The 85,371-nt window shown below is 59.0% G+C and carries 44 protein-coding genes; 15 read left to right on the top strand and 29 right to left on the bottom strand.

Features of this window, described 5'->3' with window-relative positions; all coding sequences use genetic code 11:
• Nucleotides 1-398 precede the first annotated feature (398 nt).
• A complete protein-coding gene (locus LHW45_03580; GenBank protein ID MCB5284658.1) occupies nucleotides 399-1,616 on the top strand; it encodes a hypothetical protein in 1,218 nt (405 codons plus the stop codon).
• Nucleotides 1,617-1,628: 12 nt separating this feature from the next.
• Here the strand turns inward: LHW45_03580 and LHW45_03575 are convergent, their stop codons facing one another.
• The 6 genes from LHW45_03575 to rpsU all read right to left on the bottom strand — a co-directional run bounded on the left by LHW45_03575 (nucleotide 1,629) and on the right by rpsU (nucleotide 9,590).
• Nucleotides 1,629-2,741 carry a site-specific integrase gene (locus LHW45_03575; GenBank protein MCB5284657.1) on the bottom strand — a complete coding sequence of 371 codons (1,113 nt, stop codon included), beginning with the start codon at nucleotides 2,739-2,741 and terminating at the stop codon, nucleotides 1,629-1,631.
• 173 nt (nucleotides 2,742-2,914) lie between these two features.
• On the bottom strand, nucleotides 2,915-4,651 hold the full coding sequence (gene rpoD, locus LHW45_03570; protein MCB5284656.1) for an RNA polymerase sigma factor RpoD: 1,737 nt from the start codon (nucleotides 4,649-4,651) through the stop codon (nucleotides 2,915-2,917).
• A gap of 25 nt (nucleotides 4,652-4,676) precedes the next feature.
• Nucleotides 4,677-6,398 carry a DNA primase gene (dnaG, locus tag LHW45_03565; GenBank protein ID MCB5284655.1) on the bottom strand — a complete coding sequence of 574 codons (1,722 nt, stop codon included), beginning with the start codon at nucleotides 6,396-6,398 and terminating at the stop codon, nucleotides 4,677-4,679.
• A complete protein-coding gene (locus tag LHW45_03560; protein MCB5284654.1) occupies nucleotides 6,399-8,747 on the bottom strand; it encodes a Smr/MutS family protein in 2,349 nt (782 codons plus the stop codon).
• Nucleotides 8,744-9,289, bottom strand: coding sequence for a CvpA family protein (locus tag LHW45_03555; protein ID MCB5284653.1), 546 nt, complete (start codon nucleotides 9,287-9,289; stop codon nucleotides 8,744-8,746). Before LHW45_03555 ends, LHW45_03560 begins: the two co-directional genes overlap by 4 nt.
• Before the next feature lie 94 nt (nucleotides 9,290-9,383).
• Entirely contained in the window at nucleotides 9,384-9,590 is a 207-nt protein-coding gene (gene rpsU, locus LHW45_03550) for a 30S ribosomal protein S21 (protein ID MCB5284652.1), read from the bottom strand.
• Between the two features lie 954 nt (nucleotides 9,591-10,544).
• Here rpsU and LHW45_03545 point away from each other — a divergent pair.
• The gene (locus LHW45_03545; protein ID MCB5284651.1) at nucleotides 10,545-11,072 is read left to right on the top strand and encodes a hypothetical protein; all 528 of its coding nucleotides are present in this window, start codon (nucleotides 10,545-10,547) and stop codon (nucleotides 11,070-11,072) included.
• Between the two features lie 859 nt (nucleotides 11,073-11,931).
• Nucleotides 11,932-13,545, top strand: a complete 1,614-nt coding sequence (locus tag LHW45_03540; protein MCB5284650.1) for a choice-of-anchor L domain-containing protein — start codon at nucleotides 11,932-11,934, stop codon at nucleotides 13,543-13,545.
• A 198-nt stretch (nucleotides 13,546-13,743) separates the two neighbouring features.
• Here the strand turns inward: LHW45_03540 and LHW45_03535 are convergent, their stop codons facing one another.
• The 5 genes from LHW45_03535 to LHW45_03515 form a co-directional block, all read right to left on the bottom strand.
• On the bottom strand, nucleotides 13,744-17,727 hold the full coding sequence (locus tag LHW45_03535; GenBank protein MCB5284649.1) for a hypothetical protein: 3,984 nt from the start codon (nucleotides 17,725-17,727) through the stop codon (nucleotides 13,744-13,746).
• A gap of 431 nt (nucleotides 17,728-18,158) precedes the next feature.
• Nucleotides 18,159-19,787: an ATP-binding cassette domain-containing protein gene (locus tag LHW45_03530; GenBank protein ID MCB5284648.1), complete on the bottom strand. Its 1,629-nt coding sequence runs from the start codon at nucleotides 19,785-19,787 to the stop codon at nucleotides 18,159-18,161.
• Nucleotides 19,788-20,055: 268 nt separating this feature from the next.
• Nucleotides 20,056-21,864 (bottom strand): translational GTPase TypA, encoded by a 1,809-nt coding sequence (gene typA, locus LHW45_03525; GenBank protein ID MCB5284647.1) that lies wholly within the window; start codon nucleotides 21,862-21,864, stop codon nucleotides 20,056-20,058.
• Nucleotides 21,865-21,947: 83 nt separating this feature from the next.
• Complete coding sequence (locus LHW45_03520) at nucleotides 21,948-23,840, bottom strand: DEAD/DEAH box helicase (GenBank protein ID MCB5284646.1); 1,893 nt, start codon at nucleotides 23,838-23,840, stop codon at nucleotides 21,948-21,950.
• A 227-nt stretch (nucleotides 23,841-24,067) separates the two neighbouring features.
• Nucleotides 24,068-24,481, bottom strand: coding sequence for an acyl-CoA thioesterase (locus tag LHW45_03515; protein ID MCB5284645.1), 414 nt, complete (start codon nucleotides 24,479-24,481; stop codon nucleotides 24,068-24,070).
• Nucleotides 24,482-24,756: 275 nt separating this feature from the next.
• Here LHW45_03515 and LHW45_03510 point away from each other — a divergent pair, with 275 nt between their 5' ends.
• From LHW45_03510 to smpB, 4 genes are read left to right on the top strand one after another with little or no spacing between them, the layout of a single operon-like run.
• On the top strand, nucleotides 24,757-27,252 hold the full coding sequence (locus LHW45_03510; GenBank protein MCB5284644.1) for a YfhO family protein: 2,496 nt from the start codon (nucleotides 24,757-24,759) through the stop codon (nucleotides 27,250-27,252).
• Nucleotides 27,242-28,276: an S-methyl-5-thioribose-1-phosphate isomerase gene (gene mtnA / locus LHW45_03505; protein ID MCB5284643.1), complete on the top strand. Its 1,035-nt coding sequence runs from the start codon at nucleotides 27,242-27,244 to the stop codon at nucleotides 28,274-28,276. Before LHW45_03510 ends, mtnA begins: the two co-directional genes overlap by 11 nt.
• Nucleotides 28,277-28,280: 4 nt before the next feature.
• Nucleotides 28,281-29,606 (top strand): amidohydrolase family protein, encoded by a 1,326-nt coding sequence (locus LHW45_03500; protein ID MCB5284642.1) that lies wholly within the window; start codon nucleotides 28,281-28,283, stop codon nucleotides 29,604-29,606.
• Entirely contained in the window at nucleotides 29,594-30,028 is a 435-nt protein-coding gene (gene smpB, locus LHW45_03495; GenBank protein ID MCB5284641.1) for an SsrA-binding protein SmpB, read from the top strand. The genes LHW45_03500 and smpB overlap by 13 nt, the downstream gene beginning before the upstream one ends.
• Before the next feature lie 908 nt (nucleotides 30,029-30,936).
• Here smpB and LHW45_03490 read toward each other — a convergent pair.
• The 4 genes from LHW45_03490 to LHW45_03475 form a co-directional block, all read right to left on the bottom strand.
• Nucleotides 30,937-32,667, bottom strand: a complete 1,731-nt coding sequence (locus tag LHW45_03490) for a thiol protease/hemagglutinin PrtT (protein MCB5284640.1) — start codon at nucleotides 32,665-32,667, stop codon at nucleotides 30,937-30,939.
• Nucleotides 32,668-32,753: 86 nt separating this feature from the next.
• Nucleotides 32,754-33,644 carry an AEC family transporter gene (locus LHW45_03485; protein ID MCB5284639.1) on the bottom strand — a complete coding sequence of 297 codons (891 nt, stop codon included), beginning with the start codon at nucleotides 33,642-33,644 and terminating at the stop codon, nucleotides 32,754-32,756.
• Between the two features lie 354 nt (nucleotides 33,645-33,998).
• Nucleotides 33,999-35,483, bottom strand: a complete 1,485-nt coding sequence (locus tag LHW45_03480) for an inorganic phosphate transporter family protein (protein ID MCB5284638.1) — start codon at nucleotides 35,481-35,483, stop codon at nucleotides 33,999-34,001.
• Between the two features lie 7 nt (nucleotides 35,484-35,490).
• Nucleotides 35,491-36,135 carry a DUF47 family protein gene (locus LHW45_03475; GenBank protein ID MCB5284637.1) on the bottom strand — a complete coding sequence of 215 codons (645 nt, stop codon included), beginning with the start codon at nucleotides 36,133-36,135 and terminating at the stop codon, nucleotides 35,491-35,493.
• Nucleotides 36,136-36,306: 171 nt separating this feature from the next.
• Here LHW45_03475 and polA point away from each other — a divergent pair, with 171 nt between their 5' ends.
• The 3 genes from polA to LHW45_03460 all read left to right on the top strand — a co-directional run bounded on the left by polA (nucleotide 36,307) and on the right by LHW45_03460 (nucleotide 44,551).
• The gene (polA, locus tag LHW45_03470; protein ID MCB5284636.1) at nucleotides 36,307-39,078 is read left to right on the top strand and encodes a DNA polymerase I; all 2,772 of its coding nucleotides are present in this window, start codon (nucleotides 36,307-36,309) and stop codon (nucleotides 39,076-39,078) included.
• A gap of 116 nt (nucleotides 39,079-39,194) precedes the next feature.
• A complete protein-coding gene (locus LHW45_03465) occupies nucleotides 39,195-43,262 on the top strand; it encodes a pyruvate phosphate dikinase (GenBank protein ID MCB5284635.1) in 4,068 nt (1,355 codons plus the stop codon).
• Nucleotides 43,263-43,297: 35 nt separating this feature from the next.
• Nucleotides 43,298-44,551 carry a glyceraldehyde-3-phosphate dehydrogenase gene (locus LHW45_03460; GenBank protein MCB5284634.1) on the top strand — a complete coding sequence of 418 codons (1,254 nt, stop codon included), beginning with the start codon at nucleotides 43,298-43,300 and terminating at the stop codon, nucleotides 44,549-44,551.
• A 644-nt stretch (nucleotides 44,552-45,195) separates the two neighbouring features.
• On the opposite strand, the gene LHW45_03455 is transcribed toward LHW45_03460, so the two are convergent.
• Nucleotides 45,196-47,451 carry a heavy metal translocating P-type ATPase gene (locus LHW45_03455; protein ID MCB5284633.1) on the bottom strand — a complete coding sequence of 752 codons (2,256 nt, stop codon included), beginning with the start codon at nucleotides 47,449-47,451 and terminating at the stop codon, nucleotides 45,196-45,198.
• Nucleotides 47,452-48,455: 1,004 nt separating this feature from the next.
• Between LHW45_03455 and LHW45_03450 the strand changes: the two genes are divergently transcribed.
• The 5 genes from LHW45_03450 (at nucleotide 48,456) to LHW45_03430 (ending at nucleotide 70,967) form a co-directional block, all read left to right on the top strand.
• Nucleotides 48,456-53,501 (top strand): S8 family serine peptidase, encoded by a 5,046-nt coding sequence (locus tag LHW45_03450; GenBank protein ID MCB5284632.1) that lies wholly within the window; start codon nucleotides 48,456-48,458, stop codon nucleotides 53,499-53,501.
• Between the two features lie 315 nt (nucleotides 53,502-53,816).
• The gene (locus LHW45_03445; GenBank protein ID MCB5284631.1) at nucleotides 53,817-59,576 is read left to right on the top strand and encodes a S8 family serine peptidase; all 5,760 of its coding nucleotides are present in this window, start codon (nucleotides 53,817-53,819) and stop codon (nucleotides 59,574-59,576) included.
• 154 nt (nucleotides 59,577-59,730) lie between these two features.
• Nucleotides 59,731-65,892 carry a C25 family cysteine peptidase gene (locus tag LHW45_03440; GenBank protein MCB5284630.1) on the top strand — a complete coding sequence of 2,054 codons (6,162 nt, stop codon included), beginning with the start codon at nucleotides 59,731-59,733 and terminating at the stop codon, nucleotides 65,890-65,892.
• Nucleotides 65,893-66,281: 389 nt separating this feature from the next.
• Complete coding sequence (locus LHW45_03435; GenBank protein ID MCB5284629.1) at nucleotides 66,282-67,802, top strand: hypothetical protein; 1,521 nt, start codon at nucleotides 66,282-66,284, stop codon at nucleotides 67,800-67,802.
• A gap of 219 nt (nucleotides 67,803-68,021) precedes the next feature.
• On the top strand, nucleotides 68,022-70,967 hold the full coding sequence (locus LHW45_03430; GenBank protein ID MCB5284628.1) for a T9SS type A sorting domain-containing protein: 2,946 nt from the start codon (nucleotides 68,022-68,024) through the stop codon (nucleotides 70,965-70,967).
• 634 nt (nucleotides 70,968-71,601) lie between these two features.
• Here the strand turns inward: LHW45_03430 and LHW45_03425 are convergent.
• The 13 genes from LHW45_03425 to LHW45_03365 form a co-directional block, all read right to left on the bottom strand.
• Nucleotides 71,602-72,156 (bottom strand): nitroreductase family protein, encoded by a 555-nt coding sequence (locus LHW45_03425; GenBank protein ID MCB5284627.1) that lies wholly within the window; start codon nucleotides 72,154-72,156, stop codon nucleotides 71,602-71,604.
• Nucleotides 72,156-72,671, bottom strand: coding sequence for an NTP transferase domain-containing protein (locus LHW45_03420; protein MCB5284626.1), 516 nt, complete (start codon nucleotides 72,669-72,671; stop codon nucleotides 72,156-72,158). Before LHW45_03420 ends, LHW45_03425 begins: the two co-directional genes overlap by 1 nt.
• Nucleotides 72,658-74,109, bottom strand: coding sequence for a pyridoxal-phosphate dependent enzyme (locus LHW45_03415; protein MCB5284625.1), 1,452 nt, complete (start codon nucleotides 74,107-74,109; stop codon nucleotides 72,658-72,660). Before LHW45_03415 ends, LHW45_03420 begins: the two co-directional genes overlap by 14 nt.
• A gap of 294 nt (nucleotides 74,110-74,403) precedes the next feature.
• A complete protein-coding gene (locus tag LHW45_03410; GenBank protein MCB5284624.1) occupies nucleotides 74,404-74,853 on the bottom strand; it encodes a GxxExxY protein in 450 nt (149 codons plus the stop codon).
• Between the two features lie 38 nt (nucleotides 74,854-74,891).
• The gene (gene ygeW / locus LHW45_03405; protein MCB5284623.1) at nucleotides 74,892-76,064 is read right to left on the bottom strand and encodes a knotted carbamoyltransferase YgeW; all 1,173 of its coding nucleotides are present in this window, start codon (nucleotides 76,062-76,064) and stop codon (nucleotides 74,892-74,894) included.
• 20 nt (nucleotides 76,065-76,084) lie between these two features.
• Complete coding sequence (locus LHW45_03400) at nucleotides 76,085-76,546, bottom strand: (2Fe-2S)-binding protein (protein ID MCB5284622.1); 462 nt, start codon at nucleotides 76,544-76,546, stop codon at nucleotides 76,085-76,087.
• Complete coding sequence (locus LHW45_03395) at nucleotides 76,543-78,780, bottom strand: xanthine dehydrogenase family protein molybdopterin-binding subunit (protein MCB5284621.1); 2,238 nt, start codon at nucleotides 78,778-78,780, stop codon at nucleotides 76,543-76,545. Before LHW45_03395 ends, LHW45_03400 begins: the two co-directional genes overlap by 4 nt.
• Nucleotides 78,773-79,801 carry a dihydroorotase family protein gene (locus tag LHW45_03390; GenBank protein ID MCB5284620.1) on the bottom strand — a complete coding sequence of 343 codons (1,029 nt, stop codon included), beginning with the start codon at nucleotides 79,799-79,801 and terminating at the stop codon, nucleotides 78,773-78,775. Before LHW45_03390 ends, LHW45_03395 begins: the two co-directional genes overlap by 8 nt.
• Complete coding sequence (gene thrC, locus LHW45_03385; protein ID MCB5284619.1) at nucleotides 79,788-80,942, bottom strand: threonine synthase; 1,155 nt, start codon at nucleotides 80,940-80,942, stop codon at nucleotides 79,788-79,790. Before thrC ends, LHW45_03390 begins: the two co-directional genes overlap by 14 nt.
• Complete coding sequence (locus tag LHW45_03380; protein MCB5284618.1) at nucleotides 80,939-82,132, bottom strand: YgeY family selenium metabolism-linked hydrolase; 1,194 nt, start codon at nucleotides 82,130-82,132, stop codon at nucleotides 80,939-80,941. The genes thrC and LHW45_03380 overlap by 4 nt, the downstream gene beginning before the upstream one ends.
• Nucleotides 82,133-82,374: 242 nt before the next feature.
• Nucleotides 82,375-82,815 (bottom strand): transposase, encoded by a 441-nt coding sequence (locus LHW45_03375; protein MCB5284617.1) that lies wholly within the window; start codon nucleotides 82,813-82,815, stop codon nucleotides 82,375-82,377.
• Between the two features lie 565 nt (nucleotides 82,816-83,380).
• Nucleotides 83,381-84,709, bottom strand: a complete 1,329-nt coding sequence (gene ssnA, locus LHW45_03370; GenBank protein MCB5284616.1) for a putative aminohydrolase SsnA — start codon at nucleotides 84,707-84,709, stop codon at nucleotides 83,381-83,383.
• Nucleotides 84,710-85,185: 476 nt separating this feature from the next.
• Nucleotides 85,186-85,371 (bottom strand): hypothetical protein (locus LHW45_03365; protein ID MCB5284615.1); only part of this gene is annotated, 186 nt, incomplete at its 5' end.

Here is an 85,371-nt window from a genome sequence, read left to right as displayed (position 1 = left end):
AAAAAGCGCAAAATGTGTGGATAACTGAGCTTTTTCAGGGTTCATGTTGAGAATATTTGAAAAAATTGTGGATAACTACAAAGTAGATCCTGGAAAGCTGGACTATTTGGTATTACGCAAAGGTCTTGAGATATATAATGAACGCTGAGTTTTGGGCTTTTCTAAGCGCCCCAACGAAGGAGCTTATCTTGAAGATGAAGGGAAAGCGAACTCGTATGAATGAATTGATGCGGCTTTACCTTGAGCATATCCCATATTTACAAACTGATCTGATTGCTGGCCCCCATGGTTCCTATCCGTGCCGCGAATGGTTGTTGTCTTTATCCAACGATGTGAGTTTACATTGTGCGCATTGCCGCCACAAAGAGAAGTGCGAGTTTGAGTGCTTGGAGATTTACATGAAGGCTCTTGGAGAGTTTTGTGAACTATGTTCAGCAGAATGTAAAAAAACATGCATGCAGGTTCAGAACAAACGTCTTGAAAAGTGGATTAAAAGCCCTCCACAACATCCAGATCAGGTCCACAACATGGCTACTTACAAATGTTCTATAAAATTCCATGGTGACATCCGACAACTCCGTGGTGGCGTGTTCCTAATGGTTGAGATACCGCCACTAAACCGCCTTGACGACACAGAGGGGTTTACCAGGAACACTCTCGAAAACATGATTACCAAGTGGGCAAATATTTCTCTAAGAGAAATGTCAAATCGTGATATTATTGAGTTGGCGCTGACCTTTGTATCGCTTTCCTTCCTGTTTATATGGGATCTGTATCATGATACCAGATTTATGAACAAAGGAGTTCCAGCCGGAAAACATGATGATCATTATAGTCGGGATAGCGCAAACGTTCTATATGCTTTTGTGGCCTCCCAGCAAGGCATACCAGCGGATCAGATAGAGGAAACTATAAACAGCAACATCAATCCCGAAGAAGTTGTGATTGGGCCTCAGTCAAAGTATCCACAGGAATTTAAACTGACATGGGAGAATACCAAACAGCTATTTAAAGCTATTAATAATCTTTATGATTCAGATTTTTTGCCATCATTAACCATAGACGAATTCCATAAAACGTACAGGGAGCTGATAATAGACCAGGTTGATAGATCAATACTCCGGTCTACCAGTGCGGGACTTGATGGATCATTAAGAAAGGGGCGTACCTACACACGTTATATCAACTACCGGGCTTACCTCCGCCTGGCGGCGCTCACTGTGGCTATATCAGGAGTACGTTTCCGCCATAAATTACCCACTTTATTCAGGGATAACAATCTGCAAAGGCTCAAAATAGTTTTAGCACTCAAGGAACCGAACCCAACCCGGAGAAATTCCCATTCTAAAAGAGCATTGATTCGAAAAGAATCATCAGAATCAGAGATGAGCCTCAAATCTGCCTGTAAGCACTTAAAGTTGAACTACAGTACGATTCAAGCAGATATTGACGACTACCAAAAATATAATCCTTGTTGGAAGGAAATAGTCTCATTACACTTAAATGATGCTGGTAGCAACTACGGGTTATCCAGATCTCTGGTTAGTTACTCTTCAGAGGATGATCTGAAGATCTGGCAAGAGAGAGTTACGTCACTGTTTGGAAAAGACATTTAGCGTTTTAAGTCATTATAGTTTAGGGAGCTTATCAATCTCTTGGTCCCTCTTTTGATCCGTTAGTTTGGCGTATCTTTGGGTATTTGCCACGTCATGATGCCCTATAAGCTTTGAAACTGTGTAGATGTCGATACCATGAGTCAGGCACATTGTGGCAAAAGTGTGCCTGGCACAGTGGAAAGTGATCTTTTTGTTAATCCCACACATGTTTATCCAAAGCCTCAGCATCTCATTGGTATAATGATTCACAGGAAGCTCAAATATTTTGTCGTGGGGGTATTCCTCGGCGAGAATTTTCTGCTCTTCCAAAATCTCCAGCGCTGTCTCTGCCAGTTTAACGCGTACAAATGTCTTGGTTTTCTCCTGCCGCTTGATCAGAGCTCCATCCTCAATGTCTTTCCACTCCAGGGTAACAATATCCGAATATCTCAAGCCCGTAAAACACGAAAAAATAAAAGCGGTTTTAATGACGGGATGGTTACAAAGAGATTCCCTTAGGATCTTCAGCTCTCTCAATGTGAGATAATTTGTTTCCAGTTGCTGTCGCTTTATTTTTATGGCGTTCCCGGGATTGCTCTGGATAATGCCCTCGAGCACGGCTTGATTCAAAGCTGCTTTGAAGGTTCCATAATAAACATGGGCCGTATTGGGGGAAACTTTAGTCAGCATAAAGTCCACAAAGCTCCTGCAGAAGCTATAATCTATCTGACCGAAGGTTAAGGAACCACCGGTATAGGCCATTAACATGTTATGGGTATTGGTCCAGTTACATGGATGGGCTTTAGTTTTGGTTATTGCATCAAAGTACTCGATAAAGCTCTGTTTGGCCTTCCAGGCATAGAGATGAACTTCACCATCCTGTAACAGCTCCAACTCTCGCTTATCTCTGATGGCAGCGGCCAACAAAATGGTATTCTTATCCTGCTCCAAATGCTCTGTATTGGCGATGAGCCTCATATGCTTCAAAAACTCGTACTTCCATTTCCGATTGATTGATATCGCAAGGAATACTGAGTATCCCCCGGAAGCCAGTGGTCTGATGCGGATTTTTATCCTCTTACAGTAGTTCAGTTTGTCGAGCATTTTGTCGTAAATATTTCTTGATTTGCCCTTCTTTCGTCCCATTGTTCACTCCTAATCAGTGTTTTTGGTTTTTGGCGTTACTGAAAGGCCTCGAGTAACACACCCGTGAATAAAGTAACACAAATTTTCTATAGTGTGGTACTTGTCAAGACAAAAAAAGAGCAGCCTAAGTGACTGCTCTATATAACTAATTATAATTCGCTATGACGTCGCAACTATTTTACATTAAAATTGTCCATGAATTGCTGGAGGACGGCGGCGCGGGAGGGATGGCGGAGTTTTTTGAGGGCTTTGTCCTCGATCTGGCGGATGCGTTCGCGGGTGACTTGGAAGATGTTTCCCACCTCTTCGAGGGTGCGGTGGTAGCCGTCGTCGATGCCGAAGCGGAGGCGGATGACGCGTTCCTCGCGGGTGGTGAGGGTTTTGAGGACCTCATCGACCTGTTTTTTGAGGAGGGAGCGTTCGGCGAGGCGTTCGGGGCTGATGATGGTGCGGTCTTCGATGAAGTCGCCGAGGATGGAGTCTTCGGAGTCGTGGCCGATGGGTTTGTCCAGGGAGACGGGTTCCTTGGAGATGGAGAGGATGGATTTGACCTTGTCGAGGGGCATGTCGAGGACTTCGGAGATCTCTTCGGGGAAGGCGTCGCGGCCGAGTTTTTGCTGGAGGCGGCGGGCGGTGCGGTTGATCTTGTTGATGGATTCGATCATGTGGACGGGGATGCGGATGGTTCGGGCCTGGTCGGCGATGGCGCGGGTGATGGCCTGGCGGATCCACCAGGTGGCGTAGGTGGAGAATTTGTAGCCCTTGCGGTAGTCGTATTTTTCCACGGCGCGCATGAGGCCGGTGTTTCCTTCCTGGATGAGGTCGAGGAATTCGAGGCCGCGGTTGTTGTAGCGTTTGGCGATGGAGATGACGAGGCGGACGTTGGCCTCGATCATTTCGTTTTGGGCCTTTTCCTTGTTGCGTTCGGCGCGGTCGATCTCGCGGAGGAGGAAGACGAGGTCGTTTCCGGTCATCTTGGTTTCGAGCTCGACGCGGCGGATCTTGCGGCGGGCGTTTTTGATCTTGCGCAGGGTTTCGATGAAGACCTCGGGATCGATCTTGGTTTCGGCGCGGACTTCCTCGTAATCCTCGTCGGATTTTTTGGCGCGGCGGCCGTAGGTGCAGATCTCGTCGATGGTATAGCGTTTGATGCGGGTGAGGTCGGTGATGCTGTTGTAGCTTTCCTCGATGCGTTCGACGAGGGAGCGGACGCGGTAAACCATGCGTTTGATGAGCTTTTCGTTGTAGGTGAGGAGGTTGAAGTTGGCGATGATCTGGTTTCTGAGGGCGTCGATCTCTTCCTGGCGGGAGGCGTTTCCGGAGTCGTCGTAGTCGCAGTTGTCGAGGATGATGCCGATCTTTTCGAAGACGGCGTCGTTGGCCTTGAGGAGGTCGCGGAACTGGTCAACGATGAGGACGTCCTGTTTTTTATCGATCCAGGTGCCGATGTCCACGCGGAAGATCTGGTCGAGGCGGACGCGGCGTTCGCGGTAGCGGTGGAGGAAGTTGTACATTTCGCGGAGGGTGGAGCCGGATTTGAAGACGTTTTGGTTGATCATCTTCTGGTAGGTTTCGATCTTCTGGGCCACGCGGACCTCGCCTTCGCGGTCCAGGAGCGGGACGCGGCCCATTTCGCGGAGATACATGCGGACGGGGTCGTCGTAAAAGCGTTTGGTCTTGAATTTTTTGGGCGGGGCGGGTTTGCGGACGGAGGCACCTTTGGTGAGGCGTTTTTCGGTTTCGTCGATGATCTCGATGCCGTCCTGGCGGAGGTCGAAGATGATGTCGTCCACCTTGTCCAGGAAGAAGGGGCTGCTGGGCAGAATGTCGTTGATCTGCTTAAAGGTGATGTAGCCGGTGTCTTTTCCCAGCTCCACGAGTTTCTTCAGGCATTCGTTGTAAGTGATCATTAATGCTCCTTGCGAGGCGGGACCCTCAGGTGAGAAGGCCGCGCACCACTTTTTTAGTGAGGCGGTTGAAGGCTTGGGAGAGCTTTTTCTTCTCCGCGAGGAGAGAGAGGTCGGCCGGGTCGGCCAGGATCTTGCGGTCGAGTTCCAGCATGTCGCGCTGGAGCTTGCGCATCCGCACCTGGCTCAGGACGTCGCTGAAGCGCATGTCCTGCAGGTCGGCGAAGAGAAAGTCTGCCAAGAGGTCCCTTAAATCCTTATTTTCAATGTTATCCAAAAGTTTGGCGGGCTCGGCAACGGCATCCGCGGCCACGTGGGCGGCCAGATATTTGAAGAGCTCGCGGTAAGATCTATTCACAAAATAATCCGGTGTAAGGGTTTCGGCAAGTAAATTGAACGATTCGGGGTCCTGGAGGGCGAGGATGAGCAGATGGCGCTCCTCGGCGTGTTCCTCGAGGGTGGGCACGGTGTAGAGCCGGGCGGGTTCCTCGGGGGCGGCGGTGGTGCGGCGGAGCTTGGAGAAGACGGCGCGGCTGGAGATGCCGAAGGCTTCCGCGATGTCGCGGGCCAGCAGTTCGCGGCGGACGGGGTCCTTGAGGGCGCGGACGGCGTCCAGGATGGTGTCGACGCGTTCGCCGGCGGGGGTTTTGGAGGGGGTTTCGGCCAGGAAGCGGATCACGCTGCGGGCGGCGGCGATCCTTTCCCGAAGGGCGTCCGGGCCTTCGGCGAGGATGAAGCTGTCCGGATCGTGCTGTTTGGGCAGTTCCACGATGTGGGCCTCGAGCCCTTTGGAGAGGCAGAGCAGGGCGGCGCGGACGGCGCTCTTGATGCCGGCGGCGTCGCCGTCGTAAAGCAAATTGGCACGGGTGGCATAGCGGGTTAGCAGCCAGACCTGGTCGTCGGTGAGGGCGGTGCCGAGGGAGGCCACGGAATTGAGGAAGCCGGCCTCGTAGAGCCGCAGGAAGTCGAAATAGCCCTCGCTGATGAGCACGTTTTCGGCCTTGGAGATCTCGTATTTGGTCTTGAAGAGGCCGTAGAGTTCGCGGCCCTTGGTGTAGAGCTCGGTGCCGGCGGTGTTCACGTATTTGCCGCCGGGGGCGCCCTCCTCCAGCACGCGTCCCCCGAAGGCGATCACCTCGCCGATGTTGTTGTGGATGGGAAACATCAGGCGTCCGCGGAAGAAATCCACCAGGTTTCCGGAATAGTTGCCGAAGAGGCCGGATTCCTTGAGCAGCGAGACGGAATGGCCTTCCTTGAGGAGGTGGTTGAGCAGGGCTTTTTCGCTGGCGAGGGCGAAGCCGAGCTCGAGGGACTTGGCCGTGGCGGGGCTGAAAGAGCGTTTCTGGAGGTAATCCAGCACCTTCTGGCCGTGTTTGAAGAGGTTTTCCGCGTAGAAATCCCGGGCGGTGGTGTAAACCTGGAGCAGCTGGTCGCGCTTGGTGGAGACGGTTTTGGTGCGGTCGGATTCCGGAATGGTGATCCCGGCGCGGGCGGCGAGTTTTTTAAGCGCTTCGAAGAAAGTGAGCTTTTCGTATTCCTGCACGAAGGTGAAGACGTTTCCGGCTTTGCCGCAGGCGAAACATTTGAAGATCTGGCGGGAGGGGCTCACGTTCAGGGAGGGGTTGGTATCCTGATGGAAAGGGCAGATCCCGCGCCAGTTGGCGCCCGCGTGTTTGAGGGGCAGATAGCCCTGGATCACGTCAACGATGTCGTTGGCGCGGCGGACCTGTTCGATGAGGCTGTTATCCATCTAGATCTTCACCAGGGTGACCCCGCTGCCGCCCTCGGCGGGGACGGGCGTGTCGAGCGAGAGCACCGTTTTTTTCCTTTGCAGATAGTCGCGCACCTTGCCCCTGAGGGCGCCGGTGCCTTTGCCATGGACGATCCGGAGGCTGTGGAGGCCGGCGAGGGTGGCGTTGTCCAAAAACTCGTCGATCAGGGGCCGGGCCTCATCGAAAGTGAGGCCGAGGAGCTTGAGCTCGGTGGCGGCCCTGTAGGTGGCGTGAGTGGTGGGCAGAGGCTGGGGATCCCGGTCGCGGGGGCGGTCGGGCGCCTGGTAAAGGCTTTCCGCCGGCACCCGGAAACTGATGCCGTTCATGTCCACGCTGGCGCTGCCGTCGCGGATCTCCAGGAGGATGGCCTCGGTTTCGAAACTGGCCAGCCAGACGCGGTCTCCGGGCCGGGGGTCGCGGGCTTTGGGCTGGTTGCCGGTTCCGGCCGCGGCCAGTTCCTCGCGGATGTCCTGCAATCTGCCGGAGATCTCATGCAATTTCCTTTCCGAAAGGGCTTTGCGTTCATCCCGGTCGAGTTTGCGGAGGCTGTCCTGTTCCTGCTGGTAAAGCTTTTGCTGGGCGATGAGCTCGCCCTGGAGCTCTTTGATGAACTTCTGTTTGCGCTGTTTGAGCTCGGCTTCGAGGGCGCCTTCGCGGCCTTCCAGTTCCTTCAGTTTGGCCTCGAGGTTGCGGGTTTTGAGCTGATATTCGTAGGAGGCGCGGCCGAGGGCCTTCTTTTCGGCCTGCATCTTCTTCAGGAGTTCGGTGAATTCGAGGTTTTGGCTGCCGCTGAGGGTTTTGGCGCGGTCGATGAGCTCCGGGAGCAGGCCCAGGGAGGAGGCCACCTCGATGGCGAAGCTGTCGCCGGGGATCCCGGGGGCGAAGCGGAAAGTGGGGGTGAGGCTGTTCAGGTCGAACTGCATGGAGGCGTTGAGGCAGGCGGGATGGGTTTCGGCGAAGATCTTGAGGGCGGTGTAGTGGGTGGTGACGATGGCCTTGCAGCCGAGGTCCGTGAAGCGTTCCAGGATGGCCTGGGCGAGGGCGGACCCCTGCTGGGGGTCGGTGGCGGCGCCGATCTCGTCGATGAGCACCAGGCTGTTGGCATCCGCCTGGGCGAGCATCCGGCCGATCTTGCTCACGTGGGAACTGAAGGTGGAGAGGGCGTTTTCGATGCTCTGGTCGTCGCCGATGTCGGCAAAAACCTGGCTGAAGAGGCCGATCTCGCTGTCGGCATCCGCGGGGATGGGCAGGCCGGAGAGGGCCATCAGGGTGAGCAGACCGGCGGCTTTCATCAGCACGGTCTTGCCGCCGGTGTTGGGGCCGCTGAGCAGCACGATGGCGGCTTCCTGGCCGAGCTCAAGATCGAAGGGCACCACTTCCGCGGGCCGGCCGAGACGCAGGATGAGCAGGGGATGGCGGGCCGAGCGCAGCTTCAGGACAGGCTGTTCCACTATCCGGGGCACTTCGGCCTTCAGAAAGCGGCACAATCTGGCGCAGGCAGAGCGGAAATCCAGGGCGGCCATCGCCTCCTGATTGGCCAGCAGGGTCTTCTCCTGGTCCTTTATCTGGGCGGTGAATTCGCTGAAGATGCGGAAGATCTCGCGCTTTTCCTCCTGCTTCAGCAGCTGGAGTTCGTTGTTCAGCGGCACCACGGACTGGGGCTCGATGAAGAGGGTGGAGCCGCTGCCGCTTTGGCTTTGCACGATCCCGGGCACGTAAGGGGCGGCGCTTTCGCGCACGGGGAGGACATAGCGGTCGTCGCGGCGGGTGATGAATTTGTCCTGGAGATAGCCCTCGAGGCGGGGATCGCCCAGCATCCCCTGCATGGTCTTCATAATCCCGCGCTGAAGGGAGGCCTGGCGTTTGCGGATGCGGGCCAGTTCCGGCGACGCGGAATCCAGCACCTCGCCCTCGGGATCGAACACGCGGTCGAAGCGCTCGCAGATCCAGTCCAGGGCGGTGACCTTCAGCCAGAGGCGGCGCAGGGTGGGGAAGGATTCCAGGGCTGAGGCGGAGGCGGCGATCCCGCTGGCCAGGCGGGCGTTGAGCCAGACGAGGCGGAATTCCTCGTAGGCAAAGAGGGAATATTGGGGTTCGCGGAAGAGGGGGCCGAGGTCGGCCAGATCGCTGAGGTCCTTTTCCAGGCCGTGTTCCAGACATTCCTGAAGCTCACCCACCAGGCGCAGCGAGGCCTCGATGACCCTCCTTTCGGACAGGGGGGCAAGGCCGGCGGCGAGGTCCTTTCCCAGCTGGCTGTGGCAGAGCGCGGCCACCTGTTCCGCCAGCCGGGCGTATTCCAGGTCCGCGTATAGCTCCGGGGCGTTCATTGCGTCTTCTGGGGCTGGTTGTCTTCCTTTTTGAGCTTCGCCTTGATCTGCTGGAAGCGGTCGCGTTCCCCAAACTTGAGGGTGGTGAAGAGATCTTCCTTGAAGGTGTCCACGGCGGCGTAAACAGGGTGTTTGGCGCCGTCCTTGAGGGGAGTGGAGAGCTTCGGGGCGTAGTCCAGCAGCACCATCAGCACGATCACCGCCACCAGCCCGTTCAGGAAGCCGAAGATCAGGCCCAGAAACTTGTTCAGGCCAGAAAGCCGGGTGGCCTTGAGGACTTTCTTGAAGATGTGGTTGATGATGCCCACCAGCACCGCCACCGCCACGATGATCAGCAGCGCGGCCAGCAGGGTGGCCGGAACCAGGCCCAGCTTGAGGTTTTCGATCAGGCCGTTTTTCAGCAACGGAAAAACCTGCCCGATGAGCAGAAAGATCGCGATGGCCGCGCCGATGCGGACCAGCGTGGCCGCCAGGCCCCTGCGAAAGCCCTGAAAGGCCGCCAGGGCCAGCCCGATCAGGATGAGCCAGTCGATGATACCCATGATTTACCTCTTTTAATGGCAAATAAAAAAGCAAACAGGGACGAATCCCTGTTGCAAACGGTTCAGGTGGTGGGATGGCGGGAAATGCCCGGGGCTACCTCATGTAGCGCTGCATTCTGCGCTGGATCTTGAGCATTTTGCGTTTGGAAGCGTTGTCTTCGCGTTTTCTGCGCACACTGGGCTTCTCGTAGGCCTGTCTCTTCTTGATCTCGGAGAGGATCGCGGCTTTCTCGCATTTCTTCTTGAACCTTTTCAACAGGTAATCGAAGGACTCATTCTCTTTGGAAACTACTGTCGGCAAACAAATCACCACCTTTTTTTCTAGATTTAGACGCAAAACTTTGGGAGGGGGGTATTGTGTCAAGGGGAAATGTTTTTTAACACAGAGACACAGAGAGGGGGAGACACAGAGGGGGGGGAGACACAGAGGGGGATTTTAACACAGAGGGCGCGGAGTAAAAGCAAAGTAAAAGCGGAGGGGTTTTTGAAAACAGAGGCACAGAGGAACAGAGAAAATGTTTCAACACAGAGACACAGAGATGGGGAGACACAGAGGGGAATTTTAACACAGAGGGCGCGGAGTAAAAGCAGAGCAAAAGCAGAGACGGGCAGAGAAAAACAGAGGATCGACCAGGAAGGTCGACGTCCTCGTCGACCAAAAGGCCTCGGGGCTTTGTTGTAACATACGCTTTAGCTTGTTAGGTGGTCCTGGGTTCAGGGGTCCTCGCGAACGAGCGCGGCGAGTTCGTGGGGTGGTTCATTCCGAGTCTTAGGGGGAAAAGAAAATCCAAACAGAGGGGGATTTTTACACAGAACGCACGGAGTAAAAGCAAAGTAATAGCGGAGGGGTTTTTGAAAACAGAGGCACAGAGGAACAGAGAGATTTTCATGAAGATTGACGGATCGAACGGATTGACAAGTTTGGGGACATAGGGCTAAAGTGTCCGTCATTCCGGGCGGTGAGGCTGGAGTCGATCGACGCAGGAGCATCGGCTACAGCAGAACCCTCATCCTCCCAGCCCCAGCCTGTCATTCCGGGGAGGTCGCGCCAGCGACAGGGGCCCCGGAATCCCGGCCAGAAAAACAACAAATGATCAGGTTCATGCCTTACAAAGGGTCGCCGAAAAATACTATTGACAAAAATCCCAAAACTGTCAGCGATGAAAAACATGATCCCGGGGTGGCAGGTCGAGCGCCGCGACAAGGATCCGTCCCGCCCCTTCGGAATCACCAAAATACTATATGGGAGAAACAAATGGCAGACGTTAACAGTTTGTTTTTCGAAGCGGACGAACAGGCCTACGCCATCCTGGGGCAGAACTATCTGAACAGCTTTCTGAGCACGGGGGTCTGGGGCCAGTGGGCAATGATTCTCAGCAACAAGAGGCTGTATGTGAAGGGCAAGGTTTTTGTCCCCCGGCAGGGCATGGCCAGGCTGGATGAGGATTTCAACGTCTACGACCTCACTGGGTCCAGCTATAGCGTGCGCAGCATGCTGCTGCTGAGGATCCTGGTGGGTGTGCTCTTCGGGTTTTTCGGGCTGGCAATGATTGCAATAGGGTTGGACGAGGGTCAATCCGAAATGTATTTACTTGCATTTTTCGGCTTTGCTATGGGAACCCTGCTGATCCTGATGATCAGGGATATCAGGCATTTGGGCGTGATCTGCAAAGGCGTGATCCACTACTATCCGGTGCGCAAACACAAACAGGAAGAGGTGGATGCGTTTCGCAAACAGCTGGGCCTGATGATAGATTACAACCGCCGGCAGATGATGAAATAGCGCCTCTGAACAGGTTAAGAGAGACGGAAGGCGGTGGCTTCAGCCACCGTGCAGATATCCCGGGCGGTTCAGCCCCAGACGATCTCCGGCGGTTTTAACCGCCGGCCTGATCCCGGAACATTGCTCTGGAATTGTAGAGAATCTGGTTGTCTTCCGGAGCTTGAAAGCGCCGGACTTCGTCTTTCCTCGGCGGAGACTGGCGAAAACGGTGGCTGAAGCCACCGCCTTCCGTCTTTGGTTGAAACCCCCGCCTTCCGGAATGACACACGCCGGGCGTGTTGGGTAATCCCCCTTGGCCGCCTCCCCTTCACTTCCCGCACGCCTCCCCCTAAGTTCCCCTTGTCTGAACGGGAACTGAAGGGGAGGCGGGCAAGGGGCGGGCAGGAGAAGCTCTGGGGCGGAGCGTTCCGGGATACCTGCTCTTTCAAGGCAGGCGGGTCGATCCAGTTCGGGCGGAATCCCTGCCAGGTGAACAAAGCGGAAACACTTGCCCAAGGCACAAGTATTGAAAGCCCTATCTTACGCAATTGGTATATGGTTGGATCACTGGCGGAAGGGTCGCTGTTGAAATCAATCCACAAACTCCGCGAAATCGGGGAAAACATGAGGATATTCCCCATTATTTTTGCTTGACACAGAATAAACGCCCCATAAAGATGAACCTAAGGTTTGGAAAGTTATACTTTCACGCAGATGTTATTTATGGGTTCAGATGCCATGAAAGCGGCGTCTGAAAAGAGTTTCGGGATCCCCTGCCGCGTTCAGAGGTGAGATGCATTCACTTCCGCTCCGGTTTTCGGGGGGACCCGGTCAACCCTGGCGGTCTGATCCAGATCGCCAGAAAAAGAGGAGAAACAAGATGAAGAAAGCACATTTGGTTTTACTTATCGCTGTGCTGCTGCTGGGGCCTGGCCTCATGTTCGCTGAAGGCAGATCGGTACCCAACACACCTCTGCCGGCGTCCGGACAGAGAGCGACCATCAGCGTGACGGACATGACCGGAGGTGTGACCGCCTCTGACTTGGTGCAGAACCTGGTGGGTGGCGGCGTTACCACCTCCAACATCGTTTACACCGGCGCCAGCATCGCCGCAGGTGTTTATACCAGCGGAACCCAGGCGGGGATCGGGATCAATCAAGGCATCATCCTGTCCAGCGGAGCCGCAACGCTTGCCCAAGGTCCAAACAACTCGGATAATGCCTCGCAAGGCAATGGCCTCGCGGGGGACGCGGACCTGAGCGTTCTGGTTGGTGGCGGCGTAACTAACGATGCCTGCATATTGGAGTTCGATTTCATCCCCCAGACCGAGAACCTGCAGTTCACTTTCGTGATGGGATCCGAGGAGTATGAAGAGTACATCGATTATTACGATGTGTTTGGCTTTTTCCTCAATGGCGTGAACATCGCCCTCATCCCCGGCACCACCACTCCCATTTCCATCGGCACGATCAATCAAACCATCAACCAGCCTTACTATGTGAGCAACTATCCCTACCCGGGAACATACGACATCCAGTGCGACGGTTTCACCATACCCATCGCGATCAACGCCACCGTGACCCCCGGAGTTACCAACCACATCAAACTGGCGGTCGCTGACTATTCAGACTCCGTTTACGATACCTGGATCTTCATCTCCGCCGGAACCTTTATCAGCGGCTACAACGTGTATGTGGACTCCAATCCCCAGGGCGCCCTCATTTACAAGGACGGGTTCAGCACAAGTTTGACCACTCCCAACCACATTTCCCAGGCCACCGGCACCACCAGCACTTATTGGGTTGAATTGGATGGCTATACTTGGATGCCTCCCACCCAGACGGTACCGAATATAACCACCAACCAGTCGATCTTCTTCAACGGCTATCCCGGCACCACGCCGGTGGAACTGAGTTCCTTCACCGCCACCACAGGCGCGGAGGGATTTGTGGACCTGCGCTGGACCACCGAATCCGAGACCGACATGCTTGGCTACAGGGTTTACCGGGCTGAAACCAGCCAACTCGGCAACGCCTTGAACATCACGCCCATCCTGATCGGCGCCACCAACACCTCCACCCAGACCGTGTATGAACACGAGGACCACGAAGTGGAAACCAACACCACCTATTACTACTGGCTGGAAGGGGTGAACGTGAACGCCTCGCAGTTCTTCGGGCCCGTGAGCGCCACGGTGAGCGGACAGGACATTCCGGAACTGCCCACCCAGAACCTGCTGGGCAACGCCTATCCCAATCCCTTCAAGGCCGGCACCAGCTTCACGGTGGACATCAAAGCCGGCGATCACGGCACCGTGAGCATCTACAACAGCCAGGGCCGCCTCGTGAGAACCTTTGAGGTGGGCGAAGGCAGCCGCGAGATCCACTGGAACGGCCTGGACAACAACGGCAACCGCTGCGTGAGCGGAGTGTATCTGTATAAACTCAGCACCCAGTCCCTGAATGAGACGAAGAAGATGCTGATAGTGAAATAACCATTCTTACCTCGGATAAAACAAAGGCCCCGGAAAAGTTCCGGGGCTTTTTTTTCGGGAAGGCCACAAGTCTCCAGCAAGCGTGAAATGGTCATTCGTGGAAACGTCAGCTTTGACGGCCGGCATGGTATCGGAGGAGTACAGGACCAGTGGCCGGCGCTTATATCCGCCGGACATCGTCTGTTGGCAACAGAAACCTCAATCCCGCTCGGCGGTCACCCGGTAGAAATACCTGTTTCCCGCGGGGGTCTCAAACCAGACGTCGCCGGTGCTGTAGCCCATGTCCTCGAAAACGCCGTCCGGAGTGGCGCAGCGCCAGACGCGGAAGCGGTCCACCGTTTGGGGATAGGTCCACTGGAGGTGGATCAGGTTTTCGGCCGGCAGATAGACGATGGACAGGTCCTGGACCGGAGGCAGGGTCTCGCCGTCCCATTCGATCCGGTTGTAGGGGTCGTTTTCATAGAGAGAGCCGCTGAAGCCGCCGCTGTAATCATAGAATACGATGAAGCCCTGGTCCGCGCTTTTGTGAACGTTGCGGGGCCAACCGCTGGCAATGGAGGGGAAGGAGGCGCCAACAATATTGAGGGACTGGTTGTTGCCCAGCGTGAGCAGGGTCCCGTCGCTGGCACCAAAACGGAACACGCAGTGATCGAACTTGTACCAGTCGTCCACCAGAGCGCCGGGTTTGACGTTGACCCCCTGCTCGTCCATGTATTCAAAGATGGCGCCGTAAGGGGCGATGACAGCCCCGTTCTCTATGTTCAGGGCATAGAAACCGATCTGGTTGTGGGTGATCGTCGCGGGATTGCCGATCTCTCCCACCACTTCCAAAGCTCCGCCGTAATACACGTTCAGCGCCTTGCCGTGAGCAATGTGTAAAGTGGCTCCGCTGTCAACCTTGAGGGTGCCGCTCACGTGTATGTCGCCGGAAGTGTACATGGACTGATGCCCCAGTTCCAGCACTCCCGCGTATATCGCCACGTCGCCTCCGTTCACACAGTTGAGGGCGCCCCAGAGGGTGACCACGTTGGCGTCATCGATCAGAAAACCGCCCCGCACGGTGCAGGAGTTGATCGAAACATTGCCGGAGCGCTGGCCCGGATTTGCTGCTGCATCAGGGTCCTCGCTGGAACGGGTGAATGGTTTATCGATCCGCAGTTGGTGAAACCAGCTGTCGATGTGGGTGATAATGGCGCAATCCTGGGGGCCGGTCAACATCACCACCCCAGCGCTGGGGTCGAAGGTCCCCCGTTCGTCATACCAGGTGCCGGCGCAGCCGATGGTGCCGCCACTGATGTTGAAATTGCAGGAGTAGGCGGAAGCGGATATCCTCAATCCCTGGTCGCGGATGATGAAATAACCGGTGTCCATGGTGAAATTGACGTTGCCGTTCAAGGCCAGGTAAACGTGGGTGTCAGCGCCAAAGATGTCCATGATACCGCTGTTCAGGATGGTGATGTCGCCGTTTACCTCGCAGTGGGAGGCGCTGTCCTGGTGGATCTCCAGATGTCCTCCGTCGGCGATGAAGGAGCCGTAAAGGCCGTTCTGGGCTAGGTCGGAGATGGTGACGCTGGTTCCCGGGCCAAGGCACTTGAGCGTGCCCCAGCCTTCGTAGGAGGAGATCACCGAGCTGTGGTTGTTGGCAAAACAGAGGCTTGCGGCCGGGTTGGCAACCACCGCTTGGTTAATGGTGCAGGCCCCCATGGCGGTAACATTGTTGCTGACGATCAGGAATCCGGAGATGGCGTTGGTGCTGTCGAGAAAAAGACTGTGGGTGTTCGCGTCGATCACATGCAGAAAGGTGTTGTTCCCGCCCACGGTCTGTATCCCGGTGCCGTTGAAGTAAACCGATCCAGTGCCGGGGTTGAAGACCGTCCCGTCCAGTTTGTACCAGTTTCCGCCCACGGTCATGCTTGGCGGGGCGTTGAAAGTGCCTCCGTGCAGATAAAAATTCCCCCGGGTGGCCGGATGCCCGTTAACGCCCACGGTAGCGGAGCTGGAGCTTTTATTGACCTTAAGTTCGTAAAAGCTGCTGCCCTCCTCCATGTACAGGTAGGAAGAGGCGTCTCCGTAAAGCTCCACCAGCCCGCCGGCGGGGGCGAAATCAGCCTCGGTGACCTCGAATCTGCCGGTGGTGCGGATGGTGCCGCCGGTTATCTGGGAGCCAATGGGGGAGGCAGAGTTCACCACGATTCCCTGGCTCGCGAAATTGAGCGTGCCGGCACTCATGTCCAGCACGGCGTCGGGACTGCCGGGAAGCCAGGCGTCCGGATAGCCCCCATACAGGTTGAAAGTGCCGCCCCGGATGGTTAGATTGCCGCAGAGGTCCATATAGGAGCTGGGATCGTTATCTTGAAAATAGTTGATGGTGCCGGAATTGAGGGTAATGCTGCCGTAGATGCCGGGATCGGCGAGGTCGTTGGCGGTGAAGGTGCCGCCGTTAAGGATGTAGCCGCCGCCGGCCCAGTCGTAGCTGGCGCAGGTGAGGGCCACGCTGGAGGCCAGGCTGAAGGTTCCGGACTCCAGCTTCAGTGTGCCGTTGATCTGGATGGGGCCAATGGCGGAGACCACCGCGGCAGAGGCCTTGTTGAGGGTGAGGTTGCGCAGATGGCTGCCGCTGGCAGTGCGGAACTCGCAGCTAGCGCTGCCATACATCTCCACGGTCCCGCCGGAGGGGGTGAAATCGTAGCGGTCGCAGATGAACCTTTCCGCCGTGCGGATGGTTCCGCCCACGATGTTCTCCGTGAAGCTGTAGCCGTTGGCAATGATGATCCCCACGCTCTGGAAATCCAACACCCCGGAGGAGGCCAGATACAGCATGGCCGCGGTTCCCCGGCCGAAATAGCTGGGCCCGTTACCGCCGCTGACGGTGAAGCTGCCGTTGTAGATGCTCAGGCTGCCGCGCAGGTCCACATAGGAGCCGGCGGCGGAATCCTGGGAATAGTTGATCGTTCCGCCGTTGAGGAGGATGGTGCCGCAGATGCCGGGATCAACCAGGTCCAAGGTGGTGAAACTTCCGCCCTGAACTTCGTAGGAACCGGCCACCCAATCGTAACTGGCGCACTGGACCGCTGTTCCTGCCAGGATGCTCATCCAGCCGGCGCTTTTGTTCAGGATCAGGGTTGCGAAGTTCTCTGTGCTCAGATACTGAACCCCCGTTCCGTTCAGGGTTACGGAACCGTATCCCTCCGTGAAGGCGGCGGGGCCGGTGGTGTTGCTCCAGTTTCCGCCCAGCTTGATGTTGTGGGAAACGGAGGTATAGACAGCGCTGAAAGTTCCGGACTGGATGCTGAGGTTGCCCTTCACCCAGATGTCGGAAAGCAGGGTGGCGCTGTAGCCGCTGGCTTTGTTTATGGTTAGGTGGTTGAAATAGTGGCCGGTGTTCGGGGTGTTGATGAGGGCGTTGTAACTCCCCTCCAGGGAGATGGTCCCGGCGTTGAGGCCGAAGGAGGCCCCGCTGCCCACGTTCAGGTCCCCCTTCAGGATGGTGGTGCCGGCATAATCGTGGGCAAAGGCGCTGTTGACCGTCAGGGCTCCGTTTATGGTCAGCGGATAGGTGGAGGAAGGTGAGATGATTGCCGCGTAGGGAGACACTTTGTTCACGCTGAGATTATGCACGGTGGCCCCGGACTGGTTCACGCTGACGTAGGAATAGGTGATCCCTCCGGCCAGGTTGATCGTGCCGTTGTTCATGCCCACAGCAGAGCCGCTCTGGAAGTTCAGGTCAGCCCAGACGTTCACCGTGGCGTTGGCGGTGAAGGTGGTGGTGGCGCCGCTGCCAAACGTCAGGTTCCCTTTCACGGTGATCGACCCGGAACTGCTGGTCATGGTGAGGTTTCCGTAGCAGTTGAAGTAGTTCTGGACGGTGAGGGTGCCGGTGGTCACGGCCAGCGTGGTCCTGGTCCCGGAATTGATGGTGAGGGAATTGATGGTCGCGAGTCCGGCGAGCACCGGAAAGTTGTTATTGGTCACCTGGGGGATCACCACGTCCTCAGTTGTGGCGGGCACGTGTCCCAGGCTCCAGTTGGCCCCGGTGTACCAGTCGGTCCCGGAACTCCCGTCCCAGGTGTTGGTGGTCCGCTGGTCCGCGCCGCCCTCTGCCAAATACTCATTTTTCTCCAGCGGATCCGCCCCCGCCGCCACCAATCCGAGCAAAAAAACAAACAACAAAAACGTTCTCATGACTCACTCCTCGCGGCTAAAAGTACAGCCTTGCCGGCGCTGTTTTTCAGCTGGACAAACAACACTAGCTCAACTCTCAAATGAAGGTAATTCATTATTTTGTCAAGAAGAATTTCCTGTGATCCGCCCTTATCACACCCCGTATTCACTTCCTGAACACCTCCGCCTCAGCTCCTGCCTGGCCGGGGGGAGGTGAGGCGGAGGCGGGCAGGGGGTGAACAGGCGAAGCTTTTGGGCGAACTGCTTGATGTCCGCCAGCTGGGCAACTTTCGGCTCTCTTTCAAGCCAAGGGGGTGATGATGTACGGCGGACCCCCGCCTATAGTCCCGCACCCCGCGCGAGGCGGGGTTGTTTACCTCTGTTGAGCTTCTGAGGCTTCGCGGAACAAAGGCCAGGTTTATTGGGAAAGCAGAGGGACAGGCGCCATGGAGTCAAGATCTCAGGCCGGGGGCTTCGGATAGTTCCACCTTGCGTGTGGCCAGCCTGCTGATGAAGGCGCGGTCGTGGGAAACGAAGACCATGGCCCCAGTGAAGTTATCCAGGGATTCCTCCAGCATTTCGCGGCTGCGGATGTCCAGGTGGTTGGTGGGCTCATCCAGCAGCAGAACATTGTATTCGGCCAGAAGCAACCTAAGAAGCTGCAACTTCGCCCTTTCGCCCCAGGACAGGCTGCCTGTCCGGGCAAAGGCCAGGTCTGTCTTCAGGCCTATGCAGCCCATGAGGGTGCGTATCTGGCTTTCCTCCTTGCCAGAAGCTTTCAGGAAATCCAGCACCAAAGCATGGGGATCAAACCGGCTGAGGTCCTGTTCAAAACACCCGATCCGCAGGCGATTGGCGCGGGAGATCGATCCTTCGCAGGGGTCCAGCGATCCCTGCAGAAGGCGCAGCAGGGTGGTCTTGCCACTGCCGTTGGGACCGGCCAGCCAGAGTTTTTCCGCGCCATTCAGGTGGAGGTAGAAATCGCGGAAGATCCAGCTTTCCTGATAGCGAAAGCCCATCCCAGCAACGTTGATCAGCTCCCGGTCGGCCACCTGGACCTGTTCGAAGGCGAGGTGGCGAAGCTTGTCCTGATGGGGTTTTTCCACCGGATACCGCTCGGTGAGCATTTTGATGCGGTTTTCGATGTTGCGGGCCTGCTGCATCTGGGTGCGGGCAGGGTTGGTGATCAGCTCGAAAACGTGGCCGCCGCCCTCGCCGCGGGTTTCCTTCTGAAAGGAGGAGGCCCAGGCCCGTCTTTTCCGGCTGGCTTCACACAGTTGGCGCAGCAGGCGCTGGCGTTCGCGGTATTGCACCATTTGGTGGTCCTTCAGCTGCTGCCTGTCGCGGACGAAGCTCTGGTAATTCCCGGCACGCAGCTCCAGCTGGCCGGCCTCCAGTTCGGCTATTTTGGTGGCGGTGTGGTCGATGAAAACCCGGTCGTGGGATACAAAGAGGACGGCGCCGCCATAGTCCAGCATCCAGTCCTCGAACCAGAGCAGCTGTTCGGAGTCCAGATGGTTGGTGGGTTCGTCCAGGATGAGAATATCAGGTTTTTCCAGGAGCAGGGCCGCCAGTTGGAGGCGGGTGGATTCGCCGCCGGAGAGGGTGGCGCATCGCTGTTCCGCCAGCGGCAGCAAATCCAGCTCGAGGAGGATGGAATGGACCTCGTTTTCCCAGTCCGCCGTGTTCTGATCGTTGTATTCCTGCCAGAGAGAGGCCAGCTCGATTCCGGCGGAAGGGGAGAGATTCTCCGCGGATGACAGAGTATCGATCCGGGTGAGCATTTCAAATTGCCGGGGCCGAACCTGCAGCAGAAAATCGCGAACGCTGAGGGGCGCGGAGACGCGGATGTCCTGGGGAAGATAAGATATTGTGGGGCGAGAGGTTGGATAGCTGATGCGGCCTCGTGTGGGGGATAGTTCACCCAATATGATCCGCAGCAGGGTGGTCTTGCCGCAGCCGTTCTTGCCGATCAGGGCGATCTTTTCCCCCTCGGCGACCACCAAGCTTACGCCCGCGAGGACGGGCTGATACTGGTCCGGGTAGGTGTAGTGGATGGTGTTGAGCTGAATGAACTGCATGGGTTTCTCCTGTGATTTGATCTTGGGATGGGCAGCAACAGCTCGATGGGATCTGTGAAAAAGGGGTGTGATCACAACGCGAGAGCTGTTACAGGATCAACTCTTCCGGCGCATCGCGATTACCTCCTTTGATTTTTTGGACGTCATTTTCTGTGATGGCGAATCGCCGTCAAGGAAATTATGGTGTCGCCCGGATGATAAGCCTCCGCCCTGCCGAACTAAGAGGCAAATGTAAGGAATCATGCCCGCCCGGACGCGGAAAGCTTTCTCAGGACGCGTTTTCGGCGCGTTTGCGGTCGGTGTGGTGGAGTATCTTTTTGCGCAGGCGGATGCTGTCCGGAGTGATTTCCAGCAGTTCGTCGTCGCCCACGTATTCCATGGCCTGTTCGAGGCTGAAGACACGCGGGGGGATGAGGTTGATGGCGTCATCTTTGCCTGCGGCGCGGTTGTTGGTGAGTTTTTTGCCGCGGCAGACGTTGATCACGAGGTCTTTTTCCTTGCTGTGCTGGCCCACCACCATACCGGCGTAAACCTCGGTGTTGGGATGGATGAAGAAGGTTCCGCGGGGTTGGAAGGCGTTCAGGGAATAACCGAGGGCGGTGCCGGTCTCCAGCGCCACCAGCGAGCCGTGGGCGGAGCCGCTGATCTCGCCTTTGAAGGGTTCATAGCCGCAGAAGCACTGGGTCATGATGCCGGTGCCGCGGGTTTCGGTGAGAAATTCGTTGCGGCAGCCGATGAGGCCGCGGGCCGGGATCTTGAAATCGAGGCGGGCATAACCGTCCACGGCGGGGGTCATGCTCACCAGTTCGCCTTTGCGGACACCCATCATGTCGATCACGGCGCCCACGAATTCCTGGCTTACCTCCACCACCGCCAGTTCCATGGGTTCCAGCAGTTTGCCATCCACTTCCTTGAAGAGCACGCGGGGTTTGGAAATTTGAAACTCATAGCCCTCGCGGCGCATGTTTTCCATCAGAATGGTCAGCTGCAATTCGCCCCGGCCCTTCACCACGAAGGTGTCCGCGGAGCCAGTCCTCTCCACCACGAGGGAGACGTTGGTCTGCAGCTCTTTCTGCAGGCGTTCCCAGATCTTGCTGGAGGTGAGCCATTTGCCACAGCGGCCCATGAAAGGTGAATTGTTGATCAGAAATTCCACGGCGATGGTGGGCTCGTCGATGCTGATGCTGGGCAGGGGGACGGGATTGTCTTTGGTGGAGACGGTTTCGCCGATGTCGATGCGCTCCAGTCCGGCGATGGTGACGATGTCGCCGGCGTGGGCAAGTTTGATCTCTTTTTTGTGGAGGCCGTGGTAGTTGAAGAGGTTGGTGACCTTGTAGATCAGCTGGCCGCCGTCGCGTTTGATCAGCAGCACTTCGTCGCCGGGGCGGAGGGTGCCGCTGTGGACCTTGCCGGTGCCGAGCTTGCCCAGATACTGGTCATACTCGATGGCGGAAACCAGCATCTGAAAGCCGCGCTGGCGGTCGCCTCTGGCGTTGGGGACCTTGTCTATCACCAGGTCCAGCAGGGGAAAGATGTTCAGGGCGGGGTCGCCGATCTCGGCGATGGCGTAGCCGTCCTTGCCGGAGGCGTAGATCACGGGGAAATCCAGCTGTTCGGGCTGGGCGTTGAGTTCCAGGAAGAGTTCGAAGATCATGTCCAGCACATCGTGGGGACGGGCGTTGGCGCGGTCGATCTTGTTGATCACCACGATGGGTTTGAGGCCCAGGTCCAGAGCGTTTTTGAGCACATACTTGGTCTGGGGCATGGGGCCTTCAAAGGCGTCCACCAGCAGCAGCACGGAATCCACCATCTTCATGATGCGCTGCACCTCGCCGCCGAAGTCGGAGTGGCCGGGGGTATCCACCAGATTGATCCGGTAGCCGTTGTAGGTGAGGGAGGCGCATTTGGAAAAGATGGTGATGCCGCGCTCTTTTTCGATGGCGTTGGAATCCATCACGCGCTCGACCACGGCTTCGTTGCTGCGGAACACGCCGGTCTGGCGGAGCATGGCGTCCACCAGGGTGGTTTTGCCGTGGTCCACGTGGGCGATGATGGCCATGTTTTTTATCTTGTGCATTGTTTATCCTTGCAAAAACCCGCGCACGGGTCCTGTTGACGGCTCGGGGCCGTACCGAAGAGGGGAGGCTGCCCGCGGAGGGGTCAGGCGTCCCGGGAGCTGGTTTTTTTGCGTTTGGCCGGGGTTTTGCCGGGGCCGGCGTAGGCCTTTTTGGCGGTGGTGATGCCCTTGGGCGCTTTGGTGTAGGCGCGTTTGGGTTTTTCGCCCTGAGGTTTGCCGTATTTGCGTTCGGGTTTGTCGTCCCGGGTTTTGCCGTATTTGCGTTCGGGTTTGTCGTCCCGGGAGCGGGAATGGGCCTCGTTGCGGTCGCCGTAAGGTTTGGCCGGGGTTTTGCGGGCATATTTCTGCTCGCGTTCCGGGGCCGGGCTGTCATCCCGGGAGGAGGTTTGCACCGAGGCGTTGATGGCTTCGCCGTTGTAGTTGTTGCGGGCGAAGGCTTTCATGATCTGGCTTTCGTAGGCGCCGTCGAGTTCGATGAGGGTGTGGCCCTCGGCGATGTTGATGCGTCCGATCTCGATGCTGCGGGCGATCTTGAGGCGGTTGATGAAGGTCATCAGATCGCGTTTGGTAACCCCGTAGCGGCGGCCAACGGCCAGCCTGAAGGTCTTGAAGACCACCTGCGCGTTATCGCGGGGGGACTGGCGCTGGGTGGCCTGGGTGAGGTCGGCGCTGTCTTTGTAATAGCTGAGGAAGCGGTTGAATTCCACCGAGACGAAGCGCTGGATCAGCTCTTCGCGGCTCATCCAGCCGAGTTTCTTATAGACGTTGGGCAAGAAGGACTCGATCTCCGCGGTGGCCACTTCCACGCGTTCCACAACGTCGATGAAGTTGAAGAGCTGTTTTTCGCAGATCTCGCGTCCGGTGGGCACGGGGGAATAGACGATCTCGCGGTTGAGGCGCTTTTCCACGGCCTTGAGGGCGGCACTTTCGCGGGGGTGGATGATGCTGATGGAGACCCCGCTCTTGCCGGCGCGGCCGGTGCGCCCGGAGCGGTGGATGTAGATTTCCGGCTCCATGGGCAGATGGTAGTTGATGATGTGGGTGAGGTCGTCCACATCGAGGCCGCGGGCGGCGACGTCGGTGGCGATGAGGAGCTGCACGTATTTGGAGCGGAAGCGGTTCATCACCAGTTCGCGCTGGCCCTGGCTGAGGTCGCCGTGGAGGGCGTCGGCGTTGTAGCCGTCGTGCTGGAGTTTGGTGGCGATCTCCTGGGTTTCGGTGCGGGTGCGGCAAAAGACGATGCCGTAGATCTTGGGGTTCATGTCGGCGATGCGTTTGAGGGCCAGATATTTATCCCGGGCGTGCACCCGGTAAAAGAAATGCTGGATGTTCTCGGCGCCTTGCTGTTCGTTGCCTTCGCTGATGCGGTGGGGCTCGCGCAGGAAAGTGCTGGCCAGCTTGGCCACCTCCCGGGTGGTGGTGGCGGAAAAGAGCAGGATCTGCTTGTCGGCCGGGGCGTGGCTCATGATCTCGAAGAGGTCGTCCTTGAAGCCCATATTGAGCATCTCGTCCGCTTCATCCAGCACCAGGCGCGAGATCTGTTCGATCTTGAGGGCGCCCTGCTTGATCATATCCAGCACGCGTCCGGGAGTTCCCACCACGGTCTGGGGTTTGGCTTTGAGGGCGTCTTTCTGCTTCTGGATGGAAGCGCCGCCATAGACAGCAGTGGTTTTCAGGCGGGGCATGAAGCTGGCGTAGGCGTTGAAATCGCTGTTTATCTGCAGGCAGAGTTCGCGGGTGGGGCAGAGGATGAGGGTTTGCACCCAGGGTTTTTCTATGTCGGTCTGGCTGAGGATGGGAAAACCGAACGCGGCGGTCTTGCCTGTGCCCGTTTGGGCCAGGGCGATGAGGTCGCCATCGTTTTCCAGCAGCCAGGGGATCGTGGAAGCCTGGATCGGGGTCGGGCTTATGTAATTCAGGTTGGCGGCTGCTCTGAGCAGTGGCTCGGGAAGGGAGATATCGGTGAAGTTTAACAAGTGGGGATTCCTTAAATTGATTTAACTGAAGTCAGGATTTTTTCCGGGCTGATTTTGTAAAGTATTATAATTCAATGCTCATATTCAGTGGTGGGGGTTGGGTTTCAACGCAGAGGGCACAGAGGTGGGGAGACACAGAGAAATGAGTTTCCCTACTGATTCAACGGATATGTCTGATTATGCGGATTTTCTTGATCAGCGTCATCCGCGTTCCATTTATCCCCGCTTCATTCCGCGGCGGGAGGTTCCAGGTATGACAAAAAGAGTTCGCACACTTCCGGAGGCAGACGCCGTGCCTTGCCGCCGCTGGCAAAGACGCCGATCATCTGCGCCTCGAAGCAGAGTTCGCCGCGGGAATTGTAGATCCGCTGCGTCCAGTGGCCTTTCACGCGGTTCATGTCGTCGAACCAGCTTTTGATGATGACGATGTCTTCATGTTCGATGGCCAGGCGGTAATCCAGGGTGAAGTTGCGGATGAAGATCTGGAGGTTGAGCTCCCGCATCCGGGCCACGGACATGCCCATTCCGATCATGGCCTCGGAGCGCGCGCTTTCCAGCAGCTGGAGGTAGTTGGCGTTGTTCAGGTGCCCGTAGATGTCGCACTCGAAACCGTAGATCCTCTTGCGAAACTCGAAAACCATTGTCTGTCTCCCTTTTGGCGCCAGCCGCCGCATTTTGTGCTTGACCGATAGGGGCGGCGCAATTCTGGTGAAAAAATCATCTTTGAATTGAGGATAAAATGGCCAAGAAAAATGTCAACCCCAAAATTCAGCATAAAGGCGGAAGCAAGCCTGCCCCCCACGCCAAAGACATCCGGGCGGGACTGGCGAAGCACCACAAGCAGGTGGCCGCGGCCGCGGAGACTTCCAACTGGATGGATATCCTGACGCACAAGCCCTGGCTGCCCTGGGCGCTGATGGGCTTTCTGCTGGTGTGCGTCAGCCTGCTCTATTTCCCGGTGGCCTTCGGCGGCAAAACCCCGCAGGCTTCGGACATCTCGCAGTGGCAGGGCGCGGCCAACAAGATCATCGAATACAACGAAAACCATACGGACAATGCCCTCTGGACCCAGAGCATGTTTTCCGGCATGCCCGCCTACATGATCTCCTTCCCGAACCGCTGGCCCTTTTTGGAAAACATTTCCCGGCTCACAGACAAGCTGATCAACTGGCGCATCTTCCTGCTCTTCATCGGCGCGCTGGGGATGTTTTTACTGCTCCGGTTCCTCAAACTGGACGTCTGGACCAGCTTTTTCGGCGCCGTGGCCTTCATGTTTTCCTGCCATTGGCTGGGACTGGTGGAGATAGGCCACAACACCAAATTCCGGGCCATCATGTACATCCCCTGGGTGATCTGGGCCTTCATGCGCCTGCGCCAGAAACCCGGACTGCTCAGCCTGGGGTTTTTGGCCACCGCGCTGATCGTGCAGCTGCGGGAAAACCATCCCCAGATTAGCTATTACCTCTATTTGTTCCTAGGTCTGTACTGGCTCTGGCAGTTGGCGGAAAGCATCCGCGCCAAAGACCATAAACGCTTCTGGCTCTTCACCGCCCTGGCCGTGGTGGCGGTGGGGCTGACCCTGTTGGCGGTGCTGAACCCCTACCTGAGCACGATGGAATACAGCAAATTCACCCAACGCGGCGGCAGCGCAGGCCTGGAAACAAGCTATGCCCAAGGCTGGAGTTTCCATCCGCTAGAGATACTTACCTTGATCATTCCTGACTTTTACGGTGGAGTGGCTCACTTGGAAAATGGACAAGGAGTTAACAACTACTGGGGTTATATGCCGAGCACACAGATATATAATTACTTCGGCTTGGCAGTTTTGGTTTTGGGGTTGTTTCCTCTCTTCTATAAGAAGCATCGTAGGTTGGCAATTTTTCTATGCGCGTCTTCGTTTGTGTTTATGATAATGTCATTCGGCAGTGCAACGCCTTGGTTGTCAAATATATTCATGAAGTATCTGCCCTATTTCAATAAATTCAGAGTGCCATCGATGATTCTGACTATGGTTCAGGTTAATGCTGTAATATTAGCAGCTCTCGGTTTGGATGGGATTGTTCAAAACGCCGCACAATTAAACTCTAAATGGTCCAAGAATATACTAAAAGTATTCTGGGCCTGCGGTGCGTTGTTTATTGTTTGGTTAATATCTGCCAAAGGCATTTTTAAGGGACTAAGCTTTGCAACTGCTGAACAAATAGCGACTTATGCGCAGAACAACGCCAGTTACCAGCTACAGGAGCTGAAAGAGATCCGACTGGATATGCTTTATAAAAGCGGAATTCTAAGCTTGCTGTTTTTAACTATTAGCATGGGTCTTGCCTACTTAGCTAGTATCCGAAAGTTAAACAAAACAGCGTTTATACTGCTCACAACTTTTGTTGTTTTCGTTGACCTCTATATTTATACTGGCAAAAACCTTAAGAGCGAGAACATGCAGGATCAGCAGCAGTATCAAGCTAAGTTTGATATAGAGGACTACGATGAGTATCTGCTGACAGATAAGGATAATTTCAGGATTTATCCAATAGATTTAGGACGCGGACATGAGAGATTTCCAGGCGAGTGGGCATATTACCACCAAACGATAAATGGTTATTCAGCTGCCAAGCTGAAACGATATGACAACTTGCTTAAACATATTCAAGGAGACCAACAGAAGAGCATAACTGGCGAAGTAAACGTTATGTTAACAGGCATGTATCCTGATAAAGAAGGGGTGTTCCCTGTGGATAAACCAACTCCGCTGATTGATATGCTTTCAACTAAGTACTTAGTGTTTCCTCAGCCACTTCCTAACGATTCCCTGTTCACTATTAATACACCGCCTCTGGACCAATTCTACAATAAGCTAACCCCTGTTTTCAAGGGCTTCGACGGCACCTCGGTTTACCGCAACGAGACCGCCCTGCCCCGGGCCTGGTTCGTGGACTCCGTGCGGAAAGTGGCTCCGGCGGATTCCATCCTGCCGCTGCTGCGATCTGAAAGTTTCGACCCCCGCCGCCTTGCCTATGTGGAAACAGACCTCCCCGGCATCCAGGCGCCTGATTCAGCCAGAGTCACGCAGACCGCCGCGGAGATGCACAAACTGGCTTACGACCTTTACTCCGACAAGCCCGCCTTCCTGGTGCTGAGCGAGATCTACTACCCCGCCGGCTGGAAGGCCACGCTGGACGGCAAAGAGATCCCCATCCACGCCGCGAACTACATCCTGCGCGGATTGCAGATCCCCGCCGGAGCGCACAAACTGGAGCTGGTTTTCGCTCCCGCCTCGTATAAAACCGGCGTCAGCCTCAGCCTGATCGGGCTGCTGGCGAGCCTGCTGGCCCTTGGCGGAGGCCTGGCCTACCCGCGCATCAAACGACGTCCCGCCCCTGCTGCCTTGGAAAAAGCGGCCGATGATCGTTGACGGACGCGAATACCGCAGCGTCTGGTGGGAACACGGACGCCTGCGGATGATAGACCAAAACAGGATACCGCAGGATTTTACCCTGATGGAGTTCACCGACCACCTCCAGGTGGCGGAGGCCATCCGCAACATGAATGTGCGCGGAGCCCCGGCCATCGGAGCGGCGGGCGCTTTCGGCCTCGCCCTGGCGGCGAAGAACGCTCCGGACCAGCGTTTCCGCAACCACATCCGCCAGGCCCACGATCTGCTGATCGCCACCCGCCCCACCGCGGTTGACCTCCAAAGCGGCGTCAACTACGTTTACGAACAGACCATCAAATTCATTCCGGACCTGGCCCACGCCCGCAGAGTGGCTCTGCTGGCCGCGAAGGAATTCGCCAACCGCAGCGCCGAAGATTGCCGCCTGATCGGAGAGCAGGGCCTGCCGCTGATCCCCCAGGGCGCCAGGATCCTCACCCATTGCAACGCCGGCGCCCTCGCCACCGTGGATTGGGGCACCGCGCTGGCCGTGGTGCGGCTGGCCCACCGCAAGGGCCGCGACATCTTTGTGTATGTAAGCGAAACCCGGCCCCGCCACCAGGGTTCCAAGATCACGGCCTGGGAACTGGAGCAGGAAGGCATTCCGCACGCCATCATTCCTGACAGCGCCAGTGGCTACTATTTCTGGAAGAAAGAGATCGACCTGGTGATCACCGGTGCTGACCGCGTCTGCCTCAACGGCGACATCGCCAACAAGATCGGCACCTACGACAAGGCCGTGCTGGCCACCTTCCACGGCATTCCCTTCTACGTGGCCGCGCCACTTTCCACCTTCGATTTCGCCTGCCGGCAGGGAACCGAGATACCCATCGAATTCAGAAGCGAGGAAGAGCTCAAGCTCTACGGCGGACAGATCACCGCCAATCCCGGCTCACCCGCCCTGAATCCTGGTTTCGACATCACTCCGGCTGAACTGATCCGGGGCATCATCACCCCCAGAGGCGTTTTCACCCCCGGCGAGGCCGCCCAGAAGGTGCAGGGCTGATAGCGTGGCCGAAAACATCGATCTGGTGATGCAGGGCGGCACCATCCTCACCCTGGACGGTGAGCTGCGGGTGCTGGAAGACCAGGCCATCGCCATCGACAAAGGCCGCATCCTGGACTTCTTCGACCCCCGGGAAAAGACCTGGCCGGCCCGCCGCACGCTGGACACCTCCGGCTGCATTGTGATGCCGGGGCTGATCAACGCTCACACCCATCTGCCCATGAGCTATTTCCGCGGGTTGGCGGACGACCTGCCGCTGCAAACCTGGCTGCACGACTTCATCTGGCCGCTCGAGGCCAAAATGCTGAGCCACGCATTCATCAGCCAGGCCGCCCTCCACGGCGCCGCTGAGATGATCAAAAACGGCATCACCCAGATCCAGGACATGTATTTCAACATGCCGGCGGTGGCGGAAGCCTGTTCCCGGGCAGGACTGAGGGCCATCATCGGTGAAGCGGTGCTGGATGGCAAATCCGAACCTGAGCACGCCACCCTGGGCAACAAGGTGCTGGAACTGCGTCAGCGCTACGCGGACGACCCCTTGCTGGATTTCAACCTGGCCCCGCACTCCATCTACGCCTGCTCGGAACGAACCTTGCGCCGATGCGCCGAAGTGGCCGCCCAACACGGGATCCGGCTGCACACCCACCTCTCTGAGACCCGCGGCGAGGTGGAGGACTGCCTCAGGGAACACGGCCTCAAACCCGTGTTTTATCTGCAAAAACTGGGCATCCTGGAACTCCCGGCGGTGTACGCCCACGCCATCTGGACCGATCCCGACGAGATCGCGCTCATGGCCGCCAGTCCCGCTTCCGTGGCGGTCTGCTCGGATTCCAACCTCAAGCTTGCCTCCGGCATTCTACCTCTGGCTCAATATCTGGAACTCGGCGTGAACCTCTGTTTCGCCACCGACGGCGTGGCCAGCAACAACAACCTCGACCTCCTGGCCGAAATGGACCTCACCGCCAAACTGCACAAGGCCGTGAACAACGATCCCGCCTTCCTTCCAGCCGTTAAAACCGTTCAGATGGCCACTCTTGACGCCGCCCGGGCCCTGGGAGTGGAGGACAAACGCGGCTCGCTGGAGATCGGCAAGGACGCCGACCTCTGCATTTTGGAACTTAGCGGCCTGGAAAGCCAGCCGGTTTACAATCCCTGGTCCCACGTGGTTTACACCCTCGGCGCCAAACAGGTGCGCGACGTGGTGATCGCCGGCGAGATCGTGCTGCGTGACGGACAGCTCACCAAAGTGGACGAGGCGGAACTGGTGGAGACCGCCAAAAGCTGGAAACAACTGATGCTGAAGGAACTGGGCCAATGGTGCAGCTAAAGAACCGGCGCGCCCTGCACGAATACTTCGTGATCCAGAAATTCGAGGCCGGCATCGCCCTGATGGGCAGCGAGATCAAGAGCATCCGCGCCGGAAAGGTGAATTTCAAGGACAGCTACGCCCGCGTCATCGACGGCGAATGCTGGCTGCTCAACCTCCACATCTCCCCCTTCGAAAAATCCACCCACTTCAGCCCCGATCCCACCCGCAAACGCAGACTGCTGCTCCACAAACACGAGATCCGCCGCCTGCGGGCCAAAACCGAGGAGCTGGGCATGACCATAGTCCCCCTGGAGATCTTCATCAACGAAAAAGGCTTCTGCAAGGTGACCATCGCCCTCGTGAAGGGCAAAAAGTTCTACGACAAGCGGGAATCCCTGCACCAAAAAGACCTCGAACGCGACCGTGCCCGGGAGGATTAAGGGATTTTGAACCCAGAGGCGCTCCGCTCCTGAATGACGTGCGTTTGGGGCTGGGCGGATAATTTGGCTGGAGTGGATGCTCCTGCGTTGCTCAACTCCGGCGGGCTCGGCTCAAAAGGGAAGGAGTGGCTTGAATGTCCGGAATGACGATTTGAGAATTGTTGGTTTAAAGTTCGGCTCTCTTTCAAACTGAGTGGGAAATGGGCTGAACACAAAGCTTTCTTTCAAACAAAGTGGGAAATGACCGGAGGAACCCCTCGTCAGAGGAGTGCAGCACTATAGGCGGGGTGTTTCAACCCCCGCAACAGGCCACGTGGCCGATAGATTCGTAACCCCTCGCAGAGGGGTGCGGGACTTTGCGGAGCGATTCATCGCTTCGCCATATGATCAGGTCAGCATCCAGCACATCCGATCCGCGATAAATCACGCATCAAAGTCCTGCACCCGCAAGCGGGTTTGAATTTCTCTTTACGCGACCGGATACGGGGGTTGAAACGCCCCGCCTATAGTGCTGCACCCCGCGCGAGGCGGGGTTCCTTGCCTCTGTTGAGCCTCTGCGGCTGTCAGAGTCAACGCAGGGATTTGGCATCTCAAGGTTCTGGATCGACTTTCATTACGGGTTTCTTTAGTTACCCACTCAGTTTAAAAGAGAGCCCTTATCAACTTTTTTAGGACGAGACATCGCTCCCAATATCAATACGGTATCAATACGGAATCATTACGGATGAAATCCGTATTGATTCCGTATTGATACCGTATTGATATTGGGGGCCGATTAGGAACCAACAGCCATAACGTTCATTGACAGTGTCTTACGCAGATATGCTGAATAGATGTCATCAGCCATGGGGTTATTGATTGCTTATCAAGCCATTGAGTCTTTGTTTCAGCGAAGGGTTCCTGATGCTCTATCTGATCTTCACCACGCGCAGGGGACGGCTGTTTTTGGCAGACTCATCTTGGATGAAATAGATTCCGGCGGGAGTTCCGGGATCGGGTGACCAGCTCAGTTCACCCTCGCCTTCGAGGGTGGCGAGTTTTTGGCCTTTGAGGTTGTAAACGCTCACGCGGAGCGGCCCGCGGGTGGCTGAGGCCAGTTCGAGTTGGTCGACAAAGGGATTGGGCCAGGCACTGAGATTCGCGTGGGGCGCGACCTCATCTTCAGCCGGGAGCGCGGGCAGGCTGTTGTCGATGAGGATGGGCACCAGGTAACAGCCGCAGCCGTGGGCGATGGAGACGCTTCCGGTGATGATTTCCCTGGGCCCGCCTTCCACAACTACGAAGTGGACATAGACGATCATGCTTTGGCCGGGTTCCAGGACACGGGGCAGGCCGGGATACCATTCGCAGACCAGAAAGGCGTCAACCACGTTATAGGGTGTCGAGCTGATGTCACTAATGGTGAGGCTGGTGTCGCTGATATTCACCAGTTCCAACTCGTGGAATTCCTGAATGGAGGCGTTGTCAAGAAAGAACAGGGTATCCGGAATGGCCATCAGATACTGGCGGGGTTCGATGTCCACGATAGCGCCCTCGACCACGGTGAGGTTGTAGGGCAGCTGGTCCGGCAGCAGGTACCAGCCGCTTTGGGAGCCGCCCCAGCCGAAATTGACGTGGAAGAATCCGTCGGTGTTGTAGCCGTCCACCACCACATTGTGTCCGGCGTCCCAGGCCGGCGTGACCACAGCCAGGTGCACTGGCTGGGCGTCCTTGATGTTTTGCGCCATGCGGGAATTGAGATCGATAGCGGAGGCGGTGAGCAGTTCGCAAAAGTCAAAACCGAAGCGCTGGAAAGCGCTAAAAGCCTGGCTTACGGCGAAGGTGCCGCTGCCTTCGGAGGTGTAAACCTGTTCGGCGGCCACCCCGCAAGCCCAGATCAGCGCCGCGGCGTCGTCACTTGTGGTGGCCTGCTGCAGGGCGTAATGGGTGGTGAGGGTGTCCAGCGCGGTGTTCAGGTCCGGCCAGGAGGGGAAATCGCGCGCGCTGTGGTCGTTGTCGATCCAGAAATTGCGTCCGGCGTAGTTGTGATGGTAGTCATCGGCGTCGGTAAACCTGGTTCCATTCAAGCTTTGGTGGTAGTTGACGATCTGGGCCATGGCCACGGCGGGACAGCCGGCCACGCTGCGCTGGCCTGAGACCGGATCGATGGGGCAATCCGCGTTGTAGGGGGCGCTCTGGTGCCATTCGGTTTTCAGCCAACCGCCCGAGGGCGAATAGCCCGGCGGCGGCCACTGCTCAAAATCGTCGCGGTAAGAGACGGGGTTCTGCCACATCTGAAAGCTTTCAAGGCGCTCTGCGGGACCGGACCCGGCGGCGCGAAAAGCCAGATCGGCCGCGATGAGTTCCGCCAGCCAGGTATTGCCGCCGTGATCAAAATCTGAAGTGAAAGAATAGGCCGGCACGGGAGGCAGTTCGTCGTCGGCGGAAACCACGATGTAGCCCTGGGGCTGCAGGCCGAAGATCCAGGCCAGGGGGGAGGTTGCTTCGCCCAGGGGACGCGGCGGCAGCAGGGTTTCGCTGCGATCCAGCCTTTGCAACTGTGTACGGGCGGCACTTTCCGCCCTGGCAGGGCTTACCGGTTTCGCTAAAACGCATGCGCAGAGCAGGATCAGCGTCAGTCCAACAATAAATCTTTTCATGGTTACGCTCCTGACGGCTGATATAAGCAGATATTGCGCCAATTTGTCAAGGAAGTTTCGCCGGTGGGGGCGCAACTTTGGCTGGATCAGGAAAAGAGGCGGATCAGCAGCGGCGTGGTGAAGAGGGCGATGAGGGTGGAAACCGAGACCATGGTGGCGGCGAAGGGGCGGTCCATGTTCTCGCGGTCGGCCAGGATCAAGGTGTTGAAGCCCACGGGCAGGGCGGAACAGGTGAGCACCACCAGGCGCGGGACGCCCTGCAATCCGAAGAGCAGGGAGAGTGTGAATCCGGCCGCGAAACCCAGGCCCATCCTGATGAAGACGGCGATCAGGGCCTTGCCCAGATGCGAGGCCTGGGGCGCGAAAGCCAGGCCCAGCGCCACCATCATCAGCAATCCGGTGGGCTGGCCCAAGACCTCCAGAAAGGAAACCGCGGCGGGCGGGATGTTCACACCCAAGCCCTTGATGGCAAAAGCGATCAGCATGCCCCAAAGCGGGGGCAGGGTGAGAAATTTCTTCAGCTGGATGCGGTCGGTGTGGGCGTTGGCGCCGTATTTGATGGCGTTGTAATAGCTGAAAGTGAAGATCAGGACGGTGTTGCCGATATCGAACAGCGAGGCGCGGGCCAGTTCCTCGCTGCCGATCGCCTTGAAATAGGGCAGGGCAAAGGCGGTGTTCATGATCATCGTGCCCACCAGGAAAGAGCCGAAAGTGGGGCGGGGCAGGGCCAGTTTTTTGCCGATGAAAGAGCTGATGAAGTAGAGGATGAAAATCACCAGCATGGCGCTAAGCGTCACCAGCAGCATATCCGCGGAAGGGGTGGCACGGTAAATGGCCAAAATCATCAGCGGGGGCAGGCAGACGTTGAGCACGAAGCGCAGGAGCACCGCGGCGTCCTCTTTGGACAGGAGTTTCAGGCTTTTCAGGGCAAAGCCGAGGGCGAAGGAGAGGATGAGGGTGAGGTTTTGTTCAGTCATGTTTTTCTAACCCAGAGACGCAGAGAGGGGGAAATCGGGAAGCGTTTTTTCACCACAGAGCCAAGCGGAGCAAAAGCGGAGTAAAAGCGGAGGTTTTTTAAAAACAGAGAGACAGAGAGACAGAGTTTTGCGTAACATAGACTTTAGTCTGTTGGGTGCCCGGAATTCATTTCGAGGCACAAAATAACTTACCGCAGAGGCGCTGAGGCGGCGAGACGCGGAGTTAACAGAGGATTTTTTACCACAGAGCCAAGCGGAGCAAAAGCGGAGTAAAAGCAGAGGGATTTTAAAAACAGAGGGACAGAGAGACAGAGGGCTATGTGCCATAAGCTTCAGCTGGTTGGGTGCCCGGCCTTAGTCCTTGGGATGGTAAAAGACCTTGTAAAGCAGGTCCAGATCGGCCTGCAGATCGGCGTTGTAACTTTCATCAGCCTGGGTTTGGGGAGCCTCGACCAGTTGCCAGGAAGGGTCTTTGGCCAGGGTCTGGGCGAGGTTCCATCTGCGTTTGAAGCTCTTGTCCTCCAATTGGCTGAGCGCGGCCAGTTGTTCCTGGTTCAAACGCTTGTCCAGTCCGCGTTTTTGCAGCAGTTCCAGTTTCACCAGCAGGGGGTGGTTTTCGCTGATGGAAATGATCTCCTTGGCCGCCTCGGGCGGATAGGTTTCCTCGAAAGTGAGTTCCCTGTAGAGTTCGAGCTCGGTCTTGAAGGTGCGCAGATTCACGAAACTAAGCTTGTTGGTGTCGATCCCGCGGCGCGCGATCTCCTGCACCGCGCTCTTGTCCACGCTGTAGGTGAGGGGATGGTAGGCCTCGAGTTCAAAGACGTTCTGCGTGATGAAGAGAGCGACGAAGGAAAAGAGAAAGGCCATGGCGGGGGCGGCGATCCAGGCCAGGGTGACTTTGCCCAGCACGTTGTAGCGGATGTTTTTGCCGCCTTTGGCCAGGCCGATGCCGATCACAGCGCCCACGATCACCTGGGTGGAGGAGATGGGCACCAGCGGAATGGGCGGAAGTCCCACCGCCACAAGCAGATCGTGCAAGGCACGGGAGGAAAAGAGAAAGAGCACGATGGTCTCGGTGAGCAGGGCGACCAGCGCGGTTGCGGGCGAAAGCTGAAAGATGTCCTTGCCCACGGTGCCCATCACGCGGTGGGAATAGGTGTAGATGCCCAATACCACGGCCAGCGAGCCGATGATGTAAAGCTGCTGCACGCCTGTGATAAAGAGGAAGGGGCCCAGCGCCAGATCCCGGAAGGGTGTAACCGGAACGAAGACCCCCACGGCGTTGGCGATGGTGTTGGCCCCTAGAAAGTAGGCCCCGACAGCGCCGAAGAGGATCAGGGCGGAGCGGATGATCATGTCCTGTTCCAGCAGATGGCGTTTGGAGTTGTTGATCCAACCGCGCACGAGGTAAAAGAGCAAAGCCGCGATGCCGGCAGCGGCCACGAATGCGGTGACCCAGCTGCTGGCGATGGTGAGCAGGGAACTGAAGTTGGTGAGCCGTCCTGAAAAGTAGTTCCAGCCGATCAGGGCGCCCACGATGGTCTGCGAGATGGAGACGGGAATGCCCAGCCGCACGATCACCAGAATGGCCAGCGCGGCGGCCAGCGCCACGGTGAAGGCCCCGCCCAGGGCGTCCACGGAACCCAACCGGCCCAGGGTGCCGGAGGGCCCGCTGCCTTCCAAAACCGCGCCCAGAAAATAAAAGACGGCCGCGATCAGGGCGGCCTGGCGGAATCTGATCATGCGGGTGGAGACCGCGGCGCCAAAGATGTTGCCGGTGTCATTGGCCCCCATGGACCAGCCTATGAACAGGCCGCTGATCAGAAAAACGTAGATCATGCCGGGATCAGAGCTGCCTTTTGATGGTGTAGATGGAGAGCCGGTCGCAAACGGCCTGGGCGTAATCCGAGATCTGTTCGATGTGCAGGGCGAACCAGCGCAGGTGGGTTTTTTGGGCCAGGTCCATCCCCTGGGCGAAGATCAGGCGGCGCAGCTTTTCGCCCAACTGGTCGGCCTCGCGCTCAAAAAAGTAGACTTTGTGGATGTAGTTGTTCACTTGGGAAAGGTCGCGGAAAAAGGAGCGCACGGCGTAGGTAAGCTGCTCCACCGCGGCGGTGGAGGCGCGCGTGGTCTGCAGCCAGAGGTCGTTCACTTCCTGCGGGATCGTCGGCATTTCCACGGAAAACTGCATCAGCGTGTCCTTGATGTTGTCCATCACTTCGTCCGTGTTTTCCAGAATGGCCAGCACGTCGCCGCGGTTTTCCGGGATCAGGGTGCGCTCGTAAAGATAACGCTCGATCGCCACGCGCAGGTCGTCGGCCTTCTTTTCGTTTTCGCGGATCAGGTTCAGCCGTTCCTCGAACTGCTCGAACCTGCCCATCAGATAATCCTCCACGCCAAGCTGGAAGAGCAGCGCGGAATCGCTGACCACGTCCAGGAAAGAGTCGATCTGCGACTCCACGAACTTGGTGGTCTTCAGCACCAGTGCCATGTGAACTCCTGTTCTCTGTGATAGTCAATGCAACCTTTCATGTTATTTTCAGCCGTGCAATTCTGTCAAGCGGAAAAGCGCGCGGGGGCGGTGACGGAGGAAAAAGTTTGACAATAATCCCGCCTGTTTATATCCTGCGGCACAGTCCAAAATTCAGCCAGGAGCAAGCTCATGCGCCCAACTCTTTATCTGATCGACGGCACGGCCTTGCTGTACCGCTCGCATTTCGCCTTCATCAAAAATCCGCTGGTCAATTCGCGCGGGGAACACACCAGCGCCATCTTCGGCGTGGTGAATTCCTTTCTGCATTTTTTGGAGCTGAAACAGGTGGAGCACATCCTGATCAGTTTCGACCGCAAGGCACCCACCTTCCGGCACGAACTGAGTGAAGACTACAAGGCGAACCGGCCTCCGATGCCGGATGAGCTGGTGGCGCAGATCGAGCCGGTGCAACGGTTTTTCCAGCTCATCGGCCTGCCGGAGATCTCGCTCGACGGCTATGAGGCCGACGACGTGCTGGCCACGCTGGGGGAACGTTTCAAGGAGGACTTTGACATTGTGTTCGTGACCTCGGACAAGGATTATTCGCAGTTGGTGGAGGAACGGGTGGGAATCTTCGATCCCGCCAAGGACCTGAGTTACGACCGGGAGGGGATTTTCGGCAAATTCGGCGTCTATCCCGAACAGTTCGTGGATTACCTCGCCTTGGTGGGTGACGCCTCCGACAACATTCCCGGGGTGCGGGGCATCGGACCCAAGGGCGCGGAAAAGCTGCTGCAGCAATACCAAAGCCTGGACGGGATCTACGCGCATCTGGACGAGATTGGGGAAACGACGCGCAAAAAACTCACGGAAAACAGAGACAACGCTTTTCTTTCCAGGCAGTTGGCGCAGATCATCCGCGATGTGCCAATCCCGCTGCCGGAAGTTGACAAGCTTGCCTTCGACGGCGCCAGCCTTCTGCGGGCGACGGATTTTCTTGGCCGCTACGAACTGTATCAGCTCAGGCGCAGGATCGAAAACCGCTTCGGACAGGGCGGTCCGGGACCGCTTGAGGCAGCTTCCGCCGTGAGTGAGGAACAGCTCACCCAGGGGGACATTTTCGCCACGGAGCCTGTTGGAAAGGATGGTTCTTCGGAGCGTCAACTCTCTTTCACGCCAATACTTGCCACTCCCGAAAACCTGCCCCGCCTGCTGGAGCAACTACGGCAGGCGGAATTGGTAAGCCTGGACACGGAGACCGATTCACTGGAGCCCGTGGGGGCCAAACTGGTGGGAATATCGCTATGCGTGAAGACGGAAGAGGCCTGGTATCTGCCCCTGGGACACCAGCTGCACGACAACCTGCCGCTGGAAGCGACTTTGGCCGCCCTGAAAGACGCCACGGCGGGAAAAACCATCCTTGGCCACAACCTCAAGTATGACCTCATCGTGCTGCGCGGCCACGGCTGGGAACTGGACAATCCGCTCTGGGACACGATGCTGGCCGCCTACCTGCTGGATCCCGGCACCAACCAGTATTCCCTGGACGCCTGTGCCGCCGCGGAACTTGGGCACACGATGATCCTCATCTCCAGCCTGCTGGACAAGAAAAACAAGACCAGCTTCGACCTCGTGGATGTTCAAGCCGCCTGCGCCTACTCCGCTGAGGACGCCTGGGCGGTGTTCCGGCTGCAGCCCCTCTATGCCAGGCGCCTCTCCCACAGCGGTTTGACAGAGCTTTACAAGAGCATCGAACTGCCCTTGGTGCCGGTGCTGCAGCGCATGGAGGAAAACGGTGTGAGCATCGACACACCCGTACTGCGGGAAATCTCTCGCGCCATCAATCTGGAACTGAAGGAACTCACGGAGCAGATCTACGGCCTTGCGGGCCGGGAATTCAACCTCAATTCCACCCAGCAGCTGGCCAAACTGCTGTTCGAAGAGATGAAGATCCCTGCCAAAAAGAAGACTAAAAGCGGCTATTCCACCGATATCACGGTGCTGGAGGAACTGGCGGAGGATCATGAGATCGCGGACAAGTTGATCCAATACCGCAGCCTCACCAAGCTGGAATCCACCTATGTGGGCGCCCTGCCAAAGCTGATCAATCCAGCCACCGGGCGCATCCACTCCTCTTTCAACCAGACCGTGGCCTCCACCGGCCGGCTCTCCTCCTCCAATCCCAATCTGCAAAATATCCCCATCCGCACACAGCTGGGCCGCTCCATCCGCAAGGCCTTCATCGCCTCGAACCCGGACTGGGCCATCCTGAGCGCCGATTATTCCCAGATCGAGCTGAGGCTGCTGGCCCTCTTCTCGCGCGACGAAGCTTTGGTGCAGGCTTTCCAAAACGACCTGGACATCCACCGCCAGACGGCCTCTCTGATCACGGGGAAACCGCTGGACCAGGTGAGCGGCGAGGAACGCCGCCGCGCCAAGGTGATCAATTTCGGCCTCCTCTACGGAATGGGGCAGAAGAAGCTCTCGCGCGAACTGGGAATTTCGCTGGAAGACGCCAAAACCATGATCAGGCACTATTTTGAGCGCTTCCCCTCCATCAGCGCCTACATCAACGACTGCAAGGCCGAGGCGAGGCTGCACCGCTACAGTCAGACCATCTTCGGGCGCAAGCTTTACCTGAAAAACATCGGCAGCGGCAACCAGGGCCTGCGCGCGGAAGCGGAACGCGTGGCGGTGAACATGCCCATCCAAGGCACCGCCGCCGACCTGATCAAACTGGCCATGATCGCCATCCACGCGCGGACCGGGGACGATCCCCGCATCCGCATGGTGCTGCAGGTGCACGACGAGCTGGTTTTCGAAGTGCGCCGGGACTTTCTGGCGGAGGCCGAAGAGCTGGTCCGCTCGGAGATGGAAAACGCTCTGCCGCAGCAATATCGGCAGGTGGTGGCGTTGAAGACCGGCATCGCCAGCGGGGCCAACTGGTTCGAAGCCCACTGAAAATGAGGCTTGACATTTAAACGCGGAATTATTATGTAGCCGATGGCGGCGCGGATGTGGAATCAATTTGCCGGCTACGGCGGTCCGCCCGGATCAATTACAGATCGAGGATATCATTGGATAAGATCGAATCCCAGGCCCTGGCGAGCAACCTTGCCCAGACCCAGGTAAAACAGATCGTGCTGTCGCCGGACAGCCTGTGGCTGCTGGAACGCAGCGCCAGTTACTTCGGCATTCAGCAGCGCACCAAACTCTTTCTGGAAGAGCTGCACCATCCCTTCGCGAACCTCGATTCCGCCCTGGAACTGATGCGCCAGAGCATCATGGGCGACCTCTGGTTCTACCTGCAGCTGGAGGAAAGCGAACACGCCCTGGAACTGATCCTGGGCATCTTCGGCAACATCTTTGCCCGCGCGGAGGAAAACCGCGTAAGACAGCGCTGCTTGAACGAATATCTGGATTTCATCGCCGCCCTGGCCGACCAGGAAAAGGTGCCGCAAACCATTCTGGACCAGTCTTTCGACCTTCTGGAGGATTTGCACGGACAGGCCCCGGAACTCTTTATCGCCGCTTCCGGACAGTGTTTCAAGACCCTGCTGAAGCTTTCGGAACGCCTGCGCCGTCAGGACGAGGCCGTGGCCCTGCTGCGCGGCATCTACGAAGCCTCCATCAAACTCTGGCGGGCCAAGGCTGCCATCGCCGCGTGGCACGACAAATACGACGATCTGGTTACATTGGACAAAGCCAGGCTGGAACAGGCCGTGGGCGGAAAATTCTTCACGGGCTGCCTCAAACAGCTTCAAACCGCCCAAACCCTGCAGGATTTCGCCGCCATACCTTCCTACTCGGATATTGCCACCCGCCACCGCGACCTGCTGGCCTCCTTCACCGGCCTGCCGGAAAAGATCCATTACCTTTTCTACCTCTTGAGTTTGCCCCCGATGAACGCCCTCAGCGACCACCTGCTCTGGGACCTCAACCGCCTGCTGGCGGACCTGCACGAATCTCTCTCCGTGAAAGAGCTCAACCTGCTGATCGACAGCATCTTCGACAACCTGGCCGAATTCCGCGACCAGCACAGCAGCATCGTGCTGGACTGCGTGCTCACCATCGGCAAAGCCGTGCTGGATCCTGCCGAGCCGGAACTCGCGCGCCGCTGCCTGAGCAAGATCATCGACCTCGGCTTCATCCCGCCCGGCGAGATCAAGATCAACCAGGACTGGCAGATCGTGGCCAACAAAAACCACATCAAGAACATCCGCGCCTGGCTGGAGCTGATCAGCCTCGATCCCATCCTCTGCAAGGACCTCCTGGCGGCGCTGATCATCAACCTCACCCAAGGCGGCATCTTCATTTCGGACACCGACCTCTTCCAAAAGGACGTTTCCCAGTTTCTGAACAGCAACGTCAAACCGCTGTATGTGCAGACCAAACATCTGCTGCGGCTCTTCCCGGTCTTCTACCACGAGATCGGCGCCGAGGGCGAGATCCGCGACCTCAGCACCGAGATCGACGAAATGAGCTCCCGCAAGGATCGCCTCATCCATTTCGTGCGCAAACAGGTGCACACCGAAAGCAACAACACCCATATCAACCTCCTTCGCCAGATCCTCAACTACTGGACCGACCTCGATCCCGGTCACCTGCAGGGCCTGCTGCCGGATGACGTGGCCCTCTTCATCCAGAGCCCGGACGAACGCACTAAAGCCCAGCAAAAGACGGTGCGGAAATTCTTCAAAGACAACGCGACCGGGGCCGACGACCTGCTGGGCCAATCCTGGCAGGTGGTGGCGCCGCTGTTCCGCCAGGTGAAAAAGGAGGACTTTTCCCTCCGCCGCCTTGAATTGCTGGTGCGCATCTACTACATGCTGCTGGACAAATATCAGCTCGATCCCTACGATATCGCCAAATTCCTGGGCCGCTTCAACTGGTTCGACGAAAAGGAGCAGCTGCGCCTGCGCCAAAGCCTGGCCCGCAAGGATTTCGACAGCGGCATCCGCCAGATGCTGGACTACATTGGCCGCCTCAACCAGGTGATCCTGGACCCCAATCCCACCCAGGCTTGGGAAAACATCTACTACAAACGCCACATCGCGGCCGGCATTCCCTCCATGTATGGGCAATACCGCGAACCGAAGCTGGAGGCCATGGGCATGATCTTCCGCCTGGAGAACCTGGTGGAACGCCTCGTGGAGCAGAACATCAGGCAGCTGAACCTGGACTACATCACGGCAAAAACCCTCAAGCGCATCATTCGCATCCTCGAGCTCTTCGAACTCGGCCTCGCCCGCGAAGGCCTCACCAGCGAGGCTTTTTCCAGCGCCCTGGAGATGCTCAAATCCGGCCAGAGGATCGTGAACCTCTCGCTGGACCAGTATCTGGACCTCTTCAAACAGATCAAGGACAGCATCACCGAGCTGATCAACGAATACTTCTACCGCTTTTACGAGCAGGAACTCGAACACGCCCCGGTGAAGGGCGTGGCCGGCAAATACAAGCGCCAGACCGCCCAGCAGATGTTCGCCGAGGAGTTTTTCCGCAAGCTGCTGGCCACTTCATTCCTGGTGCAGCCGATGGACAATTTCATCGCCCAGATCCTGGTCTCGCTCGCGGCCATGAAACAGGTCTTCGGTTCCGCCGAACTCAGCCGCGTGATGAGCTACGATCCGGACCTGATGTTCATTCCGCTGCAAACCAGTTTCGGCCGGCTCGACAACCAGGTGCTGCTGGGTTCCAAAGCCTTCTTCCTCAAGAAGATGCGCCAATACGAATTCCCCATTCCGCCCGGTTTTGTGATCACCACCGAACTGCATCGCTTCAGCCAGATCGTGCGCTCACATCCCGGCATCGAACGCGAGATGGATGAACTGCTCCGCTTCAACATCGCCCGCCTCGAAGGCCAGACCGGCCTCCGCTACGGCGATCCGGAGTCCCCGCTGCTCTTTTCCGTGCGTTCCGGCGCGCCCATGAGCCTGCCCGGCGCCATGACCACCTTCCTCAATATCGGCCTCAACGACGAGGTAACCCTCAAACTCAGCGCCCGCCCCAATTACGGCTGGACAGCCTGGGATTGCTACCGCCGCCTCATCCAAAGCTGGGGCATGGCCTACGGCATCGACCGCGACGAATTCGACGCCGTGATGATCGCCTTCAAGCGCCGCCACAAGGTGAAGCTCAAAACCCAGTTCACCCCTCTGCAGATGCGGCAGATGTCTGAAGCCTATAAAAAGGTGCTGGCCAGGCACAAGCTTAAGCTGGAGCAGGACGTCTTCCTGCAGGTGAAACAGGCCATTCTCCACGTGCTGGATTCCTGGAATACGGACCGGGCCCGGCTCTATCGCCAGAAACTGCAGATCGCCGACGACTGGGGCACCGCCGTCACCATCCAGAAAATGGTGCTGGGCAACATCAGCCTGGACAGCGGCACCGGAGTGCTCTTCACCCACGCGCCCTGGAGCAAGGCGCCGGGGATCACCCTCAACGGCGATTTCACCCTCTGCAGCCAGGGCGAGGACGTCGTGGCCGGCCTGGTGCATACCCTGCCCATCTCCGAACAGGAGCGCAAGCAGTCCAAACAAAGGCTGGAACTCTCTCTGGAAAAAGACTTTCCCCAGATCTACACCCGTCTGCTCAGCCTGGCCCGCCAGCTTTTGGACGAGCGCGACTACCCCCATCAGGAGATGGAATTCACCTTCGAAGGCCCCTCCCGTGAACAGCTTTTCATTCTCCAAACCCGCAACCAGGTGATCACCAAAGCCCGCGCCTACACGGTTTTCAATGTGCCCAAGCGCGATCTGAAACCCCTCGGCAACGGCATCGGCATCGGCAAAGGCGTCATCAACGGCCTCATCGCCATTTCCCGCGCCAACATCGACGCCCTCAAGAACCGCGGCCAGCCGCTGATCCTGGTGCGGCCGGATACCGTTCCTGAGGATATGGAACTGCTCTTCGACTGCCAGGGCCTGCTCACCTCGCGCGGCGGCGTCACTTCCCACGCCGCGGTCACAGCCATCCGCCTCGGCCTGGTGGGCATCGTCAACTGCCGCCAGCTCAAGGTGTTCGAAGACGAAAACCACTGCCGCATCGGCGAAACCCTGCTCCAGCCGGGAGATGAGATCGCCATCGACGCCAGCAGCGGCGCCATCTTCCTGGGCCACTATCCGGTGGAAACCATTCGCAGCTAAGCAATTTTAAAAAATACACAGACAAGGAGTATCGCATGAACCTCGACCTGAGAAACAAAAAACTGCTCGGGATCAACGGGCTGGGCCGGATCGGCAAGCTGCTGCTCTGGAATCAGATCAACCTCCGCCATTTCGACGGGATCATCGTAAATTGCGGCCGCGAAGTGGGCAAAACCCTGGACGACCTCATCCAGGTGATGGAGACCGACTCCACCTACGGCAACATCCATAAATTCCTTTTCGGCATGGTCGGACGCCGCGCCGAGATCCAGGTGCTGGATCCGGACAAGCCTCTGATCTCCATCGAAGGCATTCCCGTGAAGGTCCTCCGCAGCGCCCGCGACCCCAAGGACATCAACTGGTTGAACGAAGGCGTGCGCATCGTGGTGGACTGCACCGGCAATTTTGTGGATCCAAACGCCACTCCCGAACAGGGAAAACCTTGTCTGCGCGGGCATTTGGAAGCAGGCGCCCTCAAAGTGGTCTGCTCCGCCCCCTTCAAGAGCAAAACCGCCGGCGTCACCAACTCCCCTGACGCCCTCACCATGATCTACGGCATCAACCATCTGAATTACAAACCCGCCCAGCACCACGTGATCTCGGCCGCCAGCTGCACCACCACCGGCCTCGCCCACCTGATAAAGCCCCTGCTGGAAAACGAGGCCACGGCCAACATCATGACCGCCTCCATGAGCACCATCCACGCCGCCACCAACACCCAGAGCATCCTGGATTCCGTGCCCAAGGCCGGCGCCACCGACCTGCGCAAAACCCGCAGCGTGCTCAACAACATCATCCTTTCCACCACCGGCGCAGCCAAAGCCTTGGAACTGGTGATGCCGCAGATCAAATCCGTGGGCTTCATGGCCGATTCCGTGCGCATCCCCACCTCCACGGTTTCGCTTATCAACCTCAATGTGACTTTCCACACCGAACTTAACGAACTTGGCCAGCCTTTGGTGAGCCGCCGCCTCATCAACGAGATCTACAAACAGGCCGCGGAAGGACCGCAAAAGGGCTTGCTGGTCTATTCCGAACGCCAGAACGTCTCCGCCGACCTCATCGGTTCCATGGCCGCCGCCACCCTTGAGGCCCACGAAACCCACACCCGCACCAGCTTCATCCCTGTTCCCCGCCAGACCCTTGCCGCCCTGGGAGTGGAAGCCGGCCGCGAAGTCACCATGCCCGTCACCCACGCCAAGATCTTCGGCTGGTACGACAACGAACTCGGATCCTACACCAACTCCCTCTCCCGTTTGGTGAACTACATCGAAGCCAGCACACCCTGATCGGCAGATCGGCTGATATAGAGATGCGGGATATCCGGAACACCCGGAGGCCCGCATCTCTTTTTTGGCTCTCTTTCAAACCAAGCGGGTGACTGAAGCAACCCGTTGTGAACCATGCCAACCTATCCTGGGTTGCCAAATCCCTGCGCTGACTCTGCACAGCAGCAGAAGCTTAACCCAGACACACAACCCCGCCCTGCGCGGGGTGCAGCACTATAGGCGGGGTGTTTCAACCCCCGCAAAAGCAGCCGCGCGAATCCCTGAAAACCCCTCACCAGAGGGGTGCAGGACTTAGGTTCGTGATTTATCGCGGATCAGAGATGTGTTGCTAAATCCCCGAACATTATGGCGAAGCGATTGATCGCTCCGCAAATTCCTTCACCCCGCGAGCGGGGTTTGCTTGCTTTCGATCGAGGCTTTCTGCCACGGGGGTTGAAACACCCCGCCTATAGTGCTGCACCCCTCTGGCGAGGGGTTCCTCCGGCCACTACCCGCCCGGTTTGAAAGAGAGCGTTACGTTTCACCCTTTCACCCATTCACCAACCTTTTCCCCTTTTCCCTTTTCTCCCTGTCTCTTTGTTAGAAAACCCTCCGCTTGCTTCTTCTCTGCCCAACTCTGCTCCTCTGTGGTGAAAAATCCTCTGTTAACTCAGTGTCTCCCCGCCTCTGTGTCTCTGTGTTAGAAACCCCCGCCGGAGCAGGTTGGCATTGCTCACCACCGTCACGGAACTCGTGGCCATGGCGATTTCCGCGATCACCGGATGCAAGGCCCCGAACACCGCCAACGGGATGGCCACCAGGTTGTAGAAGAAGGCCCAGAAAAGGTTTTGGCGGATCTTCCGGAATGTTTCCACGGAAAGCCGCACCGCCTGCGGGATAAGTTCCAGCTGGTCGCGCAGGATGGTGATATCCGCCGCTTCGATGGCAATGTCGGTGCCCTGGCCCATGGCGATGCCGATATCGGCCAATTTCAGCGCCGGAGCGTCATTGATGCCGTCGCCCACCATGGCCACCGGACCGTATTCGGCCCGGAGTTCGCCGATGATCCTGGCTTTGTCGGCCGGCAGGGCTTGGGCCCGGAACCTGGCGATGCCAAGCTGGGCGGCGATGGCGGCGGCGGTGGATTCGTTGTCTCCGCTCAGCATGATGCTCTCGATTCCCATGCCTTTCAATGTCTTCACCACCCCGATCGCCTCCGGGCGCACCGTGTCGGCCAAAGAGAATATTCCCAGAACCTTTTCCTGGTCAGCCAGATACACCCGGCTGGCGTGTTTCAGTTCCGCCTCTTCCGGCAATTCTTCCAGGCCTTGCACGCCTTCTTCCCGCAGCAGCGAAGCGCTTCCCAGCCAGTACTTTATGCCGCCGAGTAAAGCGGACACCCCCCGTCCGCTGTGGTTTTGGAAATCCTTCACCTGCCGCGGTTTCAGGCCCTGTTCAACAGCGGCGGCCACGATCGCCCTGGCCAAAGGGTGTTCGCTGGCGGTTTCCAGGCTCTGCGCCAGATTCAGAGCTTCCTCATCCGGAACCCCAACTCCCTTGAATTTTAAGAGCTTGGGCCTGCCGTGGGTGAGGGTCCCGGTTTTATCGAACACCATCGCCCGGATGTCTTTCATTCTCTGCAAAGCTTCGCCGTTACGGATCAGGATGCCGCGTTCGGCGCCCAGCCCGCTGCCCACCATCAGCGCCGTGGGCGTGGCCAGCCCCAAAGCGCAGGGACAGGCGATCACCAAAGTGGCAATGGCGGCCATCAGCGCTGCCGCGAGCCCGGTTTTGGCGCTGCTTAGGGGGATAAGTTGCCGCAGCCAGTCGCCCCCGGCGCCCATCACATCTGGTATCACCAGCCAGGCCGCGAAGGTGAGCGCCGCCAGCACCAGCACCACCGGCACGAACACCGCCGTAACCCTGTCCGCCAGCAGCTGCACCGGCACCCGCGAATGCTGGGCGTCCTGCACCATCTTCACCACCTGCGCCAGCCAGCTGTCCCGGCCCACTTTTTCCGCCCGGGCCTGGAAATAGCCGTCCAGATTCACCGTGGCGCCCGTGACTTTGTCCCCGCTCTGGCGCCGCACCGGCATCGATTCGCCTGTCACCATCGCCTCGTCGAGGTTAGCCGCCCCCTCCACGATCACCCCGTCCGCCGGCACCTTCATCCCCGGCTTCACCACAAATATGTCGCCCACCCTGATCTTGTGGGCCGCCACCTCCGTTTCCACCCCGTCGATCAGCAGCAGCGCGGTTTTCGCGCCCAGATTGAGCAATTTGCGGATCGCCTCGGAGGCTTTGCCGCGCGCCCGGCTTTCCAGATAGCGCCCGGTGAGGTGGAAGGCCAGGATCATCAAAGCGATGCCGCTGAAATCGTGGGCGCTGATGCCTTTCACCACCAGCGAGAGCGGCGTTACCAGCAGGGAGGCCAGGGTACCCAGGGCGATCAGCACATCCATGTTCGCGCTGCCGGAACGCACAGACTTGTATGCGGATACGTAAACTCCCCGGGCCGGGAAGAACATTCCCAGCAGAGTGAGGCCGAAGATGGCCCAAACCCCCCAGTGATGCCAGGCGGGCATGGGTTTTACCAGCATCAGGGGCAGCATCAGCGCCATCGCCGCCAGGGCCAGCGCCCAGATACGCCACATTCGCTCCCTCGCCACCAGCATGTTCTTGATCTGCGCATCTTCTTCCAATGCCGGGCTTTCCCGCACCGAGAAACCCAACCCGGCGATCGCCCGGGCGAAATCACTCTCGTCCACCAGCCGGTCGTCAAACTCCAGCGCGGCCTCTTCCAGGGCCAGGTTCACCTGCGCCGCGCTTACCCCCTTCATTTTGGCCAAAGCCTTCTCCAAGCGAGCGCTGCAGGCCGCGCAGTGCATCCCGTCAATGCCCAGATTTATCTGTCGTTTCATTGATTCCTCTTTTGGATCGTCTATCCATTTGATAGGATATCCCGATCGCGCTGCCGGGCAAGCTCAAGTTCATGTCCTTGGGCGGCTTTGCGCCCACTTCGGATATCGTGTTCACCATGATGGAGGCAACGCACTGGCATTCAATATTAAACACCACTGCCTCCCAGATGGCTCCCAATATCAATACGGTATCAATACGGAATCATTACGGATGAAATCCGTATTGATTCCGTATTGATACCGTAATGATCTCCGGGGCCAAGCTGGTTTATCTGCAAGTTTGTTCTTTGATTTGCTCGGATTTGCTCGGATCCACTCTGATATGAAACCATGATCGAAACGCCGATTTACTCCGGCTGAAACCCTGATTCACCCGGATAGAAACAGTGATTAAATCCCTGATTCACTCCGACTGAAACGCTGATGCGAAAGACGGAAGGCGGTGGCTTCAGCCACCGTTCCCGGGTATCAGCGGCCAGGGAGACACGATCTCCGGCGGTTTTAACCGCCGGCTTGTTTTCCCTCACCAGGGCAGGGCGATCCAACCTCCGGTGGCTGAAGCCGACCGGACATCGTCTTTTTCATGCTCCGGTGTTTTGGGGCACGGTGGCTGAAGCCACCGCCTTCCGTCTTGAAACGATGGACTTCAGCCCGTGCGGGCTGAAAGTCACCCCTTTCCCCGGCCAGTTTGGCAGATCGAACCAAGGTGTGAGATAGAGCAAGATATTCATGCCCGGCCACGTAAATGACCAAGCGGCAAATTTCGGATTGAGAGCAAGATATCCCTGCCAGGCCACTTTATTGACCAAGCGGCAAATTTTTGATTGACAAAATATTGTGTTCCCCACGCTTCTCCAAAAACGTCTGAGATCTTCCCGGTCAGAATGGGAAAGGACGATACTCCGAAGTTTTTCCGCCCCGTTCGCCCAGCGCCACGGTGAACGTTCACAGGCAAAAATCAGAAAATGTTACAGCAACCCTGCGTTCTCACAAGGAGAAAAACAATGCCCAGATTGAAAACATTGCTGACCCTGCTGCTTGTCATCTTTGGCACGCTCGGTCTGGCGGCCGCGCCCAGCTTTGGCGAACGGCCCTTCATCGACATCTTTCAGGTTCCTGACAGCGCCATGGAACAAGGCCACATCAGGATCAAGCTCAGCGAGGCCAATTCCGCGCTGGCCCAAGGTTTTCGATATCAGGACGGCGCCCTGGCCAGCTTCGGCCTCGAAGAACTGGACGCCCTCAACCTCCAGTACGGGGTGAAAAAGATCAGCCCCGTCTTCGGCGACGTGAGCAAAAACCTCAAATGGGGCTGGCGCCACGTGGAATGGGGCCTGCATCTCTGGTTCGAGCTGGAATATGACAGCGCCGCGGACATCCGCGAGATCGTGATGGCCTACCGGGATCTGGCCAAAGACGTCCAGTGGGCCGAGCCCGAATACAAGAAAACCCTGCTCAGCGTGAACCAGGACGAAGTGGCCGCCATCGCGGAAGACCTGAGCCGCTGGACCCCGAACGACCCGCGCTACGGCGAGCAGTGGCACTACCACAACACCGGCCAGACCGGCGGAACGGTTGATGCCGACATCGACCTCCCCGAAGCCTGGGACATCGAAAAAGGCCACACCGACGTGGTGGTCTGCATCCAGGACCAAGGCGTGCAGTACAACCATCCGGACCTGGCCGCGAATATGTGGATCAATCCCGGCGAAATTGCCGGCAACAGCATTGACGATGACGGCAACGGCTATGTGGACGACGTTTACGGCTACAATTTTTATGAAAGCACCAGCACCATCGTGGCCGGCGATCACGGCTGCCACGTGTCGGGAACCGTGGCTGGCGTGAACAACAATGGCGTGGGCATCTCCGGCGTGGCCGGCGGTTCCGGCACCGGCAACGGTGTGCGGCTGATGAGCACCCAGGTTTTTGCTCCCTCTTCCGGCGGCGGCGGCTTTGAAAACGCCCCGGTCTATGCCGCCGACAACGGCGCCTGCATTTCCCAGAACAGCTGGGGCTACACCAGCGTGGGAAGCTACGAGCAGTCAGTGCTTGACGCCATCGACTATTTCAACGCCAACGGCGGCGGCAGCGTGATGTCCAACGGGATCACCATCTACGCCGCGGGAAACGGCGAATCCAGCGGCCAGTGGTATCCCGGCTGCTACAGCGGCGTTTTCGCCGTGGCCGGCACCACGCACGAAGACACCAAGGCTTGGTATTCGAACTACGACACCTGGGTGGACGTCTCCGCCCCCGGTGGCGAGACCAACAGCGTTACTGAGGAAGGCGTGCTCAGTTGCTGGAGCAACAGCAGCTACGGCTTCTACCAAGGCACTTCGATGGCCTGTCCCCACGCTTCCGGCGTGGCAGCTTTGGTGGTTTCCTTTGCCCACCGCAACGGCCGCACCCTCAGCAGCGCGGACGTGGAGGATATCCTCGAATCCAGCGCTGACGATCATTACGCGGTGAACCAAAGCTACATCGGCCAACTGGGCAGCGGACGCATCAATGCCTACCAGGCTTTACTGGCAACCGATCCCACCCTTCCTTCGGTCTCCATCACTTCCCCGGCCGGTGGTTCGGTGCATGACCTCAACAGCGTGATCACCATCACCGCCACCGCCTCCGACACCGACGGCTACATCACCGGCGTGGCTTTCTACATCGATGACGTGCTGAAAAGTACCGACACCTCCAGCCCCTATTCCTGGGTTTGGAACACGGCCGGATACGCCGGCGGCGCCCACAGCATCAAGGTGATCGCCACCGATGACGATAGCAACACCGCCACCCGCAGCATCACGGTAAACCTGCTGGCCCCTCCGGATGAGGGTTTTGAGACCGGCGACTTCACTTTGTATCCCTGGGTGAACAACAGCTCGGTACCCTGGACCGTGCAGAGTTCGGAAGTCTTTTCCGGCACCTACGCCGCCGAGTCCGGCGACATTAACGACAACAGCAGCACCACCCTCAGCCTGCCTGTGGTGGTCAGCTCCGCGGGGAACATCAGCTTCTGGTACAAAGTTTCCTCCGAAAGCAATTACGACTTCCTGCGCTTCTACATCGATGAGGTGCAACAAGGATCATGGTCCGGTTCCGCGGGCTGGTCGGAAGCTTCTTATCCGGTCACCTCAGGCAACCATACCTTTGCCTGGACCTATTCCAAAGACAGTTCTGTGGCCAATGGCAGCGACTGCGCCTGGCTGGACCACATCATCTTCCCGCCCATGGGGACCTACTATGCCCCGCCGCGCAACCTGACCGCAGCTTCCGGCAACGGATACGTGAACCTGGCCTGGGACGCTCCGGCCTCTGGAACTCCCTCCAACTACAAGGTATACCGCGATGGCAGCTATCTGGCCAGCACCGGCGGCCTCACTTACTCGGATACCAACGTGGTGAACAACACCAACTATGAGTATTATGTGACGGCCATCTACGGCTCTGAGGAATCCGATCCCTCGAACGCCGTGACAGGCTTTCCCACCGCCAACCCCCTCTCCACCATCATCATCGGTGAAGGCACCGGATCCCAGACCTACCCCATCGACCGTTATTACAATTACTCTGGCCACGAAGCGATCTACCTGGCCTCGCAGATCGGCAGCGTCTGCACCATCAAGTCCCTGGGCTTCTACAAGGCCAGCGGCGCTGATGTGAACCCCATCGAGGCGGTGAGCATCTACATGAAGCAGACCACCGCTTCCACCCTGACCAGCGGCGCTTACAGCACGGACGGCTACACCCTGGTTTACAGCGGAACCTTCCCGAATACGGCGACCTCAGGCTGGATGGAGGTGGAGCTTAACAACCTCTTCGCCTACGACGGAACTTCCAACCTGGCCATCCTCACCGTCAAGGGTTTCCAGGATTGGATCAGCGGCTATCCTTTCTGGACCTACACCTCCACAACCGGCAACCAGGCCCGCCAAAACCGCAACGACGACGCCCAGCCCACATCCCTGACGGCCTCCACCAACCTGCCCAACCTGAAACTGCAGGCCTACCTGCCCCAGGGGCTTCTCTATCCCGCGCGTGATCTCACCGCGGCCGGCGGAAACGGATTTGTGGAGCTGAACTGGACCGCTCCCCTCAGCGGGACCCCCAGCGGCTACAAGATCCACCGGAACGGCAGCCTGCTCACCACTGTGCCGGGACTCTCATACACCGACAACGCCGTGGTGAACGGAACCACCTACTCCTACTATGTGGTGGCCACCTACTCCGGTGAAGACGCCGAGCCCACCGCCACGGTCCAGGCCACGCCCGACCTCGTGACCTCTGTGATCATCGGCGACGGCACTTCCAGCAGCGGGACCTCAGACGGTTGCCCCATCAACGTCTGGTATCAGAGCCTGCACGGACAGGCGGTTTACACAGCCGCCGAACTCAATGCCAAAGGCGTGTTCGGGCCCATCGACATCCTCGAGATCGGCTTCAACGTGACCGGCCTGCCCAGCCTGACCATGCCCAACTACCTCATCCGCATGGGCCACACCAGTGCCACAGACGCTTCCAGCTGGATCTCAACCGGGCTCAGCACCGTCTGGACTGCCGCATCCTACCAGCCCACCGCCACCGGCTGGAACATGCTGACTCTGGCCACCCCCTTCACCTGGAACGGCACCGACAACATCGTTGTGGACACCGCCTTCGGGCTCGTCGGCTCTTACACCTCATCCGGCACCACGCAATACACCTCCATTACCAACGGCTATCGCTTCGTTCGGAATGACTACAGCGACCAGACCGAAGTCTTCACCGGTGGCACCAACACCGCCAACCGGCCCAACCTCCAGCTGGTCCTGGAGGTGGAAGAGACCGAGGCCCCGGAGATCGTGGTTTCACCCCTGGCCCTGGATTTCGGCGCGGTTGAGGTCGGGCAGGCCAGCGTGCTGCAGTTCACCGTGCAAAACACCGGCACAGCCGCTCTGACCGGCACCATCAGCACTCCCGCCGGCTACGGCGTGGCCCTGCACGTAGCCAAAAGTAGCAATGCCTCAAGATCCGCCGCCCCCACCGGCAAGAGCGCGCCGATGCTCGGTTCCGCCCTCGCGGACACGCGCAACACCATTACTCTGAACGTCGCGGCGGGACAGACCCTCACTTACGACCTCAGCTTCGTTCCCAGCGCCGCGCAGGTCTATCCTGGCAATGTGGTGATCTCCAGCAACGACGCGGATGAGCCCACGGTGAACATCGCCCTCAGCGGCAGCGGGTACACCGATCCCAGCATCAGCGTGGATCCCACCAGCCTGGCCGCCACCCTGCCCGTGAACGGCGGGGAAAATCTCAGCTTCACCATCGGCAATTCCGGCAGCCTGGACCTCGAGTTCATCCTTTCGGAATCCCCCCAGGCGGACTGGCTGAGCTGGTTCCCGCCCTCCGGAACGTTGCTGGAAAACGCTTCCCAGGAAGTGGTGGCCAGCTTCAACGCCACCGGCCTCGCCCCCGGTGAATACCAGACCACCATCAAGGTGGCCTCAAACGATCCGGAAAATCCCGAGGTTTACGTAACCGTGAGCCTCACCGTCACCAACAACGCCCCCACCCTGACCCTGCCTGTGGAAGGATTCGAGTTCGACATGAACGACAACTTGGTGGTGGATTTCGGCCCCTACATCGAGGACCTGGACGGCCACACGGTGACCCTCACCGTGGGTGAGAGCGCCTACATCCAGGCCGCCATCGACGGACATCAGGTCACCTTCTCCGCGCCTGCCGACTGGTTCGGCAGCGAGACCCTTAACTTCGTGGTGGACGACGGCTATGCCATTGGCTACGCCTCGGTGGAGGTGAGGGTGATCCTGAGTTACCTCGCCATCCCGGACATCGCGGTCAGCAAAAGCGCTGGCGGCGTCACCGTTTCCTGGGACGCGGTCACCAATGCCAACCGCTACCACATCTACCGCGCCACCGATCCCTACGGCGATTACGAGCCCTTCGCCACAGTATATGGCGTCACCAGCTGGGAGGACACCGAAGCCCTGCCCATGGCCTTCTACAAGGTCGTGGCGGCTTTTGAGGACCTTCCCGCCAAGCAATAAACAAACAACTCCGATATCTGGCCCCGCTGTCCTCCGAGGATTGGCGGGGCCAGTCTTTTAACCCTAAGCAAAGTTTGCCCCTGTCAAACAAATGCTGGCCAGGTTTAAGTGTTTGAAGGCAATGGCTTTAATGGAAAAATCGAACTGGCAAAAAATGGTTGACAAATCCCCGCCCATGATTTTCAAAGCCGGGAGAAGTAAATTTTCGACCAGTTTTCGTTCAGGCCGCTCCCTGCGGACAACGCGCGGGTTACAGCGGAGGTGAACAGATATTTGAATACATCATAGCCCTCCAAGGGGCGAAGAGAGAAAAACATGCGCAGATTAGCAATTCTTGCGGCCATCTGCCTGGCGCTTGTGAGCGCCGGCCTCACTGCCTTGGGTCCGGATTTCACGGACCTGCCCTTCATAGACATATACAAGGTGCCGGACAGCGCCATCGTGCCGGGCCATGTCTGGATCAGGCTAAGTCCGGAGCTTTCCGGCCAGCTGCAAAGGCTGGAGCATGAAAACGGTGACCTGACCTCTTTCGGCATTGCCGAATTGGACGATTTGAACCGCCAGTTCGAGGTTAGCAGGATCAGCCAGCTTTTTTACAGCCCGGCCCACAGGAGCGAATTCGCGCAACGCCATCAGGAGTGGGGCCTGCATCTTTGGTATGAGATAAGTTTCGCCAGCAAAGCGGACATCCGCGAGATCGTGATGGCCTACCGCGGCCTCAAAGGCAGCGTGGAGTGGGCCGAGCCCGAATACAGGAAAGTGCTTTACGAAGCGGTTGCGGGCCAGAACCCGGAACCGACGGAAACCCTGGACCGCTGGACCCCCAACGACCCCTACTACAGCTCCCAGTGGCATTACAACAACACCGGCCAGTCACCTGGTGGAACGGTGGATTGCGACATCGACCTGCCCGAAGCCTGGGACCTGGAAAAGGGCCATCAGGATGTGATCGTGGCCGTGATCGACGGCGGCATCCAGACCACCCATCCCGACCTGAACAACAATATCTGGAGCGGAGTGGGCTACAACTTTGTGTACAACAACTCCACCATCAACCCGGAAGACCACGGCACCCACGTGGCCGGCACCATCGCCGCGGAGAACAACAACTCCACCGGCGTGAGCGGCATCGCCGGCGGCAACGGCACCACCAAAGGCGTGAGCCTGATGTCCTGCCAGGTCTTTGACGGCAACGATCAGGGCGGCTTTGACGACGCCCCGGTCTGGGCCGCGGACAATGGCGCGGCCATCTCCCAGAACAGCTGGGGCTACCAGTACCCCGACGTGTACAACCAGTCCGAGCTTACCGCCATCAACTACTTCAACGCCAATGGCGGCGGTTCAGTTCTGGACGGCGGCATCACCATCTTCGCCGCGGGCAACGATGAGGCCGAGGGAAATTTCTACCCCGGCTGCTACAGCGGCGCTTTTTCGGTGGCCGCCACCAACAACCAGGACGAAAAATCCTATTACTCCAACTGGGGCACCTGGGTGGACATCTCCGCCCCCGGGGGAGAACTCATTTATTATTACACCACAGGGATCCGCAGCACGGTCACCGGCAACGGCTACGATTGGTATCAGGGCACCTCGATGGCCTGTCCGCACGTTTCCGGAGCGGCGGCGTCCATCATTTCCTACGCCCACCGCAACGGGATAACGCTCACCAGCACGCAGTTGAAAACCATCCTGCAAAGCACGGCGGACGACCATTACCCTGAAAACCCCGGCTACACCGGGAAACTCGGCGCCGGACGCCTGAACCTGTACAACGCCCTGCTGGCCGTGCAGCCGCCCCTGAATCCACCTCTAAACCTGGCCGCCACCGCCACCCACGCATCGGTGACCCTCACTTGGGACGCCCCGGAAGCGGCGACGCCAAACTACTACAAGGTTTACCGCAACAGCTCCTATTTGGCAACCACGGCCAACCTCACCTACACCGACCTGGCGGTGACCGACGGCGTTACCTACAGCTATCACGTGGTGGCCAGCTACACCGACGGCGATTCCGAGCCTTCCAACACCGTGACCGCCACCCCCAACACCTGGCCTCCCACCAATCTCACCGCCGTAGGCGGCGACACAGTTGTCCACCTGAATTGGATCGCGGCCCAGGGACGGGGCGAGGAAACATCCGGGCTGTTGGAAGAGCGAAACATCAGCGGCTACCGGATCTACCGCGACGGCAGTTCACTCACCACTGTGACAGGCATCTCGTATTCCGATAACGCCGTGGTCAACGGCACCACCTATCAGTATTACGTGACCACGCTATACAGCAATCCCAGCGGCGAATCGGCCCCCTCCAACCTGGCTGAGGCGACCCCGCAGGACATGGCTTACGCGGAGATCGGCAGCGGGACCGGGATCACCCCCGACACCGAAGGCTGCCCCATCAACATCTACAAGAAAAGCCTGCACGGGCAATCGGTTTATACCGCAGCGGAGCTCAACGCCGCCGGGCTTTACGGTCCCACCGAAATCACCCAGGTGGGATTTTACGTGTCCACGGCGCCCGCGCTGGCTTTGCCCAATTACCGGGTGCGGATGAAACACACCACGGCCACGGATGCCTCGGCCTGGATCACCGCCGACGGGCTGGTGACTGTTTACAGCAACGCTGCCTACCTGCCCGCGGCCGGAAACTGGGACCTGCTGAGTTTGTCGGCGCCCTTTGCCTGGAACGGGATCGACAACATCGTGATCGACACCGCCTTCGACCGGGTGGCCACGGAATCCGCCACCGGCACGGTGCGCTACACCAATGTGGCCAGCGGCTACCGCTACGGCCGCAGCACCTATAGTGACATGGGCGAAACCTTCACCGGCGGCTTGGTATCAGCCTATCGGCCAAATGTGAAGCTGGGTTTTGCCTACGTGGAGCCCGCGGGCCCGGAGATAGCGGTGGATCCCCTCAGCCTCGATTTTGGCGCTGTGGAGGTGGGGCAAGGCAGCGTCCTGTCCTTCACCATCTACAGCAACGGGGATGAGACCCTCAGCGGCAACATCAGCACTCCGTCCGGCTTCAGCGTTGCCGCGGCCGGCAGCAAGGATGACGGCGCTGGCCTGCGCAACACACTTTCTTTCACCCTGCCTGTGGGAACCTACCAGACCTACAACCTGAGTTTCAACCCCACGGCCGTTGCCACCTACGCGGGCACCGTGACCATCACCAGCAACGACCTCGACGAAGGCACGGTGCTGCTGGCGGTAACGGGCCAGGGCTACACCCCCGCCAACATCTCATTGAGCGACAACAGCCTTGGCGCCACGCTTTTCAATGGCGGCGAGGGCACGGACAGCTTCACCATCAGCAATTCCGGAAGCCAGGAGCTCACTTTCAGCCTGGCGGAATCGCCTTCCGTGGCTTGGTTCAGCCCCGCGCCCGCTTCCGGCAACGTTTCCGGAAGTGGCAGCCAACTCATCACGGGCACTTTCTCCCCCGAGGGCCTGGCTCCCGGCACCTACACCACCACCCTGCTGGTCAATTCCAACGACCCGGACAGCCCCCAACTGCCGGTTTCCGTCCAACTGGTGGTGCAAAACAGCAGCCCGGTGATCTCCCTGCCGGCTTCTCTAACCTTCGACATCTACGCCGACGCGGGCCTGGTGGAGGATTTCTCCGCCCATGTGAGCGACGCCGACCCGCAAAGCCTGTCCCTGTCCTGCAGCGGTAACACCAACATCCAGGTGAACATCGCCGGACTTACCGTAACCTTCAGCAGCATCGGCCACTGGGTCGGCTCCGAAGAGCTCACTTTCACAGTCTTCGACGGCTTTGCCCAGGCCGCGGACGCGCTGACGGTCACCATCACCCAAATCATGTATCCCCCCACAAACCTGAGCGCCACTGCCGGTAACAGCCTGGTAAACCTCAGCTGGACCGCCCCCGCACCGGATGGGGTATCGGGATACAGGATCCATCGCAACGGCGGCTTCCTGGCCGACGTGACCGGGACTTCTTATACCGACGAAAGCGCCATCAACGGATTCACCTACGGCTATTACGTCACCACGCTCTATGCCAATCCCGCCGGGGAATCGGATCCCTCGAACACCGCGGAGGCCACACCCCAGGCGATCATCAACGTCACGCTGGGCGATGGCACTTCAGCCACAGGCACCAACGAGGGTTGCCCCATCAACGTCTTCAGGCGGAGCCTGCACGGTCAGTCTGTCTATACCGCGGCGGAGCTCAACGCCGCCGGCGTCTATGGCCCGGTGGAGATCACCGCGCTGGGTTTCTACGTGAACAGCGCCCCCAACCTGGCCCTGCCTTCATTTGTGGTGCGCATGAAGCACACCACGGCTGCCAACGTGGCCAGTTGGCAAACCTCCACAGGTATGGTGACGGTTTACAGCGCCACTTCCCATATGCCCAGCCCCGGCGGCTACGACATGCTAACCCTCTCCACCCCCTTCACCTGGAACGGCACCGACAACCTTGTCATCGACACCGCCTTTGACCGGGTGAGTTCATCCAGCTCTTCGGGGACCGTGCGCTACACGGAAACCGCCAGCGGCTACCGCTATACCCGCAGCAGCACCTCAAACCAGACCAATGTGTTCACCGGCGGCAGCGTGAGCGTTTACCGGCCCAATGTGCAGCTCACCCTGGCCGGGGGCACGGACGCGCCTCCGGAGATCACGGTCGACCCCCTGCAACTTGCCTTTGGGGAACTGGAGGTTGGCAGCAGCCAAGTGCAGCAGTTCAGCCTTGCCAACACCGGGGAGATGGAGCTTACAGGCTCGATCAGCACCCCCGCCGGCTACAGCGTGGCCCCCCTGGGCAGGGGCAGTGAGGTTTCTGGACTACGCCAGAAGAGCGTGGCAGCCGGACGCAACACCCTGGAATTTAACATTGCCGGTTACTCCAGTGTGTTTTACGACCTCACTTTCCAGCCCACGGAAGCCATTGCCTACAACGGCAACCTGGAGATCTCCAGCAACGATGACGACGAGCCCACGGTGAACATCGCCCTCAGCGGCACGGGACAGATCAGCAATACCGAACCCACGATCGTATTGCCAGAATCCTTCAACTTCGAGGAAGACGGCAGCCTCACTGTGGATTTCGCACCCTACGTTGAGGACGCCCAAACCCCGGATTCAGGACTCACCCTCGGCTACAGCGGAAACACCGATGTTACCGTCTCCATCGACGGCCTGAGCGTAACTTTCGGCGCCACCGGGAATTGGAACGGAACCGAGACCATCACCTTCACCATCGGCGACGGAGAACTCACCGCCAGCGATGCCGCGGATGTGATCGTTTTGCCGGTCAATGATACTCCCACCATCGCTCTGCCTGAAAGCTTCAGCTTCGACATGAACTCCAGCCTGGGGGCGGATTTCAGCACCTACGTCAGTGACGCGGACGGACATCCCCTCACTCTGGACTACAGCGGAAACACGAATGTGCTGATCGCCAGCGACGGTCTTCAGGTCACCTTCACCGCCGTGGAAGACTGGCACGGCAGCGAAGAGATCAGCTTCTCCGTCTTCGACGGCTATGACCATGCCTATGATACAGTCACCGTCACAGTCAACTTCGTGAACCACGCCCCCACCCTGACCCTGCCTCTGGAAGGCTTCCAGTTCGACATGAACTCCAGTCTGCAGGTGGATTTCGGCCCCTACATCGAGGACCTGGACGGCCACACGGTGACCCTCACCGTGGGTGAGAGCGCCTACATCCAGGCCGCCATCGACGGACATCAGGTCACCTTCTCCGCGCCTGCCGACTGGTTCGGCAGCGAGACCCTGAACTTCGTGGTGGATGACGGCTATGCCATTGGCTACGCCTCGGTGGAGGTGAGGGTGATCCTGATCCTCGCCATCCCGGACATCGCGGTCAGCAAAAGCGCCGGCGGCGTCACCGTTTCCTGGGACGCGGTCACCAATGCCAACCGCTACCACATCTACCGCGCCACCGCTCCCTACGGCGATTACGGCACTCTGCCCTTCGCCACTGTACTCGCGCCAAATACCAGCTGGGATGACACCGCAGCCCTGCCCATGGCCTTCTACAAGGTCGTGGCGGCTTTTGAGGACCTTCCCGCCAAGCAATAACAAGATCTGAATCAACTGCCCGGCCTGTTCCCTGGTGAATGGGCCGGGATTTTTTTCCTGTCTGGAAAGGTTGAACAAAGGAAATTGTAACTTTTGCACCGGGAATTGCATTATTAACGATCCAATCATACATTCTCACTCCAAAGGATCGATCATGAGGAAAACCATCTGCGCCTGGCCCCTGCTGGCCATGCTCCTGCTGACACCCCTGTTTTTGGCCGGCCAAAGCCTGCCCGGCGGATCAGCTTTCACCGTCACCCGCGACAGCGGCGACGGCATCCAGATCAACTTCCAGCTTCCCGCCTGGGAACTGGAGGCCGTGGAACGCGACGGCGCCAGTTACGCCCGCGTCCGCCTGGACGGCATTCCCAAGCTCTTCATCGGCGAAGAGGAGACCCTGCCGGTCTTCAGCGCCATGGTGGCCATCCCCGCCCGCGGCGGAGTGAGCCTGCGCGTTTCCGGCGCTGCTGCCGCAAGCCGCTCCGGCCTCCAGCCCGATTTCGCCGCCGCCCTGGCCGCGGAACGCCAAAGCGGCCGCCATCCGGAAACCCTCTATCCGGCCGCGCCCGCCCTCATCTCCGCCCCCCAGGTGCTGCGCGACTTCCGCGTGGTGAGCCTCAACGTCCATCCCTTCCAGTGGGACAGCGCCACGGGTGAACTGCTGGTGCGGGACCACCTGACCCTCAACCTCGATTTCGATAATGGCCCCTCCGTCAACGAGACGATTCCAGCCCCCAGCCTGTCCCCGGCCTTCGAGAAGATCTACCGCGGCCTCATCCTCAACTACGACCAGGCGGCGGGCAGAAATGCCGACTACCATTCCCCCCGCCTGCTGGTGATCTACGGCAACTACGTGAATGCCGAATATCAGGGCAAGGTGGACGAATACGTGGCCTGGAAACGCCAGAAAGGCTACCTGGTGGAGGCCGCCAGCACCGCCACCACCGGAACCAGCAACTCCGCCATCAAGGCCTACATTCAGACCCGCTACGACAACCCGGAGACCCGGCCGGACTACATTGTCCTCATCGGCGATGCCTCCGGAACAATATCCGTGCCCACCTACGGCTCCTACACGGATTATTACTACACCTGGCTGGCCGGCGGGGACAACCTTGGCGATGTGTCCATCGGCCGCATCTCCGTGGCGGATACCGATCAGATGACCAAATACATGGCCAAGCTGATGTTTTACGAGAGGGAAGTGTATGCCGGTACGGGCGATTGGCTGAACAACATGCTCCTGGTGGGCGATACCTCCCCCTCCGGGATCTCCACTGTCTACACCAACCAGTACATCAAGGAGATTTCCTCCCGGGTGAATCCCGCTTACACTTATGAGGAGATATACGGGGACTCGCCTTCCCCCAGCTCCATGAACAGCGAAATCAACCAGGGGGTGTCTTTTTTCAACTATCGCGGCTACATCGGGATGAGCGGATGGTCGCCAAGCTCCAGCCTGGTCAATTACGGCAAGCTCTTCCACGCGGTCCTCATCACCTGCGCCACCGGTGATTTCGGCGGAACCTCCGCCACCGAAGCGGTGGTAAGGCTGGGCACTGATATCCAATACACAGGCGCCATCACCGCCATCGGCATGGCAACCTCTTCCACGGCCACCCCCCAAAACAACACGCTGAACGTGGGCATTTTCCACGCTTTGTACAACCTGGGCATGAGGGACATGAGTTCCGCCCTGCACTACAGCAAATTGTACCTTAACGCCATCTATGGCATCAGCAACCCGGACCAAACTTACAATTTCGCTGCCTACTGCAACCTCATCGGCGATCCCACCGCCCCTGTCTACGTGGGCATTCCGTCCACCTTCAACGTATCCGCCCCCGCCGGCATCCCCGCCGGCACCACCAGCATGGCTGTGGTGGTCAAAGACGCCGCGGACCAGCCGGTGGAGGGCGCGACCGTGGCGCTCACCGACAGCTCCGGGCAGCAGGCCGCCCTGGCTTTCAGCGACGCCTCTGGCCTCGCCTACCTGGCCTTTGCCGCCAACCTTTCCGGCAGCCTGCAGCTCACCGTTAGCCAAAACGACTTCAAGCCCTTCATCCAGAGCGTATCCATCGCCTCCACCGGCGGCTTGCTTCTGGACGGGATCGTGATCGATGACAGCAACGGTGGCAACGGTGATGAAGAAGCCAACCCAGGCGAAACCTTGTTGCTCTATTTCGCATTGAGGAACTCCAGTTCGTCAACCATTACTCCCTCGGGAGTGGCAACTGAATCCGATCCTTATGTGACGCTTATCGATGACCGGGTGGAGTTTGACCCCATCTTGCCAAATTCCTCAGCCCTCAGTTCCGGAGTGGAGCTGCAGATTGATAGCGGTTGCCCGGACCAACACAGCTTTAACCTGGGCTTCAGTCACGCCGAGTGGCAAATATCAATACCCGTGACAGTCTCCAGCGGCCACCTTGAGATCCTTTCCCACGCTTTTGTGGGCTCACCCGGCAACCTGGTAAATCCCGGCGACAGCTGGCCTCTCACCCTCACCCTGAAAAACAGCGGCAGTGCCCCCCTCACCGGAGTTCAGGGCACCCTCACTTCCCTGGACAGCTTCTTTGAAGTCACCGATGCCCAGGGCGCCTGGGGCAGCCTTGCCAGCGGCTCCAGTGTAGCCAACTCTGCCAACACCTTCAGCATCCACGCCAGAAGCACCAGCCTGGACGGCATGGTGATCCCCCTGCAGCTGGACCTCTTCGCTGACGGCTTCACCCAGAGCATCCCCCTCAGCTTCACCCTCGGCCAGACCGCGGTCACCGATCCCCTGGGCCAGGACGCCTATGGCTATTTCATCTTCGACATGGGAGACACCAGCTACGACCAGTGCCCCGTTTACGACTGGATCGGCATCGCCCCCGCGGAAGGAGGCAGCGGCACCGCCCTCAACCTCACCGATCCCGGCAATGCCGGCGATGAAGGCGACCAGAACGGCGCTGTCTCCATCCAGACCGTCAACCTGCCCTTCACCTTCAAATATTACGGCGTGGATTACAGCCAGGCCTCCATCTCCTCAAACGGCTTCATCGCCTTTGGCGCCACCCAGAACTCCGACTGGCGCAACCTGCGCCTGCCCGGACCCGGCGGCGCCCACCCCATGCTCGCCGTCTTCTGGGATGACCTGGAGCTTGGCACCGGCAGCGCTGTCTACACCTGGTACAACAGCGCCCTGAACTACTACGTGGTCCAGTGGCACGGCCTCTATTCTGGCTACGACAGCATTTCGCCGGAGACCTTCCAGGCCATCCTCTACGACCCCACCTATTACCCCACCCACACCGGCGACGGCCAGATCAAGCTCCAGTACAAGGACTTCAACAATATCGACACAGGAAATTCCGAAGACCACTGGCCTCACGCCAATTACTGCACCATAGGCATCGAGGACCACACGGAGACCATCGGCCTGGAATACACCTTCGGCAACTCCTATCCCACCGCCGCCGCCCCGCTGACCGACGAGAGCGCCCTCTTCATCACCACCCGTCCCATCTTGCCGGACAGCGCCTATCTGTCCATCAACCAAGTGGAGATCAATGACACAAATGCCAACGGGCATCTGGAGGCGGGGGAATCCGCCCTGCTGCCCATCAGCCTCAGAAACCGCGGCTTGGTGGACGCCACCAACGTTTCAGCCCTGCTCAGCAGCGCCGATCCCCATGTGAGCGTGACCGCCGCCAGCGCCGCTTACGGCACCGTTTTGGCACAGGATGTGGCTTATCCCCACACCAACTTTGCCATCCAGGTGGCGGCCAACTGCCCTCCGGCCCACGACCTCGTTTTCACCCTCGATGTCACAGCCGACAGCGGCACCTGGAGCTACAACCTCCCCCTGCGCGTGTACGCCCCCGAACTGCAATTCGGCTCTTACCTCATCAGCGATCCCGGCGGCGATGGCGACGGCGTGCTGGACCCCGGGGAAACCGTGGCCGTCTCCATCCCGCTCCTGAACTCCGGGGAGGTGGCCTCCGAGGCCGGATCTGCCACTCTGGCCAGTTCCACCCCCGGAATTTCCATCCTGGGCGGAACGGACAGTTTCGGTCCCATCGGCCCGGACGGGATGGCCAGCCTCAGCTTCACCATCTCGGCCAGCCCGGCCACAGCCCTCGGCACCATCGTGGAGCTGGCCTTCGCCGCCTCTGCCGGAAGCATCAGCCTCAGCCGCACGGAGTACGCGGTGGTGGGCATCATCATGGAAACTTTCGAAACCGGAAACTTCAATTCCCTGCCCTGGGTGCAGGGCGCCAATCCCTGGGTGATCGACAGCTCCACCTTCCACGCCGGCGCCAACTCCGCCCGGAGCGGAACGATAGGGAACTCATCCCTCACTTCGCTGGAGGTCACCAGGGTGCTCCCGGCTTCAGGCCAGCTGTCCTTCTGGTACAAGGTTTCGTCAGAATCCAACTACGACTTTCTGAAGTTCTATGTGGACGGAGTCCAACAGGGCAGCTGGTCCGGAGAAGTGGACTGGACCCAAGCCACTTACACCCTGGCCACCGGCACCAGGGTGCTGAAATGGGTGTACAGCAAGGATTACGCCATGACCAGCGGCTCCGACTGTGCCTGGATCGACGACATCGTTTTCCCCGCCTCCACCAACCCCAGCGTCCATTATCCAGCCGAAAACCTCAGCGCTGCCGCCAGCCACGGCCTGGTGCTGCTCAACTGGACCGCGCCGCTTTACGGGACACCCTCCGGCTACAAGATCTTCCGCGATTCCGCCTTGCTGACCTCGGTGACCGATCTCTCCCACACGGACTACTCAGTCAACGACGGAACCACTTACAACTACTATGTGGTGGCGTCCTATCCCGAAGGGGATTCCGATCCCACCGCCACCGCCTCCGCCACCCCCAATACGTATCCCCCCACCGCTCTGGCCGCCCTGCCCGGCAACACCGTGGTGGACCTCAGCTGGACCGCCGCTGAAGGACGCGGAGCCCGCTCCGCCTTCGCCGCCAACCCGGGCCGCGACATCAGCGGCTACCGCATCTACCGCGACGGCAGCCCCCTCACCACCGTGGCCGCCACCACCTTCCAGGATGCCGGCCTCACCAATGGCGTTACCTACAACTATTACGTTACCACCCTCTACAGCGGTCCCGCCGGGGAATCCGCCCCCTCGAACACCGTGAGCGCCACCCCCAACCTCATCTCCGAGGTGGTGCTGGGCGACGGGACCTCGAGCACCGGCATCAGCACGGCCTGCCCCATCAACATCACCTACAAGAGCCTCCACGGCCAGTCGGTCTATACCGCCGCCGAGCTGAACGCCCAGGGCGTTTCCGGACCCCTCTACATCACCGGCCTGGCCTTCTGGGTGAACACCCCGCCGGACTATGTCCTGCCGGATTTCCGCATCCGCCTCAAACACACCACCGACGCCAACGTGGCCAACTGGCAGGGCGCCACGGACATGGTGACCGTCTTCAGCGCGGACAACTACCTGCCCACCGCCGGAGGCTGGGACATGCTCACCTTCCAAACCCCCTTCCTCTGGAACGGCAGCCAGAACATCGTGGTGGACACCGCCTTCAACCTCACCGAGGAATGGACCCAGTCCGGCACGGTGCGCTACAGCTCCGTTGCCAGCGGCTACCGCTGCGCGAGGGATGACTACAGCGACCAGACCAACGTCTTCTCCGGCACCTACACCAGCCCCAACCGCCCCAACCTGAAGCTGGCCCTGCTTCCCTTCCAGACCGGCCCGGAGATCGCGGTGGACCCCCTCAGCCTGGACTTCGGCGAGGTGGAGCTGGGCTCCGGCAGCGTGCAGCAGTTCAGCATCACCAACAGCGGCGATGCCCTCCTCTCCGGCAGCATCACCGCCCCCACCGGCTACACGGTGGGCGAAGCGGCGGCGCGGAAGGCCTCCGGCGAAGCCAGGCCGGGCGGCCGGGAGCGGGAGGCGGCCCAGCGCAACACCCTGAACTTCTCCATCCCCGCCGGCACGGCCTCCGCCTTCACCCTCGCCTTCACACCCACCGCCGCGCAGGACTATCCCGGCAATCTGGTGATCAACAGCAACGCCTCCGGCGAGGCCAACCTCCAGATCCCCGTGAACGGCACCGGGATCAGCCTCAGCCTGGACACCCCCGCGCTGAGCATCAGCAGAATCGGCGGCAACGCCGTGCTCAGCTGGCCGCCGGTCTCCAACGCCACCGCCTACCAGGTCTGGAGCGCCTCCGACCCCTACGGCGCCTTCACCCTGCTCACCCCCACGGCCATCACCACGCCCGGCTACACCGACACCCGCGGCCTCTCCCGGGCCTTCTATAAAGTTGTGGCGCTGCGCGACTGAACCAGCAACTCCCAGCTTCCAGGGGCGGATCCTTCCGCCCCTTTTTTTCCGCCGCCCAAATCCCTAAACCACTGCCCTGAAAAAAAATCCTTGACAGACAAGGCTTTTGCCAATATCCGTCCCAAATACCCAACTGGCTCTGATGGAATGAGTTGGCTAACGGACCGGAGCTCCGGCCCGATGCCCCACGTGGTTCCCGTGTTCATCGATCCCAGTCTCCTTAACGATAGTGTGAATGACCGCCCCCCAAAACCGGGGGCGGTTATTTTTTTCTTGACATATCTTCTCTGTTTTCCACAACATCAACCGAATTTGTTTTTCCCTCTGGCGAGGTTCTTTGGCTTTACCCCGCTGGAACAGGGCAAAATGCCAAGAGGAGTAAAAAAAAGATGAAGAGTTTGAGTTTGGTGCTTGTTTTGGCCTTGGCAGCAATGGGCATAAACGCGGCTGTTTACACGATTGGAGCAGGAACTGACGGCTTTAACAAAGCCCCGGTCGACGGTAACTACGAATATGGCTGGAGCAAGATGATCTATACCGCTGCGGAGATCAGCTCCGCCGGTCTGGATAGTGCCTCATACATTGCCGGGATGGGCTTCCAGCTTTACAATCCAGTATCCAACTGCAGCTTTACCCAGCAGCGGATATTTCTGCGACACACCGATCTTTCCGCTTATACAGGAAACATTGGCCCTGATAGCACTGGGTTCAGCCTGGTCTATGCTGGAGAGGTATCTTTTCGGGATGGGGATTGGCAGCAACTGGCCTTCACAGCTCCTTTTCAGTGGAACGGCAGCCAAAATATCGAGGTTCTTTGGAAAAACCTTGGAGGAAGCGCACCGGTTACAGCTCCGAAATTCAGATATACATCGACAGGTTCGGTGCTTAAACTGGCCTTTGCCGGAGTTAACGGATCCTTTCCCACTCAGAGTGCAGTTCCAGATCAACGGCGTCCCAATCTGCAACTGATCACGCCCATGCCTCCTTCACCAACTGTGGCGGTTTATCCCAGCGATGGAGGCTATGCTCTGCCAGGTTCGTGGTTGCTTTGGAAGAGCGGAGGCGGCTGCCCTACCTCTTATAACGTTCATTTTGGTACCGTTGATCCGCCGCCCTCGGTGAGCTCAGGGCAAACCAGCGCCTGGTATCAGCCGGAACTGGCAGCCGGAGAGACTTACCATTGGCAGATAGTTCCCTCCAATCCCAGCGGCAGTCCCGCGAGCGTTCCGTTGTGGAGTTTCCAGGTGCCGGAGGATGGTCAGTTGGCCGAGAGTTTTGAGACCGGGCTTCCTGGGGAGTGGACCAATCCAGGTGGTTGGTACTTTCCTCCAGATCAGTTTTATCCTTATCACGGCAGCCATTGCGCGCAGGTTTCAGCCGGAACGGCGGGGAACCTGCTGGGCACGCCCCTGCTGCAACTGACCATCTGCTCCACTTTGGAGTTCATGGCTCTGAGCCCGTCTGCACAAGGCAGCGCGGGGTTCAGGATAAAAAGATCAACCGACGGCACCAACTGGATCGAGGTGGCAACCTTGCCGGCCATCAGCGCCGCCAACGTCTGGCAGCGCTATGAGGTGGACCTGGCTGGCCTGGCGGGGCAGAGCTGCCATCTGGGGATAGAGGCTTATAACGCCGGGGGAGCGAGCAATCCTTTTGTCTTTCTGGACCAGGTGGTGGGGCCGCGTCCCGTGGGGGTGTATCCATCGCCGGAAGTGAGCATCAGCCTCCAGGGGTCTGAAGTTCTGCTGAGTTGGGAGGTTTTGGCCGGGGCCACCGGCTATCGGGTCTTTGCCGCGGACAGCCCGGATTCCTTTGGGGATGAGCCGCTGGCGGAGCTTGGGGCTGGCGCAACGGAATACGCCGTTTTCGCCGGGTCGGGGCGGTTTTTCCGGGTGACGGCCCGCTATTGAGCGTGGCCCTGCGATTGATCCGGGGGCGGGGGCAGTCCGCGCGAAGCATTTGCGCTAAAGCGGCGGGGAGGCGAAATATTCCTTGACAGCCAGGCGGGCGGCAAAGACAAGGGGTGGGGACGCCAGGCCCGCGGCTGGGGGGTGGGTTCAGGCCTTGCGGCAGGTCCGGAGGCCGCCGGGCCGCCTGGTTTTCCCCAATTTTGGCAGAGGAGCGAAAGGATGAGATCCACGGTGACGTGTGTGGCGCTGTTGGCGGCGCTGAGCTTGGTTTGGGCGGATCCGGCCTGGCCGCGGGAGGCGGTGGCGCGCGAGGGGCAGAGCCTGCTTTACGAAGGGGCGTCGGGGCGGGAACCGGGCGGCGGCGTGGTTTTGGCCTGGGCGCAGTCCTGGCAGGGCGAGAATTGCCTGCTGGTGAACAAGCTGGGCTCCGGTGGAGCGGAACTCTGGCCGGAGCCGGTGCTGGTGAAGGGCGGGCAGGACATCAAGAGCGGGGTGAAGCTGGCCGGAACCGCCGACGGCGGCCATTTCCTGTCCTGGCTGGAGGACACCCATCCCGGCCGCCAGCGGCTGAGGGCGCAGAAGCTGGGCGCGGACGGCGCTTTGCTGTGGAACCAGGAGGGGGTTTTGGTCTGCGAGGCTTTTTACAGCACGCCCGAGTGGCTGGTGGCGCCCAATCCGGAGGGGGGAGCCTGCCTCTTCGTGAACGCCTATCCCGGCTACGGCAACACTTCCCAGGCCTTTGGCTGCAACCTGAACGCCCAGGGCAGCGACGTCTGGGGCGCGAACCCGCCCACCATCACGCACAACGGCTACACGGTGCTGAACTCCCTGCTGGCCACCCCCGGCCACAATGGCCTGCTGCTGCTTTACCGGATCCTGGAAGGCCAGGGCGTCACCAACGTTTTCCGGCATTACAGCCCGGAGGGCGTGAACGATTGGGAGCTTTACTGCCAGCCCCAGCCCGGGGAATTTGGCGAACACCAGCTGCTGCCAGCCGGGCCGGACAAGGTGCTGGACCTGGCCCTGGCGGCGGAGGCCGACACGCGGATAAACATCCGCGCCCTATCTCTGCACACGGGCCAGTGGATCCCTGAAGAAGCTTCCGCCCTGGTGGTCAATTCCCTGCCGGCGGCGTCAGATTCGCGCTTCCAGGCCCTGCTCCGTCCGGACACCGGCACCCTCGCGATCCTGAGCGCCACCCGGCAGAACGAGGTATCAGTCCTCCGCGAGTTTCTGCTGGACGAAGGGCTGGCTCCCACCCTCAACCGCCATATATTCAGCACAGCGGACGCAGTGGACGACCTGGGCCAAAGCGCCGACGAGAGGGGAACGCTCCACTGCGCCTGGACGGAACAGGCTGGCTACGGCAGCGCCAGAGTGCTGAAGGCGCAGCTGCTGAACCTCGCGAACGGAGCCCTGATCTGGCCGGTGGGCGGCCTCACCCTCAGTCCGGCGCTGGAGGAAAGGTCCGGGGCCGGGATCCTGGCCACTGAGGCAGGGCTGCTGGCCATTTTTGCCGAAACCGGGAGCGAGACCACCAGCCTGAAACGCAGAGCATTCAACCGGGCCGGGGAGCCGCTGCTCACGCCTCCGCAGGAAATCTGCGCCACCGTCTGGAACGGCCACGCCTGGCCCTCCAGCTGCCTGAAGGTGGGAAACCACAGCGTGATCATCCATTCCGACAGCCGGAGCAGCACGGATCAACGCTATTATTACCAGCAACTTGACGCTTTGGGCCAGTTGGAACTGGAGCCCGGAGGCAGGCTGATCTGCTCCGGCGACGCCATGACAACGTTCGTGGACGCGCGGCCCCTGGGAGACACCGGTTTCACTGTGATCTATAAAAATGACGGCCTGTATCTGCAAAACCATGACCTGTCCGGCCACGCCCTCTTCCCGGGCGGCGGCATCCTGCTGGGCTTCCCAGCCTCCAACCGGGCCAGAATGGCTGTGTGCGAGGGAGACATTTACGTTGTTTGGACAGAACAGGACAATGGCGTTTACCGCGTGAAAGGCCAGCGGATCAGCGGCGGAGAGCTGATGTGGGGAACGGCGGGAGTGGTTTTGGCGGACGATCTGAGCCAGGCCCCGCGCGACTTGGGAGCGCCGGAGGGAAGGTATTTCACCTGGGCGGTGCGGAGCCAGCCCGGAACTTATCAGATCCGGGGCAAAAGGCTGGACGCCAACGGCCTGGAGCTGCCCGGCTGGAGTTCCGGGAGCAATCTGATCTTCAGCACCAGCGAGCTGAACGATCTGCTGGTGGCGGACGTGGCCCTCAGCGGAGCGGACCTGCTGATCTTCGCGGGAAGCTTCGCGTTGGAAAACTTTTACGCCCAAAGGGTGAACAGCGGGGGAGAATTGCCCTGGGGCGAGGCCGGAAGGCTGATCCACGCGGCACCTCACATGTACATGGGCTGCCTGGCTGAGGCCAGCGGAGTTTCGGTGGGCTATGGTTTTTTCGCCAACGGCAACCGGGGCGCCTATCTGCAAACCGTGGACCCCGGCGGCAACCTGCTCTATCCAGAACCCGGACTGCTGCTGGATGGCAACAACCTGCTGGCAGCGGGCTCCATGGACCTGGGCAGATTCGCGGACGGCGGGCTGCTGGTGGCCTGGAGCGGCAATTACAACCCGGATAACGACGACAACCTGGACCTCTGGTACCGCCGGCTGGAGCCCGGAGAACAGACCGGAGGCAAGCCGCTGCTGCTGGCGGGCGGGCCTTTCCGCCAGAACGCCCCCCTGATCGCCGGCTCCGGAGAAAACGACCTGACCCTCTGCTGGGCGGACGCCCGGGCCGGAGGCTCCTCGGTCCAGCCTCTCTGGGGAATCTACGCGCAGCAGTTTTCCGGCGGCGGCTCACCCACTCCACCGGAGCCGGATCTTCCCGGAGCGCTTGTGGTTAAGGCATGTTATCCCAACCCCTTCAGCCGGTCGGTTCAAATCAGCTGGTCCCAGCCCCGGAACCTGCCCGCCCACTGCTCCGTCTATAATATCCGCGGGCAACTCCTGAAACGCTTTCCCGCCGCGGAAGCCCGGGCCGGGGAACATCAGCTGGTCTGGAATGGTGACGATGACCAGGGGCGGGATGTGGGCTCCGGCATCCATCTCATCCGGCTGCAGTGCGGCAGCGAGATCCGGACGCGGAAGGTGCTGAGGCTGTAGGCCCCGGCCGCGGCAAGGCCGGGGGGAACCCCGGGGGAATGGGAATGCCGCAAAGAATAGGTCGCGGAAAAACGCGGAAACAGGGAAAACGGGATCAGAAAAAAGCAGGGGAATGGGAATGACGTGGGAATAGGTCACGGAAAAACGCGGAAACAGGGAAAACGGGTTCAGAAAAAAGAAGAAGAATGGGAGTGACGCTGAAGTCGGGCGGCGGGGGAGCAGCGGCTGCGGCAAGGCCGGGCATGCGCATTTCACACGGATTTACGTCTTCACGGATCCAAACATCCATCACCCAGCTTGAAAGCACGTCATTCCGGACGCAGGTGCTTCAGCGCCGGAGTTCCGGAATCCAGGTTTGGCGGGAATAGCCAGTCCCGGTCCCAGGTCAAGGCGGGGTCGATACAGACGCAGTCTGCATCGACACCCTCTGAGGGCATTACCCGGAAGGGCTGGATTCCGGGACCCCGCGTGCTGGCGCACGCTTCCCCGGAATGACAGAGCGGCTGAGTTTTCAGGGCAAGAGCGAAGGAACGGGATCCTGCTGGAGTCGATGCTCGCTGGCTCGCTCGACTCCAGCTTCACGACTCCAGCTTCACGACTCCAGCTTCACGACTCCAGCTTCACGACTTCGGCTTCAATCCTTGAAATAGGTGACGGTCTGGTCCAGCGGCAGGCGGTCCCGGCTGTTGGCAAAGTAACTGAGGGCCTTGGAGTAGATGGTTTTGCCTTCCGCGGGGTAACCCAGGGGCAGCAGGGCCACCACGCGCCATTTGGGCGGCAGCCGGAGGTATTTTTTCACCGCCGGCTCGCTGAAGGCGGCCAGCCAGCAGCTGCCCACGCCCCGGTTCCAGGCGGCCAACACCATCTGCTGCAAAGAGATGGCGGTGTCCACCAGATAGTAGTCCTGCCGGTTGACGCGCAGGTTTTTGCTGGAATCGGCGCAGGCCGCGATCAGGCAGGGCGCGTTGCGGATGAAGAGGTTCGAAAGCCCGATCAGGCCGCAGTTGAGGGCCAGTTTTTTCACCTGGGCGTTGTCGCGGAGGACCACATAACGCCAGGGCTGGCGGTTTTGGGCCGAGGGGGCGAGGCGTCCGGCCTGCAGGATCTCCCGCAAAATCTCATCCGGGATGGGATCGGGCAGGAAATCCCGCACGCTGTGGCGGCTGGCGAGCAATTCGGGCAGTTCCATCAGTTCTCCAAATCCTGGGGACGGTTAACGTTGCGCAGTATCTCCGGATCGTCCACCGGGACGTCGATCACGCTGCAGGCCCGGGAGCGGATGATGCCGGCCAGGCCTTGGCCAGCGTCGTCGGCAGCGAGGTCCAGCCAGGCCGGAATGATCACCGGATGCCCTGGCCTGCCCTGGCATGAGGGGCGGTAAACCGCGTCCGGATATGAATTCCAGGCCGCGCAAAGGGCTTGCACGGTTTCCGGCTTCACGCAGGGATGGTCCACCGGAAAGATGAGATAGCCTTTCACCCCGGGCGAGGCCAGTTCGCCAACGGCGTGGCGCAGCGTGGCCAGCATGTCCGGAGTGTTCAGGCCCTGGGCCACATACACATCCGAAACGCCCGCCGCGGCCAGCGTGGCGCGCACGCGGTCCAAAAAAGTGGAGTTGTCCAGGCCGGCCTCAGCTTTGGGGCCGCCAAAACGCTCACCTTTGCCGGCGGCGGGGATGATGGCCACGAGGTCAGGGCAGGGCATTGAACTCCTCGATGGCCTGGTCGAGCTCGTCGAGGTTGTCCTCAAAGGTCTCGGTCCAGTAGGCCGGATCGTCCCACTGGCGCAGGATCTCCTCGTAGGTTTTGCCCTGCTGCTCCACCCAGGTGTAATACTTGAGGTTGTGGACGCGCTTCTTTTCGGTGAAGGTGAGTTCCAGGAAGTTGTCGGTCTGCTGGCAGTTGAGGGCGGCCTCGCGGTCCAGCGCGGCCTGCAGCGGGGTGTAGGCGCCCTTGAGGGCTTGCTGCTCCACGATCCTGGACTGGTAGAGCTCGGCGGAGTCCGTGAAGACGGTGAAAATGATGTCATCCCCGGTGTACTCGAAGTATTTGGCGTGTTTGATGCAGGCCAGCAGGTTGCCGATGGAGGAAATGCCCAGCAGGGGCAGGTTTTTCACCACGTTCTCAGGCACGCCTTCGCGGACGAGGAACTCATGTCCGGCGGGTTCGTTGAAGAGGCGCAGCAGCCGCATACAGTCTTCATCGCGGATGGCGGCAACGGCGTCGGTGTTGCGCACGTTGTGCACCCAGGGCACATGTTTGTCGCCGATGCCTTCGATGCGGTGCCCGCCAAAGCCGTTGTTGAGCAGGGTGGGGCATTCCAGGGCCTCGGCGGCGGTGGTTTTCATGAGGGGGAAGCGCTTTTTGAGGAAATCCCCGGCGGCGATGGTGCCGGCGCTTCCGGTGGCGCTGATATAGGCGCTGAAGCGGTTTGAGGGTGTTTTCACCAGGTCCCAGACCTCGCTGAGGGCGTCGCCGGTAACGTGGTAGTGCCAGAAGGGATTGCCGAATTCGTCGAACTGGTTGAGGATGAAGTTGTGGGGATCGGCGCGCAGTTCGTGGCATTTGTCGAAGATCTCCTTCACGTTGGATTCGCAGCCCGGGGTGGCGATCACCTCAGCGCCGATCTCGCGCAGCCAGGTGAAGCGTTCCTGGCTCATCTCCTCGGGCAGGATGGCCACCGCGGGACAGGCCAGCAGGGCGCAGTCGAAGGCGCCGCCGCGGCAGTAGTTGCCGGTGGAGGGCCAGACGGCCTTGTCGAACTCGGGATCGAACTCGCCGCTGGCCAGGCGCGGGGCCATGCAACCGTAGGCGGCGCCGACCTTGTGGGCTCCGGTGGGGAAATATTTTCCCACCAGGCCGATGATCCGGGCCGGGACGCCGGTGACGGAGGAAGGCAGCTCAAAATAGTCCGGTGGGCCAAAGAGGCCGGTCTCGATGTCGTTTTTCCAGGTGATGCGGAAGAGATTGAGGGGGTCGATGTCCCAGAGGCCGATGGGCTGCAGCCTTTGCTTGATGGCGTCCGGGATGGTCTCGGGGAACATCTGCTGGCGGATGGTGGGCAGGATGATGCCGCGCTCTTTGCAGCGGCGGGCGTTCTTTTTGATCACTTCGGGGTTTTTGTGGGTTATCAGCTTGGGCATTTATACTCCTATTATTTTTTTCAACACAGAGAAAAGCAGAGTTTGGCAGAGAAAAGCAGAGATCATGGCAATCAAGCGATCCTGTCAGTTTGTGTCTTGCTCATCTTGTTTAGGTTCTGAGCATATCGTCAAGTTTTTTCAGCACAGAGAAAAGCAGAGTTTGGCAGAGAAAAGCAGAGATCATGGCAATCAAGCGATCCTGTCAGTTTGTGCCTTGCTCATCTTGTTTAGGTTCTGAGCATGTCGTCAAGTTTTTTCAACACAGAGAAAAGCAGAGTTCTAAAGAACATTTTTTTAAAGCTGCGGCTTGGATTGCATCAGCAAACTCTGGTCATGCTCGGTTAGTTTACCGTGATTCAATCTCATCCTGATGATCCCCTCTTTAAGCAGGCTGACATTAAAGTTGATCAACAAGCCAAGCTCAATATTGCTCAAAGCCATGTAGGACATCAGCTGAGCCTCGTATATGGGCAACATTTCCCTGACAGATTTCAGCTCCAGAATTACAGAATCTTCAACTACATAGTCAGCCCTTAACTTGGTGCTGAACACTTCTCCCTTGTACATCAAGGGAACGAATACCTCTCTTTTGAAATTGATGTTACGCAAACTGAACTCACGGGAAAGGCAATCGGAATAGATGGATTCGAGCAATCCCGGACCCAAAAACTTATGTACTTCGATACAAGCGCCGATTATTTTCCAGCTCAGTTTGTTCAATTCATCTTCTGTAAATGCTTTCATGCTCTGCTTCTCTCTGTCCATCTCTGCTTTTCTCTGTGCTAAAGAAAAGATTCCAGTTTCGCAGCGAGTTCGCGCACCTTGGCCGTGAAGATCATGGCCGCGATCACGAAGGGTTTGTACCCCGCTTCCTGATAGGTGTGCAGGCGATAACGTTCGAAGACGGACCCGGCCACCTCGCCCCGGGCGCAGCTGACGCCGGAGATGTCGGCTGGGAGGCAGTGTTCGTAGAGGGCGTTGCCGCCTTTGGTGAGCTTCATCCGCGCTTCCGTGCACTCCCAGTCCGCGTGGCGGGCGTTTTCGGCCAGGCAGTGCCGCTCCAGGGCCTTCAGACCTTCACGGTCGCTTTGTTTGAGCAATCTGGTGCGCTCTTGCATCACGGTCATCGGCGCCCAGGATTTGGGATAGACCACATCGGCGTCCTTAAAGGCGTCGTCCATGTTGTGCGTGATGCGGAACGAGCCGCCGCTTTCCCTGGCGAACCGGCTCGCGGAATCCACCGTTTCCGGCAGCAGGCCGTAGCCTTCGGGATGGGCCAGAACCACGTCCATGCCGAAGCGGCCCATGAGGTTGATCACGCCCTGCGGCACGGAGAGCGGTTTGCCGTAGGAAGGAGAATAGGCCCAGCTCATGGCGAGTTTTTTGCCTTTCAGATTTTCGAGGCCGCCGAAATAGTCCTTCAGCTTGAGCAGGTCGGCCAGGCTCTGGGTGGGATGGTCGAGGTCGCACTGCAGATTCACGAGGGTGGGGCGCTGGGCCAGAACGCCCTGTGTAAAGGACTCTGTGACCGCGTCCGCCACCTCCAGCATGTAGGAATGGCCCTCGCCGGGGTACATGTCGTCGCGGATGCCGATCACTTCGGTGAGAAAGGAGATCATGGCGGCGGTTTCGCGCACCGTTTCGCCGTGGGCGATCTGGGATTTCACCTCGTCGAGCTCGGACAGCGCCAGGCCCAGGCCGTTCACAGCGGAGGCAAAGCTGAAGCGGGTGCGGGTGCTGTTGTCGCGGAAAATGGAGATGGCCAGGCCGTAATCGAAGATGCGCCAGGGCTTCTTCTCTTTATGCAGCAGCTGGAGGATCTCCGCCACCAGCATCACGGCTTGGAGGTCGTCCCGGCTGTGTTCCCAGGTGAGCAGGAAATCTTTGCCGTAGCGGTCTGGGCGCAGGCTCTCCAGTTCCCGCAGGCGGTTCTTGATGGCTTCGATGTTGTTCATGATTGCCTCTTATGCGTTTATCAAGATGGTTTGGTCATGCTTTGGGCGGCCAGCAGCACGGCGTCGATGATCTGCTGATAGCCGGTGCAGCGGCAAAGGTTGCCTTTGAGGGCCTGGCGCGCCTCGGCCCGCGTGGGATGGGGGTTTTTGGCCAGCAGGGCATAGGTGGCGAGAACCATGCCCGGCGTGCAAAAGCCGCACTGGATGGCGCCGGCGTCGAGAAAGGCCTGTTGGATGGGGTGCAGTCCGCCGTCCGGGGCCCGAACTCCTTCGATGGTGAGGATATCCGCGCCTTCCACGTCCTTCAGTTTCAGCCGGCAGGAACGCTTCGGCTCGCCGTTCACCAGCACGGTGCAGGAGCCGCAGACGCCGATGTCGCAGCCAATCTTGGTGCCGGTGAGGTCCAGGTCCTCACGCAGCCAGGCGGAGAGCTTCCGGTCGGGGTCGTAATCCAGATATTCAGTCCCGTTTACCCTGATCATGGTTTCATCCTTATGGGAAGATGGTTAAACCTTTGTCCGGTTGCCCGATAGACAGCATTGGCGATGGCCGGTGCCAGCAGTTCGTTGGTGGGCTCGCCGATGCCCTTGGCGCCGGAAGGTGAGGTGGGGTCGGGGTTTTCCACGATGATGGCGGTCATCTCCGGCAGGTCGGTGCTCCGCACCAGGCGGTAGTTGTGCAGGTTGGTGGGTTTGGGAGTGCCGTTTTCGCAGGCGCAGTCCTCGAACAGCGCGTAGCCTGTGGCCATGGCCAGGCCGCCGTAGAACTGGCCTTTCACCAGGGCGGGATTGACAGCCTTGCCCACATCGTGGGCGGCCACGATGTTTAAAAGCGTGACTGCTTTGGTGGCTGGGTCCACTTTCAGTTCCACCGCTTGGCAGCCATAAACCCATGTGAAATAAGCGTTACCCTGCCCGGTATCTTCATCCCAGCTTACCCGCGGGGCTTGGAACACGCCAAAGGCATGGGGATAGATCTGATGGTTGTAGCAAAGCCGGATCGCCTCGTTCCAGGGGATCAAAACCTGCCCGGCGGCATTCACCAGGTTCTGTTCACTGAAACCGGCAACGTCCAGTCCCCGCAGGTCCCGCATGGCCTCGATAATGATGTCTTTGAGTATCTTGCAGGCGTTGACCGTGGCTCCACCGCCCATGATGGTACCGCGCGAAGCGACGGTGGTGCCGCCGTCCGGGATGTTGGCCGTGGAGGGCATCCGGTAGCGGATCCGCTCCACAGGCAAACCCAACTGTTCGGAGGCCAGCAGGATCATGGCGGATTCGGAGCCCTGGCCGTTTTCGTGAATGCCGGTCTCGATCAGCACCGAGCCGTCCGGCTGCACGTTGATGATGGCGGAATTGACGTCCGTGCCTTCCGCTCCGAGGCTCATGCCGCGATAGCTGAGGGCGAGGCCGATGCCGTACCATTCATCTTTATCAGGATCACCGAAGGAGCAGGTTTTGCGTTTGTGCTCATAATCGATCTCTTTCAAGACGGCGTCCATAACCTGCCGCAGCGAAACCACATGGGTGTCCAGCACCTGGCCGGTGACGGTGGTGGAACCCTGTTTAACCATATTACGGCGGCGGAATTCCAGCTCGTCGAGGCCGCACTTATCAGCCGCTATCTCCACCAGTTGTTCGATGGCAAAATTCACCTGCGGCGAGCCGAAACCGCGCATGGCGCCGCTGAAAACGTTGTTGGTATAGACCCCGAAGACGTCGCAGTGAACGTTTGGAACTTCGTAACAGCCGCAGCATTGCACCGTGGAACGCCATGTCACCCAAGGGGTTACGCTGCAATAAGCGCCGCCGTCAGCCACCATCCTCACCTTGACGGAACGGATCAATCCATCACGGCTTAAGCCCATGCGGTACTGCAGCTTGTAGGGATGGCGCTTGTAGCTTTCGCGCAGGCTCCCTTCGCGGCTGAGGGTGAGCTTCACCGGACGCCGCAGCAGCCAGGCGCAGAGCGCGGCCCGGGCGCAGGTGAGCGCCGCGGTGTCGTCCTTGCCGCCAAAACCGCCGCCCATGGGAATGGTGCGCACCTCCACATCCTTGAGTTCCAGGCCCAAAGTGGAGGCCACGAAACGCCGGGTGGAAAAGGGATGCTGCATACTGCCGAAAACTTCCATCACGCCGTCCGGCCGCAGCTGGCAGAGCGCGGTTTCCGGCTCCAGATAGGCGTGCTCGATCCTCTGAGTGGAGAATTCCTCTTCGATGACAAAATCCGCTTCCTGTTCAGCGCTGGCCACGTCTCCGCGCCGCACCCGGTGGTGGTTGGCGATGTTGGAGCCGTGGAAGGGATGCAGGATCTCCGCCTCCGGTCTCAGCGCGGCTTCGGGATCCAGGATCGGGGTCCGGGGCTCCAGATCCACCTTCACAAAAGGAATGGCGGCCATCGCCTGGGCGCGGGTGGCGGCCACGATCAGGGCCAGCACGTCACCGGTGGAATTGATGTCCTCGCCGGCGAGGGTGGGATAGTCTTTGATGATCTGGCCAAAGCGTTGGTTGCCGGGGATGTCTTGGGCGGTAAAAACCGCCACCACACCCGGCTGTTTCAGGGCTTCAGCGGCATCGATGGAGAGCAGCCTGGCCCGCGGCAGTTCGCTGTAAATCGGCACCGCGTGCAGCAGTCCCGGCAGTTTAAGGTCATCGGTATAGCGCGCCCGGCCGGTCACTTTGGCTTGGGCGTCGTTGCGCCAGGCTGGTTCATTCATGGTCTGTCCTTCCCAAAAGTTGTTCCAAGCTGTATGTTGCTGGATTGATATAACCCATAAGTTCTGCCGGACGCCGGCAGCAGAGATCCAGCAAGGCGTCCAGTCCGATCAAATCCTGCTCCACCAAGAGGTCAAACGTTGACGGGAACAGGCTGGCCAGCCCCGGAAGGCCCATCGGCACCATTGCCGGAGTGTCTTGATAGCGGTCTTTGTCGGCCGGTCTGAAGGGGCAGTGGTCGCTGGCGATGAGATCGAAGAATCCGTCCTGCAGCAGTTCCACCAGCAGGCCGCGGCTGTCCTCGGAACGCAGTGGCGGCGTGCAGAGCCAGCGGTGCCCGTCTGGTTCCTTCAGCTTGTCCGCGTTGTAAAGCAGATAATGCGGCGCGGTTTCACAGGTGATGCGGGGATTGTGCCGTTTGGCCGCGGCGATCAGCAGGGCCGCCCCGGGGGTGGAAACGTGGACTATGTGCACGGGATGAACGTGTTTCACGGCCAGGTCCAGCACCCGTTCCACGGCGATGTACTCAGCCAGTTCGGGACGCCGCAGCGTGTGGTCCCAAGCCGTTTTGAAAGGATGGGCGGCACTGGTTTGGGCGATCACGGCATCGTCCTCGCAGTGGACCAGGACGCGGGCCTTCAACTGGCCCAGGTCTTCCATCCAGCGGCCTATTTCCTGGCAGGACTTGTAGATGCCCGCCTGCTTGTAGGTGGTGTAAAACTTGAGGTCGCAGCCTTCCCGCAGCAAAGGCTCCACCTCCTTCAGTTCAGCTGCCACCGGGGTGAGATGCCACTGCACATGGCCTTCAAAGTGTTGCGCGGCATCGGCTTGCATGCGCCGGAGTTTGTCCGTGAGGGGAATACCCGGCTCTTCGGTGACGAAGGCGCCGATGGCGGCCACTCCGGTTTTTTTGGCCAGGCGGTCCAAGGCGGCGAAATCGTCGCGCAGATCGAGGCCGCCGATCTTTTCGCCCACGTGGACGTGGAAGTCGCAGATCCCGGGATAAAGCTCAGCTGACGGCATTGATATCCTTCAAACCGTGTCCGGTGATCAGCAGTACCACCCTGTCGCCAGGCGCGATCCAGCCCTGGCCGAGGGCGCCCTGCAATCCGGCCAGCACCGCCGCGGAGGAGGGTTCAGCGAAGATCCCGGCCTGCCGGGCCAGTTCTATCTGGGCTTGCAGGATCTGGCCGTCACTCACGCGGATGGCCTTGCCGCGGGTTTCATTGAGAGCACGGACGGCCCAATTCGCGTTCGAGGGTGTCTTCACTGAGATCGAATCCGCCATGGTGAAGGGATTGGCCGCATCTCGGTAACTTCCACTCTCCCAATAGGATGTGATGGCGTCGGAACTGGCGGCCTGCACCGCCAGCAGCCGGGGCAGGCTGTCCGTGAGGCCGGCCCTCCGCAGATCTACCCAGGCTTTGTGGATCCCGGCCAGGATCACGCCGTCGCCGACGGGGACCACGATCCAGTTCGGAACCGCGCCCAGTTGGAGGAAGATCTCCAGTCCGGCACTCTTCTTTCCCTCGATGGTGAGCGGATTGTAGGCCGTGTTGCGGTTGAGGCAGGCATGGCAGGCTGAATACTCCAGGGCCGCGGCGAAGGCGGCGTCGTAAGTGCCTGCCACGCTGTGCAGTTCGGCTCCGTGAACCCGGATCTGGGCCAGTTTGGCGGCCGGGGCGTTTGCCGGAACGAAGATCACGGCCTGTTTGCCCGCCGCCGCGCAGAGGCAGGCCAGCGAGGAAGCGGCGTTGCCGGTGGAGGCGCAGACCAGTTCATTCATCCCCAGGCGGATGGCGTCCGCCACCACCAGTTCGGAGGCGCGGTCTTTGAAGGAGCCGCTGGGGTTGAGGCTGTCGTTCTTGATGTAAAGCTCTGGCAGATTAAGGCTTGTGGCCAAACGTTCGGGCCGGAACAGCGGTGTGTTGCCCACCGGCAGGGGTGGATAATACCCGGGAGGGAGCACACTGAACAGCTGCGGGTCCGGCTGGGCCAGCCAGGCTTCTCGCAGCGCGGGATAGTCGAAAATCGCCTCCAGCACTCCCGGCAGCGGAATTCCCGGCGCGTAGTCCCTGGCGCAGTCCGGACAGAGGTAGCGGACCTCGTCGAGGGCGAATTCCCGCCCGCAATCAGTGCAGCGCCAGTGGCTGAAATGGCTCATTGGTTGAGTTGGTGCACCAGGGCGGCGTAAAAGGCCGCGGCTTTGGTGAGATGCTCGATGGGGGTGGCTTCGTTGGGCGCGTGGGCGTAGATTTCGTTGCCCGGACCCAGTCCGAGGCAGGGAATGCCGTGCAGTCCGGCGATGGCCACGCCGTTGGTGGAAAAGGTCCATTTATCCACTTTGGGAGCGCGTCCGAGGGTCTTGGCGTAAGCCTCCTCCGCGGCTTGCAGCCAGGGCGATTCCGGCGGCGTGACCCAGGTGGGGAAATACTTTTCGGTGGGATAAACCAGACCGGTGAAGGCGGCTTCGTTGTAAGTGAGCACCTCGATCTCGGCGTCCGCGACCCCGGCCAGATCGCAGGCTTCGCGCACCTCGGCGATCGCGCTGTCCTTGGTTTCGCCCCAGGTGAGGCGGCGGTCCAGATGGACGCGGGCGCTGTCCGGCACCGCGCATTGCGAGGGCCCGGTGAAGTAAACTTCTGTAACGCAGATGCTTCCCTTGCCCAAAAACTCGTCGAAACGCAGCCGTTCGTGCAGCTTCTCGATCTCCAGGGCCACGCGGCTGATCTTGTAGATGGCGTTGTCGCCCCGTTCCGGCGCGGAACCGTGGCAGGAAAGGCCTGGCACGCGCACCTGCATTTCCATGCGCCCGCGGTGTCCGCGATAGATGTTCATATTGGTGGGTTCCGTGATCACAACCAGTTCCGGCACGATCTTGTCCTCGCGGATGATGTATTGCCAGCACAGGCCGTCGCAGTCTTCCTCCATCACGGTGCCGGTGAACCAGATGCTGAATTTCTCGTTCAGGCCCAAATCCTTGATGATCCTGGCGGCGGTGAGCATCGAAGCCATGCCGCCTTCCTGGTCCACGGAGCCGCGGCCCCAGACCTGGCCGTCTTTCACGTGGGCGTCGAAGGGATCAAAATCCCAAAGCTTTAGGTCGCCAGGATAGACGGTGTCGATGTGGGCGTCGAAGGCCAACACCCTGTCGCCGTCGCCGATGCGGCCCAGCACGTTACCCAGGGGGTCGATGAATGCCTCGTCAAAACCGGCTGCTTGCATTTCACCCAAAATATATTCCACCACTTCCTTTTCCTTGGTGGAAAAAGCCGGAATGCGCACCATGTCCAGCAGGTAGCGCACGCTTTCGGATTCGTAAGCCTTGGCCTGGCTTAAGATCTTGTCATACATTGTTTAATCTCCTTGTGATCATGGCTTGGTTGGCTTTGATCCCAGGGTGCAGCGCAGCGGAACCCTGGGTCCAGGGATACACGCGTAACAAACAACCCCGCAGGGGTGACACATTTGAAACCATGGCACCGGTCGAGGTCCATCCCGCAGGGATGAAACATCTTAGCCCAGGGTGCAGCGCAGCGGAACCATGGGTCATAGGTTCACGCCTGTGATATTTAACCCCGCAGGGGTGATACGAATCATTCATCCTGAAACCAATCCTCACCGATATCTGCTTGTCCAAGCTTCGCAAAATATGTCTTCATCTCAGACTCGAAGGTACACGTCTTGTGATGCTCTTTCTGATTTTCAATATACTTTTTCACAAAGGGGATATTGGTATGGCTCACACTGAAGGCGGCGTATCCTTCCTGCCACTGCATTCTGCCTTTGCCTTGCGCGTTGAACCACTTGGAGGAATTGCTTTTAATGGTCCTCACAAAGTCCGCGATGGACATATCGCGCGGCAGATAACAGAGAATATGGATATGGTCCTCGGTGCCGTTGATGGCCACAGAATGGCCGTTCTGATTGGTTATGATGCCGTTTATGTAGGGATGGAAAGAATCGTTCAAATACCTCCCATGCCTCTTCAGACCGAAGATTATGTGCACTGACAGTTGACATAATGAGTGTGCCATGTTAGTTCAAGGTGTCGCCCCTGCGGGGCTTTTTTTCTTCTTCATCGCCTTGTGATCCCAGGGTTTCGCTGCGCTGCACCCTGGGCTAAATTGTACCGCCCCTGCGGGGCTTTTGTCTTTCTTCATTGTCATATGATCCCATTTATCCCAGGGTTTCGCTGCGCTGCACCCTGGGCTAAATTGTATCGCCCCTGCAGGGCTTTTGTCTTTCTTCATTGTCATATGATCCCATTTATCCCAGGGTTTCGCTGCGCTGCACCCTGGGCTAAATTGTACCGCCCCTGCGGGGCTGCTTTTTCCTGTTCTCATCATTACATATCCCCGATCATCGGAGGCCCATCCCGCAGGGATGGAACAACTTAGCCCAGAGTGGAGCGCAGCGGAACCCTGGGTCCAAGGATACAAACGAAACCTAAAACCCCGTAGGGGTGACACATTTGAATTCATGGAATCAATCGAGGCCCATCCCGCAGGGATGAAACATCCTGGTCCAGGGTGCAGCGCAGCGGAACCATGGGTCAAAGGATCCTTCCCAAAACCTGTAAACCCGCAGGGGTGACACATCTTAAAACCTATCCCAGAGGGCAGTTGCCAGTTCGCGGGACTTGGCCCGGACCTCTGTTTCATCCACGCCCAAGGTCAGTTGGCCGTTCCACATCAGCGTTTGGCCGGCGCAGATGGTGGTATCCACCCGGGCTTGGGAAATGCCGTAGATCAGGTGTCCGATCCAGGTTTCCGCGTTCAGCGGGGTGTGCGGTTCGTAATCCACCCAGATGAGGTCGGCGGGGCTGCCGTCGGCGATCACGCCGTGGCCTGGCCCCCAGTATTTCTGCGCGATGAGGGGGTTGTTGAAAAGCAGGGTGGAGGCGATCTCCATGAAACCCGCGCCGGGGTTTTGCTGTCTCAGATGCTGGGCCCAGAGTCCCACCCGCAGTTCCTCCAGCATGTTCACCGTCATGGCGTCCGTGCCCAGGCCAACCGTGATGCCGAGTTCCGCCATTTTGCAAACGTCAGCGATGCCCACGGCGTTGTTCAGGTTGGATTGCGGGTTGGTGACGATCGCGGCGCCGGCATCCGCCACCAGCATCATTTCGCGGGCGTTCAGATGCACCCCGTGCGCCAGGATGCTGTCTTCATTCACCAGTCCGAAGTCGCAAAGCCGCTCCACCACGCGTTTGCCGTGGTGCCGGATGTTGTAAAGTTCGTCGGATTCAGCTTCCGCGGCGTGGATGTGGGTGCCGCAGCCGAGTTTTTGCACCCAGTCGGCGATCTGGCCCAAGGTCTTGTCGCTGAGCGTGAAAGCCGCGTGCATGCCGAAGAGGCCCTTAAGGCCGGGCTCCGGATCGGCCTGCATGCGCATCAGCCAATCCACGTTTTCCTGGATCCCCTTTTGGCAAATGGCCTCGCCGTCGCGATCCGAAACTTCATAACAGAGTGAGCCGCGAATCCCCGCTTCTTTAAGCGCTTTGGCGATCAGGGCCAGGGAACCCGGCACGGTGTGGGGGCTGGCGTGATGGTCGATCACGGTGGTGCAGCCATGCCGGATGGCGGAAAGGGCCGAAACCAGCGCGCTGATGTAAATGTCTTCCGCCAGCAGCTTTTTGTCCAGCCGCCACCAGAGATTGGCCAGCACGGCATTGAAATCCTTGGCCGGCGCGGCTTTGCCCAGTCCCGTCACCAACGTGCTGTAAAAATGGTGGTGCGCGTTGATCAGCCCGGGCATCACGATCTTGCCGCTGGCGTCCACGCGCTCGCAGTGCAGCAGGGAAAGTTCAGCGTCGGGAGCCACGCGGATGATCCTGCCATCCTGCACCAGAATGGCCTCGTCGTGCAGAACGGGCCGCTCGGGAGCAAAAGTGAGAATGGTCCCGCCTGTGATGATGTATGGTTTCATCGGCTTCAACCTCTTGAAATTTAATGTAACAAACAATGAAATAAAGGCCGCCGGTTTCTGTCAATCAGAAATCTCCAGAGGTGGCCAGCCCCGCATTTCCAGAACCCGGCCAGACCCAGGAAAACCCCAAGGTGAACAAAACTGCGGGACAGAGCTTCAGAGGCTGACGCAACCCGTATCTCGGCCGGTCGCGCGCGGAAGCCGCGGACCCCAGGGCGGAAACGCTTGCGGATTTCGACCTTGACAGCCTGTCCTCATCCAACCCACGTTCCAGATATACAGCTTGTTCCTGATCGATGAACATCACAGGCGGCATCCGGGATGGATCAGGTTTCCGCGTTGACCAAACTCCATCTTCCGTTACTCCGCGCCCCGGTTGTTTTCATTGGCTTTAGGTAATATATCCGGTATTTTTGTGACAGATACCAGGTATAAACACGTTCGGCTCCCAATATCAATACGGTATCAATACGGAATCAATACGGATGAAATCCGTATTGATTCCGTATTGATACCGTATTGATATTGGGAGGGTTGTCTCGTCCTAAAAAAGTTGACACATCCATCAACTTAAAGGAGTGAGAAAAATGGAAGACAAGAAACCCGTAAATCGTTACAGCATGGCTTTCAAATTGCGTGTTGTGGATGATGTCGAAAGTGGT

The organism is Candidatus Cloacimonadota bacterium, from assembly GCA_020532085.1.
GTDB lineage: Bacteria > Cloacimonadota > Cloacimonadia > Cloacimonadales > Cloacimonadaceae > Syntrophosphaera.
The sequence above is the reverse complement of the archived record's forward strand: the minus strand, read 5'-3'. Positions and strand labels throughout refer to the sequence as shown.

Excerpts from the sequence above, each read along its gene's own strand:
- LHW45_03530 (MCB5284648.1), bottom strand. The coding sequence starts at position 19,787 with ATGCAGTTCATTCAGCTCAACACCATCCACTACACCTACCCGGACCAG.
- LHW45_03445 (MCB5284631.1), top strand. The coding sequence starts at position 53,817 with ATGCGCAGATTAGCAATTCTTGCGGCCATCTGCCTGGCGCTTGTGAGC.
- LHW45_03460 (MCB5284634.1), top strand. The coding sequence starts at position 43,298 with ATGAACCTCGACCTGAGAAACAAAAAACTGCTCGGGATCAACGGGCTG.
- typA (MCB5284647.1), bottom strand. The coding sequence starts at position 21,864 with ATGCACAAGATAAAAAACATGGCCATCATCGCCCACGTGGACCACGGC.
- smpB (MCB5284641.1), top strand. The coding sequence starts at position 29,594 with ATGGTGCAGCTAAAGAACCGGCGCGCCCTGCACGAATACTTCGTGATC.
- LHW45_03435 (MCB5284629.1), top strand. The coding sequence starts at position 66,282 with ATGAAGAGTTTGAGTTTGGTGCTTGTTTTGGCCTTGGCAGCAATGGGC.
- LHW45_03410 (MCB5284624.1), bottom strand. The coding sequence starts at position 74,853 with ATGAAAGCATTTACAGAAGATGAATTGAACAAACTGAGCTGGAAAATA.
- LHW45_03455 (MCB5284633.1), bottom strand. The coding sequence starts at position 47,451 with ATGAAACGACAGATAAATCTGGGCATTGACGGGATGCACTGCGCGGCC.
- mtnA (MCB5284643.1), top strand. The coding sequence starts at position 27,242 with ATGATCGTTGACGGACGCGAATACCGCAGCGTCTGGTGGGAACACGGA.
- LHW45_03515 (MCB5284645.1), bottom strand. The coding sequence starts at position 24,481 with ATGGTTTTCGAGTTTCGCAAGAGGATCTACGGTTTCGAGTGCGACATC.
- LHW45_03480 (MCB5284638.1), bottom strand. The coding sequence starts at position 35,483 with ATGATCTACGTTTTTCTGATCAGCGGCCTGTTCATAGGCTGGTCCATG.
- LHW45_03555 (MCB5284653.1), bottom strand. The coding sequence starts at position 9,289 with ATGGGTATCATCGACTGGCTCATCCTGATCGGGCTGGCCCTGGCGGCC.
- LHW45_03540 (MCB5284650.1), top strand. The coding sequence starts at position 11,932 with ATGAAGAAAGCACATTTGGTTTTACTTATCGCTGTGCTGCTGCTGGGG.
- LHW45_03440 (MCB5284630.1), top strand. The coding sequence starts at position 59,731 with ATGAGGAAAACCATCTGCGCCTGGCCCCTGCTGGCCATGCTCCTGCTG.
- LHW45_03430 (MCB5284628.1), top strand. The coding sequence starts at position 68,022 with ATGAGATCCACGGTGACGTGTGTGGCGCTGTTGGCGGCGCTGAGCTTG.
- LHW45_03425 (MCB5284627.1), bottom strand. The coding sequence starts at position 72,156 with ATGGAACTGCCCGAATTGCTCGCCAGCCGCCACAGCGTGCGGGATTTC.
- polA (MCB5284636.1), top strand. The coding sequence starts at position 36,307 with ATGCGCCCAACTCTTTATCTGATCGACGGCACGGCCTTGCTGTACCGC.
- LHW45_03485 (MCB5284639.1), bottom strand. The coding sequence starts at position 33,644 with ATGACTGAACAAAACCTCACCCTCATCCTCTCCTTCGCCCTCGGCTTT.
- LHW45_03395 (MCB5284621.1), bottom strand. The coding sequence starts at position 78,780 with ATGAATGAACCAGCCTGGCGCAACGACGCCCAAGCCAAAGTGACCGGC.
- LHW45_03545 (MCB5284651.1), top strand. The coding sequence starts at position 10,545 with ATGGCAGACGTTAACAGTTTGTTTTTCGAAGCGGACGAACAGGCCTAC.
- LHW45_03475 (MCB5284637.1), bottom strand. The coding sequence starts at position 36,135 with ATGGCACTGGTGCTGAAGACCACCAAGTTCGTGGAGTCGCAGATCGAC.
- LHW45_03375 (MCB5284617.1), bottom strand. The coding sequence starts at position 82,815 with ATGGCACACTCATTATGTCAACTGTCAGTGCACATAATCTTCGGTCTG.
- ssnA (MCB5284616.1), bottom strand. The coding sequence starts at position 84,709 with ATGAAACCATACATCATCACAGGCGGGACCATTCTCACTTTTGCTCCC.
- LHW45_03380 (MCB5284618.1), bottom strand. The coding sequence starts at position 82,132 with ATGTATGACAAGATCTTAAGCCAGGCCAAGGCTTACGAATCCGAAAGC.
- ygeW (MCB5284623.1), bottom strand. The coding sequence starts at position 76,064 with ATGAACAACATCGAAGCCATCAAGAACCGCCTGCGGGAACTGGAGAGC.
- LHW45_03560 (MCB5284654.1), bottom strand. The coding sequence starts at position 8,747 with ATGAACGCCCCGGAGCTATACGCGGACCTGGAATACGCCCGGCTGGCG.
- LHW45_03415 (MCB5284625.1), bottom strand. The coding sequence starts at position 74,109 with ATGCCCAAGCTGATAACCCACAAAAACCCCGAAGTGATCAAAAAGAAC.
- rpoD (MCB5284656.1), bottom strand. The coding sequence starts at position 4,651 with ATGATCACTTACAACGAATGCCTGAAGAAACTCGTGGAGCTGGGAAAA.
- LHW45_03450 (MCB5284632.1), top strand. The coding sequence starts at position 48,456 with ATGCCCAGATTGAAAACATTGCTGACCCTGCTGCTTGTCATCTTTGGC.
- dnaG (MCB5284655.1), bottom strand. The coding sequence starts at position 6,398 with ATGGATAACAGCCTCATCGAACAGGTCCGCCGCGCCAACGACATCGTT.
- LHW45_03575 (MCB5284657.1), bottom strand. The coding sequence starts at position 2,741 with ATGGGACGAAAGAAGGGCAAATCAAGAAATATTTACGACAAAATGCTC.
- LHW45_03580 (MCB5284658.1), top strand. The coding sequence starts at position 399 with ATGAAGGCTCTTGGAGAGTTTTGTGAACTATGTTCAGCAGAATGTAAA.
- LHW45_03535 (MCB5284649.1), bottom strand. The coding sequence starts at position 17,727 with ATGAGAACGTTTTTGTTGTTTGTTTTTTTGCTCGGATTGGTGGCGGCG.
- LHW45_03420 (MCB5284626.1), bottom strand. The coding sequence starts at position 72,671 with ATGCCCTGCCCTGACCTCGTGGCCATCATCCCCGCCGCCGGCAAAGGT.
- LHW45_03490 (MCB5284640.1), bottom strand. The coding sequence starts at position 32,667 with ATGAAAAGATTTATTGTTGGACTGACGCTGATCCTGCTCTGCGCATGC.
- LHW45_03390 (MCB5284620.1), bottom strand. The coding sequence starts at position 79,801 with ATGCCGTCAGCTGAGCTTTATCCCGGGATCTGCGACTTCCACGTCCAC.
- LHW45_03510 (MCB5284644.1), top strand. The coding sequence starts at position 24,757 with ATGGGCTTTCTGCTGGTGTGCGTCAGCCTGCTCTATTTCCCGGTGGCC.
- LHW45_03400 (MCB5284622.1), bottom strand. The coding sequence starts at position 76,546 with ATGATCAGGGTAAACGGGACTGAATATCTGGATTACGACCCCGACCGG.
- thrC (MCB5284619.1), bottom strand. The coding sequence starts at position 80,942 with ATGAGCCATTTCAGCCACTGGCGCTGCACTGATTGCGGGCGGGAATTC.